Source organism: Mariprofundus sp. NF, from assembly GCF_013387455.1.
Classification (GTDB): Bacteria; Pseudomonadota; Zetaproteobacteria; order Mariprofundales; family Mariprofundaceae; genus Mariprofundus.
Map to the genome: position 1 here is coordinate 171,603 of NZ_VWNC01000004.1, position 84,098 is coordinate 255,700.

The window sequence follows — 84,098 nt, forward strand, 5'->3', positions numbered from 1 at the left end:
GTGCTCTCGCCCCCCTCTTCATGGTCTGCCTCATATTTAAGAATCTCATCCATGGTGCTAACCGTACCTTCCATTCTCGAAGAGATGACGGCTTCTTGATTGCGAAGAGGGGCCAGCAATATTTCACTATTATGCATGTTTTTCAGCATCTGATCGTATCGGGCAACTGCATCCGTCGCTTTTATTAATGGAGTTATAAAGTCTGTATATTCCAATTTTTTCGGAGGAAATTTGGTGTAGTGGTATTGAACAGCATTATCCAGATTAAAACTCATCAGGCAGCTCCTACATGGGTTGTGGCAAATGAAGTGAGCACATATTCACATCAAACCATGTAGAGGTCAATAAATATGCATATATGATACTCAAATCGAGTTGTTAGTAATCTGTGCACAACAAAAACTTTTGAATATCATTTTGGGGTAAACTTGATACTCAAACCAAGTTGTTAGTAATCTGTGCACAACAAAAACTTTTGAATATCATTTTGGGGTAAACTTGATACTTAATCTCTTCTAATCTTCTAGACACTATGAATGTCCAAAAGTGACTAGTTTCAGCCGCTGGATACTGGTTTAGAGTAGGAAATCGATGCTAGTGAGGAAGAGGCGAACAATAAGGGCGGCGCTTCAGTTTCTCTGAAACGCCACCCATGTTTTGCAGGCTCCTATTTGTCTGGATCAGGCGAGATCGAAGCGATCGAGATTCATCACCTTGTTCCAGGCTTTCACAAAGTCATGCACAAAGCGATCCTGCGCATCAGCTGCTGCGTAGACTTCCGCCAGAGCGCGCAACTCGGAGTTTGAGCCGAAGATCAGATCGACACGTGTTGCACTCCATCTCACTTCGCCGCTATCACGGTCGCTGCCTTCAAACAGGCTCTCATCAGCAGAGCTCGCTTTCCAGCTGGTTGCCATGTCGAGCAGATTGACGAAGAAGTCGTTGCTCAGCACCTCCGGCCGGTCGGTGAAGACACCGTGTTGCGTGCCAGCGAAGTTGCTGTTGAGTACGCGCATGCCACCAATCAGCACAGTCATCTCTACCGGGGTAAGGGTGAGTAGCTGTGCCTTGTCGACCAGCAGCTCTTCTGCAGAGAGGGAGTATCTGCCCTTCTCATAGTTGCGGAAGCCATCGGCGACCGGCTCCAGAACAGCGAATGATTCAACATCTGTCTGCTCTTGTGAGGCATCGGTGCGTCCCGGCGTGAACGGTACAGTGACAGGCTTACCGGCGCGTTTGGCGGCCTCTTCAACTGCTGCACATCCTGCCAGCACAATAAGATCAGCCATTGATAGTGGCTTGTTAAAATCACTGCGGATGCTCTCCAGACGCTCCAGCACTTTGGCAAGTTGCTCCGGCTGATTCACCGGCCAATCTTTCTGCGGTGCCAGGCGGATACGGGCGCCATTGGCGCCGCCGCGCATATCCGAACCACGGAAGGTGGAGGCCGATGCCCAGGCTGTTGCAACCAACTCACCAACCGAGAGGCCGGAATCAAGGATCATGCTCTTGAGTATGGTGATATCGTTATCATTGATCAGCTGATGATCCACGGCAGGTAGAGGATCCTGCCAGATCAAGACTTCGGCAGGCACTTCCGAACCCAGATAGCGGGAGCGTGGTCCCATATCGCGATGGGTCAGTTTGAACCATGCGCGGGCAAAGGCATCGGCAAATTGATCGGGCTGCTCATAAAAACGACGTGAGATTTTTTCATATGCCGGATCAAAGCGCAGAGCCAGATCAGTGGTGAGCATGGCGGGTGCATGCTGTTTGGATGCATCATGCGCATCGGGCACCAAACCTGCGCCGGCACCGCCTTTCGGGGTCCACTGATGTGCACCGGCCGGGCTCTTGGTCAGCTCCCACTCATAGTTGAACAGATTAAAGAAGAAGTTGTTGCTCCATTGGGTTGGTGTGGTGGTCCATGTTACCTCCAAACCACTGGAGATGGTGTCTGCCCCCATGCCTGAGCCATGACTGCTCTTCCAGCCAAAACCCTGCTCTTGAATCGTTGCAGCTTCAGGATCTGCGCCTACCGCTGCGGCATCAGCAGCACCGTGGGCTTTACCGAAGGTGTGACCGCCAGCAATCAGTGCCACGGTCTCTTCATCATCCATCGCCATGCGGGCAAAGGTGTCGCGAATATCTCTGGCAGCAGCCAGCGGGTCGGGATTGCCGCCCGGGCCTTCAGGATTGACATAGATCAGCCCCATCTGAACTGCGGCCAGTGGATTTTCCAGCTCTTCGTGTTCTCCGCTATGGCGCTGGTTGGCCAGCCACTCCTTCTCACTGCCCCAATAGACATCCTTTTCAGGCTGCCAGATATCTTCGCGGCCACCGGCAAAACCAAAGGTTTTAAAGCCCATCGACTCCAGTGCTACATTGCCGGCCAGGATCATCAGATCGGCCCATGATATGTTGCTGCCATACTTCTGTTTGATCGGCCAGATCAGTCGGCGCGCCTTATCGAGATTGACGTTGTCCGGCCAGCTATTGAGCGGTGCAAAGCGCTGGCTACCGGAGCCTGCACCGCCACGACCATCGGCAGTGCGGTAGGTGCCTGCACTGTGCCAGGCCATACGAACAAAGAGTGGACCGTAGTGGCCGAAATCGGCTGGCCACCAGCTTTTGGAGTCGGTCATCACGGCCTGCAGATCACGTTTTACCGCCTCAAGATCAAGACTGTTGAATGCATTGGCATAATTAAAGCCGTCACCCATCGGGTCTGATTTTGAGTCGTGCTGACGCAGCACATCGAGGTTGAGCTGGTTAGGCCACCAGTCGCTGTTGGATGTGGATTGTGCTGCGGTATGGTTGAACGGGCATTGGGTATCAGACATCAGTTTGTCTCCTTTCATACTTCTATCGGTGATCTCAATTTGTATATATCAATCTATTGTAGTCTAAATCGCTGTAACTTGTTTGGCGTTGCAGCGGACGCAAAAAAATCAAGCCGAAGGTTGCAACGTTGCGGCTGTTTCAGACGCATTTTTTGATTCCCAGAACTTCTCGTGAAAGAAGTAGGCGATGGTATTAATGGCCGGTTCCACCAGCGCAATGGCACCACCGACCAGCAGGCTTCCGGTCATCAGATAAGCCACAGTGAATGCGACGGCCATGTGGAGTACTCCAAATGAAAATGTCTTTTTCATGGCAACCTCCTGGTGCATGAACTACTTGTGTGAAGTATAGGCGCGATACAATTATTAATAAAATTGGATATATCTATTGTAACGATTTATTATTTAGATCGATGGTGGTTCAGGAGGTGCGCAGTGACCCCGACAATCAAACAGTTGAAGTATCTGATTGCACTGGATGAGCACCTGCATTTCGGCAAAGCATCCGCCGCCTGCTTTATCTCACAGTCAGCCTTCAGCATCGCCATCAAAGAGCTTGAAACAGCACTCAATGTGCAGTTGGTGGATCGTACCAATAAGAGTGTTGTGATCACTGAGGCGGGGCGAGCTGTTATTACACAGGCGCGCCACTGCATTCGTGATCTGGATCTGCTGGTGAGTATCGCATCCAGTGAGCAGGAGCCGTTAAGCGGGAAACTGACGCTTGGTGTTATCCCTACCATTGCCCCGTTTCTGCTGCCGCCATTGATTCCTGAAGTGGTGAGGCAATTTCCCAAACTACAGCTCTTTCTGCGTGAGGATAAAACAGCCGTGATTCACGAGCAGTTGCTGGATGGCAAGCTTGATCTGATTCTGGTTGCCCTGCCGTTTCAGATGCGCGGCGTAACGGTGATGCCGCTGTTTGAAGACCCGTTTCTTCTTGCCTGTAGTCGAAACAGCAGATGGATTGATGGTAAGTCTACTAGGCTGGAGCTTGCTGCACTGCCAGATGAGAGCGTCCTGCTTCTCGAAGATGGACACTGCCTGCGCGATCACGCATTGGCGGCGTGTCACCTGCGCAATGCCGATCAGATCAACCGCTTTGCTGCAACAAGCCTGCAGACACTGCTACAGATGGTTGTCGCTGATCTCGGCATTACATTCGTACCTGCGATGGCCAGAGATTCATTAACAGGTGGCAGCTCTGAACTGGAGTTGCATCCGTTGTCTGAACAGAACTGCCGTGAAATCGGCTTGGCGTGGCGAAAGGGGAGCAGTCGCGGCGATGAGTTCAGCAAAATAGGTGCGTTGATTCAGCAGCTGCATCAACAATAAATCGTTTGTACCTGAAACTTAGATAAGCGTTTCGATGCCGGTGAGGGAGAAGCGGACGATCAGAGCGGTGATCAGGGCGACGCCGATGGAGAGGGCGATGGAGAAGAATGCCTCTTTGCGGCCAATCACCTTCAGCATCACGGCAAAGGTGGAGATGCAGGGGATATAGAAGAGCAGGAAGACAAGGAAGGTGGTGATCTCAATCCAGTCCATCACCAGCCCCACTTCAAAGGTGCCGAGCGCCTGATAGATCATCACCAGCGATAGCTCTTTACGCAGCACACCAAACAGGATCGGTACACCGAGCGCCACAGGCAGTCCAAGCGCCCAGACGGTGATCGGGGCGAGAGCTGTATTGATGATCTGATCGGCACCATAGAACTGCAGCAGGGCAAGAATGACGCTGCCACCCACCAGTAGCGGGGTGACGATGGTGAGAATATCGCTGGTACGGTTCCAGGTGGAGTGCAGCAGCGGCTGCATCTTCGGCCAGCCGTAAGCGGGAATCTCCTGAATCAGGCCGGGGCTGATCTCCGGATATCGGTGTGATAGCAGGCGACCGAGAATGGCGATTACCAGCAGACTCAGGGCAAAGAGCAGGAAGACACCCAACACACCGAGATATTTGGCGCCGAGTGCCAGCACAATGGCTGAGCGGGCAGAGCAGGGGACAAAGGTGATCAGCAGTGATGAAACAACGCGGTCACGGCCACTGGACAGTCCCTTGGTGGCTGAAATGGCTGGAACATTGCAGCCCAGCCCCAGCAGGAACGGTACGGCTACTTTGCCGTGCAGGCCGATGGCGTGGAAAAAGCGGTCCACGACAAAAGCGATGCGATGCATGATGCCGCTCTCTTCCAGTGCTACCAGCATCAGTACCAGCGGTAGCATATAGGGAACGACAATGCCGACCAGACCGATCAGGCCATCCACCACGGCGCGGCCTACTACGCCGGAAACGTTATCCGGTTGCCAGCCCGAGACCATATCGGCGAGTCGGGCTGCCGTCATGGCATCGAGTGTGGTACTGACCTCAAAGACCATAAACAGCACAGCGGCAAAGACACCGAGTGAACCGACCAGTCCCCATTTCGGATGCAGGAAGAGCATATCCAGACGCTCCTCCCAACTGACTTTCGGTTTATGTACAAATTTGGCGACACTCTCAAACAGCCGGACTGCACGATGATGGCGGTCGGCCTCGACCTCTTCAGCCAGAGAGCGGGGCAGTGCCTGCTCAGCTTCGTGTTGAAGTGCTTCGACCTCCGTAAGTGCATCCGGGAAATGGCTTGCCAGCTCATGCATGAAATAACTGTCCGCCTCCAGCAGGTGCATGGTCAGCTGGTTTTTCGGCATGGCAAATGCAGTTTGTATTTCAGGAATGTCCAGCCGTTGCTGCATCTTTGCCGCCCACTCCATGATATGCGGATTGGGCGATTGCGGTAGCGGACAGCTGCGTTTGCGGGCACAGGCTAATACCGTGTTAAACAGTTCGGTCAGGCCGTGACCTTTAAGGGCAACGGTAGGGATGACAGGCACGCCGAGCTTCTCTGAGAGTGCCTCAACATCGATCTCGACACCTTTACGGTGCGCTTCATCCATCATATTCAGTGCTACGACAACCGGCAGACCCAGCTCAGGCAGTTCAAGAGCGAGCTCAAGGCTCTGCTGCAGGGCGCTGGCATCAATCACATAGACAAGCACATCAGGTCTGGAGAACGGGGCGGGTGGTTCGGAATTTTCATGGCGCGAAACCAGTGGCCGCGCATCACCCCAGAGCAGGTATTTCAGCGCCTCAAGATCATCACCGGCCAGATTGCGCAGGCAGTGAAGATCGGGCAGATCAACCAGGTGAACCTCATCCACACCGATCTGCACCGGACATTCGGCATAGGGTTTATGGGTGCCGGTCAGTTTGCCGGTCTGATAGCTGGTGCTGGCCACGGCATGGAAGATGGTGCTCTTGCCGCTGTTGTGCTGGCCGACCAGTGCAACGCGCAGCCGGTTGGCTCCACGGTATACATGGCTATGGAGCGTGATGGGCTGACTGTTATCGGAATCGTGATTATTCAAAACGGAATCACACTGGGAGTCGCAGGCTGCAAGTCAAGAATATCCTCTAAAATTTGCAGTTTAGCCGATTCTGCAATATGTTAGAGATGGGAGCGCAGTTTTCCGGATTGCGTATAACAAGGGGGACGAGAGAGCGACAGTACGATACCAGTGGAGGTGCGATGACCTATAGCTATCTCAATGAAGCGCTGATGATTCTGCTGGCTACGGTGACTGTGGTTGTTCTTTTTCTGCGTGTCGGATTGCCCCCTATTATCGGTTATCTGGTGGCAGGCCTTCTGGTTGGTCCCTACGGCTTCGCACTGATTCATGATATCGATCATATCAAAACCTTCGCCGAATTCGGTGTGGTGTTCCTGCTTTTTACCATTGGACTTGAATTTTCCATCTCACTGCTGATTCGCATGAAAGGATTGGTACTGGGATTGGGTGGAGCACAGGTGTTGGTCACCACGGCGGTGACAACGGCTATTGCCTATTATGCCGGACTGAGCTTTGAGAGTGCGCTGGTGCTCGGCGGTGTGGTGGCAATGTCCTCAACTGCACTGGTGACCAAGCAGCTGGTGGATCAGGTGGAGCTGCATACCCGCCACGGTCGTAACAGCCTCGGTATCCTGCTGTTTCAGGATATGATGGTGGTACCGTTCCTGATTCTGGTGGCCAATATGAGTGGCACGGCTATCGAGCTTACCCCTATTGCTGTGCTGATCATCTTTGCCCAGGGCGTGCTGGTGCTGGGCTCGATCTTTGTCATTGGCCGCTGGGTGCTGCGGCCGCTGTTTCATGAGGTGGCACGTTTCCACTCTGCTGAAGTATTTACCCTGACTGTGCTGCTGGTCGTGCTCTGCTCCTCATGGCTTACCCATTATATCGGTTTGACCTTTGCACTTGGTGCTTTTCTGGCGGGTGTGATGCTCAGTGAAACCGAATTCCGGCATCAGGTGGAGTCGGAGATAAGACCGTTCCGTGATGTGCTGTTGGGACTCTTCTTTATTACTGTCGGCATGATGCTGGATATCAGCATGCTTCCTGAGGTTTGGGATACGGTGCTTCTGCTGCTGGCCGGGTTGATGCTGTTCAAGCTGCTGCTGATTGCCGGGTTGTGCCGCATCTCCGGTTATAACGGCGCGGTTTCTATGCGAACGGGACTGATTCTGGCCCATGGCGGTGAATTTGGCTTTGCCATTCTGATTCTGGCGATGGATGGCGGCATCCTCAATACCCCCGAGGGGCAGATAGTGTTGGCGGTGATGCTCTTCAGCATGGCGCTCTCGCCACTGCTGATTCGCCACAACGGGCAGATGACAGCGCGCCTGTTGCCACAGCAGATGGCACGCAGTCGAGATGAGATCAAGAGTGAAATTCTCGATGCCACACGTGGGTTGGACCGGCATGTGATTGTCTGCGGCTGTGGCCGGGTCGGGCAACATACGGTGATGATGTTACGCGCAGAGAAGATCCCCTGCATGGCTATTGAGCTGGATCAGCAGTTGGTACGTGAGGGTAGAGCTGCCGGTCAGCCGGTATCCTATGGTGATGCGGGTAGCCTTGAGTTGTTACATGCCTGCGGTCTGGCAAGGGCATCGGCGCTGGTGGTCAGCACGATTGATCTGAATACAACGCTTAAGATTCTGGCGCGGGTGCGGCAGGGCTATCCGAATTTGCCGATTGTGGTGCGCACACGCAAAGAGATTGATCTCTATCAACTCTATCAGGCAGGGGCAACGGAGGTGGTGGCGGATACCTTTGGCAGTGATCAGATGTTTACGCAGGAGATGATCAGGCGATACAGGTTGAAATCTGAGAGTTAAGGCTCTGTAGTGTTATCTACCCCTAACGCCTTTCACCTCACTCCTTACCCCTCACGCCTCACAGAATTTACGCCTGCAGATAGAGCAGGTAGAGGTAGCCGACGAAACCGCTGAGTAGCAGGCCACCCTCAAAACGATTGATTTTGCCGCCAACCTTGAAGCCGAGTGAGACAACCAGCAGGGCAATGGTGAAACCGAGCATGATCGGGAAATCACGCATCAGCGCTTCCGGTGCAAATGCCCCTGGATGAATCAGCGCTGGCATGGCCAGTACGGCCAGCAGGTTGAACATGTTTGAGCCGATGACATTGCCGATCGCCAGATCAGCTTCACCTTTGAGAGCACCGGCAATGGAGGCGACCAGCTCAGGCAGACTGGTACCGATAGCGACAATAGTCAGCCCGATAATCAGATCGCTGACACCGAAGAAGTGGGCGATCTCCACTGCACCCCAGACCACCATGCGTGAACTGATGATCAGCACGACCAGACCGACAATAAACCAGAGGATAGAGCTCTTCATGCTCATCCCTTCCGGGATCGAATCGGTAAACTCCTCGATCATGGGATCATGGCGATCCTTCATGCCGATACGGGTAAGCCAGCCCATCATTAATACCAGCCCAATGATCAGGATGATGCCATCGATCTGACTCAGCACACCATCAGCAAGCAGGGCAAAGGCGAGGAAGGTGACCAGCATCAGTACCGGCATTTCACGGCGCAGGGTCATCGACTGTACTGCCAGTGGAATAATCAGTGCAGTGACACCAAGCACCAGAGCGATATTGGCGATATTGGAGCCCAGCACATTACCGATGCCCAAGTCGCGATTGCCATCAAGGGCGGCCATCGCTGCCACAATCATCTCCGGCAGACTGGTGCCGAGGCTGACAATGGTCAGTCCGATTATCATTGGCGGTACACGCAGGTTTTTTGCTACTGACGCGGCACCATCAACAAAACGATCTGCACCCCATACCAGTAGTGCGATGCCTGTGATTAAAGCTCCAATTGCCAGTAACATTAAACGCTCCCCTCTCTATATCTGTACTACCTATCGGTTCAACTGGTCAGCGTCTTTAATGCCTCAAGATATTTTTCAGACGTTTTCTCTTTAATTGTATCGGGAATCACCGGTCCCGGTGCCTTCTTGTCCCAATCCAGTGTCTCCAGCCAGTCGCGTACGATCTGTTTGTCGAAACTTGGAGGACTCACGCCCGGTTTGTATTCAGAGATTGGCCAGAAGCGTGAAGAGTCAGGGGTAAGCACCTCATCGATCAGTGCCAGCTTGCCATCGGCATCAAGGCCGAACTCAAACTTGGTGTCGGCAATGATAATACCCTTCTCCAGTGCAAAGGCCGCAGCCTCCTTGTAGAGCTGCAGGCTTACATCACGTACCTGAGTGGCTAGGTCTGTTCCGATAATTTCACACATACTTTCGAAATCGATGTTCTCATCGTGTTCACCAACCGCTGCTTTGGTGGATGGGGTGAAGATCGGTTCCGGCAGTTGGTCAGCCAGAATCAATCCTTCCGGCAGCTTGATGCCACAGACTGAGCCCTGCTTCTGATACTCTTTCCAGCCCGAACCGATCAGATAACCGCGCACAATCGCCTCAATCGGCAAGGGTTTCAGCCGTTTGACGATAATGGCATGACTGCGAACACGCTCGCGCTCTTCTGCATCAGGGATCGCCTCTTCAAGGTCCATCTCTGCAGAGTGGTTGGGCACAATGTGAGCGAGTTTTTTGAACCAGAAGTCGGATACAGCGTTAAGCACGGTGCCTTTGCCCGGAATCGGGGTGGGCATAATTACGTCGAAAGCGGAGAGGCGATCAGTCGTGACGATGAGCAGGTGATGCTCATCAATCTCATACATATCACGCACTTTACCGCTATGCAGCAGTTTCAGGCTTTTGATGTCGGCATGCATCATGGCATTCATGGCAGGTTCTCCCGAGGGTGTCTAATTTACGAAAGCGGCGAAAAATGCCCGAATGTTGCAAAACTGACAAGGTAAAGAGGGTCATAATATCACAGGCCATGTCGATATGGTATCTGTTTGCTGGTGCAATCGACTGCTTCTGACTGAGTTAGCATGAAACTTGCTTTCATGATGTAATATGTAAAACTGATGCTTTAGAAAGGATTTCTGAACAGATAAAGGATATTTATTATGCACCTTGATCCCATGATGATGAACATCACGATCGTGCTCCTGCTGGCGCTGGCGATTGGTTATCTCACTGTACGCATGGGCCTGCCGATTGTTGTGGCCTATATTCTGACGGGTGTTGCGCTCGGGCCATCCATGCTCGGAGTGATTGATGATCAGCATATGGTCACCCGGGTCGGAGAGATCGGTGTGGTGATGCTGCTCTTCTTTGTCGGTATGGAGGTCTCAATCCCCAAGCTGATGGAGCGCTGGAAAATAGCTGTCATCGGTACGGCGGTTCAGGTGCTGGTCAGTGTGACGGCGTGCGTGGCGCTGGTCTGGGCATTCTCGATGCCGGTCAGCCTCGGTATTCTCTTCGGTTTTGTGATTTCTCTCTCCAGTACTGCCGTGGTGTTGAAAGAGCTGCAGGATTCCGGAGAGATGGAGGAGCCCTTCGGGCAAAATGCCGTGGGCGTGCTGCTGGTGCAGGATCTAGCCATTGTGCCGATGATGATCGTGCTCTCTCTGATGGGGGATGCAGAACTGGAGATGGCAGCTCTGATCAAGCAGGTGGTTGGCGGTATTGCCGTACTGGCGCTGGTCATCTTCCTTATGCGAACGGGAAGATTTCATATTCCTGCATTTCTTAAGGGCAGTGTTGAAAAGCGTGTATTACTTGGCCTGCTTCTCTGTCTGGGGGCTGCGACGCTGACCTCATGGCTCGGCCTCTCGCCCGGTTTGGGGGCATTTCTGGCAGGCATGCTGCTGGCCTCCAGCGATCAGGCCGACTGGGTGCATGAACATCTGGAGTCGGTGTATATCATCTTCGTCATGATATTCTTCCTTTCGGTCGGCATGATGGTGAATGTCGATTATCTGCAGTCGCATCTGCTGCTGGTGTGCGGTGCTACAGCACTGGTGTTCCTGTTTAACTCCGGCGTGAATGTCTTTGTGATGCGTGCGCTTGGAGAGGATTGGGAGCACGCGCTGATCACCGGCGGACTGCTGAGCCAGATCGGAGAGTTCTCATTCCTGCTTGCCACTGTCGGTGTCTTTGCCGGTATCCTGTCGCCGGAATTGCAAGAGCTGACGGTGATTGTGATTGCCATGACGCTGCTATTCAGCCCCGGCTGGATGATGATGGTGAAACGGTTGGCACGTAGAGACGGTGTTCTGCCACGGTCTGAATAGAAGCCATCTTTAATTAATAGAAGGATTATACGGCCTGTGCAGGCGGTTTCCTGAGTTGTAATGGTTCAAATTGTGAGCGCTCTGGTTTAATATGCTGCGAAAGGAATAAATCATGACACGAATCTCATTATTAATATCAACGTTTGCGGCCCTGTTGCTGCCATCTCTAGCTTTTGCATCAGCTGATGCAGCCAGCCCGATTGATATGACCACCACCTGGTTTGGCATCTCTGCCCTGGTCATCTTTGTCTTTGCTTATGCGCTGGTCATTGGCGAAGAGATGCTGCATCTGCGCAAATCCAAGCCGGTGATGGTTGCTGCCGGTGTGATCTGGATTCTGGTTGCGCTGGCCTTTAATTCAGTCGGCGATACACACTCTGCGCATACTTTGGTACAGCACAACATCCTTGAGTATGCCGAGCTGCTGCTCTTCCTTCTTGCTGCCATGACCTATGTGAACACCATGGAAGAGCGGGATGTGTTTGCTGCACTCAGGGCTTTCCTGGTTTCAAAAGGATTGTCGCTGAAGAGCATCTTCTGGCTGACAGGCCTGCTGGCCTTCTTTATCTCTCCTATTGCGGATAATCTGACCACCGCACTGGTGATGGCTGCTGTGGTGATGGCTGTAGCCCGGGATAATGTAAAGTTTGTCTCCATTGGCTGTATCAATATTGTCGTGGCGGCCAATGCCGGCGGTGCATTCAGCCCTTTTGGTGATATCACAACGCTGATGGTGTGGCAGAGCGGACTGGTTCACTTTCAGGAGTTCTTTGCGCTGTTTTTCCCATCGCTGGTGAACTGGCTTGTGCCAGCGGCTATTATGGTGATGTTTATACCTAATGAAGTGCCCGAAGCTGTGACGGAGCAGGTTCAGGTCAAGCAGGGTGGTTTTGTCATTATCGCCATGTTCCTCTGCACGATTGCACTGGCCGTCTCTTTCCACAGCGTGCTTCACCTGCCATCGATGCTCGGCATGATGACAGGCTTGGGGTTGCTCAAGCTTTACGGTTACTGGCTGAAAAAATCTGAATTTAACTTTGAAGAGTCGTTCCAGGGTAATACTCAGCTTGATGGTTCTCCACAGGGAGCCCCATTCGATATCTTCCACCAACTGCAGCGTTCGGAGTGGGATACGCTGATGTTCTTCTATGGTGTCATTCTCTGTGTGGGTGGATTGGGGGCGCTGGGGTATCTGAATCTTACCTCTCATCTGATGTATGATCAGCTCGGCGCAAGCTGGGCGAATATTCTGGTCGGTTTCCTCTCCGCTATTGTTGATAATATTCCGGTGATGTTTGCCGTGTTGAGCATGATGCCGGAGATGAGTGTGAATCAGTGGCTGCTGGTGACGCTGACTGCGGGCGTGGGTGGTTCCCTGCTCTCTATCGGTTCTGCGGCAGGTGTTGCCCTGATGGGTCAGGCGCGAGGAGCTTACACCTTCTTTGGTCACCTGAAGTGGACATGGGCCATTTTCCTCGGTTATGCCGCATCCATCGCTGTCCACTACTGGATATCCGGGATGGCGTTTTAATCGTCTGAGATCGGCTTTATTCTATCTATATAATAGTACGATGATTCCGGCAGTGGCTTTGGTTATATCGCAATTGGTGTAGAGAATATCTATTTCATGTGTGATAGGGTGCGCCGCAATGGCGGTTTAGTCACCCGTCAGCCCGCCCCGATGAAGCATGGCACAACCACTGCAGCATTTGTAAAAGAGCCGGATGGTTATGTCATTGAACTGATTGAGAGGGGCCAATAGCACATTATATGCGTGCAAATTGATCAATCAGAGAAAAACCTCGTTTTAGTGCTTGATTAACCGGAGCAGGGACGCTAGAAATCGCGCCCCTTAAAAATTGACGGAGAAATGACGTGAAAGCAGACATTCATCCAGAATATCTCGCAGCCAAGGTAACTTGTTCTTGCGGAAACACATTTGAGACGCGCTCTACTAAAGGCGACATCCACGTGGAAGTTTGTTCTTCCTGCCACCCGTTCTATACAGGTAAGCAGAAGATCATGGACACGGAAGGTCGTGTTGAGCGCTTCTATAAGAAATACGGCAAGCCTGCGGCATCTGCGTAAGGTTCGGAGATTTATATGTACGCTGTAATCAAAACTGGTGGCAAACAGTACCGAGTTCAGGAAGGTGATGTCCTGCGCGTTGAGAAGCTGGATGTTGAGACCGGTAAAAAAGTAAAGTTTGATGACGTTCTGATGGTTGGCGAAGGCGATTCCATCAAAGCTGGCGAAGATGCTGCAAAAGCATCAGTCACCGGTGTTGTCACTGAAGCGGGCCGCGGGCAGAAGATTGTTGTCTTCAAGAAGCGTCGCCGTAAAAACTATCGTTTGACCCAGGGTCATCGCCAGAGCTTCACCTCTGTGCGTATCGAAAAGATCAAGGAGTAAACCATGGCACATAAGAAAGCAGGTGGTTCCAGTCGTAACGGACGCGATTCCAATTCCAAACGCCTCGGCGTCAAAAAGTATGGCGGCGAAGCTGTAATTGCCGGCAACATCCTTGTGCGTCAGCGCGGCACTAAAATCCGCCCGGGCGATAACGTAGGCTGTGGTCGCGACTACACCCTGTTCGCTCTGACCGACGGTAATGTTGAATACTACAAGAGCGCTGGTCGTACGACTGTACGTGTAACTGCCTGAGGGTAGTTAAGCTCAAAACTTTAAAAAGGGGTGCGCTTGTCGCACCCCTTTTTTGTTTGTGAAAAATTCACCACGATGCTGCAGATTGAATTTGCCTGGCGGCGAATTTATCTGCTTCCTTTGTGGTTCGACGTAAATATGGTGTAATAGAGCATGCGATTTATTGATGAAGTAAGGGTTGAAGTACGTGGTGGCAATGGCGGCAAAGGCTGCAGTTCATTCCGACGCGAAAAGTATATTCCCAGAGGTGGTCCCGATGGTGGTGATGGTGGTCGTGGTGGCCATGTCATCTTTGTCGCGGCAGCCAGAAAGAACACCCTGCAGGAGCTCTATCTTCGCAAACGGCTGATTGCCAGGAATGGCCAGTCAGGCATGGGTTCAGACTGCCATGGTAAATATGGCACGGATGTTGTCATTGAAGTGCCCATCGGCACGATTGTTAAGGATGAGGATGGTCATATCCTGGCTGATATGTCACACGATGGTGAGGAGTTTTTCGTCGCCCGTGGTGGCGCTGGCGGCATGGGTAATGCCCGCTTTGCAACCAGCACCAACCGTGCGCCGCGCTACTGCCAGCCCGGCATGGAGGGTGAACAGGGTATCCGTTATCTGGAGCTGAAGCTGATGGCTGATGTCGGTCTCGTTGGTCTGCCCAATGCAGGTAAATCCACACTGCTGGCTCGTATCTCCAATGCACGACCGAAGATTGCCGATTATCCGTTTACCACGATTAAACCGATGCTGGGGCAGGTATTTATGGATGATGGTGACGGTTTTGTCGTTGCTGATATTCCCGGCCTGATTGAAGGCGCCCATGAGGGCAAAGGTCTGGGGCATCGCTTCCTGCGCCATATTGAACGCACCGCAGTGCTTCTGCATATGGTGGATGCAGCGTGTGAGGATGGCAAGCCGGTTCGCGAACAGATTGAAGAGATCAATGGTGAGTTGGAAGGTTATGGTGACGCCCTGCTCAACAAGCCGAAGTTGTTGGTGTTTAATAAATGTGATGCGCTGCTAGATGAAGAGCGTGCAGCCATCGAAGAAGAGATTGCCACGATGGGCCTTGAGACCTATTTTATCTCGGCGGTAAGTGGCGAAGGGGTGCAGCTGCTTCTGCATCGTATTTATGAGCAGGTATTGAATCTGCGTGCCAGACTGGCCAAAGAGGCTGCTGACAAGGAAGCCGATAGAATAGAGGCGATTGAGGAGCTAAATGATTCGTTCGAGGAGTGATCTGGGCCTTGCCCGCCGCGTTGTCGTGAAAATCGGCAGTTCACTGCTGGCCGATGAAAAGCATGGCATTCGTCAGGATGTCATTGATCGGGTGGTGGATGAGCTGCAGAGCTGCATGGGCAGTGGTGTGGATGTGGTGATGGTGACGTCAGGATCAGTTGCACTGGGTCGCGTGCAGTTGGGATGGTTGAACCGCACCCTCTCGGTACATGAGAAGCAGGCTGCTGCTGCCATAGGCCAGCCTATGCTGATGAGCGCTTACGCCAAATCATTTGCCAGATACGGTAGAACTGTGGCGCAGATGTTACTGACCAAGGATGATCTCAGGCACCGTCGTCGTTATCTCAACACCACCAATACCAGTGAAACACTCTTTTCTGCCGGTGTAGTACCCATTGTGAATGAAAATGACACCGTGGTGGTGGCCGAGATCAAGTTTGGTGATAATGACTCACTCGGTGCACTGGTCAGTCTGGTGGTTGATGCCGATCTGCTGGTGATGCTGACCGATGTCGATGGCCTCTACGATAAAAACCCAACAAAACATGCCGATGCCAAACGTGTCGGTGTGATTGAACATCTCAACGAAGAGCATGTGGCGATGGCCGGTGATGCAGGCTCCGCATTTGGTACAGGTGGTATGGGCAGTAAAATTTCTGCAGCCCGTGTAGCTACCACAGGCGGTGTATCCGCAGCCATTATCAGTGGCAAAGAGTCTGGTAAATTAACGCGCCTGCTGGCTGGCGAGGATGAGGGTACGCTGTTTCTCTGCGGCGTGGACAGGTGGACGCGGCGCAAACACTGGATTCTGGAGGTGCTCTCACCCAAGGGCGAGATTCATGTTGATGCTGGAGCTGAGCAGGCCATTGTGGGCAAAGGCAGTAGCCTGTTGCCTGTTGGCGTGAAAGCAGTGAGTGGCCGCTTTGATAAGGGTGAGTGCGTAGAGATTGTCGGTGCTGAGGGTGTGATTGCGCGCGGGTTGTGTAACTATACCTCTGAAGAGTTGAAGCGGATTATGGGACATGCCAGTAGTGACATTGAATCCATTCTGGGTTACCGCGATTTCTCAGCGGTGATTCATCGTGACAATCTGGTGTTGTGCAGAGAGGAAGCTGATTGATCTGAACCGATATTGTTCAGAAAGATTCGGGAGTGAACGAGCATGGAAGTAGATGCGACAAATATGATCAATACGCTGGGCAAGCAGGCGCGGATTGCAGCCAAAGCGATGCGTATGGCCAATACCAGTGCCAAAAACAGAGCGCTGACACTGGCTGCAGCGGTGATGCGGCGTGAGATGAAAGAGATTATCGCAGCCAATGCGCTGGATATGAAGGCCGCTGATGAGAATGGCCTTGATGCAGCAATGAAAGATCGCCTGATGCTCAATGGCGATCGTGTTGAGGCGATGGCTGAAGGTCTTGAGCAGATTGCTGCCCTGCCTGATCCTGTTGGTGCAGTGGACAATTTAAACTATCGCCCGTCCGGCATTCAGATCGGTCATATGCGCGTGCCTCTGGGCGTGATTGGTATTATCTATGAGTCGCGCCCTAATGTGACCGCTGATGCGGCAGGGCTCTGCCTGAAGTCGGGTAATGCGGTGATTCTGCGTGGTGGTTCTGAAGCGATTCACTCCAATCGTGCCATAGCTGCATGTCTGCGTCGTGCCTTGGTGGATAGCGGCCTTTCACAGGATGCGATTCAGCTGATTGATTCAACCGATCGGGCTCTGGTTGGCGCCCTGCTGAAGAGCGAGAAGTATGTCGATGTGATTATTCCGCGTGGTGGTAAGTCACTGATTGAGCGCGTATCAGCCGAATCACGCGTACCGGTGATCAAACATCTCGATGGCATCTGCCATGTCTATGTGGACAGGGCAGCCAAAGCTGAGATGGCCGTGGAGATTGCCGTCAATGCCAAGACCCATCGCTATGGTGTCTGCAATGCGATGGAGACACTGCTGATTCACCGTGATGTGGCAGCCAATACTGTGCAGGCTCTGGTTCAGGCAATGCTTGATAAGGGTGTTGAGGTGCGCGGGTGTGCGCAGACGCGTGAGCTGTGTGCCGGCATGGATGTGAAGATCGCTACGGATGAGGATTGGGCGACTGAATACCTGGCACCGATTCTGTCGGTGCGCATGGTTGATTCACTCGATGCCGCAGTGGATCACATCGCCACCTACAGCTCGGATCACACCGAAACGATTGTCACCGAGGATTATGAGGCGGGCAGCCGCTTCCTGCGCGAGGTGGATTCATCTTCCGTGATGTGGAATGCCAGCACCCGTTTTGCCGATGGTTTTGAGTATGGTCTGGGTGCAGAGATCGGTATCTCTACTGATCGCCTGCATGTGCGCGGCCCTGTTGGGCTTGAGGGTTTGACGACGCAGAAGTGGATTGTTTACGGCCATGGCGAAGTCAGGAAGTAAGTCGAGGAAGTGCTATCAGCGTTGAAAACCGTTTTACCACGAAGATCACGAAGGGCACAGAGAGCAGCATGACAGCTCATCTTCGTGTACTTCGAGATCTTCGTGGTGCAAGGATGAAATGAGATGGAGTTGGATAGGCGACACATTGGCCTGTTCGGTGGCACATTTGATCCGCCGCACAATGGCCATGTGGCGCTGGTTGAGGCGGGATTGAAGGTGATGGGGCTGGATGAGATTCTGGTGATTCCGGCGGAGCCGGTGCATCGGTCGCTTTCCGGTCGCGCTGATGGTGTGAAGCGTTTAAGTTGGCTGCAGGCTGTTTTTGCCGCCAATGCGGCTGTTACCGTGGTTGATTGGGAAGTGGTGCGTGGCCGACCTGTTGCAGCGATTGAAACGTTGCGGGAGTTTCGCGATGCTAATCCGGAGACTGTGCCGTGGTTGATGCTAGGTGCTGATGCATGGGCAGGGTTGCAGAGTTGGCGTGAATATCCGGCTCATCTGCAGTTGTGCAATGTGGCTGTGTTTGCCCGTCAGGGCATGGATGCTGAGATGAGTGAGCATGAAGGCTGGCAGCAGGTGAATCTCTGCAGCTGGCGTGAGTGTGAGACTCCGGGCCACTGCTGTTATCTGCAGGTGGAGCTGCCTGATATCTCGGCTACAGCATTGCGCCGGGATGCAGAGATGGGACACTCACTTGCAGGGCGAGTGCCTGAACAGGTGATCAGCCGGATTGAGAAGAGTTATCAGATCGTGGATTGAGGAGCTCTGATTAAGTCAGAAGTTTCTATTTAAGGAGAAGTTGTGGTTGAAGTGGTAGCAAAAGATAACGAGAGATTTGAGAAGATGACTGCAGCGCTGGTAGCGGCGCTGGAGGATAAAAAAGCACAGGATGTTCTGGTGATTGATGTGCGCGGACGCTGTGATTTTGCTGATCGGTTTGTCGTCGCTAGTGGCCGTTCAGGTCGCCAGATTAAGGCGCTATCCCAGTCTGTATCAGAAGTGGCGCACGACTATGGGCTGCCAGCCAAGGTGGAAGGGCTGGAGGCGATGGAGTGGCTGCTGGTTGATATGGGGGACATTGTTGTACACCTCTTTCTGCCTGAAGTACGTGAGAGCTTTCAGCTTGAGCGGTTGTGGCGTGTTCCTCACAAGGATACTGACGCAGCATCGTGAAGTTACGCCTGCTGGTAGTCGGACGCGGTTCTCGCGAACTCTCCGATTTCGAGGACCGTTTTCTCGAACGGTTGAAACCCTTTGCGCCCTGTCAGGTTGTCGAACTACCGGAGGGGCGTGGTAAGCAGGTCTCCCAGCGTAAGCAGGAGGAGGCGAAGCAGATTCTGAAACAGGTTAAGCCGGGTTTTGTACTCTTTGATGAGCACGGCTCGTTGCATGGTAGTAAACAGTGGGCCTCTTATATGGCGAGGCTACCCGGTGATGCGCAGCAGGATTTTGTCATTGGTGGTGCTGATGGTGTTTCCGATGAGGTGCGCAGAGCCGCCGGAGCCTGTTGGAGCCTTTCCAAACTGACACTGCCGCACCAGCTGGTTCGGGCCATGGTGCTTGAGCAGCTATACCGGGCATTTACCATTATTCAGGGCCATCCTTACCACCGCGTATGAGATATCGCTGGCGTTTTTCCCCTCTTATTCTGTTGGTGCTGTTGCTATCGTGCTCTGCAACGGATGAGGCTGTTGCAGCAGATGCAGTGGCCCAGTCAAAAATCGAGAAAATTAAAACTGAACGGCAGCGTTTGAACCGGGTACGTAGCCAGCTTGAGGGGCAGATGGGTAGCATCGGTCGTGAGCTGCGTAAGCTGGACTCAGCCCTGATTGAGGCGCGCAAGGCCAGTCGTAGTGTGCAGACGCAGGTGCGAACTTCAGACAAGCGACTTGCTGAATTGAAAAGGCAGCGCAGCCAGTTGCAGGCAAGCATTAAAGCGCTGAAAAAGCTGATGCTGGATGAGACCGTGGCTGCCTGGCAGCGCAGCAGTCGTTCATCGGAGTGGATGGGCATTTTTACCGGTGTGCCGGTCAGTGATATTCCACATCGTCGTTATCTGCTGAATGTGGTGATGCACTCGCAAGAACAGGATCGCCACACCTATATCAAATCGGTAAAAGAGCTGGCACAGGTTGAGATCGACCTTCAACAGCAGCGCGATCAGCTTGAGGTATTGCAGCAGCAGCGGCTACAGGTTGAACAGGAGCTGGCTGCCCGTGTGAGTGATAAACGCGGCATGCTCAATCGGGTACGCCAGGAGGTTGCCTCGAAAAAGAGCCGCGACCTGCAGCTGGCGCGTGAAGAGAAGGCGCTGCTGCGGCTGCTTGATGATATGAGTGAAGGGCTGCTGGCGATTGAGAAGTCATCAACCTCAGATCAGCAGATTCGTAAACGCAAAGGTCGTCTGAAGTGGCCACTACCGGGCAAGATCGTTGCAAGTTTTGGCTCTCGTCCTTCACCCTCGATGCCGACCCTGCAGGGGGTACAGCTCAAGCCGAAATCGAATTTTCGTGAAGTGCGAGCCATGGCAGCAGGGCAGGTGCGTTATGCCGACTGGTTCGGCGGTTTCGGGCTGATGACCATTGTTGATTATGGCGATGGCCTGCTCGGTGTTTATGCCCATAATGATGTGCTCTACAAGCAGCTGGGTGACTGGGTGGAGGAGAATGAGACGATTGCTGATGCAGGCAGCACTGGCTGGATCAACAACGTAGCCGTCTATTTCGAAATCAGGGATCGCGGCAAAGCCGTAGATCCGAAACGCTGGTGTCGGCGCTGATCGACTGGCATGCTGCTGGCTGATACAGGGATGGAGTCAGGAGCCAGCTGTGATATTTACTCAGTCTGAGCTGTAGTACGGTGAAAAGAGAAACGATAATCCACCCTGTGCAGGGTTTATGGAGAAAGGTATGTCTTTGAAGTTTCGTCGAATAATTTTGGGCGTAGGCGCTATAGCTCTACTGAGCGTGGGCGTGATGGCCTGGCAGCCGGGTAGCGATGGCTACCGTCAGGCCAATGCCGCCACCGATTATCAACAGCTGCAGAAGTTTTCGCAGGTGATGGAGATGGTGCGTCAGGCCTATGTCGAAGAGGTTAGTGATGAGAAGCTGATCGAGGGGGCGCTCTCGGGTATGCTCTTAAGTCTTGATCCCCACTCCACCTACCTTGATAAAGAGATGTACAAGCAGATGAATGTCGATACCAAGGGCGAGTTCGGAGGTCTGGGTATTGAGATTCAGTCGGCTGAAGGTGGTATTCGCATTGTCTCTCCGATTGAGGACACACCTGCTGATCGGGCCGGAGTTAAAGCCGGTGATCTGATCATCAAGATTGATGAGGATCTGGCGCGTGATATGTCGCTGATGGAAGCGGTGAAGAAGATGCGCGGTAAACCGGGCACCAGTATTATGCTGACGATATTCCGTGAAGGTGAGAATGCGCCGCTTGAGGTGAAGATCACCCGCGCTGTTATCAAGGTGAACTCGGTGAAGAGCGATATGCTGGCTCCCGGTTATGCCTATCTGCGTATTACCCAGTTTCAGCAACCCACTGTACAGCTGCTATCCAAACAGATTCGAGAGCTAAAGAAACGTGCCGGTGGCACACTCTCCGGTGCAGTGCTTGATCTGCGCAACAATCCCGGTGGCCTGCTCAATCAGGCGGTAGCTGTATCCGACCTCTTCCTTGAGAAAGGCAATATTGTCAGTACCAAATCACGGGCTGGTAAGAGCCTCTCCTTTGATGCCGAGCCGGGTGACATTCTTCAAGGGCTGCCGATGGTGGTGCTGATGAATAACGGTTCAGCCTCAGCTTCCGAAATTGTTGGTGGTGCACTGCAGGATCATCATCGTGCCATCGTGATGGGCACCAAATCTTTTGGTAAAGGCTCTGTACAGTCGGTTGTGCCATTGAACGACGGTACCGCCATCAAGGTGACCACTGCGCTCTACTACACACCGAGCGGGCGCTCTATTCAGGCTACGGGCATTGATCCGGATATTCTGGTCGAGCAGGTCGTATTGAAAAGGGATGAAGAGGCCAATAAGCGTGCCTCCAATTCGGTTTCAGAGGCCAATCTGAAAGGCCATCTCGCCAACGGCAACGGTAAAAAGAAGAAGGTGAAAGAGGAGATGGGTGAAGGGCCGAGTGAAGTGATGCAGGAACGACTGAAGCTTGATACCCAGTTGCAGCGCGCACTGGATCTGCTCAGAGGATTGCATGTACTTCGCGGTTAACGCGTTGTTAACCAAGGCTGCCAGATCCACGAACCTGATCACATTATGAGTCGTAAAAAACAACTGCCCAAGTGGTTGGCGCTGCTTCTGGTTTTGCTGCTGGGGCTACTTCTGATCATCACGATCCTGAAACCTTCAGATCAAAACAGTAGATCCGGAGTTAAGCTTAATAGCTATGTTGAGAAACCGGTTTTGCCGATCTCACCTCTGCCTGAAGTGGTGCCTGAGGTCGTGGTTGAACCGCTGGAACTGCCTCTGCTGCAGCGCGTGGAATCAGGCCTTGCTCTTGTGATTGATGATGTCGGCTATGATATGCCTGCACTGCGGCGTATTCTCAATCTCTCCATACCTGTAGCGATTGCTGTGATCCCTGATGCACCCTATGCAGAAGCTTCGGCAACGCTGGCCCATGAGCATGGTCAGATGGTGATGCTGCATCTTCCGATGGAGCCCTCATCGGAGAAGTACCGCAAAAAAATGACCCCCTATTTCCTGCATGAAAAAATGGACAGACAACTGCTGCGTGAGACCTTTCTTAAAGGGCTTGCACAGGTGCCCTATGTTGAAGGGGTCAACAACCATATGGGTTCATATCTGACCGAAAAGTCAGAATCGATGCGCTGGGTGATGCAGCTCTGCCGTGAGAAAGAGCTCTTTTTTATCGACTCCAAAACCAGCCCTAAAAGTGTCGCTGCCGATATGGCACAAGCGCTGGATGTGTCGTGGGCATCCAGACAGATCTTTCTCGATCACGATCTGGCACCCGAAGCGATGCAGGCAGCCTGGCAGAAGGCAGAAGCCTGCCTGGCCAAGGGCTATCGCTGTGTGGTGATTGGTCATCCGCATAAAGAGACGGTGGCATTTCTTGAGGCGCAGTTCAGTTCTACAGGTCTGGATTCACTGATTCCTGTTGCGCAACTGTTGCGTGGTGGCGACGCTGCGGTGCAGGCACAATTAACAGCTGAGGAGCGCTTGTAATGGCTGCGCTGCGCAGATATCTGCTGGCAGGCATTGTTGCACTTGCTCCCATTCTGGTTACCGTTGCACTGATCAACTGGTTGATCGAACTCTCTGATTCGGCGGTTGCCATGCTGCCGCCTGAATATCGCCCTGAGACTCTGTTTGGCGTTGATATCCCGGGGCTTGGCATCCTGCTGGCCGTTCTGTTTATTATTATTATCGGCATGGTCACAACCCATTTTGTCGGCAATCAGCTGATGCGCCTGTTCAATCGAATCATGGAGCGCATTCCGCTGGTACGAACGATTTATAAGGCGACCCGTCAGCTCTTTGAGGCCACGCTAAGTGATAGTTCCAAAGCTTTTGAGCGGGTGGTCATGGTTCCATTTCCCGACAGATCAACCATGGTGATCGGTTTTGTCACCGGTGAGATGGAAGTTGCGATGCATGGTGCCCGGCAGCAGCGCATCTCGGTCTTTGTTCCTTCGACACCTGTGCCAACTACGGGCTGGTTACTCTTTGTCGAGTTGTCTGAAGTTGTTGCCCTTGATATGAGTGTGGAGGAGGGCATGAAACTGGTGCTTTCCGGCGGTACTCTGCCAGCTGTAAACAGTGAAAAAACGTGAGTTAACAACGCAGATAGAACTTGTTCCTTTTTTGAATGCCGTTACGATGTTCGCATGCTACTGAAACCTCTGATATTTGCGCTGCTGCTTGTTGTTGCACCAGCGATTTCCACGGCTGATGCGTCGAGCCTTGCCAAGGCTGAAGCGCTCATTGCTCAGGGCAAAGATCTTGCCGCAATCAGTATGCTCAAACGCGCAGTCGAAGAGTCCCCCGATGAGTATCAGGCCTGGTTTCTGCTGGGCGTGACACAGGCACGAAAGCGTCATTTCGATGATGCCATTGCCGCCTTTGGTAAAGTTGCTCAACTGCAGCCTGAACTTGCTGAACCGCATAATAATCTGGCTGTGATCTATAATGAGATGGGCAACCTGACTGCGGCGGTCAGGGAGCTGGAGGCATCGCTCAAACTTAATCCTGATTATGTCACCGCCCATGAGAATATCGGTGACCTGTATGTCAAACTTGCGGCGCGGGCGTATAAAGATGCACTCTCCAAGCAAGAGAATGCTCAGCTCAGGAACCGTTATGAGAACCTGCTGCGTATTCGCAAGCCTGCGACAGTGAAACAGACCACGACGGAAAGATTGGTTGTGGATAAAAAAGCTGAGAAGGTTGAAAGCCCGGCTGTTGTATCCTCCCCCTCTGAGCAGGCACTGGATGCCATCGAGGTCTGGCGTAGTGCCTGGAGTAGTCGCAATCTTGATGCCTATTTCGCCTCCTACGCCGCCGATTTTGATCCCGGAACTAACTTCGATTCACTTGAAGAGTGGAAAGTCTATAAGCGAGCGGTGATCAGCAAGCGCAGCTTTATTAATGTCAGCATCAACAACATCGTGGTAAGTGAAATTGCGCCCGGAGAGATCAAGGCCGTATTTTTGCAGAATTTTGTCGCTGACTCGTTCCAGAGCAGTAACCGGAAAGAGCTGCTGCTGAAGAAGGTCGGAGAGAGCTGGAAAATTGCGCATGAAATCTCAAATTAATCTTTTTTGTATGCTTCTGCTCGCTAGCCTGTTGGCCATGCCGATGGCAGCTCAGACTGAACCCGATCAACTGGCTTATGCCTCGAAAATTCTCAAAGAGGGCAGCCACTCGGCGGTTCAGAACCTCTCCCATCAGGAGCGTACCATTCTGCAGGCAACTGCAGCCCTGAAAGGCGATCACCCCAGTGAAGCGCTTGTGCTGCTGGATTCAGCAAAAAGCAGGGACCCGCTGGTTGCGCTGCTTGAAGCCGAAGCGCATCGGCAGCAGGCGATCCATGCCATGCGTGAGGCAGGCAGTTTTGCTGACAATATAGGTCAGGGAGAGATGCTGGCCTCAGCGGATCTCAATCGTGGCCTTGGTGAGGCCGATGCCCGGCTGAACTCCTTTATTGATAAGGTTAATGAGGTTTCAGGCAGTCCCCTCGATATTTTGCTGACCGGACCGGATGTGGAAAATGTTTTCATGTTCGATAAGGCACGTAACCGTCTCTATATCTATCAGCCGGATGCAGATGGGCAGTTAAAGAAAGTCGCCGATGAGTATGTGGTTACAGGTTCTGTGGCGGGGGATAAGCAGCGTCAGGGTGATGGTAAAACACCCAATGGTATCTACCGCTTCATTAAAAAACTGCAGGGCAAAGAGCTGGAGTCCCGCTATGGGCCGGTCGCTTTCCCGATTGATTACCCCAACGAACTGGACAAGCTGCACAACAAAGATGGTTACGGCATCTGGCTGCATGGTTACCCGATGGATGTGAGTCGTCGCCCGCCCCAGGATACACGCGGCTGTTTTTCGCTCTCTAACACCAGCCTGACAAAGATTGCCAGGCTGGTGAAGCTGAAGCGAAGTTGGGTGATTGCCGGAGAGAATTTCGAATTTGACCGTGATCTGGATAAACAGACGCTGCTGAATTCTGTGCAACGGGATATCAAAGCCTGGCAACAGGATTGGGCATCACTCGATAGTGAGGCCTATCTCTCGCACTATCATCAGGATTTCCGTTCCGGAAAACGTGATCTCAAAGCCTGGAAATCATACAAGCGACGGGTCAATGCCAATAAAGCATTTGTAGAGGTGAAATTCACCAATTTCACACTGATGCGTGACCCTACACGCTGGCCTGAGGGTGAGGTGGTGCTGGCTGAGTTTGATCAGTCGTATCGCTCCAGTAATTATGCAGACCAGGGCCGAAAACGCCTCTATCTGGCGCGTGACTCCAAAACCAGCCCATGGAAAATTTTGCTGGAGGAGAGCCTGAAGCGATGAGAGGGAAGCGATGAGTGAGAAGCCTGTGTCCAAAGTGGAGGATCTCTCTACGCGGCGCTTTCAGCAGTTGGCCGATGAGAATCGGGAGCTCAAAGGTTATGTTGCGGATGTAATGCAGCGCCTGCGCCAGAATGAGCGACTCTTCTCGCGCATGTTTGAGCTGGAATCGCAGGTACTCAAATCCACCGATCCCGAAGATCTCTGTTTTACTCTCTTACGTGGCCTGCGTTCGGGTTTTGAACTCGATTTTGTCCGCTTCTGGCTTGATCGCTCCAGCTTTATCGGTGGTCATAAGCTCGATTCTCTCTCTGAGCGTGATCTGGTCTGGGTGGAGAAGGATGAGATCAGGCAGATGGGCATTGGTCGTAAACCGGCCTGGTTGATTCAACTCTCTGCCGATAACGCTTTTGATTGGCTCGATTCGCAGGATCAGCATCTCGGTTCGATTGCACTGTTGCCGTTGGGTGATCCGGAGAAACCGTTTGGTGTGCTGGGTGTCGGTTCCATTGATCGCGATCGCTTTGCCCCCGATCAGAGCAGTGATTTTCTGCAGCATCTGGCTCAGGTGGTGGGGTTAACACTGGAGCATGCCGTAGCACGTGAACATCTGGCCCGCCTCTCGGTCACTGATACGTTGACCGGCAGCCATAATCGCCGTTTTCTGCAGCCCCACAGCCACCAGCCCCTTTCACAATGGTTCGGTCAGACCAAAGTCGCCTGCCTCTATGCGGATGTTGATCACTTTAAAGGTTTGAATGATCGACTGGGTCATGAGTCCGGGGATGCGGTGCTGAGCATGGTTAGTCAGGCGCTGCGCCAGCATGTGCGATCCAATGATCCACTGATTCGTATGGGTGGTGATGAGTTTGTTCTGCTGCTGCCCGGTTGCTCAGAAGCCAAGGCACGTGAAATTGCTGAAAAGGCCGTTGCTGAGGTTGCTGCCAGCACACTACTGGAGGGTGAAGCGATCAGCATCAGTATCGGTGTTGCTTTCTCAGCTGCCGATCAGGATATGGCAGTCAAACAGCTGATCGCACTGGCTGATCAGGCGATGTATGTCGCCAAGGCACTGGGCGGCAACCGCTTTGAAGTCGCCGACTCCGATTCAGCTGCAAACTAATCCGGCTCTGCAAGAGGCGGTCGAACGATTTCTGCATGAGATGGCCGATGTTCGACTGGCATCTGAACATACCATCGCCGCCTACCGGCGCGATCTCTCCCGCTTTATAGATTTCTCTGGTGATCTGCCACTAAACCAGATCACTCGCATGCAGGTACAGGACTGGTTGGTCAGTGGCCACGCTGCAGGCCTTGCCGCTTCGACACTTGCCAGACGCCTCTCTGCCCTCTCCAGCTTCTTTGATGCAGCGGTGCAGGCCCACTGGTGCAAAACCAATGTTGCAGCAGGAGTGCGCCCGCCCAAGCAGCCGAAACGACTTCCCCGTACACTGCCTCCGGAGCAGACAGCCGCTCTGATGCAGAGCAGTGACCGCAGCAGCGAACTGCGTGATCTGGCACTGCTGGCTGTGATGTACGGCTGTGGCCTGCGTGTCTCTGAAGTGGTGGGTCTGAATCTGCACGATGTTGATCTGCTTCAATTTGAACTGCGTGTGTTCGGTAAGGGTCGCAAGGAGCGCATTGTTCCGCTTCCGGAGGGGGCGGTTGACTATGTGCAGGCCTACCTTGCAGAGCGCAGCGCTGCAGCAGAAGAGCCCGCGGTATTTCTCAATCGTTTTGGCAAGCGCCTCTCTGTGCGCAGCGTACAGCGCATGCTTAAAGACCGGGCTCTGGAGAATGGGGCAGATATCTCAGTGACACCGCATCGATTGCGCCACTCCTTTGCTACCCATCTACTGGCAGGTGGTGTCGACCTGCGCGCCATTCAGGAGCTGTTAGGCCACGCCTCCCTTGCTACCACCGAGCGCTATACCCATCTCGATATTGCCAAACTCACCGAGGTTTATGATCAGACCCATCCCCGAGCCAGAAAAAAGCCGCAGTAAGCGGGTTCAGATGTTCAGGCATTCAGATAGTGATTGTATTAGACAGGTTTTATCAAATTATGACGTATCGCCAGCCGGGTAAGCTGACCCAGATCATGCACAGCCATTTTTTTATTTATCTGGGTGCGGTGGTTGGCAACTGTTTTTTTGCTGATATGAAGTCGGGTCGCGCACTCTTCGGTATTGTTACCTTTCAGGATTAACTGCAGAACCGTTTTCTCTCTTTCTGAAAGAATATCAAATGGATTGATCATCTGCTGATAAGGCACCTCAGCCAGCGCCTGCTGCAGGGATGGATCGATGAACTGTTGGCCCGCAGCAACTTCTCGTATGGCCTGAGTCAGCAGAGCCTGATTCGCCTCCATTGATAGTACCCCTTTAGCACCATTGTGAAGTGCCTCATTAACCAGCGTGAACTGCTCTCGCCAGATAATCACCAGGATTTTAACATCGGGATGGCGTCTGGTGACTTGACGGATACAATCAATGCAGCTGTATTTTCCGGAGGTGGTATCGATGACAATCAGATCGGTCTCATCTGAGTGGCAGCTCTGATAACAGCTTGGCGGAGAGCATTTTACTTGTGGTGTTATGACACTTAGATCCTCTTCACTATCCAGCAGACAGAGCAAACCATCGTGAATCAAGGTTGTCTCGCTGATCAGCTGAATCTTCATAAGCCTTAAACTCCTGCTGCTTCTATTATAGCAGCGTTGCCCTGAAATGGATGAGTATGTTTCGCAGCAGTATGCGTGCCAATCCCCACAATAAGAAGCAGGCCTGATGAATTCGGGAATTACTCCTATTCACTTAATGTAGTCAGTGGTCTTAAATAAGATAATATCTTATACGAGAGGTGGTGATGAACATCTTGATTTTGAATCAAGTGAAGTTTGTTGAGATGGCAAGATGAGTGTGACAGCTATGGTCAACAACAGGCCTGTTGTAGCTTTGGCGGGGTTGCTGATTGCGACCCTGCTGATGCTGGCCTGGACCCATCAGTCGGGGCAGCAGCTATTAAAAAATAGTACGCTGCTGGTTGATAAGGTGATGCAGTTCAGGGTGGAGTTATCTCAGGCTCACTATCTGATACATGAAGAGACAGAGGTGGATCCGTTATCTCTTGATGTGTCCTTTGTTGTCGCATTGCTGGAAAGAATCAATAAGAGCGCCACCTTTTTGCAGGGAGAGCAGGCTAAGATGGGGCGCATCTCTGGCAATATCTCTGTTGAACACCTCTCATATGAATCGATAATGAATCTGAAATGGCACGTTGATTTTTTATCCAGCTATCTTGAAACGAACGCTGAAATTCTGAATCGGGATGCCGATGAGGATTTCGTGCATGATCACCTCTTCGCATCAACAGAAACAGTTGCCAGTCAGTTAGATGAACAGGTGCATGAAGGTGTTGCCGTCAGTATGGAGAAGCAACGCAATATATTCATGGTGTTATTTGGTCTGACTCTGTTGCTGTTTACGCTGCTGCTGTTGATGCTTAACCGTAGCCAGAAGGGTCAGATCTTGGCGCTGCAACAGTCGACCAGGCTTTCGCAGGCACTGGAACACTCTGGCGAGGCGGCAATCATTGCCAGTAGAGATGGGGTCATTGAGTTTGTAAATGATGCCTTTTGCCGCATGACCGGTTATTCAGCGGAAGAGACGCTTGGTAATAATCCCAATATGTTAAGCAGTGGTAAGCAGGAGCGTTCATTTTATGAATCTTTGTGGTCTACGATCACCAGCGGCATGGTCTGGCAGGGAGAACTGATCAACCGCAGAAAAGATGGCACGTTATATCCGGCTCTGATGACCATTGCCCCCATTGTTGATGCTGCCGGAGAGACTACCCACTATGTGGCCAATCAGTCTGATGTGAGTGAGTACAAGCGACTGGAAGAGAGTTTTTATAAAGCTCAGAAACTGGAAGCGCTTGGCACGCTTGCCGGTGGTATAGCCCATGATTTTAATAATGCTCTGGCAGGCATTACCGGTAATATATATCTGTTAGACAAAGGCGAGCCCAATCTGGGCAAGGATTCGCGCAGAAACATTACAGCCATTGAGGAGATCTGTGACAGTGCTGCGACACACATTCGGCAGATCCTGAGTTACGCGCGTCAGGATACAGTGTTGATGGATTCCATTGAGTTGAATCAATGCCTTCAAAAGAGCTGTTTGATGGCAGGCTCAATGATCCCTGCCTCAATTCAATTGGAATTTATTCCCAGTGAGAATGATCTCTATGTCTATTGGAATGAGTCACAGGTGCAACAGATTCTGATCAATCTGATCAATAATGCTCAATATGCCCTGAAGGGCGTGAAGAACCCGCAGATTACGTTAAAAGTACAAATATTTAACAGTAAAGATTCTCTGCTGCGTTTGAAGCCTGAGATAGAGGAGGAGAGGCATATCTGCCTCTCAGTAAGGGATAATGGTTGCGGTATGCCAAAAGAGATCGCTGATAAGATATTTGACCCCTTCTTTACCACCAAGCCGGTTGATGAGGGAACCGGACTCGGGCTATCCATGGCTTATGGTGCTATCAAGCAGGCTGGAGGTAGTCTGATTGTTGATAGTGAGGTTGGCAGGGGAACAGAGTTCCGTATCTATCTCCCTCTCGAGTTTGAAAGGCAGGAAGAGATCAAAGCAGTAGATGACGAGGTGATACAAGGGCATGGCGAGTTGATATTAATTGCTGATGACGATTCGACACTTCTGGCGACGCAGGGAAGGGTTGTAGAGTCATTTGGTTATAGAAGTATCATCGCCAACGATGGTCTTGAGGCAGTGCATCTATTCGAAAAACATGTCGATGAGGTAGATGTCGTCATTTTGGATTTAGTGATGCCGGGTCTGACAGGTGTGGATACTGCAAAACAGATACTGTCTCTGAAGCCTGAAACCAGGATCATTTTTGCTACGGGTTACGATAAACATGATACGCTTGAGAGTAATGTCGGCTCTATAGATGCACCCGTGATTTACAAACCATGCAAATCTTCTGTCCTGAGTCAGGTGATTCATGACCGGCTCAATAAGTTAGCCCTTTAGCGTTGTCTGGATCATTTGTAGCAGTGCTCTGTTGGCTTCCGGCATCGGGTAATCGACCAGCTTGCCGACCTTTACCCAGGTATAGCTGGATTCACAGGACAGGGATTCCAGGTCATCACATTGGCAGCTGAAGAGGAAAAAATGGAGCAGGCGGTCAGGGTATTCAAAGGTGGAATCACCAAGGAACTTCCAGTCATCTCCTTCCAGCCCTGTCTCCTCAAGAAGCTCACGTTTGGCAGATATTTTGGGCGATTCACCCGTCTCAATCTTACCGCCGGGGAATGACCACAGGTCACCGCAGTGTGTATCTCTGTTTCGCTTCAGTAGTAGAAGATTGCCGTCAGCATCGAATGAGACAACAAGAGCAATGGCTTGAGACTTCATCAATCTATCCCGTTATGGATGGCATGAAGCAATGGCTTTTGCGGATCGAACAAATCAGGTGCGATACTCGGCATTGATGACGATATATTCATGGGTTAGGTCACCCGTCCAGACTGTGGCGGATGCGTCGCCCATGCCGAGATCAAGTGAGATGGTGAACTCATCATTGCTAAAGATCGCCATGCCCTCTTCGTCCTTGTAATCCGGATGCAGGTTACCCTTTTCAAACATCAGCAGATCATCGGCTGATAGGGTGATGGCGTTGGTGTCGATCGCTACACCGGAGTTACCCACGGCAGAGAGGATACGTCCCCAGTTGGCATCAGATCCGGCAAAGGCTGTTTTCACCAGTGGCGAGACAGCAACAGCACGGCCAACAGTGCGGGCATCCTCTTCCGTAGCAGCACCGCTAACCTCGATAGTGACAAATTTAGATACGCCTTCGCCATCACGCACAATCTGTTGAGCCAGCTCAATGCATAGCTCAGTCAGCGCCTGTTCAAACAGGGCTGAATCAGAGAGAGGGGCATGGCCAAGACCGATACCGGATGAGAGAACATAGAGGGTGTCGTTGGTTGAGGTGTCACCATCAACACTGATGCAGTTGAACGAGCGGTTGGCGACGCGTTTGAGCATCGGCTGCAACGCCGCTGCGGAGATAGGGGCATCGGTAGCAACAAAACCGAGCATGGTGGCCATGTTCGGATGAATCATGCCGCTGCCTTTAGCGATACCGGTCAGTGTATAGCTGTTGCCATCGATCTCAATCTGCGCAGATGACCATTTGGCAAAGGTGTCGGTAGTGCGGATGGCATTGGCCGCAGCCTGCCAGTTGTCGGCTGTAAGGGAGTCGGCAGCTTCAAACATATTGGCCTGTATGCGATCGATAGGGAACGGTGTGCCGATCACGCCGGTTGAGGCGGAGAGTACGCACGCTGCATCCACACCTGCAGCGGCTGCGCCGGACTCAATAAGCTGTTTGCCCCAGATGGTCTCCATCTCGCCAAGTCCTGCATTGGCGTTACCGGCATTGGCAACAATAGCACGCACTTTCTCGGCATGGCTTGCCAGCGTCTGCTCGCCCTGGCGTACACAGGCGGCACGAAAGCGGTTCCGGGTAAATACGCCGGCAGCATGACAATCGACATCGGAGACGATCAGCGTCAGATCCTGACGTTTACCTTTGAGTTCTGCTGATTTGACGCCGCAGGAGGCAGTGCCGACTCTGAAGCCGGGCACTGGCAGGGGTGGTGATAGCTCAGGCTGATTAACTGGCATAAGCGCTGTTCCTCGTCCAAACATGGACTCTATTATTAAGCCGGACGGTTGAATGCATCGTCTGACTTCACTTCAAGATGTCAGATAAAAATACCGGACACCAATTCAAATCAGGCGTGTTTGCCGTGGCACTGCTTGTATTTCTTGCCTGAACCACATGGACACGGATCGTTACGGCCAACCTTAGGGTGGTCGCGTTTGTAGGTGTGTGAGACCTCTTCGGCTTCCTGAGCTTCGCCGTGGTTGTAACTCACCGGTGTCGCTTCACGTTGCGGCTCGATCAGGGGTGCAGCAGTCTCTTCCTGTTCAACGACAGGGGTCGGCTTCTCCACCTCAACACTGTGCAGAGCGATCATGGTCTGCTCGCGCACCTTATCCAGCATTGTTTCAAAGAGCTCAAACGATTCGCGTTTGTACTCCTGAATCGGCTGTTTCTGGGCGTAACCACGCAGGCCGACACTCTGGCGCAGGTGATCCATCGCCAGCAGATGCTCTTTCCAGTGATGGTCGAGGATCTGTAGTACCAGATACTTCTCAAAGCCGCGCATCTGCTCGGCTCCGGTGGTCTCCTCTTTGGCGGCCATATGCTCTTTCAGTGCATTTTTAATCTTGCCATCCATATCTTCAGATGTTTCAACATCGTCGTGTGAGAGCCACTCTTTCGGATCGCCATCTACAGTCAGGCGCTCCATCAACGCTTCTTGCAGCTCATCCATGTGCCACTCTTCCGGATGCCCCTGCAAAAATTCGGCGACAAGGCGTCTTGCAATATCGGCCTGCATATCATCAATCACATCATGCACATCATCAGCACTGAGTAGTTCGCGGCGCTGGGAGTAGACCACATCACGCTGCTGATTCATCACATCATCATATTCGAGCAGCTGCTTACGAATATCGAAGTTGCGACCTTCCACCTTCTTCTGTGAGTTCTCAATGGCTTTGGTTACCCATGGGTGCTCAATCGCTTCGCCCTTCTCAAAGCCCATCTTGGTCAGCATCGCCTGCATCTTCTCACCGCCGAAGATACGCATCAGATCATCTTCAAGGGAGAGGTAGAAGCGGGTTGTGCCCGGGTCACCCTGACGACCGGAACGGCCACGCAGCTGGTTATCGATACGGCGTGATTCATGGCGTTCGGTACCGAGAATATGCAGGCCACCAAGTGCTACAACCTCGATATGCTCTGCCAGGCAGGTCGCTTTGATCTCCTCGGCTTTGGCCGCGCGCTCTTCATCGCTGAGTTTGTCAGGCAACTGGGCAATCAGCATATCCGGATTACCACCGAGCATGATATCGGTACCACGGCCTGCCATGTTGGTGGCGATGGTTACCGCGCCTTTACGTCCGGCCTGAGATACGATCTCCGCCTCACGTTCGTGATGTTTGGCGTTGAGCACCTCATGTTTGATGCCCTTTTTCTTCAGCTCTTCGGAGAGATACTCTGATTTTTCAATCGAAATGGTACCCACCAGCAGCGGTACACCCTCTTTATGCACAACCTCGATATCGCTGACGATGGCTTCGAATTTGTCCTCTTCATCACGATAGATCACATCGGCAACATCGTTACGGATCATATCTTTATTGGTCGGAACAATGACCACTTCCAACTTGTAGATCTTCTCGAACTCTTCAGCTTCAGTATCGGCGGTACCGGTCATGCCGGCCAGCTTGCCATACATACGGAAGTAGTTCTGGAAGGTGATTGAGGCAAGCGTCTGGTTCTCAGGCTGAACAGTGACCCCCTCTTTGGCTTCCAGTGCCTGATGCAGGCCATCGGAGTAGCGGCGGCCTGGCATCATACGACCGGTGAACTCATCAATGATGATCACCTCATCGTTGCGCACGATGTAGTCGGATTCACGGGTGAACAGGGTGTTGGCCCGCAGTGCCTGTGTGGCGGCATGCATCAGATTTACATTTTCAGGATCGTAGAGACTGCCGTTGGTCAGCAGGCCATCATCACGGAATAGCTGCTCAACATGATCGTTACCGATCTCGGTGTAGGAGACGGCTTTATCTTTTTCATCTTTCTCATAATCTTCTTCATTGAGCTGTTTGATCAGGGCATCAGCCTGATTATAGAGCTCGGTGGCCTGCTCGGCCGGGCCGGAGATGATCAGAGGCGTACGCGCCTCATCGATCAGGATGGAATCGACCTCATCGACAATAGCGTAGTGGTGACCGCGCTGAACCAGCTCTTCAGAGGCAAAAGCCATGTTGTCACGCAGGTAGTCAAATCCGAATTCATTGTTGGTGCCGTAGGTGATATCACAGCCATAAGCGGCCTGACGCTCCTCATTGCTGATGCCATGCACGATGACACCGGTAGTCAGACCAAGGAAACCATAGAGCTTGCCCATCATCTCAGCATCACGACTGGCCAGATAGTCATTCACAGTGATCACATGCGCACCTTTACCCGGCAGGGCGTTGAGGTAGATGGCGAGTGTTGCGGTCAGGGTTTTACCCTCACCGGTCTTCATCTCGGCAATCTTACCCTGATGCAGGATAATACCGCCGATCAGCTGGGCGTCGAAATGACGCAGCCCGAGTGTGCGCACTGAGGCTTCACGAACCACGGCAAAGGCTTCAAAAAGCAGGTCATCAACCGTGGCGCCATCTGCGAGACGCTGGCGAAATTCAACGGTTTTGGCGGCCAGCTCTTCATCAGAGAGAGCCTGCATATCAGCTTCCAGCGCGTTGATCTGCACGGACATAGGCCACAGTTCTTTTAATAAACGGTCATTGCGGCTACCGAACAGCTTGGTCAGGACTTTAAACATGATGATGTGTACTCCGATTGAATCTCGATGCAGTGCCGTTTCCGGCAGGCATCAGGGATGCGCAGCATAACACTGACTATGGCAAAGTCTAAGCGAATAGGGGAATAAAAGCGTCAGATAGCGCTTGAATTGTGGCTCAGAGGCCGGAGATATACTCCGCAACGGCTTTCATATCATCTTCACTCAGCTCAGCTGCAACATCCGGCATGGTATCATTTTTGCGTGCACCACTCTTAAAGGCTTGCAGCTGTTTGACGATATAGAGGGATTTCTGGCTGGCCAGCCGGGCAATATTCTCATCACCCGTGCCTGTTGCACCATGGCAGGCAATACAGACCTCATCGTAAATCAGCTTACCTTTGGCAGCCAGCTTGGCATCGGTCCTGTTCTTTTTTGGGGTGATCTTGGCATACTCAGCGGAGATGATTTTAATGTCGTCATCGCTGACCGCTTCAACCATCATGGTCATGGTGAAATCATCGCGTGTGCCGTTTTTAAAGTTCTGCACCTGATTGAAGATGTATTTGGCATTCTGTCCGGCGAGGTTGGGATATTCAGGAGATGAGCTGGTATCAGTGCCATGGCAACCGAGGCAGACCTGCATCTTCTTGCTCGCATCGGCACAAGCAAGCTGTGCAGGCAGCAGAGCCAGTAGCGTGATAAGAAGTCGAACGGATGTTTTAAGCATGATCACCTCCCCAGATAATCCGTGACCACACTAACGTTGAAAATGGAGAAGATACAAGTGTTAATCGCTATATTCTCTCTAAAATGGTGACATTTCGTGGAAAAATTAGCTTAAAGCGATAAAAACTGACGAATTCTTGCAATGCCTTCGCGAATGTCATCCATGCTTGTGGCGTAGGAGAAGCGCAGATGTTGCGTGGATTTGTAGCTGCCAAAATCCTCCCCCGGTGTGATCGCTACCCCTGCCTCCTCAAGCATCTGCCAGCAGAATGCGCGCGAATCATCGGTGATGCTGCTGACATCGGCATAGATATAAAATGCCCCCTGCGGTTCAATAACAATATTGAAACCGAGTTTGGGTAGCTCCTGCAGCAGGTAACTTCGACGCTTACCATAAGCCAGTCGCATGGCCTCAATATCATCGCTGTTTTGCAGTGCGGCCGTAGCTGCATACTGGGAGAGGGTGGGGGCAGCGATAAAGATATTCTGCATCACCCGGCGGCAGCCGTCGATCAGCTCATCCGGCACAATCACCCAGCCGATACGCCAGCCGGTCATCGCCCAGCGTTTGGAGAAGCCGTTAACGATGATGGTGTTTTCATCGAACTCCAGCGCACAGCGCGCTTTGGCTCCATAGGTCAGCCCGTGGTAAATCTCATCGGAGATCAGGTAGCCACCGAGCCTGCGGCAGCTCTCTGCAACCGCTTTCAGTTCACCATCTTCAATCAATGTGCCGGTCGGATTAGAGGGGTTAATCACCACGGCAGCACGTGTGCCCTCTTGCCAGTGCTTCTCAATCAGTTCGGCAGAGAGGTGGTAGCGTGTTTCAGGCCCGACCGGGATATTGAGTGGTTCCGCACCGGTAAGCCGGATAAAATTACGCTGGCATGGGTAACCGGGATCAGAGAGCAGTACCGATTCCCCCGCCTCTAGCAGGGCCGCATAGATCAGGCTGAAAGCACCGGACGTGCCGGGGGTAATCAGGATACGCTCAGGCGCAACGGAGAGTCCGTACTCCTCCTGATACCACTCACTCAGTGCTTTTTGCAGAACAGGACTTCCGGTAGACGGAGTATAGAAGTTGTCACCGCTATCCAGTGCAACCTTCGCCGCTTCGATCACCGAAGCAGGGGTTGGAAAGTCAGGCTCGCCGATCTCCATATGGATGATCTTCTTCCCTTCTGCTTCAAGCTCCTTGGCACGCTCTAAGAGCTGCATCACCCGAAACGGTTCAATCTGATCAATGCGTCGCATGCCAGCAGCTTAACTTGCCCGATTCATCAGCGCTATGGGGTTGCTTATTCAGCCTTCGAATAAGAATCACTAATTATTACTTTTAAATTGAAGTAGACCACATTGTAAGAAAAATATTTGAAGCTGGTGATTAAAACCAAGAAAGGTTTCTGAGACATGCCTGCTATAAAAAAATAGCCCCGTTAGGAACGGGGCTATTGCTCTTTGTTTATGCCATGCATTAAAGGACGACCATGGCATAAAGGGCTGCAGCTGTTGCGCTACTACCCAATACAACTGTTTTAATATCGGAAATCCATGATGATGAGTTTTTCATTTTGTACCTCCTTAGGTAATGATCTAATTGCTTCTGTGGTTCGCTTTATAGACAAAACATTCTTTGTTTATGCATGCATTAAAGGACGACCATGGCATAAAGGGCTGCTGCTGTTGCGGTACTACCCAATACAACCGTTTTAATATCGGAAATCCATGATGATGAGTTTTTCATTTTGTACCTCCTTAACCAATGATCTCACTTCTTCTGTGGCTCACTTTACAGAAATATAATCATAAATAGAAATAGATGTTTTTTATATGCACCATAGATGAAGATCTATTTCTAATGTGATGAGTTAAATTATATATTATACAAATATCAGCAGAAATAGAGTGGGTGTTCTCTCAGGCTGACAACAATAACTTCATGTGCGGTTGGAAGAGTTGCCAGATTTTAAAATTTGCTATGCAATAGAAAGTTCAAAAAGGTGCGCGTAAGAAGTGAAAGCTTCTTTTCTTTCGAGTGAACGGCGTACCATTTACGATTCAGAGGGAAGCCTTCCACATCGAGTATAGCGAGATGATTTCCAGCCAATTCCAGTCGTAAGTTAAAGTTCGATAAAACTGATATCCCTAGCTTTGCCATTACGGCCTGCTTAATGGCTTCACTACTATCCAATTCCATGTGTTGATTAACTATTAGATCATGTTCTGCAAACAGCTTCTCTACAGCCTGTCGAGTTCCGGATCCTCGTTCGCGCATGAGAAAGCGTTCCTGACTCAACTCCTTGAGAGAGATCTTCTTTTTTTTGCATAACGGATGATCTGGCGATGCAACGGCAACCAATTCGTGATCCAGCATGGGGTAAGCTTTAACGATAAGGTTGTTGGGCATCTGTCCGACAATCATTAAATCATCTTCGTTAGCTTTGAAGCGTTTTAATACTGTCTCTCGATTGGTTACCGTCAGTTGTGGTTTAACGTCAGGATGCTGCCCAATGAAGGCAGCCAGAAGATGCGGAATAAAGTATTTTGCTGAGGTGATACATGCGATGCGCAATTCACCTTTGATCAACCCATTTTGCTCAGATATTGAATCACCCAACTCCACCATTTTTTCGAGAATGACTTGAGTGGTGGCATAAACTTCTTTACCTGCGAAGGTAGGCTGAACATGCCGTCCAACTTGCTCTATCAGAGGGGTTCCAAGTGATTCACTCAGTTTTTTGATTTGCATGGAGACTGTGGGTTGCGTTAAATGCAATGCTTCAGCTGCGCGGGTGTATCCGCCTAAACGAATCACGGCCTCAAAAATTTGTAATTGTCGCAACGTGACATGTCGGATGAGGTTCTCAGCTCTAGAGTATGGCATTGCTAATATACTATGTGGAATATGGATGCCATCAATAATTAATTATATGTTCCTAATGCTTAAACTCTCTCTTCAGGAGGAAGATGTGGATCAGAAGTGTGGGGAGACTGGGAGACTGAGTGGAGACTGAGGGTCAGTTCTTTACTTTGTAGTTTCCAAAAGGGGCTGGTACAAACTAAAGAACTGACCCCGAGACTCTTAAAATCCTCATTCCTTTTCCTATTTAATACTTTTGTGTTCTTTTCAGGAAGAGGATATGCAGCATCAGCGCGAGGGCGAAGGAGAGCAGGGTGCCTAGAAACAGGTCATCCACACTGAATCCGAGAAAGTGTAGAGCTACCCCTGTTGTGATTGCCAATACCCATGCGCTTAACATACCCACCCCTTGCGCAAGCCCCTGCCGGAACCGGCGCTCTTCATTTGTTGTTACTGTTATAGACCATATTTGAGATAAATCAAATTGGAATGGTGTGATGCTTGGCGTTGGCCTGTCTGCGCAATTGACTTAGGGTCACGGCATGAGTGATAGATATGATCTGATTGTGATTGGCGCCGGGATTTCCGGGCTGGCGATGGCCTTTGAAGCCAAACAGGCTGGTATGAATGTGCTGGTGCTGGAGAAGGAGGAGCGAGCCGGTGGCTGCTTTGAGTCCGCCATTGTTGATGGCGATAATCCTTTCTGGCTGGAGATGGGTACACACACCTGTTTCAACTCCTATGGCCGCCTGCTGAAAATTCTTGAGCAGCTTGGCCTTATGGATCAACTCACTGCACGTGAGAAGCTGCGCTACAAGATGCTTGCTGAGGATCAACTCTGCTCAATCCCTTCACGACTCAGCTTCTTTGAACTCTTTGCCAATGGTTGGCGTATCTTCTCCATGAAGAAAGAGGGGAAATCGATTTCAGATTATTACAGCGCTATTGTCGGCAAGAAGAACTACCAGAATGTATTCCGCCACGCCTTTAATGCGGTGCTCTGCCAGCAGGCGGATGATGTGCCATCGGAGATGCTGTTTCGTAAACGGCCACGCGATAAAGAGGTGATGCGCAGCTACACCTTCCCGGAAGGGTTGGGGCGTATTATTTCCGAGCTGGAGAAGCAGGTAGGCTGTCGGAAAGGGGTAGCTGTAAAAGCGATCTCTTTCGATGCAACAGAGGGCTTCTCCCTAGAGATCGACGATGAAACGCTCACTGCCGACAAACTGGTTTGCGCAACGCCTGTACTTGCGTCTTCCCGGCTTCTGCATGAGAGCTTCAGCGAGATTGCTGAGCAGCTGGCCTGGGTGGCTGAGGTTGAGATTGAGTCGGTTGGCATCGTGGTCAACAAGGCTGATCTGCCAATTGAGCCGGTAGCAGGCATTATCGCTGCTGACGGTGATTTCTACTCATCGGTATCGCGCGACATTGTTGGTCATCCGCAATATCGCGGCATGGCATTCCACTTTAAACCCGGGCTGCTTGATCAGGGTGAGAAGGTAGAGCGTATCTGCTCTCTTCTGGAGATTGATGCATCGAAACTGCATCGGGTGTTTTACAAAACCAATCGCCTGCCAAGTCCGGATATGGGCCATGGCGCAGTGATCGCCAGGGTGGATGAGCTGCTCGCTGGCAAGCCGCTGGCGCTGGTGGGCAACTATTTTGAAGGTGTGGCAGTCGAGGATTGTCTGGCTCGTGTGGAGAGTGAGTTTAAGCGGCTTACGCAATGATGATCAGAACAGTGTTAACAGCAGCTCTGATGCTTCTGTTGAGCGGTTGCGGTGCGGGTGAAAAAGCTGATGTGCTGTATGAGTGCCCATCACCCGACGGCAGTTTGATTGCCACCTTATACAGGGTCTCTGATGGTGCGCGGGAGATCGATCGCGAGACCCGCCTGAATGTGCGTCCGGCCACTACAGCCTTTAATGATTCGATGTTCAGCTTCGCCATGCGCCATGGTTATGATGCGATTGTGCGCTGGTCGTCAGAACAACAGCTAGAGTTTGTCTACCCGCTGGACTCTGAGCTGATACATGTGGAGAACGTCATCTTTGGCAGTAGCCAGACCTTCAATTCAACTCAGCAAATCGTTGTGACCTATCGCGAAGAGCCCTCGACACATGGTTACTTTATGGTTGAAAAGCGCTGTTTATCTGGAGTCGAAGCGATCAGATAGTTTCCAGGCTCGGCTTTTCATAAGCAGTAATCCTTTTCAGGATCGTATCTGTGATCTCGCTGGTACCCAGCCACTGGATGGCTGAATCAAGCTCGTGACCGTGAAATACCCTGATCTCATCCAGCCCTTCTACTTCGCTGGCCAGTTGATACATCTTGGCCATGCCGAAGCCAACGGTGTTTTTTGCGACAATAGCGAGCCTGCCATCGGGGCGGAAGCGGGCCTGCTGCAGCTGCTTGCCAGCTGCATAGACGGCGTGGTGATCAAGGCGGTGGGCAGATGCGTTTTCACAGAGAATGGTAAGTCGTTTTTTTCCCGGATCGCTGTAGCGATCACCAAGGATTTCGGCTGTGTAATTTCTCAGATCACTCGCTTTCACCGGGCCATGGAAGATGGTCAGTAGAAAATTCTTGTCTGGATCATGATGGATGAAAAAGCCCATGTGCCACCCTGTTCATAAGAGTCCTGCAGCGTGCTGCAATACTCTTATTAATAGCAGAGATTTATGCTTTTGCCAGAAGGAAATTTCCCGGTGACGATTGCTACTCTTGCCAGGTAAGCACCGGCTTACGGGCAGCCTGAGTCTCATCAAGCCTGCGGCGGAACGGTTTGACCGGCGCTTCGTGCAGCATGTCGGTATCACCGGCCTCGCATGCATCGGCAATTTCGAGCATCGCATCACAGAAGGCATCCAGTGTTTCGCGTGACTCTGTTTCTGTCGGTTCGATCAGCATCGCACCATGCACAATCAGCGGGAAGTAGACGGTCATAGGATGGAAACCGAGATCAATCAGCCGCTTGGCGATATCGAGTGTTTTAACACCGTGCGAGTTTTGAAGTTCATCGGTGAGCAGACACTCATGTTTGCACAGTCCTTCAAATGGTACGTGGTAACGATCTTTCAGACGATGCAGTACATAGTTGGCATTAAGTACCGCATCCTCGGCAATCTGGTGCAGATGCTGGCGACCGAAGGCGGAGATATAGGCGTTGGCACGCAGCAGTACGCCAATCTGACCTGCAGAACCGAGCACAGGGCCGATAGAGTTTTCATCACTGTGAACCAGAGCGTAACTATCGCCAGATTTCACAATGCGTGGCACCGGCAGGTAAGGGGCCAGTGTTTCATTCACAGCAACAGGGCCACCACCGGGGCCGCCACCACCATGCGGGGTGGAGAAGGTTTTATGCACATTGATGTGCAGGCAGTCGATGCCCATATCACCGGGGCGCGCCACGCCGACCAGTGCATTAAGGTTGGCACCATCGCCATAGACCATGCCACCGGCATCGTGCACCAACTGGCAGATCTCTTTGATATCAGACTCAAAGGCACCGGCAGTGTTCGGGTTGGTCATCATCAGGGCGGCGGTGTCGCCATCCAGATGTGCTTTCAGCTCATTCAGATCGATGCGGCCATCAGCACCGGACTTCAGTTCAACACAGTGCATGCCGCACAGTGCCGCCGAGGCCGGATTGGTGCCGTGAGCGGAATCGGGAACCAGTACCTTAATGCGGTTGCTTTCGCCGCGTGCATCCAGGCAGGCGCGGATCATCATCAATCCGACCAATTCACCGTGGGCGCCGGCTGCAGGCTGCAGCGTGACATAGGGCAGACCGGAAATATCACCCAGCCACTGTTGTGTCTCATAAAGCAGTTCAAGCACACCCTGGGCTGTATCTTCAGGCTGATCCGGGTGGATATGGGCCAGCCCCGGCAGGCGAACCACCTGCTCGTTAACGCGCGGATTATATTTCATGGTGCAGGAACCCAGCGGATAGAAGCCGGTCTCAATGCCGTGATTCCACTGCGACATGCGCACGAAATGGCGTACCGTTTCAGGCTCGGAAAGACCGGGGATATTGGCGGGGGTTTTACGTGCAAAGGCATGCAGTGCATCAGAAATTGGGCCTTCCACACCCGGCAGGCTGATCGATTCAGGTGCCTCATGAGCATGTTCGAAGAGCAGGGGCTCTTCATGCTGGATGCCGTTGGTGCCTGAGTATTTGTAGTCAGGATTACTCATTTGGCCACCTCCAGTGCTGCCAGGAAGCCCGTGATATCGGTCTCTTCAACCATCTCGGTGGTGGCGACCAGCAGGTGATTGCTCTTGGCCGTCGGATCAATCAGTTCAAGGGGGATGCCGGCAAAGATATCCTTGTCACGGGCCGCCGCCAGGAAGCGGTCACGTGCCGGGTTATCGGTAAAGCTTAGTACGGTTTCGTTGTAATGTGCGCCTTGGGCTGCGCTGACATGATCAGGTAGTTGCGAGAGCAGTGATTGCAGTGCGGCTGCAGAGTTCATGGCTACCTTTTCAAGGCCGGCATCACCCATCAGCGCCATATAGGTGGCTGCTGCGGTGCACATCAGACCCTGATTGGAACAGATGTTGGAGGTCGCTTTCTCACGACGGATATGCTGCTCACGGGTGGAGAGGGTAAGTACAAAACCGCGCTTGCCATTCACATCCGAGGTCATGCCACAGACACGTCCTGGCATCTGTCGCAGATATTTCTGCTTGCATGTGAATAGCCCCAGATGCGGACCGCCAAAGCCCATTGGAATGCCAAGCGACTGCCCTGAACCGACGGCAATATCAGCACCCATGGCGCCAGGTGATTCGATCAGTGCAAAGGCTGAGATATCGGAGAAGGCAACCACCATCAAACATTTGGCGGCATCACAGGCCGCACGCAGCGGTGCCAGATCATATACGGAGCCGTAGAAGTCCGGATACTGCACGATCACACAGGCAGTGGTTGCATCGATAGCGGCGATCACCTTGTCCAGATCGGTACCAAAATCGCCCATATCGACTTCGCTGTATTCGCCATCCAGACGAGAGAGATAGTTGGCCGTGACACTGCGGTAACGCGGGTTCACTGATCCGGCCATCACCACTCGGGTTTTACGGGTCACACGCCGCGCCATCAGAGCCGCTTCGGCTGTGGCTGTTGCTGCCTCATACATCGAGGCGTTGGAGACATCCATGCCGGTCAGCCGGGCAATCATGGTCTGGAACTCAAACAGAGCTTGCAGCGTGCCCTGTGAAATTTCCGGTTGGTAGGGGGTGTAGGCAGTAAGAAATTCACCGCGTGAGATCACATAATCAACAACGGCAGGTACAAAGTGATGGTAGGTGCCGCCACCGAGAAAATAGGCGCTGTTGCTGGCGTTACGGTTCTTCTCCGATGCCTTGGTGAACTTGCGCACGATACCTGCTTCGGAGAGTCCATTAGCCAGATTAAGGCTGCCCTTATCAATCAGGAACTCTTCTGGAATATCGGCAAAAAGATCGCGGAGTGTCGAAACATCCATCGTCTCCAGCATTGCTGATCTGTCTGTATCGGTATGAGGAAGAAACCGCATAATTAATGTCCTTCTTTTTTACCGCAAAGGACGCAAGGCTACGCAAAGGCATTCAATGGTCAGTTTTGGCCCCTGCTTGTTGAGATGCGGGAAGGTCGCATCGCCGATTTGGCGAAATTCGACAGCCTGTAGTAAACCGATTTTTGATCTTTCTGTGCGTACCTTTGCGTCCTTTGCAGCGAACGTATTTTTACTCTTCGAGGAAGGTGTTGTACTCGTCGTCACTCATCAGTTCAATGGTCTCGCCACTCATCTTCACTTTGGCGATCCAGCCTGCACCGTAGGCGTCGGTGTTTACCTTTTCCGGTTCACCTTCAAGCTCTTCATTCACCTCGATCACTTCACCGGCAACCGGTGCATAGACATCAGAAACGGCCTTGACCGACTCAACTACAGCGTAGGCTTCACCGGCATCAATGGTGCGGCCAATCTCAGGTAGCTCTACAAAAACGATATCACCAAGTGCTTCCTGCGCATGGTCACTAATGCCAAAGGTGGCAACATCGCCTTCAATGCGCACCCACTCATGGTCTTTGGTATATTTCAAATCAGCAGGAATAGTCATGGCCGCTCCTTAATAAATACAAAAATATGGTGCTACGTTAGCGCCGGACGTTACTGCGCACAAACGGTAAAGTTGTACGCTCAGCAGGGACTGCTTTGCCGCGAATCTCTACAGTTAACGCACCAGACACAGCATGTTCCGGTTTTACATAAGCCAGCGCTACACCGCCGGCCATGGGACTGAACATGCCAGAGGTGATTTCGCCAGTTTCCGCGCCATCGGCATACACTTTGTAGTGCTCGCGAGGAATGCCGCGCTCAGTCAGTTTGATGGCGATCAGACGAAGCTGCGGACCTTCAGACCTACGCGTTTCAACAGCGGTTTTGCCAATAAAATCACCCTTATCAAGCTTGGTGATCCACATCAGTTTGGCCTCAACCGGTGTAACACTATCTGAGATCTCATGGCCGTAGAGCGCGTAACCCATCTCAGTGCGCAGCATGTCGCGGGCGGCAAGGCCGATTGGCTCTGCACCATTAGCCAGCAGCTGTTTCCAGATATCTACTGCAATGGCGTTGGGAATGTAAATCTCAAAGCCATCTTCGCCGGTGTAACCGGTACGTGAAATGATGCCTTTACGACCAGCAACGGTTACCTGTGCAAACCTGTAGTAACCGATGCTCTCCAGATCGGCATCAAGCAGAGGTTGAAGCGCGGTCTGGGCAGCAGCACCCTGCAGTGCCAGTAGTGTGGTATCGTCTGACTCATCATTCACTTGAACATCAAAAGCCGCTGCCTGCTGCTGAAGATGTGCCACATCCTTATGGCGATTGGCGGCATTGATACAGAGGTAGTATTCGCTCTCTGAAATCTTGTAGGTGGTGATGTCATCAATGAAGGTGCCTGAGTCATTCAAGAGTGCGGAGTAGTGCACCTGTCCTTCTACCAGTTTTGAGACATCGTTGGTGGTGACATACTGCAGGAAGGCCAGGCTATCTGCGCCACTAACGCGCACCTGCCCCATATGGGTGATGTCAAAGATGCCTGCACCGCCTTCGCGAACGAAGGTGTACTCTTTCAGAGCACCATTTTTGTACTGCACCGGCATCTCAAAACCGGCAAACGGCACCATCTTGCCGCCAAGCTTTACGTGCTCGTCAAACATCGGTGTTTTAGACAGATCGCTCATTCGTCATCCCCGACATGGGCTTTGAATGCCTGTACGGTATTGGCCAGCAGCATGGTGATGGTCATCGGTCCGACACCACCCGGTACAGGGGTGATCCAGCCAGCGCGCTTGCTTGCTGCTTCAAACTCAACATCGCCGGTAAGGGAACCATTTTCAAGACGGTGAATGCCCACATCAATGACGATAGCGCCCTCTCTGATCCATTCGCCCTTGATCAGGCCACGTTTGCCTGCCGCGGCAACGACAATCTCGGCACGTTCAATATGCTGCTGAAGGTTTCTGGTAAAACGATGACAGACGGTAACTGTGGCTCCGGCCAAGAGTAGCTCCAGCGCCATCGGGCGACCAACAATGTTCGATGCGCCGACAATCACGCACTCCATGCCGTGCAGATCAAGGCCGGTTTCAGCCAGCAGTTTCATGCAGCCGTATGGTGTGCAGGAGCGCAGGGCCGGTTTGCGGGCGGTAAGGCGTCCGACGTTATAGGGGTGAAAACCATCGACATCTTTGCCCGGATCAATCGCTTCGAGAATCGTTTCTGAATTGATGTGATCGGGAACCGGAAGCTGAACCAGAATGCCATCCACCTTCGGATCACTGTTCAGCTCGGCGATCAGGCCAAGCAGATGCAGCTGGCTGGTATCGGCTGGCAGTTCGTGTGAGAAGGAGCGGATGCCCGCTTTTTCGCAGCCCAGTTTCTTGTTTTTGACATAGACATGCGAGGCGGGGTCATTGCCGACAATAATCACGGCAAGGCCGGGTGCACGACCATGTTTCTGTTTGAGTGAGGCAGCTTCCACGCCGATTTCACCGCGCATGCGGTCGGAGAGGGCTTTGCCGTTAAGTATCTTTGCAGTTGAATCGTTCATATGGCTGCGCATTGTTGCAGTAAGGCTCAGTTCAGACAATGATAAGCTGCATGAACAGGCTTTCTGAATCAGATCTGCGCATCGGCATCGATCTTGGCGGTAGTAAAATTGAACTGATAGCTCTGGATGCTACGGGCATTGAGCTACTGCGTTTTCGCCGTGCCACACCGGCAGGCGATTATAAGCAGACGGTAAATATGATCGCTGGCATGGTTGCAGAGGCTGAAGCCGATCTGGGTGCGCAGGCAACGATGGGCATCGGAACGCCGGGTGCGATCTCACTGAAAAGCGGGCTGATGAAGAACTGCAACTCGACCTGTCTGAACGGCATGCCACTTCAGCAGGACCTGCAGCAGCTGCTTGGTCGCGATGTGCGTATAAGTAACGACGCCAACTGTTTTGCACTCTCCGAGGCCGTTGATGGTGCTGCGGCAGGGGAAAATGTTGTGTTCGGCGTGATTCTCGGCACCGGGGTTGGTGGTGGTGTCGTGGTCAACGGACAGGTGTTGAATGGCGTTAACGCCATTGCCGGGGAGTGGGGACATAATCCGCTGCCCTATCCGCAATCGGATGAACTGCCGGGGCCAGCCTGTTATTGTGGTCGTCATGGCTGCATCGAAACATGGCTCTCCGGTCCCGCTATGAGTGCTGACCACCATCGGCAGGAACAGGTCAATTTATCAGCTGAACAGATTGTAGGTCTTGCGGCTCAAGGCGATCAGAAATGCCAGCAGAGTATCGACCGTTATTGTGATCGTTTAGCCAGAGCAGTGGCGGGTGTGATAAACATCATCGATCCGGACGTGATTGTGCTGGGCGGCGGCATGTCGAATATCAAACAGGTTTATGATGAGGTTCCATGCCTGTGGGGGCGCTATGTCTTTTCCGATGAGGTGCGCACACGCCTTGTCGCTCCGAAGTTCGGTGACTCATCGGGTGTGCGGGGCGCAGCTTGGTTATGGAGCTAGGAGAGTGATATGAAGTTTATGCATATGGCACTGATAGTGTCTGACCTGAAACGGGCCGAAGATTTTTATGAATCTATTCTTGGATTGACGAAGATTGCGCGCCCTGATCTCGGCTTTGATGGCCTCTGGTACGGACTGGATGGCGGCAGTGAACTGCATCTGATGCTGCTTGATAATCCCTATGCGGGTTGTGATAAACCGGAACATGGCGGTCGTGATAATCATATTGCCCTGCAAAGTAAGGAGTTCGACAAGATTTGCCAGCGACTTGATAGTGTGGTTATCCCATACACGCTGAGCAGGTCAGGTCGCAAGGCACTCTTCTTCCGCGATCCGGATGGCAATACGATTGAACTGATGGCCTGATTATCGGAGGGCAGGCTTCAAGTCCGCAGCCGTATCAATCAAACATGCATGGCCTCAAAGAAGACACGGTCGATATTTTTATTCCAGACACCGTGATACATCTCAAGCCAGAACTCAGCCTGTGTTTGACCCGATGCGACAGTCCTTTCCAGCGGCTTGAGAAAGATGGTCTCATTTTGCCCGCTGCTGTTGCGGGCATCAATGCGTTCAAGGCCAGCCCGGCTGATCTGAACCATCTGTTCACAGAGCTGTAGCACGGTTGTATCTCTGAACGGTGTGCCCAGCGCTGTTTTCGGAGCCTCTGCTCGGAGTTCAACGACTTCGGCATGGCTCCAGTCGGCGATCATCTGCCAGGCCTGCTGCTGCGCCTCTCTATCATATAACAGCCCTTTCCAGAGAGCGGGCAGCGAGCAGATCCACGGCCATGGTCCGGCATCTGCACCACGCATCTCCATATACTGTTTCAGTCGCACATCCGGGAAGAGGGTGGAGATATGCAGCTCCCAATCCTCAATGGTCGGAAATTGGCCGGGTAGCTTATCAAGTTTTCCACCCATAAAGTCGCGGAAACTGGCTCCGGCACAATCTATATATATATCGTCGCGAATCACGCAGTACATCGGTGCATCCAGAGCCCACTCGGTATATGAGGCGAATCCGAAATCCTCTTCAAAGGCACAGGCCGGGATGCCGGTGCGATTGGAATCGGTATCAAGCCAGCAGGCGCCGCGTCGGGAGAGGTAGTCGGATGGCTTGCCATTTTCAAACGGACTGGCTGCGTAGAGGGCGGTAACCAGCGGCTGCAAGCAGAGCGAGATGCGCATCTTCTGTGCCATGTCAGCCTCGGATTCGAAATCGATGTTGGCCTGCACGGTTGCGGTGCGCAGCATCATATCCAGTCCGCCACTGCCAACCTGCGGCATATAGTTGCGCATAATTCTGTAGCGATCTTTCGGCATCCACGGAATATCATCACGTTGCCACTTGGGCTGAAAACCCATGGCGAGAAAGCCGATGCGCAGCTCATCGGTCACACTCTTGAGGATTTTGTGGTAAGCGGTGGTCTCTTCGCATGTCTGGTGAATCGTGGCGTGCGGAGCGCCGGAGAGTTCAAGCTGACCACCAGGTTCAAGGGTGATCGAAGCCATGCCGTTTTTCAGTGCAATGATATTTTCATGCTCTCTGACCGGCTGCCAGTTCTGATCGGCGAGCAGCGTTAACAGGTTGCGGATGCTGCGCTCGCCCTCATAAGGGATCGGTTTGAGCGTATCCATGCAGAAACCGACTTTTTCATGTTCGGTGCCGATGCGCCAGGCATCGCGAGGTTTGCAACCCTGTTTGAACCAGTTGCTTAGATCAGATGTGGAGAGGTGCGAAGACATGGCGGGAGATTACCCTATTCTATATATAGATAGTAGATGGTTGCTGTGTGGATAATTACACCGTCGTTGCTAGAGAGCATCCCCAAGCGCATCAATCAGCGGCTGCAGATGTTTCTCATAGCGTTTCCAGCGTTCAATGGAGTTCTTATAAATCGGCTGACGAACCTGGGCCAGACTTGATGTCTGAACAGTCTGTTTGGATTCGTAGAATTTCAGGCACGCATCATTCCACTCTAGGTTACAGAATTCGAGCATACGGCGGCTCTGCTGCTCCTGTTCTGCAACGAGCGACTCATAACTGACCTCATGGTAAATCTCTGCAGGCAGAACCTTGCGCCAGTGCTCGGCCATATCGAGATAGATGCGGTAGTATTCACCGATCTCCTGCAGGTCATAGGCGTAATTGAACGCAGCGCCCTGGAAAAGATTGGAGAAAATAGAGAAGCATGTATCCAGTGGATCACGCATGCAGTGGATGATTTTTGCCTTGGGAAACAGCATGCGAATGACTCCGATGAGCCAGATGTTGGGCAGTGCCTTATCAACATAGCGTTCAGACTCTCCGAACAGCCGGTTCATCGCATTCCGGTATTGGTTGGCAGCTTCTATGATTCGGTCATCTGAGGTGTTGGTCAGTATCTGCAGGTCAAGCTGATGTATATCACCGCTTGTAAGTCGACCTGTAGTCTCTCTCAGTAGATCTGTTTCACCGCTATCAACGACATTTGGCAGGCTTGCCAGAATTTGCGCCAGCAGTGTTGAACCGCAGCGAGGCATGCCAACAATAAATATAAACTCTTCACCATTGGCTTCATTGTCTGGCTGCTTTGTAAAAGAGGTTTCGTTGAACATCTCTTTGACCTCTTTGGCAAATTCGTGTTCATGGGCTATGTCGAATTGTCCGTAATCCTGGCGGATACGGTTTGCCTCAGCGTAATAGGTAAAGGATCTGTCATAATCATGTAAATCCTCCCTCCCACGCTTTGCCGAGTCCGAAGCCAATGGTGATTCGGTCTTCAGGCGGTGTGAATGCAGCGTTAAATGCATTTTCCGCACGCTTTACAATATCATTATAGCTATCGATTTTTTTGAATCGAAGAAGTCGGGAGAGTGAATCAGCATGGTATGGATTGAGTTCGAGTGCTTTGTTCAGAGTTTTAAATGCCTCATCCATATCGCCTTTTTGCAATATGAGGACTGCAAGATTGTACCATGCATCGGCATTGTCCGGATCGATTTCAATGGAAGTTTCGAAGCAGACTATAGCTTCATCGTAGCGTTGCTGCTGAAGCAGAGATTGTCCCAGGTTTGTATGGCCCATGGCTCGCTTTGGCGAGTGTTTAAGACATTGCCTTGCAGCAGTCTCTGCTTTTCCCCACTGACGAAGTGAATACCATTCACAAGAGAGTGCCTGCCATACATCACCGCTGTATGGCTTTAGCTTGAGATAGAGCTGCCAATAATGGATCGCAGACTCATAGTCTCTGGTTTTATTGTTTAGTTGAGCGAGGCTAATCAAGAGGTTGAGATGTTTTGGATTGTTCTCATGGCCACGCAGATAAAGTACCTTGGCCTCATCCAGGTCGCCACTATGTTCGGCAATTTTTCCCAGCAGGTTGTTGGCATCAGGGTCAACAGGGGGGATTTTCAGAATAGTCATGCAATGTTTTTTTGTTTGAATGAATTGCTCGCTGAGAAAGGCTCGTGTGGCAACATTCACCAGCAGTTTAATCTGGCGTTTCTTGTTGTTCGAGAGTTTAACGTTGATTTTCACACTGCTTCTGGTGATTGATTTCGCGGATTTCAAGAATATCTAGATAGATTTATGATTCGTATGGCTGGCTACTTAACAGCATCGCCCAGCGCATCAATCAGGGGTTGCAGATGCTTTTCAAAAGGTTTCCAGCGACCTTGCGATCTATTATTAATGGGTTCACGAACCTGAGTGAGGCTCATCGTTTTCACTATACTTTTTTTCTTGTGGAAGTTCATGCAATCCTCACTCCATTCAAGGTCGCAGAATTCCACTAGGCTTTTAGCCTCTTTCTCCGGCTCTGCGATTAACGATTCATTGCTGATTTCATAAAAATTTTTATCAGGCAGAACTGATCGCCAGTGTTTCATCAGATCAAGATAGATGCGGTAGTGTTCGCCTATATCTTTGAGACAGTATGAAAATCCGAATTCTGTGCCTGCAAAGCCACTTGAAAAAATGGAGAGGCAGTTGTCCAGCGGGTCGCGAGATGAATGAATTATTTTAGCGTTAGGGAACAGTAATCGAATAGTGGCAACCAGCCAGAAGCTGGGCAGGGTTTTATCAATATATTTTTCAGCTTTAGAAAATCGGGAGATCATGCCTTGACGATATCTTGAAACGGCATCAATAAGTTGTTCACGGCTGACTTTAGAAAGATTTTCCATGATGTGTTGGTCATAGCTTCCGCTGGTTAAGAGTCCAGTCACCTGCTTCATTGCATCATTCTCTCCCATATCAACGACTTTGGGATGAGCGGCTAGAATCTGAGCTAATAGCGTTGAGCCGGAGCGCGGCATGCCAACAATGAAAATCAGATCATCGCCATTAGCAGGGCAATCAGCAAGTTTATTGTCAAAGAACTCTTGGGTGAATAGTTCTTTAAGCTTCTCAGCGCGTTGTCTGTCATCTTCAATATTATAATCAGCAGTTTTTTTTCTGATTTGATTGGCTGCGAAATAACATGCAAAAGATTTGTCATATTCTTTCAAGTCTTCCCATGCCTTGCCAAGAGGAAAGAGAAGGGGAGCCCTTACTTCATCATCTGTTTCAGGTAAGGCAATGATTTCTTCAGCCTGTTTCATCAAGTCGTTGTAAGTAGATGGCTTGTTGATACGAATGAGTTTAATTATTGAGTCTGCATGGTGAGGGTCAACTTCAATTGCATGGTTGAATGCATCCGTCGCATCGTTAAATCGACCAGTCTCCATTAGTGCAGTGCCGAAGTTATACCATACATCAACATCATGAGGCTGTATGGAAGTAGCCTTCCTGAAATAATTAAATGCCTCTTCATGGCGGTTCAGCTTGTAAAGGATCTGCCCATACCCACCTATGAGGTCACCGCGGCTAGGAGCAAGTTGTATTGCCATATTACAAGAGGATTCAGCATCAGGCCAGTTTTCGAGTTTATTGTATGCTGCAGAGAGCGCTTGCCATCCATCTGGATTCCTCGGCTGGAGCTTGGTGAATTGTTTCCAATATTCAATAGCATCTGAATACTCTTCAAGGTTTCCATGGAGCAGGGCAAGGCTTGCAATTAAGCCCGGGTGCTTACGGGAAGATTTGAATCCGTGCTGATATAACTCTTTAGCTTTTTGCGTGTCGCCCTGTTTTTCACTGATCTTTCCAAGAATGTTATATGCATCAGGGTTGTTCTTATGAAGCTTTAGAATGTCCCGGCAGAGCTGTTCTGCGCGAATCAGGTCATTGGCAACATAGGCGCGCATGGATGTAGTGGCTAATGATTCAATCTTACGCAAGGCATTATTGGATGGCTTTCTTACTTTCATCATGAAAAATCTGACCCTTATTATATATAATAGAGACATCTTCTGATTAATGCTGCTTATGTCAACTGAGGAATTAACGTCAAATGCATAAGGATATGAAAAATAAAGAAGAATGTGTTTGTGTCAAAATGACACAGCACAGATGTGTCGTGTTGACCCAGTGATCTGGATCACGCAAAGTTCGCAACGTCATCCCATGGGGGAGAGGCTTTTCAGCGATCTAGATTGATGAAAAGACTTGAAACGAGGGATGGGAATATTTGCACTAACCCCAGTAGGGGTTAAATAAACTTTTTAATAGAGGATATCACAACATGAAGAAGACACTTCTTTCTGCTGCTGCTTTCGCTGTTGTTGCTGTTTCTGCTGTTGCAGTTGCTCCAACCACTTCTGAAGCTGTTCCTGCATTCGCACGCCAGACCGGCGCTGCATGCTTGAACTGCCACTTCCAGGCAATTCCACGTATGACCGCTTTCGGTCGTACTTTCCGTATGAACGCTTTCCGTGACATGGGTGAGCAGGGTCTCATCGAAGACGAGCACCTGTCACTTCCAGCGGTATTCAACATGGCTTTCCTGATGAAAGCTCGTATCTCTAACGGCGCAACTAAAACTGGTGCTGGCGTACAGACCGCTGGTGGTGGTTTGATCGGTACTCAGGCAACAGTTTCTTCTGTTGCTGTAGCAACCCCAACTGCTAACAAGACTGCTATCCAGTTCCCTGATGAAACTGCATTCCTGTTCGGTGGTCGCTTGGGCGAGCACACTGGTATGTTCGTTGAAATGGGCTACAACGGCGCAGCTATGGACATGCTGGGTTACAAAGTTGCATACGTTATCGATATCGACGGCGGCCTGATCGCTGTTGCTCTGGGTACTTCTGATGCACTGGGTCTCTCTTCAGTGTTCAACGATCCTTCAAACGCAATCTCTCGTAACACTCGCGGTGTTCAGACTCGTGCACGTGCAATGCGTGACACAGTTCACCACGATGCAGGAACTGGTGTTGGTGTATACGGTCACGTAGCTGACTCTATCTACTTCGCACTTGGTGGCGCTGTTGCCGCTGGTGGCGGTGCTGTAGTTGGTGGTGGTGTTGACCTTGACCTCGGTACTTATGCACGTCTGGCTTACACTGGTGAGCTCGGTGGTTTTGATGTTGTTGCTGGTGGTTGGTATGCCAACCTGCACAATGCAAATCATAAGATTAACAACATTCCTAAGGGTTCACGTAAGGAAGTTGGTCTGGACATTCAGGTTCAGGGCGACCTCGGCGCTGCTTCTGTAGGCTTCTATCTGCCAATCGTTCTGTCTTCTAAGACTGATGCTGCTTGGGCTGGTGGTATAGGTACCATGGGCGCTAACCAGAAAGTTACTGGTTACATGCCTTACGTAAACATCGCATTCGGCGCTGCTGGCGTACGTCTGGGTTACGATTATGCTAAACGTACCAACACAATCGGTGCTGCTGCAACTCAGAAAGACACTCAGTTCGTATTCGGTGCTTGGTATGACCTAGCTCAGAACTTCACACTCGACCTTGAGTATGATGCACAGAAACGCACTGTTAATGGCGCAGCTACTCAGAAGCTGAACGCTACTACTCTGCAGCTTGAGTACGTATACTAAGATTCCTTTAGGAAACTTTGGAAAGGGGCCCTTCGGGGCCCCTTTTTTTATGCCTGGAAAAGTTCGAATAAACAGCGTTCCCCTTGTCAGTAAAGTAGCAGCAACCTCCTTTTACCTTGACCACGCTTCTGCAACTGGCTGTAATGCGCGGCTATGAAACGATACCTTCTCATTCTTCCTATGATTTCTCTCCTCTCCGCATGCGAGGGAAAGCAGTTCTTTTATCCCAATGATCAGCAAGGCCCTGCATACACACTGGGCAATGCTGCAGATCCAGTCAGTGGTAAGCCGCGTGCACCGCTGGATGTGCCACCTGAATTGCAGGCTGAGCTAGAGGTACCAATGGCGGGCGAAGTTGCCAGCAGAGCAGACGAGAAGGTGCTCTCTAAAGATTATCAGGATGCAGTGGCAGGCAAGGCGATTGCGCTGGATGCCCGGATTTATCCGGTTGATGCAGCCAAGGTCTTCTCTGCAGTAGTGGATGCGATGACCAGTATGAATATTCCGGTTGATTCAGTTGATTCGCCAAGTGGCATTATTACCACTGACTGGATCCGCAGGGGCAGTGCTGCTGCGTCGATGTTTGACTTTTTCGGTTCTACTTCAGCAAACACTCCGACACGGCATCGGTATATCGTACGCGTTTATCGGGCAAAGATTGAAGGGCAAGATGAAGCAACCAAGCTTGAAGTTCGTGTGCATGGGCAGATGGCAATTAATCGCACCTGGGTCAATAAAACTTTGAAACAGAAGGTGACGGATCAGTTGTTTGTGGGTGTTGATGAGCAGCTTGAGCGTATGCAACAGGGTGTAACTGGCCAGACAACCGGTGACACTGCGCAGTAGTCGTGAACAGTTCTGTCGAGTGTTGCTTGGCAGGCTCCCAGTTATTTAATCAGTGCTTTCAGTGCCAGACCCGGATCGGGCTGGCGCATCAGTGATTCGCCGATCAGGAATCCGAAGACGTCATTCTTATTCATCAGCCTGATATCATCGGGTGTAAAAATGCCCGACTCGGTAATGATGGTTCTGTCGTCGCCAATCATGTCGAGTAGTTCAATGGTTGTATCCAGTGTGGTTTCAAAGGTGTGCAGATTACGGTTATTGATACCCATCAACTGCGTATCCAGTTTCAGAGCCCGTTCCAGCTCCTCAGCATTGTGCACTTCAGGCAGTACAGAGAGGCCCAGTTCATGGGCGCAGCTTGTCAATTCGGCAGCCAGTAGATCATCCAGCATGGCCAGAATTACCAGGATGGCATCGGCTCCCATCGCTTTGGCTTCAATGACCTGATACGGGTCGAGCATGAAATCTTTGCGCAGGATGGGCAGAGAGACAGCTTCACGAATGGCTGTAACGTATTCATCCGCACCCTGAAAATATTTCACATCGGTCAGCACTGACAGGCAAGTGGCACCTCCAGCCTCATAGGATTGTGCGATGGCTACCGGATCAAAATCAGGGCGGATAATGCCTTTGGATGGGCTAGCCTTTTTCACCTCGGCAATAACAGCACTTTGTCTGCTGGTCACTTTTGTTTGTAAGGCTCCGGAAAAATCTAGGGGAGCTTTGGCATTAGCCAATGCAAGCAGCTCGGCTTCACTGCGATGCTGTTTGCAGGTGTTTACCCAATCACGTTTGTAAGCGGCAATTTCATTCAATATTGAGCTCATGCTGCTTCCTGAGTAAAGGCAATAAGTTTGTTCAATGTCTCAGACACAGAGCCGGAATCGATGGCATTTGCAGCCATGGCAATGCCATCACCAATGCCATCTACTTTACCAGCCACCCAGAGGGCTGCAGCTGCATTTAGCAGCACAATATCACGTCCTGCACCTGTCTGGCCGGCAAAGATATGTTTAAGGATTGTAGCATTGGTGGCTGCATCATCGCCTGCCAGTGCTTCAGGGGTGCTAAAAGGCATGCCGAATGCAGAGGGGTCAATCTCAAAGCGAATCGGCTTCTCACCGGCCTGAATCAGAATGGCATCGGTAATGTTGGTGGTGGTGATCTCATCCAGCCCATCACGGCCATGTACAATCAGTGCTCGTTTGCTGCCCAGTTTGGCAAGGGCACCGGCAACCAGTTCCAGTTTGTCCTTGGCAAATACACCCAGCACCTGATATTCAGCATTGGCCGGATTGGTCAGCGGGCCAAGCAGATTGAAGATAGTGCGCACACCCAGTTCACGACGAACAGGCCCGGCATGTTTCATGGCCGGATGCAGCTGCTGGGCAAAGAGAAAGCCGATGCCTGTTTGATCGATGCATAGAGCCACCTGTTCGGGCGTAATATTCAGGTTCACACCCAGTGCTTCAAGTACATCTGCAGCTCCGGATTTGGAGGACATGGCACGATTACCATGTTTGGCTACGGGCACACCGCAGGCGGCAACCACCATCGAAACGGCAGTTGAGATATTGAATGTTTTGGCGCCATCACCACCTGTGCCGCAGGTGTCGACCAGACCTGTTGCCTGTGGGGTGATCTTTGTGGATGCACTGCGCATTGCCCTGGCTGCACCGGCAATGATCTCGGAGCTCTCTCCGCGAATGGAGAGACCCATCAGTATCGCACCGATCTGAGCAGGCGTTACTTCACCCTTCATAATGGAGGAGAATACCTGTTCGCTCAGGTCGCCACTGATGACTTCGCAGTTTTGCAACGCTTTGATCATTTGTGTCACAGATTCACTCATCGCATGCTCCTTTTTGAACCGCAGAGGGCGCAAAGTTTCGCAAAGTAAATGATGCGCAATGGGCGGGTGCAACGAATAATGAATCTGGTACAGCAGCTGACCTGCCGATGACTGGGCGGATTGTCGGATTTCCCTTTGCGCCCCTTTGCGTCCTTCGCGGTGAAATCATCAGGCCTCCGCCTCAAGGAAGTTTTTAAGCATCTGGTGGCCGTGTTCGGTGAGGATGGACTCCGGGTGAAACTGTACACCGAAGGTCGGGTGCTCACGGTGACGCAGTCCCATCAGCTCCCCCTCTTTGGTCCAGGCCGTTTTGATCAGGCACTCTGGCAGGGGTTCAGGCACAATCAGAGAGTGGTAGCGCGTCGCGGTAAATGGCGATGGTAGCCCTTTAAAAACACCTTCTCCATCATGTTCAATCGGACTGGTCTTGCCATGCATCAGGCGTGGGGCACGAATAACCTGACCGCCGAACACTGCTGACATGGACTGGTGACCGAGACAGACTCCGAGTATCGGGATCAAACCTGAAAAGCGGCGAATCACATCCATAGAGATACCCGCTTCATGTGGCGTACAGGGGCCGGGAGAGACGAGAATGTGGTCCGGTTTTAACGCGGCAATCTCATCCAGGCTGATTTTATCGTTACGGTAGACCAGTGGCTCTTCACCCAGTTCGCCAAGATATTGCACCAGATTGAAGGTGAATGAATCGTAGTTGTCGATAACGAGGATCATGGTTCCCTGCCTTGTGCTTCGGCCAGTGCAACGGCGCGGAACATGGCTGTAGCTTTATTAACGCACTCGGTATGTTCACGCTCAGGGACTGAATCAGCAACGATGCCTGCACCCGCCTGAATATGAATTTCGCCATTGTGGATCACAGCTGTACGAATCGCGATAGCGGTGTCCAGACGCTGGCCACCGAAACCGATATAACCAACCGTGCCGGCATAGGGGCCGCGTGCCACAGGTTCCAGTTCGTGAATGATCTGCATGGCGCGCACTTTCGGTGCGCCGGAAACAGTACCTGCGGGGAACGTGGCCTCAAGCAGATCGAGGCTGTCGGCATCTTCTTTCAAATTACCCTCTACCTGCGAAACGATATGCATCACGTGTGAGTAGCGCTCAATGCTCATCGACTCAGTCAGCGAAACCGAGCCGTATTCACAAACGCGTCCCAGATCGTTGCGACCCAAATCAACCAGCATTACATGTTCAGCCAGCTCCTTGGCATCGGCCAGTAGGTCCTCTTCCAGGGCTTTGTCTTCTGCCATAGTTCTTCCACGTGGCCGTGTGCCGGCAATCGGGCGAACCACCGCTTTATCCATTTCACGACGCACCAGAATCTCTGGTGATGAACCCACCAGAATAGTGTCGCCAATATGCAGGTAGAAGAGATAGGGCGATGGGTTGATATGGCGTACGGCGCGATAGACATCAAAGGGGGCGCAGGTCAGCTTTTTGGAGAAACGCTGACTCAATACCACCTGAAAAATATCACCGGCAAGGATGTATTCACGGGCTTTGGATACTGCTGCCTCAAAATCGGCCTGTGTGGTCTGCGCTACTGGTGGCTCTGTAAGCGTGGTGTCGGCATCGAGTTTCAGCACCTGCGCCGTTTCACCCTCATAAATACTGGCTTCCATGCGATTGAGGACACTCTCTGCCTCTTCGCTCTCACTCTCCGGCAGGCGAACACAGCAGGTCAGTGTGCCTTTGAGGTTGTCGAAGACCATAAAGCGATCGACCAGCAGATAGGCTGATTCAGGCGCACCAACCGGATCGGGAAGGTCGGCAGGGATATCTTCAAACCGGGAGACAATCTGGTAACCGAAATAACCAACGGCACCACCGGCAAACGGCAGGTCGTCTTCAGGAATAAACTCCTGATGCAGTACAAAATCACGCAGCCAGTCGAGGATGCCACCTTCAAAAGTATCTTCGCTGCCATCACGGTAGAGCAGATGCGTCGTGTCACCATTTGATGTGGCGCGACATGCAGGGCTGATGCCGAGAATGCTGTAGCGGCCCCACTGTTCGCCGCCTTCGGCGGATTCAAACATAAAGCAGTCACCACGATTTACGAGGCGAGAAAACAGGCCCGGCGGGGTCAGACAGTCGGCTGAAAGTGTGCGTCGGAAAAGTTTCATAGTCGCGCTCATATTGACAAGGTTACCCTACTATGGCGAAATGCGCCGCCTTCGGGACAGGAGAGATAACCTGTTTGCGAGGAAACGGGGCCATAGCTCAGCTGGGAGAGCGCCACACTGGCAGTGTGGAGGTCAGCGGTTCGATCCCGCTTGGCTCCACCATATTGAAAACCGGGCACATTGTGTCCGGTTTTTTTATGCTCCTGTTTTTCTGAGCTGATGTGCTGTGAAATATTCATTGTCGCGAAGGTTATATTTTCTCCCTTTATCGGGCTATCCCCAATTCATGGTTTTTCACCGCTGTTTCAACTGAGCAATTTCCATTGCATTAAAGGTGTGGATGCATTCGAATCGGTCAATGGATTTTGATGCGAATATTGCTGATACGCTGATTAAGCTCTTTGCCGCCTGGTTGCTGCTTGCCGGTGTCGCCTATTGGGCCAAGCGAGAGGGTTTAGGGCTATCACGCAAGATGCTGTTCGCCTCCGGACGTGGATTGCTGCAGCTGCTGGCGCTGGCATTTGTATTACACTGGATATTTGATATCCAGTCGCATCTGGCACAGGCCGCGCTGATTGCAGGGTTCTGTATTCTTGCCGGTCATAACAGCGCCTCTCATCATGATGGTGGACGCGCCACATGGTTAGCTTGCGCAATCGGTTTGATATGTGCCTGCCTTGTTACGCTGCCGTGGCTGGCAGTGACCAGCGCCATCTCTGATGACACTCGAACATTGGTACCACTGGGCAGTATGATTGCTGCCAATGGCATGAATGCGATCTCCATTATGTTTTCACGCCTGAAATCAGGCGGCGAAATGGGTGATGGCCTGAAAACAGCTATGATTCCAACCATTGATACGCTGCGCGTGGTGGGGCTTGTGCATATGCCGGGCATCTTTGTTGGCATGGTACTGGCGGGAGCATCGGCAATTGATGCCGCAGTAGCGCAACTGATTGTGCTCTACATGGTTGTGACCTCCAGTTTTACAGCCTGTCTGATTACTTTTCTGATGATGAATCATCTGAATAAGCGTGAGGCGTAAGGCGTTAGATGCCAAGTGTTAAGAGGCAGGTCGTTGATTTGACTTCTCTCTTCTCACTGCTTGATGTGATCGCCTTTTCCTGCGACTCTGTGGCTTATGAGACGGGAGAGGAGAACTACAGACGTTAGTGTGTGGCAGGTGATTTCCAGATGCGGCTGAAGCGCATTGAGCTGGCTGGTTTCAAATCATTTGTTGATCCGACCAAGATCGATCTGGATCAGGGCATTACTGCCATTGTCGGGCCTAACGGTTGTGGTAAATCAAACATTGTTGACGCGTTGCGCTGGGTGCTGGGTGAACACTCGGCAAAACATCTGCGTGGCGGCGTCATGGATGATCTTATCTTTCAGGGCTCTGATTCTCGTCCGCCCGTGGCGGTCTGTGATGTGGAGCTTACCTTCTCCATTCAAAGAGGCACCCTGGCCACGCCCTATCATGAGTTGAATGAGATCAGTATTCGCCGCCGCCTGACCCGCGATGGTGGTTCAGATGCCTTCATCAACGGCAAAATGGTGCGCCTCAAGGATATTGTTGATCTGTTCCTTGATACCGGTATCTCCACCCGCGCCTACGCCATCGTTGAGCAGGGCTCGATTGCCCGCATGGTAACCGCCAAACCGGAAGAGCGGCGTGTCATCTTCGAAGAGGCGGCAGGGGTGATGAAATACCGCTCCCGTCGTAAAGAAGCCAGTCGTCGTATGAAAGACACACAGCAGAATCTCGATCGCGTGCTCGATCTGCTGGAGGAGGTGCGTAGTCAGTGCCGCAGCCTGAAACAGCAGGCATCACGCGCAGAGCGCTTCAAGACATTGCAGGATGAATTTACGCATCTGCAGTCGGTCAGCCTTGGTTTGCGCTATCGCAATCTGAAAGAGGGATTTATCGCCATTGAGCAGCGTATGAAACAGGCGCGTTCAACAGAAGATGAAGCGGCCCAGCAGTTGACTGCATTTGAGAAGGTGGTTGCAGAGCGGCGGGAACAGGTTGTTGCCCATGAGGATGAAGCGCAGTCGTTGCAGGATCAGTTGCGCGAGGCTGAACGCCGCCGTGCTGACCTGCAGCAGCAGGCTGAACGCATTGCCGGTGAACGGCGTCTGTTTACAGAGCGCAAAGCGGCACTGAACTCGCGCATCGAGGAGGCTACTCAATTCAGTGGTCGCATTTGTGAAGAGTTGGCGATGGCTGAGCAGCGCCTTGCTGATCAGGATGACTCCGAACTGCAGTCACTCAAATCGATGGCCGCCACAAGCCTGGAGCAGGCGCAGCTGAGCTTTCAGCAGCAGGGTTTGCAGCGTGACAGCTCTCTCTCTGAATATGAGCGCTTACGTCATAGCGGTGAGCAGGCCCGGCAGCAGCGGGACAAAGCTGAGGCCGCACTGCTTCGTTTGAGTGAACGTGAAGTGCATTTGGCAAACCAGTTGCGTGAGATAGATACCCAGATTGGTAGTAACAGTTCGCTTCTGGGAGAGGCTGAGCAGCTTCTGGTAACCAGTGAACAGGCTTACCGCAGTGCCGAAACCCATGTTGCATCAGCTCAGGAATCTCTGGATCAGAGCAGAATTAGCCGGGAAAATGCGGCGCAGGCGCTGGCTCAGCAGGAGTCAGCAGTTCGTGAGTTAAAAGGCTCAGTACAGGAGCTACGCGGACGCACCAAAAATCAGGATGTACCTGATGATCTGCGTGATGGTCTGAGAGCATCGGGTGGCATTTGGGTTGATGAATCACTGAATGTGCCTGAGGGGCTGGAGGCTGCGGTGGCTGCTGCGCTGCGCGGACGCTCTGCCGATGCACGTATCCCTGTTGATGCAGATCTGAACAGCTGGCGAGAGACGTTAGCTCGTTCAGCCACCGCTCCGATTGCCCTGTTTGCCGGTAAAGGCAGCACTGCTCAGGCGGTTGCCGCAAGCTCGCTTGCTGATGCCATCGGAGTGGATGCCAGGCATCCACTTTATGATCTATTTGCCCCGATCAGACTGGTCGATACGATTGATCAGGGTTTTGGCAGTGGCGGCCAGTGTGTCAGTCGTGATGGCTGGCGTTATGAGCCGGAAGGTTGGCTGGTGCCACCGGCGGGCAACAGAACAGCAAATCGACTGGCCACACAGCGCAAACTTCGCGATGCTGAAGGTGAGCTGGCTCAGGCTGAAGTGGCTCTGCTAGCAGTATCCGAAACATTTGCCGAGGCAGAAACAGTTCTGGAGCTGCAGCAGAAGGATTGGCAGCAGGCCCATATTGAGGTGACAAGAACCGAAGGCGACTGGCATAAATCTCAGGCTGAACTTTCTCGCGCAAAATCAGAACAGATATCTCTTAACGAGCGCCAGCAGCGTCTGCAGGGCGATATCCAGGAGGCAGCTGAAGAGCGTAAACACTGGCAGCAGCAGTTGGATCAGGCTGGTGGCGTGGATCAGGAAGCCCTTGATCTGGCACGCCAATCGCTTGATGAGCAGAACAGTGCAGTTGCCAGATCTGAAGAATCGCTCAATCAGGCGCGTACAGGTTTAGCACAGGCCGAGCAGTCGCTGGCCCTGTTTGCTCAGGCGCAGGATAATATGCGCCGTGAGTGTGAACGGCTAACGCAGGAGCGTTCGCGATTAACCGGTCAGATCGAGTCAGACACGCTACGTCTCTCTCATGCCGAGGCTGAATTGGCCAAGGTTCGTGCGCATAGTGATCTGGATGAGCAGCTGGCTACTGCGGCTGAAGAGGTGGAGAAGAAACACCAGGAAATGAACGCCATTCGCCAGAAAGGGCATGAACTTCAGCAGTCTCAGCATGAGGCTGAGCGTAGTGAGCGTCAGGCGCGCCAGCAGCTGCAACTGGCTGGAGAGCAGCGCCAGTCCATTGAGCTTTCACAGGCTCAGGATGCAACACGCATGCAGGATCTCGAAGCGGAGATTGAGAATCGTTGTCAGGCATCAGCAGCTGAATTGCTTAAGCGCATTGATAGTATGGATGATCTTGAAGATGCAGAGGTGATGATAGCCCGCAGCCATGAACTGGGAGATCGTCTGGAGCGGTTCGGTCCGGTCAATCTGATGGCCATTGATGAGTTTGAGCAGGCCAGTGAGCGGGAGGTGTTCCTCTCTGACCAGGCTGCAGATCTGGAAGCGAGTCTGGCAACACTCAACGATACTATCACCCGTATCGACAGGACCACTCGCCAGCGTTTCCTTGAGGTGTTTGAGCAGACCAACGCCTACTTTAAACAGACCTTCCCACAGCTCTTTGGCGGAGGCCGTGCCGAGCTGCGTCTGGACTCCGATGATGTTCTTACCGCAGGTGTTGAGGTGATTGCTCAGCCGCCGGGTAAACGGCTGCAGGATGTCACGCTGCTTTCAGGTGGCGAAAAGGCATTGACTGCAGTGGCTCTGGTATTCTCGATATTCAAGATTAAACCGGCACCATTCTGTGTATTGGATGAGGTGGATGCGCCGCTTGATGATGCCAATGTGGCTCGCTTTGGTGAGATGGTGCGCGAACTCTCGGATCGGGTGCAGTTCCTCTCTATTTCGCACAATAAAATCACCATGCAGCAGGCAGATCGCCTGATCGGCGTATCGATGCCAGAGCCGGGCGTATCCAAGATTGTTGCCGTCGATATGGAAGCTATTCCGCACTAGGCCCTGTTTTTGACCGCAGCAATATGGGGTAGAAACTAAACAGTTCAGATCAGCGAAATTGACAGGTCATTGCCGGAAGCGTGGCAGTAGCGACGCGCCAATATCCGATCGAGGATATTGTGAGCAGAGCCAAAACCACGCTTTTGGCTTTGCGTAGAGAATCATTGCATGGATGCAATGATTCGGATCAATAAAACTGGCATGAAACCTGCTCAATAACCGAGCTGTTTAGGCAGGAGGATGCATGCCGGATTCCCCACAATCAGAAGAGATCGCAATACCGGGCTTGAAAGAGCGCCCCGGCGGCCAGTTTGCAGTTATCCTGATTCAGGATGGGGTGATGACGGTTGCCGATGTCAAAAAAGCGATGCGCGTACAGGAGAAGCTGGGCAGCAGTAAGCTTGTATCCACCATCCTCACTGAGTTGGGCATGCTTACCGAAGGTGAACACCGCCGTATTATCCGCAAACATGGCAGAGAGTTCCGCATTGGCGAACTGATCTGCGAGCTGGGTTATATCACCCTGCAGCAGCTGCAACAGGCAGAGAAAAAACTGGCAACCTCTCCGGGCAAACGTATCGGTGCAGTGATTCGAGAGATGGGTTTGATTGAAGATCGTCAGCTTGCTCAGGCGCTCTCAGAGCAGCTGGCGATGCCACTGATTCATCTCGATATTGATACCGCAGATCGTATGGTACTTACCCAGTTTGCTATCAAGTTCATGCGCATGCATCTGACCGTTCCCTATGAGGCGAGCGGTAGTAAGGTTTCGATTGCTACAGCCAATCCACTGAACAATACGGCGATTGCCGAGATTGAAAAGCGGATGCAGAAAAAGGCGGTGGTCTCGATTGCTGCGGAAAGTGCGATCCTCTCGCTGCTCAGTAAACTTGAATCAGCCGGTGGCAAGGGGGGAGAAGCCAAGGATCAGGTCGCTGATGTGGTTGATAGTATCCTGCTGTCTGCTATCCGTGATCACGCCAGTGATATTCATATTGAGCCGATGGATGGTTTAGCCCGGGTGCGTTTCCGTCTCGATGGTGTGCTGATCCATAAGATGGACCTGCCATCGGAACTCTCACAGCGTGTGCTGGCTCGCCTGAAGGTGTTGGCAGAGATGGATATCTCCGATAGCCGTCGCCATCAGGATGGCCGTTTTACCCGCGAAGTGAGCAATGTCAGGGCGGATTATCGAGTATCCACCTATGTAACGATCTATGGCGAGAATATGGTGATGCGTATCCTGCGCAGCTCAGGTGGCATCAAAAATATTGAACAGATAAGCATGAGTCGCGGTGTACTTGATCGCTTCAAACATGAAGCGCTGGATGTGCCGACCGGCGTGGTATTGATTACCGGGCCGACAGGTTCAGGTAAAACATCCACACTCTATGCGGCTGTTGACTACCTGAATCGCCCGACAACCAAAATCATTACGGTGGAAGATCCGGTAGAATTTATCGTACCGGGTATTATGCAGTGCTCGGTGGATGCGACTGCAGGCCGCTCATTTGATCAGTCGCTGAAAGCGATGATGCGTCAGGACCCCGATATTATTGTTATGGGTGAGGTGCGGGACCGCCCTTCAGCTCAGGTGGCTGTGCAGGCGGCGCTGACCGGCCATAAGGTGCTGACAACATTTCATACCGAGGATTCCATCGGTGGATTGTTGCGACTGATCGATATGGGTATTGAGACTTTCCTGATCTCATCTACCGTGGTCAGTATTCTGGCTCAGCGCCTGATTCGCACCATCTGTCCGGAGTGCAGGCAGGCTTATATGCCCAACAAACGTATCGCCAACCTGATCGGTATTGATGATGAGACCTTGCGCACCAATACATTTTATCGCGGTACCGGCTGTGGCACCTGTTATGGTACCGGTTATCACGGGCGTACTGCACTGCATGAGCTGCTGGTACTCAATGAGGATGTGCGTGAGGCAATTCTGGCACGTAAAAGTTCGCATGATATTCGACAGATCAGCTGTGAGACCACCAACCTTCTCTCTCTGATGGAGGATGGTATGTACAAGGTGCTGCTTGGGCTGACCACGGCTGAAGAGGTTTACCGCATTGCACCGCGTTCACTCTCTACACGCTCAGTAGAAGATATTTACCGATTAATGGGACATGGGGAATAAAATGGACGCATTTCAACTGGCTGAAGAGATTCGACTGCGCTTTCGACAAGGCGATGCCAAGCTGCCGGTACTGCCTGAAGCGGTGATGGAGGTGCGCAAAATCGTCAATGACGAAGACAGGGGCGCAGCCGATATTGCCAAGGTGGTGGCAAAAGATTCAACACTGTCGACGACTGTGCTGCGCATCGCCAACTCAGCCCGCTTTAGAGCAGGCGGTGCAGAGATCCGTAACCTCCCCATGGCGATTCAGCGACTGGGTGGGCGCAGGACACTGCAACTGTTGACTGCGATCTCCAGTCAGGTGCATCTGGCGGTAAAAAACAGGCAGCTTCAAGGCGTGCTTCGTGACTGCACCCGCCATGCCCTGCTTGTGGCCACTGCGGCTCAGCATCTGGCCCGTTTGACGCGCACTGTCGACCCTGAAGAGGCCTTTCTTGGTGGTATGCTGTTTGATGTGGGTGTCTCGGCCATTATCTGTGCCGTACCTGATGAGATCATCAAGTGTGCCCCTGAAGAGCAGACGGTGATCTTGAAACAGCTGCATCGCGAGATGGGCGGTCGCCTGCTTACCTACTGGGAGATGCCTGATGCTTTTATCTCACTGGCATCACACCATGGCGTTGAGGCTGATGATAGGCCACGTGAGAATCTGATTGATCTGATTGATGCCGTGCAGTTTATGCTCGACTCTACAGGCCATTCGTTACCCTTTGATGACGTGCCGGAAGGCATTGATGCGCTGCACTATCCACCAATGCGCAGATTGAGTGTGAATGAGACACATCTGGCCGCTGTTGAGGTGGAGCTTGAGGATGGCGTGGCTGAGCTGGAGCAGATATTCAGCCAGATCGGTTGATCGGACTCCCCTATTCAGCTGCCTGAAAGAGATCCGCGAAGCTGAGCTTGATGCGTGAAACCTCACCCTCAAGCTGGCGGTAGAATGCTGCGCTTTCGATTGGCAATCGTAGTTCATCGCTAATAAATGACTCATTGATTCTGGCAAAACCGCAGCAGTGAGCGCTCCAAACCAGTTCGCTGGCCATGATCGATTCACCTTTAGTGAAATGTTCGAATATGAGATGGGCCAGGTTCAGCGCCATCATGGCGTGCTGCAGCTCTCTCGGGATTGAGGATACGGGCAGGCTGCCTGTGTGGTGGTGGTATGAGATAAAATGCTGCACCTTTTTCGGCAGCTGCCAGTGCAGGGCGAGGATCACACCTGCATCAATATGGGTGTAACCCAGCTGCTCATATTCAGCCTGCAGGGCGTCAGTGCCGGAATCAATGGCAGCCTTTAACTGAGTAAGTTTCTCATCCGACTCAAGATTCAGAATCACCAGTTTACCGATATCATGTAACATGCCGATCAGGCTGGCATCGTGACGCTCAAGTTTCTGACATGACTCAGCCAGCAGACGGGTGAGGCTGGAGATCGACTGGCAGTGCATCCAGATATAACGAACCTGCTGACGCATATTCTCATTCTGCCCCAGTTCAGGTGCAAGGCAGTTAAAGATGACATTGCTGGTCTCATCCAGTCCAAGCCGGGCAATGGCCAGGGGGATGTTGCTGATCTCAGAGCTTCCGGGAATCGAATAGGCCGATGAGTTGCACACCTTGAGAATCTGAGCGGTAAGGATCGGATCCTGTGCGATCACTGCGCCCAGCTCTCCGGCTGAGGCGTCGGGCTGCTCCAGAATCTGCTGAATCTTATGCCAGATCTCCGGCATTGGTGGAATCTCATGAATCTTGGAGCGCAGATGCTTGAGTATCGGCCCATCAAGGCGGGGCGGTTTGCTGAGGTCGTATGCGGAGCTGTTACACAGTGAAGAGGGGCAGCTGGAGAGCAGACCTCCCAGTGAATTGGGGGGGCACTCATTGATTTGAACCGTTTGGGTTGGTATCGATTTTCTGGTTGTTGTGCGAGATGATCTCTCACTGCGCTCATTTTCACTGTTTCGTTTGCCGAATAGTTTTCCAAACCAGGACATCTAAACCCCCATGGTGCCTGAGACTGCATACCCTTTGCTGCGAGCAAATTCAGTGCCATAAGTTGCCTCGGATATGGCGGCGCTCTAGCCTGCGTCGCCTGATGAAACAAGAGAGCCAAAAACTACAAGGTCTGGACAGGCTGTTTATTAAAACATACGGCTGCCAGATGAACGAATACGACTCCGGCCGTATGGCGGATATGATGAAGCAGGCTTATGGCCTCAGGCTTGTCGCAACCCCTGATCAGGCCGATGTGGTCCTGATGAATACCTGCTCGGTTCGTGAGAAGGCGGAGGATAAGGTCTACTCCGAACTTGGCCGTTATAAGAAGCTGAAAGAGAAACGTCCTGATATGATTATCGGGGTAGGTGGCTGTGTCGGACAGCAGGAGGGGGAACGCATCCAGAAGCGGGCACCCTACGTCGATATCGTGTTCGGTCCGCAGACCTACCATCGTCTGCCTGAGATGATCAAAGAGATTCGCCGTGATCGCGTCTGCCTCACTGAAATTGATATGCCCGAGATCGAGAAGTTTGATCATCTGCCCAAGGCAGAGAGTCATGGTGCGGCCGGTTGTGTGACGATCATGGAGGGGTGTGACAAGTTCTGCACCTTCTGTGTGGTGCCTTATACACGTGGAGCTGAAATTTCACGGCCGGTTACTGATATTCTCGAGGAGTGTCGTCAGTTGCTGGCTGGTGGTGCGGTAGAGATCAGTCTGCTGGGTCAGAATGTGAATGCCTATCGTGGTCCTGGCCCGGATGAAGAGGAGTGGGATTTCACCATGCTGCTCTATGCTGTGGCTGAACTTCCAGGCCTTAAACGGCTGCGTTTCTCTACCAGTCATCCGATGGAGATGACCAGTGAACTCTGTATCGCTTTTGCCGAGATTCCACAGCTGATGCCTTATCTGCATCTGCCGGTACAGAGTGGTTCGGATCATCTGCTTAAGGTGATGCATCGCAGCCATGATCGTGAAACCTACTTCCGCATTATTGATGAGTTGCGTCAGCACTGCCCCGATATTGCCCTCTCTTCCGATTTCATTGTTGGTTATCCGGGGGAAACGGATGAAGACTTTGAGGCCACGCTTGATCTGGTTCGCAGAGTGAACTACGGCTCCGCCTTCTGTTTCAAGTATTCACCACGGCCGGGCACACCTGCATCCAAGGTTGAGGATAGTGTGCCTGAAGCGGTGAAAGATATTCGCCTGCAGCAGTTGCTAACACTGACGCGTGAGCAGACGCGAGAAGCCATGCAGGCCCAGATCGGTAAAACGGTTGAAGTGTTGGTTGAGAAAGAGAGCCGTGATGCCGGTGATATGGCCGGGCGCACTGCCGATTTCAAAATCGTTCATTTCAAAGGGCAGAAACGGTTGATTGGTCAGATTATGCCGGTGCGGATTACCGAGGCTTATGGCCAGTCGCTCAGGGGCGAGTTGATTCTTGCCAGCGATTAGAGGCATTATACAACGATGACAGCAGTTTCCCTGCGCCTTGAGGCGCGTGATGCAATCTCTCTACAGAGCCTGTGCGGTGCCGGTAACCGGATCGTGAATCGGGTTGAGCAGTTCTATCAGGTGCGCTTTCATGGTCAGCCCGGTGCCTGGGATATTGAAGGTGCGCAGGCTGAAGCTGCGCGCGCAGCGATGTTGCGACTTGTTGCAAGGGGCGCTTCCCAGCCGGATGAACTCAGTGACGTTGATGTGGAGGGTGTATTGAAGGATGTTCAGGTGACCGATAGTGCTGGCAAAGAAGCAGGGACGGGAGTGCTGATCGCCGGGCGCCGTCATATCAGCGGCAAAACAGCCAACCAGCGTAGCTACCTTAAATCGATTCAGTCTAACACGCTCTCGCTGGCGGTTGGTCCGGCAGGATCGGGAAAAACCTATCTGGCGGTCGCTGCTGCGGTCGCTGCTCTCAATAGTAATCGCGTTGAACGCATTATCCTGACCCGTCCGGCTGTGGAGGCTGGTGAGAAGCTGGGTTTTCTTCCCGGTGATCTGCAGCAGAAGGTTGATCCCTATCTGCGACCCCTGTTTGATGCCCTCTCTGATATGCTGGGCGTGGAGAAGATGAATGCGATGATGGAGCAGACGCGCATTGAAGTGGCTCCGCTTGCTTACATGCGTGGCCGTACCCTTAATGATGCCTTTGTGATTCTGGATGAAGCGCAGAATACGACCCGTGAACAGATGAAGATGTTCCTGACCCGGCTCGGTTTTGGTTCGGTGATGGTGGTAACCGGTGATGTCACACAGATCGATCTGCCACGCCATCAGCAGAGTGGTCTGTTGCATGCCTTGCAGGTGCTGGAGCATGTCTCTGATATCGGCATATCACGCATGAGCAGCAGTGATGTGGTTCGCCACCAGCTGGTTGAGAAGATTGTTAATGCCTATGAAGGGATGGAGAAGCAGGAGTCGTGATCGAAGTCGTTGTTGATGATGAACTGGAAGCGTCGTTCAGCGCTCCCGATGGTATCGACAGGGCTGTGTTGATGGCCTGTGAGGTTGCCGGTTTTTCAGCGCAGAAGCCGGAACTGTGTATTCGTTTTGCAGCAGATGCAGCGGTTCAGGAGCTTAATGCAACGTGGCGCAGCAAAGATAGCGTGACCGATGTGCTCTCCTTTCCTATGCAGGAGGCTCCCGGCTTCGATTTCTCCGAGTCACTCGGTGATATTGCGCTGGCCGTTCCCTTTATCCTTACTGAGGCAGATCGTCTGAATTTGTCGCAGGATGATCACATCCTGCACCTGATTGTGCATGCCACCCTGCATCTGCTCGGCTTTGATCATATCGATGATGACGATGCAGATGAGATGCAAACGCTTGAACGGCAGGTCATGTCAAAGATCGGCCTGCACGATCCATATCCAGCAGAAGTGAAAGATAGTCCGGAGAGTATATGAGCCCCACATTCCAGAAATGGACCCTCAGTTTGCGCGAATCCTTGATTGAGTACCTGCGCCCGGGGCGTAACGATGATGAGCTGCTGGCAATCCTTGGACGCGCTGAAGCGGTGCAGTCGGATGAGCAGCGCAGTATGCTGGAGCAGGTGGTGGCCTTTAACGATACCCGCGTGCGTGAAGTGATGGTGCCACGTTCTGAGATTCATGCTGTGAATGTGGATGCTTCTCTTGCAGAGGTGGAGGCGGCTTTGATCGAGCATGGGGTTACCCGACTGCCGGTCATTGAAGCAGATATCGATCATGTGCTTGGTGTTGTCCACACCAAGGATATTCTGGCTGCCCGTGTGCGTGGCGAGTCGCCACAACTCTCGGCCATTCTGCGCCCCTGCCTGCGGGTGTTGGAGCTTGAGAAGGTATCGGGCCTGCTGGAAGAGATGAGGGATGAGGGGTGTCACATTGCCATGGTACTCGATGAGTATGGCGGCACAGCCGGTCTTGTGATGCTCTCTGATCTGCTTGATGAGATTGTTGGTGAGATTCGTGATGCGGGCGAAGAGGGTGAGTGTCAGCTGCAGGACGATGGTAGCTATCTGGTGCTGGCGCTGATGCATATTGAAGACCTTAGTGAAGAACTTGGCGTGAAACTGCCGCTGGGTGATTACGATACTGTGGGCGGCTGGCTTACAGACCGACTGGCACGTATCCCGAAAGTCGGCGAAGTGGTGAGGCTGGAAGGTTTTCAGATTCATATTGTAGAGGCCGATCCACGACGCATCACCAAAGTACGCATGGTACGTATGCAGGATAATCTGCCCGATAGCTCCGGTGGCTAACTCCCACAAACTGCAGATGCTGCTGGCATTGGCTCTGGGTGGGTTGATGCCTTTTGCCTTTTCCCCCTTTGATTACGCCTGGCTGGCGATACCGGCACTGGCCGGTTTTTTATGGCTGCTCTGTCAGGGCTCGCCGTTTCGCATCGGTTTCGCCTTTGGCTTTGGCTGGTTTGGTTTCGGGGCATGGTGGTTGGCACCAACCCTGCACACCTTCGGCCATCTGCCGTGGATCGCAGCAGGATTCTGTGTGCTGCTGGTCGGTTGTGTGATGGCACTGCTGCCAGCGATGTGGGCGTGGCTTGCTGCCAAAGATGGTGGCCGAACACACTGGATACTGGTCAGTTTTCCTACCGTCGCTGTGGCTGAGGAGTGGCTGCGCGGGCACATTTTTACCGGCCTGCCATGGACGGCACTGGGTACCCTGATGCTTGATACACCGGCCATTGGCTGGGCATCGTGGTTCGGTGTTTACGGATTGGCATTTATTCCGGCTCTGCTGGCGGCATCACTGCTGCTGCTTGTCACCCATGAAGAGAAGAGGTGGGGGGCAGGTGGCCTTGTGGTTGTCACTCTGCTGGTGCTGGCTGCACCGCAACCCTTGGATGCAACCGGTGAAGAGGTTTATCACGCAGCCCTGATTCAGGGCAATATTCCACAGGATCAGAAATGGGATGCTGCCTTTCTTAATGAGACCATGTTTCGCTATGCCAAGCTCTCTGAACAGGCCGCTGAGAAGAGTGATGTAATCATCTGGCCTGAGGCCGCGATCCCCTTCTTTCTCGAACGTGCACCGGAGTGGGACAGCTGGCTCAGTGGCAAGATCACAACCTGGCAGGTACCCCTGCTGTTTGGCGGGTTGAAGCTGACCGGTGAAAATACGGCCAATAACGGACTGTTTGCTGAAGAGCCTGTTGGCAATCATCGGACGTTTGCCGGCAAACAGCATCTGGTTCCCTTTGGCGAATATGTACCATCGTGGGTGCCCTATTTGAGTGCGCTGGTTCCTGCCATCGCCAATTTCAGGCCGGCTGAGGATTCCGGTACAGTGCAGCTGCGTGGTATCCGTTACGGTTCACTGATCTGTTATGAATCGCTCTTTCCCGAGCAGACGCGTCTGCGCGTGCAGAACGGCGCCCAGGTTTTGGTCAATGTCACCAATGATGCATGGTACGGCACAACCCCTGCGGCCTGGCAGCATTTTCAGGCGGCTCGCATGCGTGCAGTGGAGAGCGGCCGTTATCTTCTGCGTGCTGCCAATACCGGTGTGACGGCGATAATCGGACCCGATGGCAAGGTGAGAAACAGTGCTCCGTGGTGGACGAAAACGGCACTGGTTGGTGAGTTCAGGCTCTCTGAAGCGATCACGCCTTATGTGCGCTGGGGCGATGCTCCTTTGCTAGGGCTGCTTATTTTGTTAGTAATTCCTCTGTTATTTAGAAAAGGTGAATAAGTGCATCCATGAAAAAGGAGAGTCTATGAGCAGGCAGCAGGTTTGTGTGTTGGGTGCGGGATCGTGGGGAACGGCGCTGGCGCTGGTGCTGGCTCGAAGTGGTGCACGTGATGTCTGGCTGGTCGCACGCGATGATGAGCAGGTGAATGCCATCGAATCGAGCCGTGAGAATCGCCACTATCTGCCGGGCATAACCTTACCTGATAATATCCGCATCACAGCAGATACAGGATCGGCTATCGAACATATCGATGCCTGCGTCTATGCACTGCCGTGTATTGCCGTGGATGATTATCTGCCGCTACTGGCCGGTGGTGATTATCCGGTTATCGCCGCCTGTAAGGGGTTGCATCCGGAGACATTGATCCGCAGCGATGAGATGCTGGCCAAGTATATCGACAGATCGCGTATCGCGCTGCTTTCAGGACCCTCTTTTGCGGCTGAGGTGGCTAAGGGTCAGCCAACAGCCATTACCATGGCGGCAGAAACGCTGGTGCTGGCTGCTACAGCAGCTTCATATTTTGATGATACAAATTTCCGCATCTACCCCAGTGATGATCTTGTTGGTGTGGCCATGGGTGGCGCGCTGAAAAACGTCATTGCCATTGCCGCAGGCATGGCTGATGGTCTCGGTTTTGGTCATAACTCGGTGGCGGCAGCTGTAACGCGGGGGCTCTCTGAGATGGCGCGTCTGAGTGTTGCCTGCGGTGGCAGCACGGAGACGATGATGGGGCTCTCCGGCCTTGGTGATCTGGTACTCACCTGTACAGGTGAACTATCGCGCAATCGCCAGTTCGGTATTGCTGTTGCCAAGGGCAGCAGTTGTTCAGCAGCCATTGAGGAGATCGGTCAGGTCGTCGAAGGTGTTCGCACAGCAAAAGCCGCAAATCAGCTGGCTGAAAAACTGAATATTGAGCTGCCGCTGATGCAGAGCATCCACCGTATTTTAATTGGAGAAATTGAGATCAAAGAGGCAGTGGCGCAGTTGATGGCGAGGCCGGAGCGGCCGGAATAGATGGCCGATGAGGATGATCTGTTTGCCGAGGCGATGGGCAAGGTTCGCCCGCTTGCACCGTCCAATAAGGTTGAGTCGGAGCCACTGAAAAGAAGAAAAAGGGTGGTTCTGGTCAAAGCAGCGACAGGGTCGATCATGAGTCCGCGCGCGAACTATTCACCTGAGCGCACGGATGATCCGTGGCGACTGGTTGCCGATGGTGTCTCCCGCGAACGCTTGAGACGCCTGGCTGGCGGGGATCCCTCTGTCGCTCTCACGCTTGATCTGCACGGATTAACACGCGATGAGGCGTTGCGCCAACTGACTTTAACATTTGAAACTGCCTTGCAGAGTGGGCAGCGTGCTATGCGCATTATTCATGGGCGCGGCCTGCATTCACAGGGTAAGGCGATTCTCAAAGAGGCTCTCTACCACTGGCTGCACGATGGCCCTTTTGCTTACGCTGTGCTGGCGGCGATTCCAGAGCCGGGAAGCGGTGGCGGAGCCTGTCTCGTACTGTTACGCAGACAAAGCGTATAGCTCGATTGGCAATCAACGGAGGGGAAGATGAAAAGTCTGTGGGATGAGAGTGATGCGCAGGAGCTTGAAGGCGATCTGTTGGCGCAGCGTGTTTACACCTCGCGCCTGCTGGGTCATGAGCCTTCGCTGGTGCTGCATGGCGGTGGCAATACCTCGGTAAAAGCTGAAGCAGTGAACCTGTTCGGAGAGTCTGAGACCGTGCTTTATGTTAAGGGCAGCGGTTGGGATCTGGCCACGATTGAGAAGGCGGGGTTTGCACCGGTTCGGCTGGATGTGCTGAACAAGATGGCAGAACTGCAGGCGCTGACCGATTCAGACATGGTCAATGCGCAGCGGGCGGCGATGACCGATCCTAATGCGCCCAATCCTTCGGTTGAGGCCATTCTGCACGCCATTATCCCCTCAACCTTTGTTGATCACACCCATGCTGATGCGGTGGTGACAATCAGTAACAGCCCCGGTGGAGAAAAGCGGCTGCAGGAGATTTACGGGGAAGAGGTGCTGATTCTGCCCTATGTGATGCCGGGTTTTGTGCTGGCACGTCAGGTCTATGAGCTGACCGCAGGTATTAACTGGTCAAAACTGAAAGGTATTGTGTTGCTGCATCACGGCGTTTTCACCTTCTCTGATGATGCACGTGAAAGTTACGAAAACATGATCGATCTGGTCTCAAAAGCTGAGGTCTACCTGGCTGAACATGTTGCCACTGAGAGTGCAGCTGCCACTGCCAATGCAGCAAATCTGCAGCAGATGGCAGCGATGCGCAGGGCGGCATCCAGAGTGCGTGGCTCTGCCATGCTTGCTCGCCTGACCAGTGATGCTGAGGCCGTTCAATTTTCTGCTCGTAGCAATGTTGCAGCCATTGCCGGGCGTGGGCCGTTGACACCCGATCATGTCATTCGCACCAAACGCACTGCCATGATCGTGGGTGATGATGCGGCTGCCAGCGTAGACTCCTTTGCTGATGATTATCGCAACTATTTCAAGCGCAATAACAGTAGCGACCTCACCTGTCTCGATCTGGCCCCGCGCTGGGCAATCTGGCCGGGCTGCGGGGCAGTGGCTTTCGGCACGACGCCGGGAGAGTGTGACATTATCGCCGATATCTCTCGCCATACGATGCAGGCGATCTGCCGGGCCGAGGCCCTGGGTGGCTGGCAGGCACTGCCTGAGAAAGATATTTTCGAGCTGGAGTACTGGGAGCTTGAGCAGGCAAAACTGAAGAAGGGTGGCTCTGCCCCTGAACTCAGGGGAAAAGTTGCCATGGTCACCGGTGCGGCAAGTGGCATCGGCAAAGCCTGTGTCGATTCTTTGCTGGTCAAAGGTGCTGTGGTTGTGGCGCTGGATATTAATCCGGAAATTATCGATATGAATGCGCCCAACCTGCTCGGTCTGGTCTGTGATGTGACCAGTAGAGCTCTGCTGAAAGGGGCGATTGAGTCGGCAGTTAGGAGATTCGGCGGGCTTGATATTGTGATTAGTAATGCAGGCATTTTCCCAGTCAGCTGTGAGATCGAAGCGATGGATGCGGATGTGTGGCAGCAGAGTCTTAATCTCAATCTGACCAGTCATCAGGTGCTGTTGCAGGAGGCGATCCCCTATCTGAAACAGGGTATCGATCCGGCAGTTGTGATTATCGCCTCTAAAAATGTGCCGGCACCGGGCCCCGGAGCATCAGCCTACTCTGTAGCCAAAGCGGGCTTGACCCAGCTTGGACGAGTGGCAGCCCTTGAGTTGGGCAGAGATGGTGTACGCGTTAATATGCTGCATCCTAATGCAGTCTTTGATACGGCTATCTGGACGGATGAGGTGCTGGAAAAACGTGCAGCCAGTTATGGTTTGAGCGTGGACCAATACAAGAGAAATAATCTCTTATGCTGTGAGGTGACCTCGCATCATGTGGGTGAGTTGGCCTGTGCCATGGCAGGAGATCTGTTTGCCTGTACCACCGGAGCACAGCTACCTGTTGACGGTGGCAATGAACGGGTTATCTGATACAGGGGCTGCTCTCACTAATTAATGCTGTCTGAACCGGATTCCTGCGCTATAGTACTTGCATGAAAATGAGATATCTCCTACTCCCGGTTTCACTGACTATATTGCTCTCTTCCCATGCGCTGGCGGAAGAGGATGCGGCCCTGCCGCCGCCTGAGGTCGGTGTTGAAGCCCCTGTCGAACCTGGCCTGGCCGATGAGATGAAAGAGAGTGCTCCCAATCTGCGTGATGAGCTGGGAACTGCCGATAACGACACCACCATCGATGTCCGCTCTTATCAGCGTAAAGATGGTGCCAAAATCACCGAATATGCTGTGCGCGGACGTGTCTATAAGATCAAAGTGCAGCCAGTTGGTGGTTTGCCAGCCTATTATCTCTATGACCGTGATGGTGATGGTACCTTCGAGCGTCGTCTGCCAGGTGGCGGTAAACCTATCTCACCACCAAGCTGGGTTGTAAAAGAGTTCTGATCCATGCGGGTTAAGATCCCGTCGCTGACCCTGATTACTGACAGTAGCCGATATCCGGATGATCTGCTTTTCTCTGTACTGGAGAAGACACTGGACCATGGCGTGGACGCTGTTCTTCTGCGTGAGAAGCAGCTTAGCTCAGCAAAGCTGTTGGCGCTGGCATCGAGATTGCGCGAGCTTACTTCAGCATATGAGGCTGCACTTTATATCCATACACAGGCCGATATTGCAGTCGCAGTGGATGCTGATGGTGTGCATCTGGCAAGTGGTGATATGAGCAATATTCCTGGCATACGTGGCTGGCTCAATGATGCGAATAAAACAGTATCCGTCTCCTGCCACTCTCTCACTGAGATCAGAATGGCGGAGCAGCATGGTGCAGACTTCCTGTTTCTCTCCCCTGTTTTTCCCACGGCCTCTCATCCGGGTGCAAAGCACCTTGGTGCTGACGCGTTTATCGATATCGTATCTCAGAGCAGACTTCCAGTCATCGCACTGGGAGGCATTGATGGCGACAACTGCCACGAAATTCAGGGCCATGGGGTGGCGGTGATCAGCGCTCTCCTGGCTGCAGATGATCCCACTTTGGCGGCGATCAGTTTACGCCAACAGGGTAAGCAAGGCTGATGCTTGTCCCCCCTTTTGGGGGATAGACCACATTGAAATAATAGATAGGATTATTTCCTATGAGTCAGCCAGATGATTTTCCCAAAAAGAAACAGAGCAGAACCATAACCACCATCAACAGAGCCGGGTTACGGCCCTATCGGTTGCATATAGATATTGAGGGCCAGCAGCTCAGGGTTAAACTTGACGGTCATTGGGCATTCAGAGACTCCAACTCTTTTTGGCAGCGGATATTCGACGAATGTCGGGCTAACAGCCTGAATTTTGCAGTGGTGATGTTCCAGTTTAGTAAAAAAATGTCGATCCAGGAGTCCCATGCTCTGGCGGGCAGGGCGTCTGAGATATTTTCAGGGCAGGGCATACAACTGGCGATTGTGGATATCAACCGCTGCTCATTCGCCAGTCCGGGTTTCTGGGCTAGGGCTGTGGGAAACGTTGGTTTTTCAACGTTTTTTCAGGATATGGCTGAAGCTGAAGCCTGGCTTGATAAGAAGGTTCTGGAATTTTCAAACAAAGAGTCTTAATAACATATCGAGGATGCTTGTCCCCCATTTGGGGGACAACACTTTTTTTTCAAGGCTGTATCATTGGCCGCTCTTACGGATGAGAAGAAGGGGTTCTAGAGATGAAACAGTTAATTCTTGTACGACACGCAAAATCCAGCTGGGATGATCTAAGTGCCAGAGACTTTGATCGGGACCTCAATGATCGAGGCCGCGGTGATGCCAGTGATATGGGAGCGCGACTGGCCAAAAGAAGAGGATTCAAACCTGACGCATTTTTAATCAGTTCATCACAGCGTACCAGAAGCACAGCATATCTGATGGCCGATCAGTTCAATTTTGCACATGCTGATATTGAACTGAAGGATGAGCTCTACTTGGCAAGCCCCAGCACCATGCTCAAAGTGATTCGTCAGACTCCAGATCATGTGCAGCAGTTGATCATCCTGGCCCATAATCCGGGCATTACAGAGCTGACCAACAGGCTGGCCAGAACCTATATTAATAACGTACCCACCTGTGGTCTGGCCATCCTTGAAATGGATATCAGCTCATGGCACGAAGTCGGTAGCCGGGCTCTGTTGCTCGATTTTGATTATCCTAAACGATTGCTTGTGGAAGATGCATTGCAACAGCAGCCATAGCTTCTAGAGTGTTTCGCCATGGGCATTGGCGAAAAATTAAAAACGTTTACTCCGGCAGTCGTTCTGACGCTAATCGGATTTATGGTCGCTTATCAGTTTGTTGATCCGGCACCACCGAATACACTGACCTTTTCTGCAGGCTCGAAAGAGGGTGCTTATTATGCCCATGCGCTCGCCTACCGCGATTATCTGAAACAGCGTGGCATCACGGTCACTGTGCTGGAGTCGGCAGGTTCACTTGAAAATGTTGAGTCTTTAAGCTCGGGCAAGGCCGATGTGGCTTTTGTACAGAGCGGCATCGCAGACCCTGACAACAGCAAACTCTCTTCGCTTGGCAGTATGTATTATGAGCCGCTCTGGGTGTTTGTGCGTGCAGATATTACCATCACATCACTGAATGAGCTGAAGGGGAAATCGATTGCTGTAGGGCCGCAAGGCAGTGGCACTCGCGTTCTATCGCTGCAGTTGTTGCAAGAGAATGGTGTGGATGAGTCAACTGCAACCTTGCTGCCATTGTCTGGAAATGCTGCGGCTGATGCGCTGAACAGTGGTAAAATCGATGCTGTATTTCTGGTTGCAGCAGCAAGCGCTGATGCGGTGTGGACATTGAACCAGAATACCAATGTGAAGCTGCTCAATTTCAGTCGTGCCGATGCCTATACCCGGCGCATTGCAACCCTCTCCGCATTGACACTGCCGCAGGGTTCACTTGATCTTGGCACCAATGAACCGAAACAGGACATGAAACTGCTGGCAGCTACGGCTACACTGCTGGTGAGTGAAACATTGCATCCGGCACTGCAGGATCTGCTGATGCAGGCGGCCACCCATGTGCACGGAGGCAGAAGCCTCTTCTCTACCGCCGGAGAATTTCCAACACCGTTGTATACGGCACTGCCATTGAGCAAAGAGGCGTCACGATATTATAAATCCGGCCCGCCATTTCTGCAGCGCTATCTGCCATTCTGGGCAGCCACATTGCTGGATCGTCTGAAGGTGATGTTGCTGCCATTTATTGCGCTGCTTATACCACTGTTTAAGGTGATGCCACCGCTCTACCGCTGGCGGGTTCGTTCAAGGATCTATCGCTGGTATGATGAGCTTAATCGTATCGATGAGGCACTGGGCAGTGGTTTTGATCAGTCACAGTTGGATGAACTGGATCGTATCGAGTCTGAGATCAGAAAGGTGCATGTGCCGCTCTCCTACTCTGATGAGCTGTACAACCTGCGCATGCATCTTGTCCTGATCCGTGAATCTGCCGAAAGAATAGAAGGATAAATAATGAGTAACCGACCCATTGAACTGCTGGCTCCGGCAGGCACCATCCGCAATATGCGTTACGCCTTCGCCTTTGGTGCGGATGCCGTTTATGCCGGGCAGCCGCGCTATTCGCTACGTGTGCGCAACAACGATTTTCAGCTGGAAAACCTGAAAACAGGTATTGATGAAGCACATGCACTGGGCAAACAGTTCTTTGTTGCCAGCAACCTTCTGCCGCACAACAACAAGCTCAAGCGCTATCTGGAGCATATGCAGCCAGTGATCGACATGAAACCAGACGCGTTGATTATGGCCGACCCCGGCCTGATCATGATGGTGCGCGAGAAGTGGCCTGAGATGCCAATTCATCTCTCTGTGCAGGCCAACACAATGAACTGGGCAGCAGTCAAATTCTGGCAGTCGGTGGGCGTGAAGCGGATTATTCTATCCCGTGAGCTCTCGCTTGATGAGGTGGAAGAGATTCGTCAGCAGTGCCCGGATATTGAGCTGGAAGTGTTTGTGCATGGTGCGCTCTGCATGGCCTATTCAGGGCGTTGCCTGCTTTCCGGTTACTTTAACCATCGTGATGCCAATCAGGGCTCTTGCACCAATGCCTGCCGTTGGGAATATGGCATGGAGAAAGCTGCTGAAGATATCTCCGGCGACATTATCCCCATACAGGTGCTTGATGGCATGAATGCCCAGCCTTTTGCTGATACCGGAAGTGTTGAGCGTCATCCTTTGGGGGACAGGGTCTATACCCTGACTGAACCCAACCGCCCTGATGAGCAGATGCCGATATTCGAAGATGAGCATGGTACCTACATCATGAACTCCAAAGATCTGCGCGCCGTACAACATGTTGAGCGACTGGTGAAGATCGGTATCGACTCACTGAAAATCGAAGGCCGCACCAAATCCCACTACTACGTGGCACGCACAGCCCAGACCTATCACCAAGCCATTGAAGATGCTGTGGCAGGCAGGCCCTTTGATGAGAAGCTGATGTTCCAGCTCGATGGTTTAGCTAGTCGCGGTTATACCGATGGTTTCTATACTCGCAAACGTTCATCGGGTACCCAGAACTATGAAACCGGCAATTCACAATGGCTAAGCCAGCGTTTTGTCGGTGAAGTGGTCGGTTATGATGAAGAGAAGAAGATGGCTGAAGTGATTGTGAAGAACAAATTCTCAGTCGGTGACTCGATTGAACTGATCAATCCCGATGGCAACCACACCTTTATCGTCGAATCAATCAACGATGCCCGTTACGGCAATCCAATGGATGTAGCTCCGGGCAGTGGCCATCAGGTCAAAATGCCCGTACCGGTGAAACCTGCTGAACTGGCGCTGCTGGCGGTTAATCTGCCGGACTGATCCCCCTGCGCAGTTTTTCGATAATGGTAAATGGCTCGCCTGCATTGGTCAGGTTTTTCAGGCGCGGTGTGGTTTCTCTCTGGCCGGGGAAGAGCATCTCGCTCTGATAGGCGGAGGTGATCTCCTCAAAGCCGAGAATGATTGAGCCGGAACCATCCCGATCCTCAAATTTCTGCAGGTTCTCAATCTCGCCGATGGCAATAAATCGACTCTGTTTGGTGCGGATGCCGGAAAGGATAATAATGCGCTGATCGGTGATGCCATAGAAGGTTTTCTGACGCAGTATGGCATCGTAATAGAAGCGCCCGGCAATCATGTAGAGACCGATAAAGACAAATGGCAGACCGAACAGTGCCATCAGCAGCGGTGCATCTCCGCTGATCACCTGATACTCCCAGAAGATGGAGAAGCCACCCCAAAGCAGGCTGAAGGGGATCAAAAAGAGATCTGAAGAATGAAGCAGGAATCCCTGCTTTGGCTGAGCACTCCAGAGCAGTTGCTCATCCTCGGCCAACTCGGCAGCGATAACAGACTTATGGTCATACATGCTGCAAATATCCACCGATTACGACGAATTCTCAATGGTTGAATAGTCTATCTGAGACAAATGGGTTCACTGGAAACGGTTCAGGGCTAACAGTTTTGTGAATTTTCTGCGATACTGCCGCGCGGTTGGTGCAAGCTGGCCACAACCAGAGGTGTTCGGGGGCCTGACAGTTATGGCGATGAAGTACAATACAGATGATCTTCGCATTAGCGGCTTAAGTGAAATTGCTGCGCCGGAAGAGGTCCATGCTGAGCATGCGATCAGTGAAACCGCTGCGCGTACCACCCATGATGCCCGTGTTGCCATTCATGAGATTCTGCATGGTGAGGATGATCGACTGCTCGTAGTGGTTGGCCCATGCTCCATTCACAACCCGGATGCAGCCCTTGAATATGCAGTCCATATACAGCGCATGCGCAAAGAGTTGGGTGACGATCTTCTTATTGTCATGCGCGTCTACTTTGAGAAGCCACGCACTACCGTTGGCTGGAAAGGTTTGATCAATGATCCGAATCTCGATGGTACATTCGAGATTAACAAAGGCATTCGTCTGGCCCGTAAACTTCTTCTCGATGTCAACGAGATGGGTGTACCTGCCGGCACTGAATTCCTCGATCTGATCACGCCGCAATATGTGGCTGATCTGGTCAGTTGGGGTGCAATCGGTGCGCGTACGACCGAGTCACAGGGCCATCGTGAACTGGCCAGTGGCCTCTCCTGCCCTGTTGGTTTCAAGAATGGTACCAATGGTGGTTTCCAGATCGCCATTGATGCACTGCATGCCGCCAAGCATCCGCATGTCTTCATCTCGCTGACCAAGCAGGGCAAATCTGCAATCTTCTCAACCGCCGGTAATGATGACTGTCATATCATCCTGCGTGGCGGTACAGAGCCGAACTACGATGCGGCAAGTGTGGCGCGTGCTGTCAATGAACTGCAGTCTGCCAAGCTCTCCTGCAGCCTGATGATTGATTGCAGTCATGCCAACAGCAGCAAGCAGTTCAAGCGCCAGATCGATGTGGGCGCAGATATTGCTGATCAGATAACAGCCGGTAACCACTGCATCACAGGTGTGATGATTGAGTCGCATCTGCATGAAGGGCGTCAGAATGTTGTGGCGGGAGAGAAACCTGAATTCGGTATCAGTATTACCGATGCCTGCCTAGGCTGGGAAGATACAGAGGCCCTGCTTCATACGCTGGCTGAAGCGGTGCGTAAACGCAGGTCTGCAGCCGCCGCTTAAACGATAGTGAAATGAGATTAAAAAAAGGCGCAGTGAAAACTGCGCCTTTTTTATTCAATGTGTCCCGTCCTGAAATAAGTTGACACAAAAAGGACTTATTATGGGAAAGGAAGAAACAGCAAGGCGCAGACGAAGTCAGCGTGATTATACATTGGGCTTTAAATTGAGCATTGTCGAACAGGTTGAA

At 52.1% G+C, this 84,098-nt stretch carries 77 protein-coding genes, 1 tRNA gene and 1 pseudogene (1 of these 79 only partly in view); 49 read left to right on the plus strand and 30 right to left on the minus strand.

The features are described 5' to 3' along the window. The 3 genes from F3F96_RS07730 to F3F96_RS07740 form a co-directional block, all read right to left on the minus strand. Positions 1 to 275 carry the 5' end (the start) of a Fic family protein gene (locus F3F96_RS07730; protein WP_176962665.1) on the minus strand. The gene continues 847 nt to the left of window position 1, outside the view, so 275 of the gene's 1,122 nt are visible here — the first part of the coding sequence; its start codon is at positions 273 to 275; the stop codon falls past the left edge of the window. A gap of 405 nt (positions 276 to 680) precedes the next feature. Continuing rightward, on the minus strand, positions 681 to 2,843 hold the full coding sequence (katG, locus tag F3F96_RS07735; protein ID WP_255461267.1) for a catalase/peroxidase HPI: 2,163 nt from the start codon (positions 2,841 to 2,843) through the stop codon (positions 681 to 683). A gap of 108 nt (positions 2,844 to 2,951) precedes the next feature. Beyond that, on the minus strand, positions 2,952 to 3,155 hold the full coding sequence (locus F3F96_RS07740; protein ID WP_176962667.1) for a DUF2061 domain-containing protein: 204 nt from the start codon (positions 3,153 to 3,155) through the stop codon (positions 2,952 to 2,954). 123 nt (positions 3,156 to 3,278) lie between these two features. On the opposite strand from F3F96_RS07740, the gene F3F96_RS07745 reads away from it, so the two are divergent. Beyond that, positions 3,279 to 4,178 carry a hydrogen peroxide-inducible genes activator gene (locus F3F96_RS07745; protein WP_176962668.1) on the plus strand — a complete coding sequence of 300 codons (900 nt, stop codon included), beginning with the start codon at positions 3,279 to 3,281 and terminating at the stop codon, positions 4,176 to 4,178. Between the two features lie 18 nt (positions 4,179 to 4,196). On the opposite strand, the gene feoB is transcribed toward F3F96_RS07745, so the two are convergent. Beyond that, a complete protein-coding gene (feoB, locus tag F3F96_RS07750) occupies positions 4,197 to 6,251 on the minus strand; it encodes a ferrous iron transport protein B (RefSeq protein ID WP_176962669.1) in 2,055 nt (684 codons plus the stop codon). Between the two features lie 161 nt (positions 6,252 to 6,412). Between feoB and F3F96_RS07755 the strand changes: the two genes are divergently transcribed. Then, positions 6,413 to 8,062 (plus strand): cation:proton antiporter, encoded by a 1,650-nt coding sequence (locus F3F96_RS07755; protein WP_176962670.1) that lies wholly within the window; start codon positions 6,413 to 6,415, stop codon positions 8,060 to 8,062. Positions 8,063 to 8,129: 67 nt separating this feature from the next. On the opposite strand, the gene F3F96_RS07760 is transcribed toward F3F96_RS07755, so the two are convergent. Then, positions 8,130 to 9,089 (minus strand): calcium/sodium antiporter, encoded by a 960-nt coding sequence (locus F3F96_RS07760; RefSeq protein ID WP_176962671.1) that lies wholly within the window; start codon positions 9,087 to 9,089, stop codon positions 8,130 to 8,132. Positions 9,090 to 9,127: 38 nt separating this feature from the next. After that, the gene (locus F3F96_RS07765) at positions 9,128 to 10,009 is read right to left on the minus strand and encodes a phosphoribosylaminoimidazolesuccinocarboxamide synthase (protein WP_176962672.1); all 882 of its coding nucleotides are present in this window, start codon (positions 10,007 to 10,009) and stop codon (positions 9,128 to 9,130) included. Between the two features lie 231 nt (positions 10,010 to 10,240). Between F3F96_RS07765 and F3F96_RS07770 the strand changes: the two genes are divergently transcribed. The 20 genes and pseudogenes from F3F96_RS07770 to F3F96_RS07865 all read left to right on the plus strand — a co-directional run bounded on the left by F3F96_RS07770 (position 10,241) and on the right by F3F96_RS07865 (position 27,810). Beyond that, entirely contained in the window at positions 10,241 to 11,410 is a 1,170-nt protein-coding gene (locus F3F96_RS07770) for a cation:proton antiporter (RefSeq protein WP_176962673.1), read from the plus strand. Between the two features lie 112 nt (positions 11,411 to 11,522). After that, positions 11,523 to 12,941 carry a sodium:proton antiporter NhaD gene (nhaD, locus tag F3F96_RS07775; protein WP_176962674.1) on the plus strand — a complete coding sequence of 473 codons (1,419 nt, stop codon included), beginning with the start codon at positions 11,523 to 11,525 and terminating at the stop codon, positions 12,939 to 12,941. Positions 12,942 to 12,983: 42 nt separating this feature from the next. Next, positions 12,984 to 13,172, plus strand: a pseudogene (locus F3F96_RS07780) (VOC family protein); the annotation flags it as partial. Positions 13,173 to 13,285: 113 nt separating this feature from the next. After that, positions 13,286 to 13,498 (plus strand): 50S ribosomal protein L31, encoded by a 213-nt coding sequence (rpmE, locus tag F3F96_RS07785; RefSeq protein ID WP_176962675.1) that lies wholly within the window; start codon positions 13,286 to 13,288, stop codon positions 13,496 to 13,498. 15 nt (positions 13,499 to 13,513) lie between these two features. Next, positions 13,514 to 13,822, plus strand: a complete 309-nt coding sequence (rplU, locus tag F3F96_RS07790; protein ID WP_176962676.1) for a 50S ribosomal protein L21 — start codon at positions 13,514 to 13,516, stop codon at positions 13,820 to 13,822. A gap of 3 nt (positions 13,823 to 13,825) precedes the next feature. Beyond that, a complete protein-coding gene (gene rpmA, locus F3F96_RS07795; protein ID WP_176962677.1) occupies positions 13,826 to 14,074 on the plus strand; it encodes a 50S ribosomal protein L27 in 249 nt (82 codons plus the stop codon). Positions 14,075 to 14,227: 153 nt separating this feature from the next. After that, positions 14,228 to 15,307 (plus strand): GTPase ObgE, encoded by a 1,080-nt coding sequence (obgE, locus tag F3F96_RS07800; RefSeq protein WP_176962678.1) that lies wholly within the window; start codon positions 14,228 to 14,230, stop codon positions 15,305 to 15,307. After that, the gene (gene proB / locus F3F96_RS07805; protein WP_176962679.1) at positions 15,288 to 16,427 is read left to right on the plus strand and encodes a glutamate 5-kinase; all 1,140 of its coding nucleotides are present in this window, start codon (positions 15,288 to 15,290) and stop codon (positions 16,425 to 16,427) included. Before obgE ends, proB begins: the two co-directional genes overlap by 20 nt. Positions 16,428 to 16,469: 42 nt before the next feature. After that, positions 16,470 to 17,738 carry a glutamate-5-semialdehyde dehydrogenase gene (locus tag F3F96_RS07810; protein WP_176962680.1) on the plus strand — a complete coding sequence of 423 codons (1,269 nt, stop codon included), beginning with the start codon at positions 16,470 to 16,472 and terminating at the stop codon, positions 17,736 to 17,738. A 123-nt stretch (positions 17,739 to 17,861) separates the two neighbouring features. After that, on the plus strand, positions 17,862 to 18,497 hold the full coding sequence (gene nadD / locus F3F96_RS07815) for a nicotinate (nicotinamide) nucleotide adenylyltransferase (protein WP_176962681.1): 636 nt from the start codon (positions 17,862 to 17,864) through the stop codon (positions 18,495 to 18,497). A 42-nt stretch (positions 18,498 to 18,539) separates the two neighbouring features. Beyond that, the gene (gene rsfS / locus F3F96_RS07820) at positions 18,540 to 18,911 is read left to right on the plus strand and encodes a ribosome silencing factor (RefSeq protein ID WP_370465520.1); all 372 of its coding nucleotides are present in this window, start codon (positions 18,540 to 18,542) and stop codon (positions 18,909 to 18,911) included. Beyond that, the gene (locus F3F96_RS07825) at positions 18,908 to 19,357 is read left to right on the plus strand and encodes a 23S rRNA (pseudouridine(1915)-N(3))-methyltransferase RlmH (protein ID WP_176962682.1); all 450 of its coding nucleotides are present in this window, start codon (positions 18,908 to 18,910) and stop codon (positions 19,355 to 19,357) included. Before rsfS ends, F3F96_RS07825 begins: the two co-directional genes overlap by 4 nt. After that, the gene (locus tag F3F96_RS07830) at positions 19,354 to 20,517 is read left to right on the plus strand and encodes a murein hydrolase activator EnvC (RefSeq protein WP_176962683.1); all 1,164 of its coding nucleotides are present in this window, start codon (positions 19,354 to 19,356) and stop codon (positions 20,515 to 20,517) included. Before F3F96_RS07825 ends, F3F96_RS07830 begins: the two co-directional genes overlap by 4 nt. A gap of 130 nt (positions 20,518 to 20,647) precedes the next feature. Continuing rightward, positions 20,648 to 21,973: a S41 family peptidase gene (locus tag F3F96_RS07835; RefSeq protein ID WP_176962684.1), complete on the plus strand. Its 1,326-nt coding sequence runs from the start codon at positions 20,648 to 20,650 to the stop codon at positions 21,971 to 21,973. A 45-nt stretch (positions 21,974 to 22,018) separates the two neighbouring features. Beyond that, complete coding sequence (locus F3F96_RS07840) at positions 22,019 to 22,951, plus strand: divergent polysaccharide deacetylase family protein (protein ID WP_176962685.1); 933 nt, start codon at positions 22,019 to 22,021, stop codon at positions 22,949 to 22,951. After that, positions 22,951 to 23,559 carry a DUF502 domain-containing protein gene (locus F3F96_RS07845; RefSeq protein WP_176962686.1) on the plus strand — a complete coding sequence of 203 codons (609 nt, stop codon included), beginning with the start codon at positions 22,951 to 22,953 and terminating at the stop codon, positions 23,557 to 23,559. The genes F3F96_RS07840 and F3F96_RS07845 overlap by 1 nt, the downstream gene beginning before the upstream one ends. 54 nt (positions 23,560 to 23,613) lie before the next feature. Next, a complete protein-coding gene (locus tag F3F96_RS07850) occupies positions 23,614 to 24,540 on the plus strand; it encodes a tetratricopeptide repeat protein (protein WP_176962687.1) in 927 nt (308 codons plus the stop codon). A 10-nt stretch (positions 24,541 to 24,550) separates the two neighbouring features. Next, positions 24,551 to 25,807, plus strand: a complete 1,257-nt coding sequence (locus F3F96_RS07855) for a murein L,D-transpeptidase family protein (protein WP_241697724.1) — start codon at positions 24,551 to 24,553, stop codon at positions 25,805 to 25,807. Between the two features lie 10 nt (positions 25,808 to 25,817). Continuing rightward, the gene (locus F3F96_RS07860; protein ID WP_176962689.1) at positions 25,818 to 26,927 is read left to right on the plus strand and encodes a DUF484 family protein; all 1,110 of its coding nucleotides are present in this window, start codon (positions 25,818 to 25,820) and stop codon (positions 26,925 to 26,927) included. Then, positions 26,893 to 27,810: a tyrosine recombinase XerC gene (locus tag F3F96_RS07865; protein ID WP_241697725.1), complete on the plus strand. Its 918-nt coding sequence runs from the start codon at positions 26,893 to 26,895 to the stop codon at positions 27,808 to 27,810. Before F3F96_RS07860 ends, F3F96_RS07865 begins: the two co-directional genes overlap by 35 nt. Positions 27,811 to 27,848: 38 nt before the next feature. Here F3F96_RS07865 and F3F96_RS07870 read toward each other — a convergent pair whose 3' ends face one another. Then, entirely contained in the window at positions 27,849 to 28,487 is a 639-nt protein-coding gene (locus F3F96_RS07870) for a response regulator transcription factor (RefSeq protein ID WP_176962691.1), read from the minus strand. A 232-nt stretch (positions 28,488 to 28,719) separates the two neighbouring features. Here F3F96_RS07870 and F3F96_RS07875 point away from each other — a divergent pair, with 232 nt between their 5' ends. After that, the gene (locus F3F96_RS07875; protein ID WP_176962692.1) at positions 28,720 to 30,867 is read left to right on the plus strand and encodes an ATP-binding protein; all 2,148 of its coding nucleotides are present in this window, start codon (positions 28,720 to 28,722) and stop codon (positions 30,865 to 30,867) included. Here F3F96_RS07875 and F3F96_RS07880 read toward each other — a convergent pair. The 7 genes from F3F96_RS07880 to F3F96_RS07910 form a co-directional block, all read right to left on the minus strand. Continuing rightward, positions 30,856 to 31,251 (minus strand): NUDIX domain-containing protein, encoded by a 396-nt coding sequence (locus F3F96_RS07880; RefSeq protein ID WP_176962693.1) that lies wholly within the window; start codon positions 31,249 to 31,251, stop codon positions 30,856 to 30,858. The two genes, F3F96_RS07875 and F3F96_RS07880, sit on opposite strands and share 12 nt — an antisense overlap. Positions 31,252 to 31,305: 54 nt before the next feature. Then, positions 31,306 to 32,529, minus strand: a complete 1,224-nt coding sequence (gene argJ / locus F3F96_RS07885; protein ID WP_176962694.1) for a bifunctional glutamate N-acetyltransferase/amino-acid acetyltransferase ArgJ — start codon at positions 32,527 to 32,529, stop codon at positions 31,306 to 31,308. 110 nt (positions 32,530 to 32,639) lie between these two features. After that, a complete protein-coding gene (secA, locus tag F3F96_RS07890) occupies positions 32,640 to 35,318 on the minus strand; it encodes a preprotein translocase subunit SecA (protein WP_176962695.1) in 2,679 nt (892 codons plus the stop codon). A 136-nt stretch (positions 35,319 to 35,454) separates the two neighbouring features. After that, complete coding sequence (locus tag F3F96_RS07895) at positions 35,455 to 36,006, minus strand: cytochrome c (RefSeq protein ID WP_176962696.1); 552 nt, start codon at positions 36,004 to 36,006, stop codon at positions 35,455 to 35,457. A gap of 110 nt (positions 36,007 to 36,116) precedes the next feature. Continuing rightward, positions 36,117 to 37,259 (minus strand): aminotransferase class I/II-fold pyridoxal phosphate-dependent enzyme, encoded by a 1,143-nt coding sequence (locus F3F96_RS07900; protein WP_241697726.1) that lies wholly within the window; start codon positions 37,257 to 37,259, stop codon positions 36,117 to 36,119. Between the two features lie 712 nt (positions 37,260 to 37,971). Continuing rightward, on the minus strand, positions 37,972 to 38,889 hold the full coding sequence (locus F3F96_RS07905; protein ID WP_176962697.1) for a LysR family transcriptional regulator: 918 nt from the start codon (positions 38,887 to 38,889) through the stop codon (positions 37,972 to 37,974). Positions 38,890 to 39,112: 223 nt separating this feature from the next. Beyond that, a complete protein-coding gene (locus F3F96_RS07910) occupies positions 39,113 to 39,265 on the minus strand; it encodes a hypothetical protein (RefSeq protein WP_176962698.1) in 153 nt (50 codons plus the stop codon). 142 nt (positions 39,266 to 39,407) lie between these two features. Between F3F96_RS07910 and F3F96_RS07915 the strand changes: the two genes are divergently transcribed. Next, on the plus strand, positions 39,408 to 40,595 hold the full coding sequence (locus F3F96_RS07915) for an NAD(P)/FAD-dependent oxidoreductase (protein WP_176962699.1): 1,188 nt from the start codon (positions 39,408 to 39,410) through the stop codon (positions 40,593 to 40,595). Continuing rightward, a complete protein-coding gene (locus F3F96_RS07920) occupies positions 40,592 to 41,041 on the plus strand; it encodes a hypothetical protein (RefSeq protein ID WP_176962700.1) in 450 nt (149 codons plus the stop codon). Before F3F96_RS07915 ends, F3F96_RS07920 begins: the two co-directional genes overlap by 4 nt. Here F3F96_RS07920 and F3F96_RS07925 read toward each other — a convergent pair. The 6 genes from F3F96_RS07925 to folD all read right to left on the minus strand — a co-directional run bounded on the left by F3F96_RS07925 (position 41,034) and on the right by folD (position 46,974). Beyond that, positions 41,034 to 41,483: a hypothetical protein gene (locus tag F3F96_RS07925; protein WP_176962701.1), complete on the minus strand. Its 450-nt coding sequence runs from the start codon at positions 41,481 to 41,483 to the stop codon at positions 41,034 to 41,036. The two genes, F3F96_RS07920 and F3F96_RS07925, sit on opposite strands and share 8 nt — an antisense overlap. Before the next feature lie 100 nt (positions 41,484 to 41,583). Then, a complete protein-coding gene (gcvPB, locus tag F3F96_RS07930) occupies positions 41,584 to 43,068 on the minus strand; it encodes an aminomethyl-transferring glycine dehydrogenase subunit GcvPB (RefSeq protein ID WP_176962702.1) in 1,485 nt (494 codons plus the stop codon). Further along, positions 43,065 to 44,411 (minus strand): aminomethyl-transferring glycine dehydrogenase subunit GcvPA, encoded by a 1,347-nt coding sequence (gene gcvPA, locus F3F96_RS07935; protein ID WP_176962703.1) that lies wholly within the window; start codon positions 44,409 to 44,411, stop codon positions 43,065 to 43,067. Before gcvPA ends, gcvPB begins: the two co-directional genes overlap by 4 nt. A gap of 190 nt (positions 44,412 to 44,601) precedes the next feature. After that, positions 44,602 to 44,976 (minus strand): glycine cleavage system protein GcvH, encoded by a 375-nt coding sequence (gcvH, locus tag F3F96_RS07940; RefSeq protein WP_176962704.1) that lies wholly within the window; start codon positions 44,974 to 44,976, stop codon positions 44,602 to 44,604. A 37-nt stretch (positions 44,977 to 45,013) separates the two neighbouring features. Next, positions 45,014 to 46,105 carry a glycine cleavage system aminomethyltransferase GcvT gene (gene gcvT / locus F3F96_RS07945; protein ID WP_176962705.1) on the minus strand — a complete coding sequence of 364 codons (1,092 nt, stop codon included), beginning with the start codon at positions 46,103 to 46,105 and terminating at the stop codon, positions 45,014 to 45,016. Next, a complete protein-coding gene (folD, locus tag F3F96_RS07950) occupies positions 46,102 to 46,974 on the minus strand; it encodes a bifunctional methylenetetrahydrofolate dehydrogenase/methenyltetrahydrofolate cyclohydrolase FolD (RefSeq protein ID WP_176962706.1) in 873 nt (290 codons plus the stop codon). Before folD ends, gcvT begins: the two co-directional genes overlap by 4 nt. A 74-nt stretch (positions 46,975 to 47,048) precedes the next feature. Here folD and F3F96_RS07955 point away from each other — a divergent pair, with 74 nt between their 5' ends. Both F3F96_RS07955 and F3F96_RS07960 read left to right on the plus strand, forming a co-directional pair. Beyond that, positions 47,049 to 47,942 carry an ROK family protein gene (locus F3F96_RS07955; protein WP_176962763.1) on the plus strand — a complete coding sequence of 298 codons (894 nt, stop codon included), beginning with the start codon at positions 47,049 to 47,051 and terminating at the stop codon, positions 47,940 to 47,942. Between the two features lie 9 nt (positions 47,943 to 47,951). Next, entirely contained in the window at positions 47,952 to 48,308 is a 357-nt protein-coding gene (locus F3F96_RS07960; protein WP_176962707.1) for a VOC family protein, read from the plus strand. A gap of 38 nt (positions 48,309 to 48,346) precedes the next feature. Here the strand turns inward: F3F96_RS07960 and F3F96_RS07965 are convergent, their stop codons facing one another. The 4 genes from F3F96_RS07965 to F3F96_RS07980 all read right to left on the minus strand — a co-directional run bounded on the left by F3F96_RS07965 (position 48,347) and on the right by F3F96_RS07980 (position 53,239). After that, entirely contained in the window at positions 48,347 to 49,690 is a 1,344-nt protein-coding gene (locus tag F3F96_RS07965; RefSeq protein ID WP_176962708.1) for a glutamate--cysteine ligase, read from the minus strand. 69 nt (positions 49,691 to 49,759) lie between these two features. Further along, positions 49,760 to 50,737 carry a sulfotransferase gene (locus F3F96_RS07970; RefSeq protein ID WP_176962709.1) on the minus strand — a complete coding sequence of 326 codons (978 nt, stop codon included), beginning with the start codon at positions 50,735 to 50,737 and terminating at the stop codon, positions 49,760 to 49,762. After that, positions 50,649 to 51,464: a tetratricopeptide repeat protein gene (locus tag F3F96_RS07975; RefSeq protein WP_176962710.1), complete on the minus strand. Its 816-nt coding sequence runs from the start codon at positions 51,462 to 51,464 to the stop codon at positions 50,649 to 50,651. The genes F3F96_RS07970 and F3F96_RS07975 overlap by 89 nt, the downstream gene beginning before the upstream one ends. A gap of 68 nt (positions 51,465 to 51,532) precedes the next feature. Further along, the gene (locus tag F3F96_RS07980; RefSeq protein WP_176962711.1) at positions 51,533 to 53,239 is read right to left on the minus strand and encodes a sulfotransferase family protein; all 1,707 of its coding nucleotides are present in this window, start codon (positions 53,237 to 53,239) and stop codon (positions 51,533 to 51,535) included. Between the two features lie 311 nt (positions 53,240 to 53,550). Here F3F96_RS07980 and F3F96_RS07985 point away from each other — a divergent pair, with 311 nt between their 5' ends. Together F3F96_RS07985 and bamC are read left to right on the plus strand one after the other, a co-directional pair. After that, entirely contained in the window at positions 53,551 to 54,864 is a 1,314-nt protein-coding gene (locus F3F96_RS07985) for a hypothetical protein (protein WP_176962712.1), read from the plus strand. Between the two features lie 180 nt (positions 54,865 to 55,044). Next, positions 55,045 to 55,710, plus strand: a complete 666-nt coding sequence (gene bamC, locus F3F96_RS07990; protein ID WP_176962713.1) for an outer membrane protein assembly factor BamC — start codon at positions 55,045 to 55,047, stop codon at positions 55,708 to 55,710. A gap of 41 nt (positions 55,711 to 55,751) precedes the next feature. Here the strand turns inward: bamC and trpC are convergent, their stop codons facing one another. The 4 genes from trpC to trpE all read right to left on the minus strand — a co-directional run bounded on the left by trpC (position 55,752) and on the right by trpE (position 59,712). Further along, the gene (gene trpC, locus F3F96_RS07995) at positions 55,752 to 56,537 is read right to left on the minus strand and encodes an indole-3-glycerol phosphate synthase TrpC (protein ID WP_176962714.1); all 786 of its coding nucleotides are present in this window, start codon (positions 56,535 to 56,537) and stop codon (positions 55,752 to 55,754) included. Then, positions 56,534 to 57,562 carry an anthranilate phosphoribosyltransferase gene (gene trpD / locus F3F96_RS08000; protein ID WP_176962715.1) on the minus strand — a complete coding sequence of 343 codons (1,029 nt, stop codon included), beginning with the start codon at positions 57,560 to 57,562 and terminating at the stop codon, positions 56,534 to 56,536. Before trpD ends, trpC begins: the two co-directional genes overlap by 4 nt. 168 nt (positions 57,563 to 57,730) lie before the next feature. Next, positions 57,731 to 58,297, minus strand: a complete 567-nt coding sequence (locus F3F96_RS08005; protein ID WP_176962716.1) for an aminodeoxychorismate/anthranilate synthase component II — start codon at positions 58,295 to 58,297, stop codon at positions 57,731 to 57,733. Further along, positions 58,294 to 59,712, minus strand: coding sequence for an anthranilate synthase component I (gene trpE / locus F3F96_RS08010; RefSeq protein ID WP_176962717.1), 1,419 nt, complete (start codon positions 59,710 to 59,712; stop codon positions 58,294 to 58,296). The genes F3F96_RS08005 and trpE overlap by 4 nt, the downstream gene beginning before the upstream one ends. A gap of 86 nt (positions 59,713 to 59,798) precedes the next feature. Here trpE and F3F96_RS08015 point away from each other — a divergent pair. The 5 genes from F3F96_RS08015 (at position 59,799) to F3F96_RS08035 (ending at position 67,379) form a co-directional block, all read left to right on the plus strand. Then, a tRNA-Ala gene (locus F3F96_RS08015) sits at positions 59,799 to 59,874 on the plus strand. Positions 59,875 to 60,070: 196 nt separating this feature from the next. Next, positions 60,071 to 60,757: an ABC transporter permease gene (locus F3F96_RS08020; protein ID WP_176962718.1), complete on the plus strand. Its 687-nt coding sequence runs from the start codon at positions 60,071 to 60,073 to the stop codon at positions 60,755 to 60,757. A 149-nt stretch (positions 60,758 to 60,906) separates the two neighbouring features. Beyond that, a complete protein-coding gene (gene smc / locus F3F96_RS08025; RefSeq protein ID WP_176962719.1) occupies positions 60,907 to 64,380 on the plus strand; it encodes a chromosome segregation protein SMC in 3,474 nt (1,157 codons plus the stop codon). A 244-nt stretch (positions 64,381 to 64,624) separates the two neighbouring features. Then, complete coding sequence (locus F3F96_RS08030; protein WP_176962720.1) at positions 64,625 to 66,523, plus strand: GspE/PulE family protein; 1,899 nt, start codon at positions 64,625 to 64,627, stop codon at positions 66,521 to 66,523. A gap of 1 nt (position 66,524) precedes the next feature. After that, positions 66,525 to 67,379, plus strand: a complete 855-nt coding sequence (locus tag F3F96_RS08035) for an HDOD domain-containing protein (RefSeq protein ID WP_176962721.1) — start codon at positions 66,525 to 66,527, stop codon at positions 67,377 to 67,379. A gap of 10 nt (positions 67,380 to 67,389) precedes the next feature. On the opposite strand, the gene F3F96_RS08040 is transcribed toward F3F96_RS08035, so the two are convergent. Next, positions 67,390 to 68,514, minus strand: coding sequence for an HDOD domain-containing protein (locus F3F96_RS08040; RefSeq protein ID WP_176962722.1), 1,125 nt, complete (start codon positions 68,512 to 68,514; stop codon positions 67,390 to 67,392). Positions 68,515 to 68,615: 101 nt separating this feature from the next. Here F3F96_RS08040 and miaB point away from each other — a divergent pair, with 101 nt between their 5' ends. The 14 genes from miaB to yegQ all read left to right on the plus strand — a co-directional run bounded on the left by miaB (position 68,616) and on the right by yegQ (position 82,121). Beyond that, positions 68,616 to 69,974, plus strand: a complete 1,359-nt coding sequence (miaB, locus tag F3F96_RS08045) for a tRNA (N6-isopentenyl adenosine(37)-C2)-methylthiotransferase MiaB (protein ID WP_176962723.1) — start codon at positions 68,616 to 68,618, stop codon at positions 69,972 to 69,974. 15 nt (positions 69,975 to 69,989) lie between these two features. Next, entirely contained in the window at positions 69,990 to 70,943 is a 954-nt protein-coding gene (locus F3F96_RS08050) for a PhoH family protein (protein WP_176962724.1), read from the plus strand. After that, positions 70,940 to 71,425 (plus strand): rRNA maturation RNase YbeY, encoded by a 486-nt coding sequence (gene ybeY, locus F3F96_RS08055; RefSeq protein WP_370465521.1) that lies wholly within the window; start codon positions 70,940 to 70,942, stop codon positions 71,423 to 71,425. Before F3F96_RS08050 ends, ybeY begins: the two co-directional genes overlap by 4 nt. After that, complete coding sequence (locus tag F3F96_RS08060) at positions 71,422 to 72,258, plus strand: hemolysin family protein (RefSeq protein WP_176962725.1); 837 nt, start codon at positions 71,422 to 71,424, stop codon at positions 72,256 to 72,258. The genes ybeY and F3F96_RS08060 overlap by 4 nt, the downstream gene beginning before the upstream one ends. Further along, positions 72,251 to 73,708, plus strand: a complete 1,458-nt coding sequence (lnt, locus tag F3F96_RS08065; RefSeq protein WP_370465522.1) for an apolipoprotein N-acyltransferase — start codon at positions 72,251 to 72,253, stop codon at positions 73,706 to 73,708. Before F3F96_RS08060 ends, lnt begins: the two co-directional genes overlap by 8 nt. 25 nt (positions 73,709 to 73,733) lie before the next feature. Next, positions 73,734 to 74,723, plus strand: coding sequence for an NAD(P)H-dependent glycerol-3-phosphate dehydrogenase (locus tag F3F96_RS08070; RefSeq protein ID WP_176962726.1), 990 nt, complete (start codon positions 73,734 to 73,736; stop codon positions 74,721 to 74,723). Continuing rightward, on the plus strand, positions 74,724 to 75,242 hold the full coding sequence (locus F3F96_RS08075; protein WP_176962727.1) for a Smr/MutS family protein: 519 nt from the start codon (positions 74,724 to 74,726) through the stop codon (positions 75,240 to 75,242). It abuts the gene before it with no gap. A 27-nt stretch (positions 75,243 to 75,269) separates the two neighbouring features. Continuing rightward, positions 75,270 to 77,237 carry a bifunctional aldolase/short-chain dehydrogenase gene (locus F3F96_RS08080; RefSeq protein WP_176962728.1) on the plus strand — a complete coding sequence of 656 codons (1,968 nt, stop codon included), beginning with the start codon at positions 75,270 to 75,272 and terminating at the stop codon, positions 77,235 to 77,237. Between the two features lie 62 nt (positions 77,238 to 77,299). Further along, positions 77,300 to 77,707 (plus strand): DUF2782 domain-containing protein, encoded by a 408-nt coding sequence (locus tag F3F96_RS08085; protein ID WP_176962729.1) that lies wholly within the window; start codon positions 77,300 to 77,302, stop codon positions 77,705 to 77,707. Positions 77,708 to 77,710: 3 nt separating this feature from the next. Continuing rightward, a complete protein-coding gene (locus F3F96_RS08090; RefSeq protein WP_176962730.1) occupies positions 77,711 to 78,334 on the plus strand; it encodes a thiamine phosphate synthase in 624 nt (207 codons plus the stop codon). 59 nt (positions 78,335 to 78,393) lie between these two features. Further along, entirely contained in the window at positions 78,394 to 78,858 is a 465-nt protein-coding gene (locus tag F3F96_RS08095; RefSeq protein WP_176962731.1) for a hypothetical protein, read from the plus strand. Positions 78,859 to 78,959: 101 nt separating this feature from the next. Further along, complete coding sequence (locus F3F96_RS08100) at positions 78,960 to 79,481, plus strand: histidine phosphatase family protein (protein WP_176962732.1); 522 nt, start codon at positions 78,960 to 78,962, stop codon at positions 79,479 to 79,481. An 18-nt stretch (positions 79,482 to 79,499) separates the two neighbouring features. Next, complete coding sequence (locus tag F3F96_RS08105) at positions 79,500 to 80,762, plus strand: TAXI family TRAP transporter solute-binding subunit (protein WP_176962733.1); 1,263 nt, start codon at positions 79,500 to 79,502, stop codon at positions 80,760 to 80,762. 3 nt (positions 80,763 to 80,765) lie between these two features. Beyond that, positions 80,766 to 82,121, plus strand: coding sequence for a tRNA 5-hydroxyuridine modification protein YegQ (gene yegQ, locus F3F96_RS08110; RefSeq protein WP_176962734.1), 1,356 nt, complete (start codon positions 80,766 to 80,768; stop codon positions 82,119 to 82,121). Here the strand turns inward: yegQ and F3F96_RS08115 are convergent. After that, positions 82,105 to 82,668: a hypothetical protein gene (locus F3F96_RS08115; RefSeq protein WP_176962735.1), complete on the minus strand. Its 564-nt coding sequence runs from the start codon at positions 82,666 to 82,668 to the stop codon at positions 82,105 to 82,107. The two genes, yegQ and F3F96_RS08115, sit on opposite strands and share 17 nt — an antisense overlap. Before the next feature lie 172 nt (positions 82,669 to 82,840). On the opposite strand from F3F96_RS08115, the gene F3F96_RS08120 reads away from it, so the two are divergent. Beyond that, positions 82,841 to 83,911 carry a 3-deoxy-7-phosphoheptulonate synthase gene (locus F3F96_RS08120; RefSeq protein WP_370465524.1) on the plus strand — a complete coding sequence of 357 codons (1,071 nt, stop codon included), beginning with the start codon at positions 82,841 to 82,843 and terminating at the stop codon, positions 83,909 to 83,911. The last annotated feature ends 187 nt before the right edge of the window (positions 83,912 to 84,098 follow it).

Bases quoted from the DNA above. Each gene is read 5' to 3' on its own strand.
- F3F96_RS07895 (WP_176962696.1), bottom strand. From the start codon at position 36,006: ATGCTTAAAACATCCGTTCGACTTCTTATCACGCTACTGGCTCTGCTG.
- F3F96_RS07915 (WP_176962699.1), top strand. From the start codon at position 39,408: ATGAGTGATAGATATGATCTGATTGTGATTGGCGCCGGGATTTCCGGG.
- F3F96_RS07740 (WP_176962667.1), bottom strand. From the start codon at position 3,155: ATGAAAAAGACATTTTCATTTGGAGTACTCCACATGGCCGTCGCATTC.
- trpD (WP_176962715.1), bottom strand. From the start codon at position 57,562: ATGAGTGAATCTGTGACACAAATGATCAAAGCGTTGCAAAACTGCGAA.
- bamC (WP_176962713.1), top strand. From the start codon at position 55,045: ATGATTTCTCTCCTCTCCGCATGCGAGGGAAAGCAGTTCTTTTATCCC.
- F3F96_RS07845 (WP_176962686.1), top strand. From the start codon at position 22,951: ATGGCTGCGCTGCGCAGATATCTGCTGGCAGGCATTGTTGCACTTGCT.
- F3F96_RS08115 (WP_176962735.1), bottom strand. From the start codon at position 82,668: ATGTATGACCATAAGTCTGTTATCGCTGCCGAGTTGGCCGAGGATGAG.
- F3F96_RS08060 (WP_176962725.1), top strand. From the start codon at position 71,422: ATGAGCCCCACATTCCAGAAATGGACCCTCAGTTTGCGCGAATCCTTG.
- F3F96_RS07765 (WP_176962672.1), bottom strand. From the start codon at position 10,009: ATGAATGCCATGATGCATGCCGACATCAAAAGCCTGAAACTGCTGCAT.
- F3F96_RS07850 (WP_176962687.1), top strand. From the start codon at position 23,614: ATGCTACTGAAACCTCTGATATTTGCGCTGCTGCTTGTTGTTGCACCA.
- gcvH (WP_176962704.1), bottom strand. From the start codon at position 44,976: ATGACTATTCCTGCTGATTTGAAATATACCAAAGACCATGAGTGGGTG.
- F3F96_RS07925 (WP_176962701.1), bottom strand. From the start codon at position 41,483: ATGGGCTTTTTCATCCATCATGATCCAGACAAGAATTTTCTACTGACC.
- F3F96_RS07770 (WP_176962673.1), top strand. From the start codon at position 10,241: ATGCACCTTGATCCCATGATGATGAACATCACGATCGTGCTCCTGCTG.
- smc (WP_176962719.1), top strand. From the start codon at position 60,907: ATGCGGCTGAAGCGCATTGAGCTGGCTGGTTTCAAATCATTTGTTGAT.
- F3F96_RS07905 (WP_176962697.1), bottom strand. From the start codon at position 38,889: ATGCCATACTCTAGAGCTGAGAACCTCATCCGACATGTCACGTTGCGA.
- trpC (WP_176962714.1), bottom strand. From the start codon at position 56,537: ATGAGCTCAATATTGAATGAAATTGCCGCTTACAAACGTGATTGGGTA.
- F3F96_RS07835 (WP_176962684.1), top strand. From the start codon at position 20,648: ATGTCTTTGAAGTTTCGTCGAATAATTTTGGGCGTAGGCGCTATAGCT.
- F3F96_RS07970 (WP_176962709.1), bottom strand. From the start codon at position 50,737: ATGCATTTAACGCTGCATTCACACCGCCTGAAGACCGAATCACCATTG.
- F3F96_RS07875 (WP_176962692.1), top strand. From the start codon at position 28,720: ATGAGTGTGACAGCTATGGTCAACAACAGGCCTGTTGTAGCTTTGGCG.
- F3F96_RS07980 (WP_176962711.1), bottom strand. From the start codon at position 53,239: ATGATGAAAGTAAGAAAGCCATCCAATAATGCCTTGCGTAAGATTGAA.
- F3F96_RS07880 (WP_176962693.1), bottom strand. From the start codon at position 31,251: ATGAAGTCTCAAGCCATTGCTCTTGTTGTCTCATTCGATGCTGACGGC.
- argJ (WP_176962694.1), bottom strand. From the start codon at position 32,529: ATGCCAGTTAATCAGCCTGAGCTATCACCACCCCTGCCAGTGCCCGGC.
- F3F96_RS07985 (WP_176962712.1), top strand. From the start codon at position 53,551: ATGAAGAAGACACTTCTTTCTGCTGCTGCTTTCGCTGTTGTTGCTGTT.
- F3F96_RS07760 (WP_176962671.1), bottom strand. From the start codon at position 9,089: ATGTTACTGGCAATTGGAGCTTTAATCACAGGCATCGCACTACTGGTA.
- F3F96_RS08070 (WP_176962726.1), top strand. From the start codon at position 73,734: ATGAGCAGGCAGCAGGTTTGTGTGTTGGGTGCGGGATCGTGGGGAACG.
- F3F96_RS08120 (WP_370465524.1), top strand. From the start codon at position 82,841: ATGGCGATGAAGTACAATACAGATGATCTTCGCATTAGCGGCTTAAGT.
- nadD (WP_176962681.1), top strand. From the start codon at position 17,862: ATGGAGTTGGATAGGCGACACATTGGCCTGTTCGGTGGCACATTTGAT.
- F3F96_RS07755 (WP_176962670.1), top strand. From the start codon at position 6,413: ATGACCTATAGCTATCTCAATGAAGCGCTGATGATTCTGCTGGCTACG.
- folD (WP_176962706.1), bottom strand. From the start codon at position 46,974: ATGAACGATTCAACTGCAAAGATACTTAACGGCAAAGCCCTCTCCGAC.
- F3F96_RS08005 (WP_176962716.1), bottom strand. From the start codon at position 58,297: ATGATCCTCGTTATCGACAACTACGATTCATTCACCTTCAATCTGGTG.
- F3F96_RS08095 (WP_176962731.1), top strand. From the start codon at position 78,394: ATGAGTCAGCCAGATGATTTTCCCAAAAAGAAACAGAGCAGAACCATA.
- gcvT (WP_176962705.1), bottom strand. From the start codon at position 46,105: ATGAGCGATCTGTCTAAAACACCGATGTTTGACGAGCACGTAAAGCTT.
- rplU (WP_176962676.1), top strand. From the start codon at position 13,514: ATGTACGCTGTAATCAAAACTGGTGGCAAACAGTACCGAGTTCAGGAA.
- F3F96_RS07840 (WP_176962685.1), top strand. From the start codon at position 22,019: ATGAGTCGTAAAAAACAACTGCCCAAGTGGTTGGCGCTGCTTCTGGTT.
- F3F96_RS07910 (WP_176962698.1), bottom strand. From the start codon at position 39,265: ATGTTAAGCGCATGGGTATTGGCAATCACAACAGGGGTAGCTCTACAC.
- gcvPA (WP_176962703.1), bottom strand. From the start codon at position 44,411: ATGCGGTTTCTTCCTCATACCGATACAGACAGATCAGCAATGCTGGAG.
- F3F96_RS08040 (WP_176962722.1), bottom strand. From the start codon at position 68,514: ATGTCCTGGTTTGGAAAACTATTCGGCAAACGAAACAGTGAAAATGAG.
- F3F96_RS08075 (WP_176962727.1), top strand. From the start codon at position 74,724: ATGGCCGATGAGGATGATCTGTTTGCCGAGGCGATGGGCAAGGTTCGC.
- F3F96_RS07920 (WP_176962700.1), top strand. From the start codon at position 40,592: ATGATGATCAGAACAGTGTTAACAGCAGCTCTGATGCTTCTGTTGAGC.
- F3F96_RS08080 (WP_176962728.1), top strand. From the start codon at position 75,270: ATGAAAAGTCTGTGGGATGAGAGTGATGCGCAGGAGCTTGAAGGCGAT.
- trpE (WP_176962717.1), bottom strand. From the start codon at position 59,712: ATGAAACTTTTCCGACGCACACTTTCAGCCGACTGTCTGACCCCGCCG.
- F3F96_RS08105 (WP_176962733.1), top strand. From the start codon at position 79,500: ATGGGCATTGGCGAAAAATTAAAAACGTTTACTCCGGCAGTCGTTCTG.
- miaB (WP_176962723.1), top strand. From the start codon at position 68,616: ATGAAACAAGAGAGCCAAAAACTACAAGGTCTGGACAGGCTGTTTATT.
- F3F96_RS08085 (WP_176962729.1), top strand. From the start codon at position 77,300: ATGAAAATGAGATATCTCCTACTCCCGGTTTCACTGACTATATTGCTC.
- F3F96_RS08050 (WP_176962724.1), top strand. From the start codon at position 69,990: ATGACAGCAGTTTCCCTGCGCCTTGAGGCGCGTGATGCAATCTCTCTA.
- yegQ (WP_176962734.1), top strand. From the start codon at position 80,766: ATGAGTAACCGACCCATTGAACTGCTGGCTCCGGCAGGCACCATCCGC.
- F3F96_RS07855 (WP_241697724.1), top strand. From the start codon at position 24,551: ATGCTTCTGCTCGCTAGCCTGTTGGCCATGCCGATGGCAGCTCAGACT.
- F3F96_RS08030 (WP_176962720.1), top strand. From the start codon at position 64,625: ATGCCGGATTCCCCACAATCAGAAGAGATCGCAATACCGGGCTTGAAA.
- F3F96_RS07870 (WP_176962691.1), bottom strand. From the start codon at position 28,487: ATGAAGATTCAGCTGATCAGCGAGACAACCTTGATTCACGATGGTTTG.
- F3F96_RS08090 (WP_176962730.1), top strand. From the start codon at position 77,711: ATGCGGGTTAAGATCCCGTCGCTGACCCTGATTACTGACAGTAGCCGA.
- F3F96_RS07830 (WP_176962683.1), top strand. From the start codon at position 19,354: ATGAGATATCGCTGGCGTTTTTCCCCTCTTATTCTGTTGGTGCTGTTG.
- F3F96_RS07810 (WP_176962680.1), top strand. From the start codon at position 16,470: ATGGAAGTAGATGCGACAAATATGATCAATACGCTGGGCAAGCAGGCG.
- katG (WP_255461267.1), bottom strand. From the start codon at position 2,843: ATGTCTGATACCCAATGCCCGTTCAACCATACCGCAGCACAATCCACA.
- F3F96_RS08020 (WP_176962718.1), top strand. From the start codon at position 60,071: ATGGATTTTGATGCGAATATTGCTGATACGCTGATTAAGCTCTTTGCC.
- F3F96_RS07860 (WP_176962689.1), top strand. From the start codon at position 25,818: ATGAGTGAGAAGCCTGTGTCCAAAGTGGAGGATCTCTCTACGCGGCGC.
- secA (WP_176962695.1), bottom strand. From the start codon at position 35,318: ATGTTTAAAGTCCTGACCAAGCTGTTCGGTAGCCGCAATGACCGTTTA.
- F3F96_RS08100 (WP_176962732.1), top strand. From the start codon at position 78,960: ATGAAACAGTTAATTCTTGTACGACACGCAAAATCCAGCTGGGATGAT.
- proB (WP_176962679.1), top strand. From the start codon at position 15,288: ATGATTCGTTCGAGGAGTGATCTGGGCCTTGCCCGCCGCGTTGTCGTG.
- rpmA (WP_176962677.1), top strand. From the start codon at position 13,826: ATGGCACATAAGAAAGCAGGTGGTTCCAGTCGTAACGGACGCGATTCC.
- F3F96_RS07965 (WP_176962708.1), bottom strand. From the start codon at position 49,690: ATGTCTTCGCACCTCTCCACATCTGATCTAAGCAACTGGTTCAAACAG.
- F3F96_RS08035 (WP_176962721.1), top strand. From the start codon at position 66,525: ATGGACGCATTTCAACTGGCTGAAGAGATTCGACTGCGCTTTCGACAA.
- F3F96_RS07960 (WP_176962707.1), top strand. From the start codon at position 47,952: ATGAAGTTTATGCATATGGCACTGATAGTGTCTGACCTGAAACGGGCC.
- F3F96_RS07900 (WP_241697726.1), bottom strand. From the start codon at position 37,259: ATGCGACGCATTGATCAGATTGAACCGTTTCGGGTGATGCAGCTCTTA.
- obgE (WP_176962678.1), top strand. From the start codon at position 14,228: ATGCGATTTATTGATGAAGTAAGGGTTGAAGTACGTGGTGGCAATGGC.
- nhaD (WP_176962674.1), top strand. From the start codon at position 11,523: ATGACACGAATCTCATTATTAATATCAACGTTTGCGGCCCTGTTGCTG.
- gcvPB (WP_176962702.1), bottom strand. From the start codon at position 43,068: ATGAGTAATCCTGACTACAAATACTCAGGCACCAACGGCATCCAGCAT.